This is a genomic window from Acinetobacter legionensis (assembly GCF_048551735.1).
GTDB lineage: Bacteria > Pseudomonadota > Gammaproteobacteria > Pseudomonadales > Moraxellaceae > Acinetobacter.
The window spans coordinates 57,672-173,014 of sequence record NZ_JBIMBV010000007.1 but is presented as its reverse complement, the minus strand read 5'-3'; the positions used below and the strand labels follow the sequence as shown (position 1 = coordinate 173,014).

The window sequence follows — 115,343 nt, the reverse complement described above, 5'->3', positions numbered from 1 at the left end:
AAAGTAGTGATGGGGCGTTCTGATAATATTAAAATTACTTATCCAGATGATTTGGAGTTGGCCAAGTTAATTTTGCAATCGCAGCAATAAAACAACGAAAATAAAAATAATTATGCATTGATTGATTTTCTCAACCGCTATTTATCTCTATAATTTGACCAGATTAAACTAGGTTTAAGATTTGTATTCATGACACCATCGCCACAGTATAAGTTTTTACGTCAATCAGTCAGAGATGGTTTAAGTATTAATCAAAAAGTTTCAAGGTGGGACAAATTACACCTTGATCCTTGGTTATTGGGCTTTTTAATTATCAATGCAATTTTGGGTTTATTGATGGTCTATAGCGCATCTTCTGAAGATATGTCTATGGTCATTCGACAAGCCGTGAGTTTCGGTGTTGGTTTTATTTTGCTTTTTATTTGTGCACAAATTCCACCAAAAGTATATCAAGCGATTAGCCCTTGGTTTTATTTGTTTGCAATTTTGTTGTTGATACTGGTTTTATTGGTCGGTGATGTTCGATTAGGGGCAAAGCGCTGGCTGACCATTCCAGGGATTGGCAGTATGCAACCCAGCGAATTTATGAAGTTTGCCATGCCACTGATGATGGCATGGTATTTTGCACGTAACCCGTTGCCGCCAAAGTTTAAACATATTGTAATTGCCTTGATTATTATGATGGTGCCTTTCGTATTAGCATTATTACAACCAGACTTGGCAATTGGTATCGTGATTGGTGGCGTGTTTGCTTTGTTTTTAAGTGGCATGTCGTGGACTTTAATTATTGGGACTTTAGCGGCATTGGCACTGGCGTTCCCTTTAATTTGGACTTTTGTATTACAAGCTTATCAAAAGAAAAGGATTATGACCTTATTTGATCCTGAGTCAGATGCGCTTGGGGCAGGATGGAATATTATCCAATCTAAAATTGCGATTGGTTCAGGCGGAATGACAGGGCGTGGATTCTTAGAAGGAACACAGTCTCAGTTGGGCTATTTACCTGAACATCATACTGATTTTATTATGTCGACCTATGCAGAAGAATTTGGCTTTATTGGGGTATTCTTCTTATTTGCACTTTATACCGCAATGATTTTTAGATGTATGATCATTAGCTTAAGCAGTTTCCATAATTATGGTCGTTTATTGGCAGGTACGATTGGTTTGTCTTTGTTTTTCTATGTATTTGTAAACTCTGGTATGGTCAGTGGGATTTTACCTGTGACTGGTGATCCATTACCACTTATGAGTTATGGTGGATCGGCGGTAATTGCGTTGTTAGCGAGTTTTGGTATCGTTATGTCTATCCATACGCATAAATAAATAGAATCTTCAAAATTTAAAATTTCTTAAACTAAAGCTATTCCTTCTCTTTTTTAGAGGAGGATAGTATCAAATATAAATAAAAAAGTTTTTCTTAAATTTAAGTTCCTTAGATTGTCAAACTACCTAATTATTCATACAAGTGCAATGCATCAAATTATTGATCATAAATAATAATTATTTTTTTGGATGAACTTTTAGATACTGTTGGTTTTAAATTCGTTTGGTGTACTTTTGAATCATAGATGGTTGTTCTATTGTGTGGCGACATGGATGTCGCCGTTGGGCGGCGCCCATGAGTAAAGAAAAAGCACTGCTTTGTTTGCAGCGCAAGGTTTGGCATCTCCTACGAAAAGTGAGGTATCGCCAACGCAAAGGAATTGAAACTTTGAATGTAAAGTGTGGCATTGCAAGTTTTTTTATAACGGAACAATTTCTTTTTCTATGCAATTAATTTAACTAAAAATATTAATTAGGAGAAATTGTATTCTTATGTCTGAGTTTTTTGACTAGGCAGCTATAATTTGCTGATGGTTTAAAAATCATGTGATATTGTGAATGATGTATCTATTTGAAATCGAATTTAAGCTGACACTTCAACATCAAATCAGTATTGCTAAATCTGTTCTAAGTGCTAAATTAAAATGGTCATATAAATTATTTCTCTAACTACATTATTCTTATTATAAGACGATTAAATCGTATAAGGTTCGGTTCAATATGCATATCATCATCATGGGAGCTGGTGTTATTGGTACAACATCCGCCTACTATCTAAAACAAGCAGGTCATGAAGTCACTGTGATCGATCGGCAACCCAATGTGGCTTTAGAAACCAGTTTTGCCAACGCTGGGCAGATTTCGCCGGGTTATGCGTCGCCTTGGGCTGCACCAGGTATTCCATTAAAAGCGTTTAAATGGATGTTTCAACCACATTCACCATTGGCAATTAAGCTAACGGGTGATATGCATCAGTATCAGTGGATGATCCGTATGTTGGCTGAATGTAATATCAATCGCTACCAAATCAATAAAGAGCGAATGGTACGGATTTCTGAATATAGCCGTGACTGTCTAGATGAATTACGTGCGGAGACTAAAATTCATTTTGATGAGCGCCAATTAGGTACATTACAACTTTTTCGAAAACAACATCAATTGGATGTGGCAGGCAAAGATACCGAAGTTTTAAAACATGAAGGCGTGCCATTTGAGTTGTTGGATAAAGCTGGCGTAATCAAGGCTGAACCTGCTTTAGCCCACGCAACTGTTGATTTTGTTGGTGGTTTGCGTTTACCGAATGACCAGACAGGCGATTGCCAAAAATTTACAACAGAGTTGGCGGAGCTTGCAGCCAAACAAGGGGTCAATTTTTTATTTAATACGGTAATAGAATCAATCGAAAAAGATGCTGAACGGATTACCGCGATTCATTTAAAAGATGGTCGTAAAATCAAGGGAGATGTTTATGTCATGGCACTGGGCAGCTATAGTCATGAAATGCTCAAACAATTGGAAATTGATGCGCCTGTATATCCATTAAAAGGCTATTCGATTACCACCAAAATTGTTGATCCGGCACTTTCACCAGTGTCTACAATCTTAGATGAGTCTTATAAAATTGCCTTAACCCGTTTTGATGATCGAATTCGTGTAGGGGGGATGGCTGAAATTAATGGGTTTGATCGCTCGTTAAAATCTAGTCGTGAAGACACTTTGCTTATGGTTTTACAACAATTATTTCCAAATGCAAGTGACTTATCAGATGCACATTTCTGGACGGGTTTAAGACCTGCGACACCAGATGGTACCCCGATTGTTGGGCAAACAAGGTATCAAAATCTATATACCAATACAGGGCACGGTACCTTGGGTTGGACCATGTCATGTGGTTCTGCAAAATTATTATCAGACATTATTTCTGGAACCACACCACAAATTGAATATGATGATTTGAATGTGTTTCGATATGACTCAGTGAATCACTAAGATGTTTGTGAAACTGATATGAACCAAAGTTAGCAAGTCGCAGAACAGGCAATTTCATTTTCCAATGTGCATTTTTGGCATTGGTTTATGCTTTCACTTCGTGGTTTTAATGAAGAAAATTCAGATGAGGCGATTTAGGCTAATTTCAATCAAACTACAACAAAGCCAGAGTCAGTGATCAAGTTATTGACTAAGCTATTTAATTCTTAAGCGATTTAAAAATTAGATAATAATTGAACATATTTTACTTGTATTCGAGCAAATTCATGGCATATTAATTGCTAATACAAGGAAAGATGATTGCAGGAGAGAAGTCTCTTGCGGACTCGCCGAAGGAGCAACGACCCCGGAAACTCTCAGGCAAAAGGACTGTAATCATTGTAAAACCTCTGGAGAGAAGTCATTCTATTGAAAACAAAAAAGAAATGACTCACCGAAGGGGATGGTAAAGCCTAAATAGTTTAGGTTTTTATCGAAGCTCTCAGGTACACATGACAGATGGGGCATACATTGACAATGTAATTAAAAATATTGCATTTCAACGGAGTGTGCGTATGTGTCATGTCGTCATTATTGGTTCTGGTATTACAGGTGTTACTTCTGCCTATGAACTTGCTCAATTAGGTTATCAAGTTACTGTTATTGATAAACATTTATTTCCCGCAATGGAAACATCATTTGCCAATGGTGGACAGCTGTCTGCGTGTAATGCTGAAGTGTGGAATCAAAAATCCACTGTGTTAAAAGGTATTAAATGGATGGCGAAGAAAGATGCACCATTATTGCTCAATCCATCTTTTGATTTGCACAAATATGCATGGCTGGTCGAATTCCTTGGCAATATCAAACACTATGAAGCAAATACTCAAAATACAGTGAAAATGGCACTTTTAGCGCGTCAAAGGCTATTTAATATTGCTGAACAAGAAGGGATTGATTTTGATTTAGAAAAACGTGGCATCTTGCATTTCTACCATTCTGAATATGATTATAAAGTGGCAACCAACGTCAATGCGCTGTTATGTAAAGGTGGTTTAGAACGCCATGCAGTGACCAATGAAGAAATTAAATCTATCGAACCGAGTTTGACGGGTGAGTACTATGGAGGCTTTTATTGTCCAGGTGATGCAACGGGGGATATTCATAAATTTACCACTGGACTTGCCAAAGCGACTGAAAAATATGGGGTAAAATATTTATTTGGTATGGAAGTTATTAATGTAGAACACACTGCCAATGGGGTGAATATTCAATATCATTCGAGTGTTGAAAACATGGAAGGTGGTTCAGTAGCAGTTGAACAACTCAGTGCAGATGCCGTGGTGATTTGTGGCGGTGTTGGTAGTTATCAATTGGCCAATCAATTGGGCGATCGTGTGAATGTTTATCCTGTAAAAGGCTATTCGATCACCGTACAATTGAATGATGAAGAAAGTATTAATGGTGCACCTTGGGTCAGCTTGCTCGATGAAAGCGCGAAAATCGTCACGTCACGATTAGGCGCTAATCGTTTACGTATTGCTGGAACTGCTGAATTTAATGGCTATAATCGAGATATCCGCTCAGATCGTATCCAACCTTTAACAGATTGGGTCAATAAGAACTTCGATATTTCAACCGAGCATTGTATCCCGTGGGCGGGTTTACGACCAATGATGCCGAATATGATGCCTGTGGTAAAACGTGGAAAACGTGAACGGGTATTTTATAATACAGGGCATGGACATTTAGGCTGGACGTTGTCTGCTGCAACAGCTGTGATGATTAGTCAGGAAATTGCAAGCTCGCATCCGATTTAATCGTATAGGCAATATTTTTGTATTTGCACTCTGGTGAATGTCCATATTCACCAGAGTGCTGGTAAAAATAATTAGGTGTGTTATGAATATAGAATCAACAACTCAAAAGCACTGGCATGAAACGAGCTATGTAAAGTTAGTTGAATCGATTCAATATATTGCACAAAATTATCACGATGTGTACGCCTTGGCCTTGTAGTATTATTGTGATGATGATGAACCTTGTTTTCCCAAAGTTGAGCTGAACTTTAATACCATTGAACAGTTTGAGTCGCAAATTTCTGAATCTTCGAGTCAAGCTGAAGCGAAATGGAATTATGCCTATTGGTTACAACAACCGTCTTGGGATATTGGGGGAGAGAATGATCAGCTTTTGGCACAATGGTTTGAGCAAACACCATTTTATTATTCTCAAAAACAGATGGAATATGCTGAACAAGAAGATGATGCACTATTTAATGAACTTTTAGAAAAAGGCGAGCAGTTTGCTCAATTGTTTATTACACAAATAATCAAAATAGTTCAGCAATTATTTTCTGAAAATATTCTTCAAGATACATTTGGGAAAAATCTTCCAGTCATTATTCATGAGCTTGAATATTATGAAGAACCTATTTCGTGGACCAAAAGAGCCAATCCAAGTGCATTAATCAATGAATTTATGGATGCCTGTGAAAGTGATTTCTCTTAACAAAATATGCTTATGATTCAATGCTGAGGGACGTGATGTGCCCCACAGCACTTATTGAGTGGAAGCAAGCACTTTAAACGTTATAGACGAGTAAAGACATCTTCTTGGGTTAAACGAGACTTGGGCAATTTTGCATTAAAGTCAGTATCACTACGATAACCGAGTGTCATAATCACAGACGGGACCAAATTCTTTTCAATTAAGCCTAATTCTTCAGTCAGAATATCTTCGTCAAAACCACCGATTGGCGTTGCATCGATACCTTCAATACCTGCAGCTAATAGCATTTGACCCAGTGCGATAAAGGTTTGATTTTCCGCCCAGCGCTGAATATCACCTTTTTCATTGCGATAATAAGAGACATAGCCTGTACGACTGTCTTTTTGACCTTGCTTAGCCTTGTCATCTTTAAAGCGGCCACTGAGATCATCCTGCTGAAGTAAATTACTCAGGTGCTGTTCTGTAATATCTGCTTTGGTACAGAATAAAATCGTATGTGATGAATCTAAAACCTTTGGTGCGTTGTAGCTATATTTTCCGATTAAGGCTTTAGCAATACGTTGTTTAGCTGCATCATTCTCAGCAATAAAAAAGTGCCAAGGCTGGATATTGATTGATGATGGTGTCAAACGTAGGATTTCAAGTAAACGTGCAAATTGTGCTTGAGGAATCTTTTTAGAAGAATCATAAGCCTTTGTGGTGTAACGTGTTTTTGCTACATTTAATACATCCATAAGGAGATCTCATATATCGTAAATTTTCGATATATTATATGCTAAAATTCCGAAATGTGAATCTTCAAAACGTAAATAAAGGTGGAAAATCTTTTTTAGCTGGGATAAATATTTGTAAATTTTATCAATGGATTAAATTTGAACCAATATATCCCTGCAAAAAAGCATAAATTAATTGATTAATTCTTAATATTTTATTTCGTGTTTTTATTAAACTCTTAAATCCGCTATTTATCTGGTATTACAATAGACTGGATTCGTTAATTACAGCAGAAAAATCATTGGTTTTAGAATGATCAGAAACTCATTTAACAGTATTAACTTAAGAGAAATTTGATAGAGTAGTGTAGAGGAAAAGACATTTTTAATAATTAAGTATTAAAATTCTTTTATCATTTTTTACTCCATGAAAAAGTGGAATAAGTTGAAAGACATAATATTATTTATAGGCTCAATTTTTGCTCTCTGCTGGATAATATATTAATAAGCATTCTCGTCTATTTTTACTATTAAGCTTACTGTGATATTGATTCATGTTTGGATGGTTTTAATTTTATGGAATTATTAAATCTGTTTAGTTTAAGGGGGGGAGTTATTGAATAATCCACTTAATAAATTTCCAATCCGCATTTTCATCCACTTCTAAAATCATTGCTTCAGATGTTTTTTCACGCCAATCTCCTAAAACAATTCTAGCTTTACCATTTACATCATGAATTTCAGGGCGATGAGTGTGACCATGAACCAACAGATCGACATTATTAATTGCTTTTTCTACTGCTTGTTGGTTAACATCCATAATTTCATAGGACTTATTTTGTTGAGACTCACGGCTTTTTTTACGAAAACCATTAGCAAGTTTTTGTCTAAAACCAAGTGGAGTACTTTTTAAAAGTCCCAATACAATCGGATTGCGAATAATTTTCTTAAATCGTTGATAAGAGATATCATCGGTACATAAAGCATCGCCGTGTTCAAGTCGAAATTGTTTATCAGCTATGGTAAATGTATAAAATTCGGGAAGTAGTTTGCCATCAAACTCATTTAAAAATTTTTCCCCTAAAGCAAAGTCACGATTACCCACTTGAAAATAAATTTGATTACCAGCTTGCAAGGAAAATTGTTTTAGATGCTCAATAATTTCATCTAACCAAGGCGCAGTATAATCATCCCCAATCCAAGCATTAAACCAGTCACCGAGAATAAACAGTTGCGTGTGTTGATATTTATAGTGTTCTAATAAATCAAAAAACCCTCGAACCAGTCGAGGGTGTTCTGGTGACAAATGTAAATCAGCGATAAACAGATAGGTCACTTATTTTTCCTATTTAATAACTCCTCCTAACCTTGCTTAGTAAAGGGAACAATATCCCTTTATTTAAAAGAAGTTTCGGGAGGATTTATAAATTATTCAGAGATAATTTTTGCAGATTCAATCACAATGTTTTCTAAAGGAACATCAGCATGATAACCACGGTTACCTGTACGAACACCTTTGATTGCTTCGACGATGTCTAAGCCTTCAGTCACTTTACCAAATACTGCATAACCCCAACCTTGAGCAGTTTTACCTGTATGGTTAAGGAAAGAGTTATTTTTTACATTGATGAAAAATTGTGCAGAAGCAGAGTGAGGTGCTTGAGTACGTGCCATTGCAACTGTACCCTCATCATTGCTTAAACCATTGTCCGCTTCATTTTCAATTGAATCACGTGTGGTTTTTTCTTTGAAGTTTTCATCCATGCCACCGCCTTGGATCATGAAACCATCAATAACACGATGGAAGATTACGCCATCATAAAAACCATCACGAACATATTCTAAAAAGTTAGCAACAGTTTTTGGTGCTTTTTCAGAGTTAAGTTCAAGAACAATGCGTCCTTTGTTGGTGTTTAATTCGACTTGAGGAAAACTCATTCTATAATCTCCTAATCATGACTAAAAATGTCATGGGTTTTTGGTTGAGAGAAGCATAAGCAAACTGTAAACTACATAGCAAGTAAAAATGTGAAATTCTTTTGTTAAAAAAGGATAAAATCACATTTTATATATTCAATTTTAACTTTTAGAAGTGATTTATCAACTATGAAGCCAAATGATGTTGTTTCAGAACTGCCGAAAACTCCGACAAATAGTCCAAGCCCTGTCGATAATGCGCAGCAAGAACAACAAGCGGGCTTAGATTTTGTACGCCAAGTCATTACAGAAGATTTGGCAGCGGGCCGTACACAAAAAGTTGTTACGCGTTTTCCACCTGAGCCAAATGGTTATCTACATATTGGCCATGTAAAGGCTATTTGCTTAAATTTTGGTATCGCTCAAGAATACGATGGTTTATGTAACTTGCGTTTTGATGACACCAACCCAGATGCTGAAGAACAAGAATATGTTGACGGTATTGCCAATGATGTAAAATGGTTAGGTTTTGAATGGAATGGCGAACCTCGCTATGCATCAAGTTATTTTGACCAATTACATGCTTGGGCAGTTCAGTTGATCAAACAGGGCGATGCTTATGTAGATCTACAAAGCCCAGAAGAAATTAGAATTAACCGTGGTAATTTTGTCGAGCCAGGTAAAAACTCACCTTATCGTGATGCATCTATTGAAGAAAACCTTGCTCGTTTTGAAAAAATGAACAATGGTGAATTGGCCGAAGGTGAAGCAGTATTACGTGCCAAAATTGATATGACATCACCAAATGTACATATGCGAGATCCAATTCTATATCGTGTACTTCATTCAGAACATCACCAAACTGGTGATAAATGGAAAATGTACCCAATGTATGACTATGCTCATCCATTGTCAGATGCGATTGAAGGGATTACACATTCATTATGTACCTTAGAGTTTCAAGACCATCGCCCATTTTATGATTGGGTTGTTGAGAAAGTGCACTCACAATCGGTTCCACGTCAGTATGAATCTAGCCGTTTAAATGTAGATTATACGATTACCTCTAAACGTAAATTACGTAAATTAGTAGAAGGTAACTATGTTCATGGTTGGGATGACCCGCGTATGCCAACTGTGGTGGGCATGCGTCGTCGTGGTTTTACTCCTGAAGGGTTACGTGAGTTTTGTAAGCGTGTAGGTGTATCTAAAACAGACGGTATCGTTGATGTGGCTATGCTTGAATTCTGTATTCGCCAATCCCTTGAAAATACAGCAGCACGTGGTATGGCTGTTTTAAATCCGCTGAAAGTGACTTTGACCAACTTGCCAGCAGATTTGAATTTAAGCCATTCACGTCATCCAAATGTAGATATGGGCGATCGTATTATTCCTTTAACCTCTGAAATTTTTATTGATCGTAAAGACTTTGAAGAAGTTCCGCCAAAAGGTTTTAAACGTTTAGTTCCTGAGGGTGAAGTGCGTTTACGTCATGCGTATGTGATCAAGTGTGATGAAGTGATTAAAGATGCCAATGGCGAAGTGATCGAGTTGAAATGTTCTATTGATCCGGAAACTTTAGGTAAAAACCCAGAAGGTCGTAAAGTGAAAGGCGTTGTACATTGGGTTTCTGCGTCGAAAGGGATTCCTGCTGAGGTTCGAGTTTACGATCGTTTATTCACCGAAGCTGCACCAGATGCGGATGATGATTTCTTAGCAAATTTAAATCCAGAATCTTTAACAGTACTTCAAGCGGTAATTGAGCCTGCTTTGGCACAAGCGCAGCCAGAAGATCGTTTCCAGTTTGAACGCGAGGGTTATTTTGTTGCGGATCAATATGATCATACAGCAGATAAACCTGTGTTCAATCGTGTCTTAGATTTGAAAGATAGCTTTAAACCGGGTAAATAATTTTATTCAATCCTGAATGAAATCATGATTTAAGACCTAGCTTCGGCTAGGTTTTTTTCATGTTGTTTAAAATTGATTGAGTAATACTATAGAAAAAAGATATAGTAAATGCACAAATAATAATCAGGACAAATATATGTCTTCCCAATTTGATTTTGTTACGGTCCATATTAAACCTAATGTCCATTATAAAGGACGATCAATAAGTTATCTTATCGAATGTAAAGATGGTTCGAAGAAAACATTGGGGGTAATTTTACCCACAGAGAAACCTTTAACTTTTGAAACTCATGTGACTGAGCGCATTGAAATTGTTTCTGGAAGATGCTTGGTTCGGATAGCAGATCAAGAAGAAATGGAGGTCTACAGTTGTGGAGAATCTTTTACTGTACCTGCAAATAGTCGTTTTAGTCTGCAATCTAGCGAAGTTGTAGATTATGTTTGTCATTTAGAATAACGAATAATGTTAGGCAAATCATCATTAGAATTCTTTAAAGTAATCCTGTAAATACTCAATAAAAACTTTTACTTTATCAGAGATTAATTTTTTATCTGGAATAACAGCATAAATAGCAGTGGGTTCTACCATAAAATTAGGAAGCACATGAACCAGTTTTCCTGAATCTAAATCGTTTTTGACATGCCAAAGTGAGTGATTGGATATGCCGAGCCCTGCCAAAGACGCCTGACGAATCCCTTCGCCTGAGTTGCTAATAAAATAGCCATTTACGTGGATATTTAATCTTTGATTGGATTTAGCATGATCCAGAAAGTTCCATGTATTGGTGATGCCTTGTTGATGACGCTGCACGATACAACGATGTCGCTGTAAATCCTCTAAACGTTTGGGGATACCAAATTTAGCTAGATATTCAGGTGCAGCACAAAGTAAGCGTTTATTGATAGATAAAGGTTTTGCAATTAAAGAAGAGTCTTGTAGTTTGCCTATGCGAATTGCGATATCCATACCTTGGGTAATAAGATCTACATTTTGGTCATTTAAATCTAGATTGATTAATAATTCAGGGTGGTGTTTTAAAAACTCAGCAATAACTTGAACTAGTATCTGGGTTCCAAAGGTTGCGGAAGCCGTGATATTAATGCTCCCTGAAAGTTTTTGATCTTGAAGCTTTAAATTTTCGGTCAATGTTTGAAAACTATCGAGAAGTGGACGTCCTTGCTTAATCAATATTTTGGCTTCTTCAGTCAGACTCAGTTTACGTGTCGTGCGATAAAAAAGTTTAAGGCTAAGCTGATTTTCAAGCCTTTGCACTCGTTGACTTGCCACTGAAACTGCAATATTGGCTTCTTTTGCGGCTTGGCTGATTGAACCCAAATCTGCGACACGTAAGAAGAAATGAAAGTCTTGTGTATTCATTTTCCATAAAATCGAAAAAGTAATTTCTTATTATCCTGATTTTTTAAACAATACCAAGTTGTTATTTTGTGATGAGACACATTATTCAATCAGGGTGAATGATCATGAAATATAATTTTTTAGGCGAATCTGGTTTAAAAGTATCTGAGTTGGGATTTGGTGCTGGAACCTTTGGAGGAAAAGGTCCTCTATTTTCTGCATGGGGACAAACAGGGCAGATCGAAGCGAATCAAATGATTAGCACATGTATAGATGCAGGAATTAATTTCTTTGATACTGCCGATGTGTATTCAGACGGTGAATCTGAAAAAATGCTTGGAATTGCATTAGCGCCTTATCGGCACAGTACGATTATTTCAACTAAAGTTGCGCTTCGTAGCAATGAGCAAGTGAATCAGGTCGGATTTAGTCGTCATTATTTAATTCATGCAGTAGAGCAATCGTTAAAACGATTAAATACAGACTATATCGATGTTCTACAGTTACATCAGTTTGATAGCTTTACTTCACTCGATCAGCTTATGAAAACTTTAGATGAATTGGTCCGAAGCGGAAAAGTTCGTTATATCGGGGCATCTAATTTTTCAGGCTGGCAATTGATGAAAGCGCAGTCGATTGCAGATCGTTATGGTTATGAAAAAATGGTAGCACATCAGGTGTATTATTCATTGATAGGTCGGGATTATGAATGGGAATTGATGCCTTTAAATCATGATCAGCATATTGGTGCTGTTGTGTGGAGTCCTTTGGGATGGGGACGTTTGACGGGTAAGTTTGATCGTGAGCGTCCTATGCCTGAAAATAGTCGCTTACATGAAACAGCACAATTTGCACCACCCGTAAACAAAGAATATCTTTATCAAGTGATCGATACTTTAAAACAGATTGCATTAGAAACGGGATATTCAGTCCCACAAATTGCTTTAAAATGGCTGTTAACACGAGCTACCGTTTCGACTGTATTGATTGGTGCTCGAAATCAACAACAACTGCAAGATAATCTCATTGCAAAAGATCTAGTACTTATGGATTCACAATTACAGCGTTTAAATCAAGCCAGTGCGGTTTATCCAGCATATCCATATTATCCATATTGGAATGGTCAATTTTCAGAGCGCTATCAGAGCATCGTTGAATCATCACTTATTCAAAACTAATTGGTTAAATTTATTAACAAAAACATGATACTGATTACATAGCACTTATGTTATCAGTATCACTTTGTTATCTATATAATTCAATATAAGTTTAGAAGAGTAATAAGAATGAATCCAACCATTGAAACTCAAATGTTAATTCGTAAACCCGTGTCTGCGGTTTTTAATGCATTTATTGATCCTGACATTACTTCAAAATTCTGGTTTAGTCGATCTACAGGACCACTAAAAGAAGGCAAAATTGTGCAATGGAGTTGGGATAAGTATCAAGTCAGCTCAAAGGTTATGGTATTTAACATTATTGAAAATAAATTGATTCAAATTACTTGGGGTGAACCCAAAACATCGGTAGATTTTATATTTGAAGAAATCAGCTCAGAGCAAACTTATTTAAAAATTAGAAATTATGATATTTCGCTTCAAGGCTCTGAACTAATTCAATTTATTATAGATGCAACTGGAGGATTCACCACAGTGCTGGATGGTTTAAAAGCTTATTTGGAATACGGATTAGAACTCAAATTGGTTGAAGACAAATTTCCACCATTTTAATGGTATTTTAAAATCAGGGCTTTACTTAAGGTCATGTGAAGAACCTCGTTGAGTATTTTACTTTTTAGGCTGTTGTTCTTTAAGAGATAAATAGGTTGGAAGTTTTAATTTTGACTGAGCCCTGAGTTTCATTTTTATATATAAAACTAAAGCAAAACAGGTGGTTGCAACTGTTAAAAATAAGCCATTCATATAGGTCATGATTGAACTGATATAGCCAATCGTGGTTAAACGGTTCATCATTTTTACCACTTGAGGACTACTTTCAACCCCTGTAATTGCCCAACTACACAGATGTTCACAATTATTGATAATTAAATGATAGCTATTTTCGTGCATGCGTGTACGCATACGTCGAACCACATGACGACCAGAAAACTTAGGTTGATCATAGTAACGGACACGGATCACTTTACCATGTGAAAATTTTTCAAGTGAAGTGATTTCGATTGGGCGTTTTTTTACAAAATGTGCCAGTCCAGAATAATGTATAACACGACCTTTTCCAGCATAGATTCCATGATGACTATAGCCAAAATGTTTGACGATTAAATGCGCACCTAACGGGTATTTAGCTATTTGTTTTGTCTGCATATTCCCACTCAGTTCAAATAAAGTGTACACATGTATTTAATTGAAAGGATAGTTTGATTATAACGATGCAAAATGAATTTGATAGCCCTTAAAGTGATAATTAAGTAAAAAAATGCATTAAAAATGCTAATTAGCCTTCATTATTCAATAGATCACACGATAAAATATAACACTTTGAATGGGGTTGTTATGAATTTGAAAACTGGAGTATATGCGCTGATAAGCATGATGGGATTGAGTGCACTTTCCTTTCAAGTCAATGCCAATACCGACTATATCAAAATAATCAAAGACAAGAAGGTGATCGCAGATGCTGTACGTATCGACGATCTTGATCAGCTACAACTATTTTTAAAAAACCAACAAGGACAAACTTATAAAAAGTTCGCAGCTGTACAAAAAGAGCGTAAAAAATGCCAGATCAGTTTTGCCATGAATGCAGGAATGTATCATCCAAATTTTGCACCAGTGGGTTTATACATTGAACAAGGTAAACAACAAACAGAATTAAACCAGCAAAAAAATAAATTTGGTAATTTTTTTATGCAACCCAATGGCGTGGTTGCTTGGAACAATAAGCAAGCTGTGATTAAAACCACTGAGCAATATCTTAAATCTAATTTTAAAGCTCGCTATGCAACACAATCTGGTCCAATGTTGTTGATCAATGGTGAGATCAATCCAATTTTCGTTAAAAACTCAGATTCATTGAAAGTTCGCAATGGGGTGGGAATTAAGAATAATCAACTGTATTTCGTGATAAGTCGTGAAAAAAATAATTTTTATAATTTTGCTGATATTTTTAAGACGCAGCTCAAAACAGATCAAGCTTTATATTTAGATGGTTCAATTTCAAGTGCATTCATTCCACAAGTGAAAAGGCATGATCAGACTTATGATTTAGGCCCAATGTTTATTTATAGTGAAGCAAAAAATTGTGACGATTAAAATGTAAAAATTAAAGTTTTGCTTATGACCTATATGCTAAATCAAAATGGATGCCTGCAAATTGAAGCATCCATTTTGTAGATTAAAGATAAATTACTTAACCATGCCAATGATTGAAGACTGTGCTTTACAGGCTTGAATAGCATCTTCTTTAGATAACTTTTTAATTTCTTCTTCAAAGGCTTTTTTCTGTTCTTTTAGTGAATCTTCAGGAATGCCACTTTGTTTTGCCAAGTCTTCCATATGCTTCCAAGATTCTTCACATTCCTTTGGCATACCACCACATGCGGTTAAGATAGTGCCTAAAGCGAGAATTGGAATTAAACGTAATAATTTCATATTTAGATCCTTTAATTAAGTTGGTTTTTTACTGAGGTTTATTCATATTGATCATTAAAATTTATAGCGTATACAAATGACGGAAAAATGAATTTGTCTTTGAATAAAAAGAAAAAGACTTCATTCTCAAGTATATACACTAGAATGAAGTCTACGCTAAAAACAATTTTAACAAGATCATGCATTGAGCATTAGAAACGGTAACCTATTTTTAAACCATAGCCTATGGCATTGTTGTCACGATAATCACCTTGTTGGGCAATTTCTGAAGCACCGGGTACCGGAATGTAATAGGTACCATCTTGTGCCGTGGCATCCCCAATCCAAATATATTTGATGCCTCCTGCGATAAAATAATTTTCAGCAGGATTGTATTGAACACCCAACCCTAAGCCCCAACCGCCTTTGGTAGGATTCAATACAGAAGCAGGATTTCCAGTACCAGAATCCCATGAAACATCAGCCGACGCAGCCCATTTTTGTGTAAATTGATGTCCTAAACCAATAGTGATGCTGTATTGGTCTTTTTGATAGTCATCGAGATTGAATCCACCAGCATACAGGCCTTGGCTTAACTCAGCTGTTGCCAGTTCAGTGAGTGCACCAAACTGTGTTGGACGGATTCTAAAATCTTTCCAATTTACCCAACGTGCATTTAAATATGCCAGCGTGTCTTTATAGATGCCTGTTTGAAAATCTAAATTTACCGATTGTGGCGTTTTGATTTCTGTATCTTTATCAGTGGTGAATGCTAAAGGTTGTCCAAAAATCGTTTCTTGAGCATCTATTTTGTGCTTGATTTCAGAACGATAAGTCACGGCTGCCTTTAAAGCAATTTCAGGAATCTGAAAAGCAGCACCAGCAAGCCATCCAACAGCACTATCTTGTTTAAAGTTGGCATCATAGCCATTAAACACACTCATCGAATTACCACGTAAAGACACTTTGCCTTTGACTGTCTGGTATACGCCACCGCCGTAGAGGTTAAAATGAGCATCTGGCTGAAAACCAAATAGCATCGCAATATTTTGAGTATCAACATCCGCAAGGGTACCTTCCATACTGATTTCAGTATCAGAGAAGGTATTATTGCTACGTAAAGGATATTCGATTGCAGCACCATAAGGTTGATCATAGATGAGCCCAAAGGAAACTTTTGGCGCAATTTGCAGTTTTAATGCTGCATTATAGTATTGATATGATTGTGCCATATCACCTGTACTCAAATCATTGCTGCCTGCATTGACTAAATCAGGTCGATTTCGAACTTTACCTGATACTTTCGGGTCAACTGCGGCAATACTGGCTTCGAAATAATTCTTGTCTTCAAGAAACGCCAGTATCGATTGACCAGATTGATCCATCGCAGCTGCATGAGTATAAGCAGTGGGTAAAATGCTGAGGATACTGAGAATGAGTGATTGAGTTTTCATGCTTTTCTTTCCTTGAATGTTTTTTTTATTTCGCTTATAAAATTCAGATAAAACTATAGCGAATAATAGGCCTTAAGCTATTAGTTTATTTAAGTTTTATCTGAAAGCTTTGTGATTTTAGTGAATCATTTTTACTGGATTTAATAAAGGGGTGTAATGACCAATTTAAGGGGGGATTATCGGACAATTCATGTTTGCATTGTCTTAAGAAGTTACATTAGTTCATTTGAGAAAGCTTAAGTATCTAGTACTGATTTAAAAAGGCTCATTTTTCAAAAAGGAGTAATTAAAAATGACTGTGTCTATTGATACGGATTTGATAGATCAGCAATGGTACAAAATAGCCTCAACAAGATCTGTAAGCTCATCAATGATTTATTAAATATTGAATGAAGCGATCAGGGTGGATAGCTTATTGCGGCAAAATTTATTAGTATTTAATCTGAATTACCTTGTGGTATCAGCAAGGACAAACTATTCATTGCCAGTTTATTTGGAAAGGAATTTACGTATCGCTATGAACTATAAAAGATCCTCTGTCATGGAAGAGAAAATGCAACAGAACCGCGAGATGATTTTATTGTCTGCACGAGAGCTGGTTGCACAAGGAGGATTTAAAGATGCACAAATTCAAGCGATTGCAGATCGGGCAGGCGTTTCAAGTGGACTGGTCTATCGTTATTTTGAAAATAAAAATCAGGTACTGATTGAAGTTTTAAATGCAGCGATTCATATCGAAGTCAATATTCTCAATGATATTGCACATACCCAACTCAGCGCGCTAGAAAAACTAGATCGAGCTGTCACAACCTTTGTAAAAAGGGCAATGAACAGCCCTCGACTTTCTTATTCGTTATTGTTTGAACCTGTCGATCCTCAATTTGAGTTAGAACGTTTTCAAAGCAAGCAATTGATTAAAGAAAGTATTATTAAAATTTTGACCGAAGGGCGTCATTCAGGTGAGTTTATTTTTGAGGATTTAAACACCACCGCATTGTGCATCGTGGGTGCAATGACTTTTGTTGTGATTGAACCTTTAAGTATCGCCAAGACCAAGCGTTTTGATAAAAGCTATAAAGAGTATTTTGTAAAACAAATCGCTGATTTTTGTTTGCAGGCAGTGAAAGTTAAACATCCTCAGGAATAATATTAATCATCATTGCAAGGGTTAAAGGAATGGCAAAGGACTTTAATAATCCAGTTGTAGTTGAAGGATATGATGCGCATATTCGTAGATTAATTCCCGGCTATGAACTGATACATTTACAAGTCCATGCTGTATTAAAGAGCTATGTATTGACTCAAGCGAAGATTTTAGTCGTGGGATGTGGTACAGGTTATGAACTGCAATATTTGGCTGAGCAATTTCCTCACTGGAATTTTACAGCAATCGATCCTGCAGCAAATATGATTGATAAAGCCAAACAACATATAGCTGGTTTAGGGCTTTGTTCTCGAATTCAGTTTGTACAAGGTGATACATCTGTTCTTAAACAAGTCGATGAGAATTTTGATGTGGCTTTGGCTATCTTGGTTTCACATTTTGTTCCAGTTGATGCAAAAGCACAATTCTTAAAAGATATTGCAAATCACCTAAGCAGTACTGGTCTATGTTTAAGTTATGAATTGATGGAAATTTCGAATGCCAAACAATTACAAGCTTTAAAAAATCTGAGTTTAGCAACAGGATTAACAGAAAAACAGGCGCAACTTATGGCAGAACGTATTGAACAAGATTTTGCTTTAATTTCTGTTGATGAAATGAGCGCTTTGTATTTACAAGCAGGTTTTAAGCGTGTGGAAAGTTTTGCTCAAGTATTGAATTATCATGGTTTTATTGCATTTAAAACGGACTAAGAAAAACGTCTAAGTAATAACTAAAAATCATTTTTTGCTTTAAAGTAAATCAATTAGTCATATTGCTATACGCTTACAAAAAAGTTCCTTATCCAAATGGTTGAAGGAACTTTTTTATTGCAGATCATCGTCAAAGCTTAAAAGATTATTTCTCTTTGCTTTCTTTTTCAGGTTCTTTCACAACATTGACATCATACAAATGAGCAAAGGCTGAAAGTAAACGAATTTTAGGATCTGCATTTGAAATCTTAATGCTTTGATCCGCTTCAAGTGTGATTAATTTCTCCGCAACAAAATAATCGATAATTTGTGTGATTTCACTCTCAATCTCAGACTCATCCCATTTTAAAAAGAAGGCTTTTTGAATAAGTGGGTATTGTTCGATGACTTGGGTATATAAATCAAATTTTGAAATCTCAAATTTCTGCTGCTCTGTTTTAACTCTCAATATTTTAGCAATGAGTGCTGGCAATATAAACGTGTGCATAATGTTATTACTAAAGTACTTAAGCAAGCCCACCTGTATATCACTGACTTTCACCCAGCGTTCATTATCATGCTCAATCAATTCAACTTGTTTCAGTTTCATGGCATATTGAATGATTTCTGTATTGGAAAGCTCAGTGATTTGCATACGATCATCATAGCGATGCTGTTTGAGTAGATTGCGGAATTGTTCTAAACGTACCAATACTTCACGCTCTGCCAAAGCATGAGTTGGTGCATTTAATAAGACCAGAGAAATTAAACTGATAGGATTAATCACTACTGCTTTATTGATATTTTCCAAAATATCAAACGCAACATCATTGACCGTGGCCTTAACTGACTCAGGCATCTCTTCATGCAAAGCAACACGTTGTGGAGCATTGTTCTTTTTTAAGATATCTTCAAGGAAAACTGGTTCACCCAAATTGACGTGGACAACACCAAAGACTTTTTCAATTTTTTGAATAGATTTAAGCAGTCCAAATAGTGATTCAGCTTGTTTTTTCTGCCCACCCAGCTCTTTTATGTATGAACTGCCTTCGATCAGTTTTTCATATCCAAAGTAAGTCGGAATAAATGCAATCGGTTTGCTATTCCCACGCAAATAACTTTGGATGGTCATTGCGAGCATCCCTTTTTTAGGCGGCAATAAAAGTCCAGTACGAGAACGTCCACCTTCGATAAAGTATTCCATGGGGGTATTTCGATTGAGCATACTGTAGATATATTCTTTAAAGACAGCGGTATAGAGCGCATTTCCATTAAAGCTACGTCGAATAAAGTATGCACCTGCGCCACGCATCAATTGCCCAACTACAGGCATATTTAAATTAATGCCTGCTGCAATATGGGGAACCATCAAGCCACGGTTATAAATCACATAAGACAATAACAAATAGTCAATGTGGCTACGGTGACAAGGGGTATAGACAATTTCATAATCTTTGGCAAGTTCACGAACTGTATCGAAATTATGTACTTCGATACCGTCATAGAGTTGGGTCCACAATTTGGTTAAAGCAATTTCAGCAAAGCGTAAGGTCGAATAAGAAAAATCAGACACGATTTCATCGAGGTATTTATGCGCGAGTGCTTCGGCTTCATTGATGCTGATTTTTTTATGAATGCTTTCATTGAGAATGGCTTCTTTGACCGCATCACTCAGCATGAGTTTGTTAATTACATTGCGACGATCTGAAATATCAGGACCAAGAATTGCTTCTTTATAGCCATTAAATTGTTTATTAAGCTCAGTCACCACATAATGCGCTGGTGAAAAATTGGGTGTGAGTTCAATGGCTGAGTCAATTAACTGCCGTAAAGAAACTGCTTGATGGAATTCAATATAATTATTACGGCCATAGAGGGTAATGTTGAGTGCTTGTTTAATGCCCGTTGGCTTTGCCCAAGCATCTGTCATCAATGCTTTATACCAACTGTCCTCATTTTCCGGCGCACGCCCCCATAAAATCGTTGTTGGTACTAAAAGCACATCTTGTTCAGGGTGTTTTAATAAATATTCGACCAAACGAATAATTTTGTCTGGGTAGTATGCAGAGGCGTTGCTTTTGGTCGGTTCTAAAGTGATAAAACGATCATCTTCCTGATAATCTGATCCTAGGTTAAGTGGCGCAAAAGCAGGGCTGAGTTTTCTTTTTTCTGTTTCATTGTCAATTAAGACTTTATTCGAAGTTGAGTCATCTTGGATGACATAGCAAATCGGAAAATTGGCTGTGTTTGGATCATTAACTGTATTTTCAAGAGTTTTTGTATCGCCTAATACTTGTGGGCTGACGATTTTATCTAAGATTTTTTTTGTAAATTGACGATAAAATTTTTGATAAGCATTGCTTGCCATAATATTCTCTAAATATGAGTCATATCGTTATTATGCTTGAAATAATATACAAATATATAGTTTGATTTGACGACAAATCGGTCAAACACTTTGCCTAAAAACTAAACTTATGATTTTTATCAATAAACTATTTCGATATTGGTATAATTAAATTCAGTTACTCAATATCAAAGTTTCATAGAAAAGCATTATGATAGATTGATATAAATTCATTTAAATTCAAGGAAAGGTCATGTCTACAGATCCAAATTTTCCAGCAACTGAAAACTTAGGTATTGCTGTTTATTCTAATAACGCTGAGGCAATTGGGAATACACCACTGATTCGTATCAACCGTCTTATTACAGGTGGTGCAACGGTCTTAGCAAAAATTGAAAGTCGTAATCCTGCTTTTTCTGTTAAAGATCGAATTGGTGCTGCACTTATTGCTGATGCAGAAGCGAAGGGGCTTTTGAAAAAAGGCATGCATATTGTAGAACCAACCAGCGGGAATACTGGTATTGCATTGGCATTTGTAGCAGCGGCAAAAGGTTATGCTATTACTTTAACTATGCCTGCAAGTATGAGTATAGAGCGCCGTAAAGTATTAAAAGCGTTGGGTGCAAATTTAATTTTAACTGAACCCGCAAAAGGTATGAAAGGCGCAGTTGACGAGGCGGTACGTTTAGCGACTGAACAACCTGAAACTTATTATTTACCACAACAATTTGAAAACCCGGCCAATCCTAAAATACACGAGACAACAACAGGTCCTGAAATATGGGCAGCAACAGGCGGTAAAGTCGATATCCTTGTTGCTGGTGTCGGAACTGGCGGTACTATTTCAGGTATTTCAAGTTATTTTGAAAAGGTCAAGCAGCAAGCGATTTACTCCGTTGCTGTAGAACCCGCAGATTCACCAATTATTGGACAAACCAAACGTGGTGAAACGTTAACGCCTGGGCCACATAAGATCCAAGGGATAGGTGCAAACTTTATTCCTAAAAACTTAGATTTAGATTTAGTAGATGAAGTTATTGCTATCGACAACCAAGAAGCGATTGATTTTGCCCGTCAAAGTGCCACTCAAGAAGGTATTTTTGTCGGTATTTCTAGTGGTGCGGCTTTAGCTGCTGCAGCAAAATTAGCTGCCCGTCCTGAAAATACAGGCAAAACTATTGTGGTGATTCTTCCTGATGCGGGTGAACGTTATTTGTCTTCCGTTTTGTTTGAAGATATTTCAGCAGATTAAGATTGAATTAAATCATTTATGTTTATGCTGTTTATTGTTGCTATGGACTAAAAAAATAAACCCACTCAAGTAGCAGCAGTGGGTTTATTTTATTGATATTCAGTTTCTATTTTTAAACTTTATAATGAAGACTTTAACTGTTTTTCATGTTGTTTGACTTGTTTCGCGTATCGTTTACCTTGACGTTTCATTTTACGATTTGTTTGGTAATTTGTGGGTCCAACATTGTAGTAGGCTAAGGCTTTTTTCCAGCTTCCTGCACTTTGATTGTATTTAGCCAAGATCATAGTGCCACAGCGTACATTGGTATATTCATCAAACAAATCACCAGGGCAGGCTTGTTGCCAATAACGCGGCATGATTTGGGTAAGCCCAACAGCACCAGATGGAGAGGTAACATAACTACGGTAGCTCGATTCTTGACGTATGGTCGCTGCAATCAGTAAAGGATCTACATCATATTGATCTGCGCTTTGTACAATGATTGGGGATACGCGATTAGCAACATCTGGAGAGACAGAATAGGCTTTTTGGATTCCAGTCGAAAGTTTAGCAGCACGTTTTTGCACAGAGCCACCACCCAAAGACGAGCATGCTGTGATCGCAAGTGTTAAGCCTACTGTAGAAATTATTTTTAACTGATACTGAAAATTCAAAATAAAACCAATGTTATGTATCCAAGATTGCCCTGATGTTATGTAGCTGATTTAAACCTGTCAATCTGTGAAAATTGGTAGATTTATTCGTAATTTGTATCTTAAGCTTTTGGTTGCTTGGTATTTAGGCGTTATTTCGTCATTTTCGTTTGTTTTTTCTGTAACAATATGGCCAACATTAAATGCAATGGATTCTTAGCAGTATATTGGACTTCAAATTGTTGATTTCCATTGTGTGGGTACAGCGCATAAATTACTGGAATATTTAATTTATTTCCTTCAATCAAATTTGAGTCTTTATCTGAAAGTTCTTTGGTTATATCTGCAAGTACATTGGTGCTAATCTCTTGCTGAATTACACCTTGGCAAATATATTGTGCACCTTCAAAGCGATCAGTAATCAAATCGATTAGATTTTGTGAATCCTGATTGTCTTTATCAGCCTGTAATTTTTCTAAATTTAATCGCTTTATTTTATTTAAAGTGATTCCTTCTATAGAAGGGATGATTTTTATTGTTGTGTTTATATTTGGATTAAATTGTTGAGTAAGTTGATTTAATTTTGATCCAAAACTGATATTTACCTGACTTGAGTAGAGTTTTTTTACATGATCAGTCACTTGTTGATTATTACATTCAGACTGATTAAATAAACTACAGGCTTGTAGGCCGAAACCTACACAGAGCATTGTAAATATTATTTTGTAATTCATCTCTATCTCTCACAGTCATGTTTATTCACTAACTCCACCAATATCTTAAAATATGAAAGAAGATAGGGGCAGAAAAGCAGATAGAGTCAATCCGATCTAACATCCCACCATGACCATGAATCAACTGGCCCCAATCTTTGACACCACGGTCACGTTTGATGGCTGACATCACTAAACCACCGAAAAAGCCAAAGATACACACAACTAGTCCTATCAATGCAGCTTGTAGATAGCTAAATGGAGTAAGCCATGCCATAGCAACACCTAAAGCTGTGGCTAAAACGATCCCACCCACTAAGCCTTCAACTGTTTTTGATGGTGACAAGACGGGTGCAACCTTGTGCTTTCCAAAAAGCTTACCACAGACATATTGCAAAACATCGGATGCCTGAACGACCATAATCAGCCAGATTGCTAACCAAATCGGTTCACCTTTAAAACCATTAAGTTTTAAATTGAGTAATGCAGGCACATGGGAAATACAGAAAACACAGACCATGAGTCCCCATTGAATTTTAGAACTACGTTCAAGGAAGTGTTTGGTATCTTCTTGTTTTAAACTGGCAATCGGAATCAGTAAAAATACATAAAGTGGAATAAAAATTGAATATAAGCCGTACCAGTCGATATAGATCAAATAATATTGATAGGGAATAACAAAATAAAAGGCGATAAGTAAAGGAAAATAATCACCACGCCTTGTCGGCAATAGACTGGTAAATTCTCGTAGAGCGAACAGGGAAATAATCCCAAATAAGATAATAAATGCAGTTTGACCCAATAGAATTGCTGCGCCAATGACGATCAACATCACCCACCAAGCATTGATCCGTGCATTTAAATTATCAATCACTGATGAGGGTTTTTGCCCAGCTTTTTGTTTGAGAATAAAGCCTACACTAGATGCAAAAACTAAAATTCCCGCAAAAATACCAAATAAAAGATAGGTTTTATTCAGATTATCTAAAATCATTGATTCTCAACCTCTTTTAATAGTACTAGCTGCTTCTGTGCATAATCTATAAATGTGGCTTTATCCATTTCTAAATGTTGTTCTAAAGGAAAGCCAAAGCATACGGTAGACAGTAAAGGCAAAGGAACAAAAGAACCTTTTGGCATGACACGTCTTAGATTTGAAATCCAAACAGGGACAATCTCAATCTCAGGAAATTGTTTATGTAAGTTATAGAGGCCACTTTTAAAAGGTAATAGCTCAAGATCATCATCAAGATTTCGAGTACCTTCAGGAAAGAAAATAATGGAATACCCCTGAGCAAGAGCGTCTTTTACAGGTTGTAAAGGGTCTGCATTATCTTCGCGATTACGTTGAATCGTGACACCATTAAAGGTGTCTTTAATTAAAAATTGTCTAAAACCATCTTTCAGCCAATAATCTGAAGCAGCAACAGGTTTAGTTTTTCGACGCATCAGTTTGGGAAGTGAGGACCATAGTAAGATAAAGTCGATATGACTATTGTGATTGGCATAGTAAATACGTTGTTTCATCTCAGGCTGACAACCAACCCATAAGCTACGAGCACCAGTTAACAGTCGTGCACCACGGCGTGTCAAAAATGCGATAAAGCGAGCAATAGAGTGTGATGCTAAATTTCCATTAGAAGAATCTAAGTGTTGAGTCTTTTGCTCTAAAGACTGTTTATTGTATGACTCTTTATCTTGTTCGGAACGTGGTTCAGGTAGTTGATTCATTCTTTAAGCCGATTGATATTGAAGCATTTTATTGTGGGGCAAGCTGTATAATAAGATGACTAAAGTACAAAATTCTACTTTTTAAGTGATTAAAATAAAAATATAACCAAACTTAGTTTTGAATAAAAAGTAAAAAGCTTGGTCTCCTTTTACAAATTTATCATTTCTATTTTTTGAATCATAGAAGAATTTTATAGCATTTCAAGATCTTCACTGCTGAGAAGCTGATAATTTTCTTGATTTAAGATCATTAAAACTATCATACGATAACAATTGAATATATCAGCTAAAACTGTATCAGTTGAGGTTAAAATCGCTTTAAATCATTCTAGAAATCAAAATCATTAAAACCAGATATTGTATCAATAATAAAGCAATTTGTAGTTTTAAAAGTTTAAAGCATCCTGCAAAACGCTGTGACCAATCACGTCCTGCTTTGGATGCGGGCATCAATTTCATACTCATTAGGGTTTGATCAAATTGTAGGGTTAAGTTTTCAATAGATTCAGTTTGGGATTCTCGTGCAATCATTTTAATGATTTGAGCATCAAACTTAACTCTAAATGAGAGATAGTGATGAAGCCCAGATAATAACAATGTAATGACAATGAACGTCCAAAACTCAAAGGATTGCCAGCCTTTGAACAGGATGGCAAAAATAGATAACGCAAAAGCCAAATAACCTGAAAGTAATATAGCTGTGGTTGCAGACAAGAGTTGCGCAACCACATAAAAATTCATTTTCATGGCGCTAAACCTTTCAGTTTTAGATGGTAAATTTCTAATTCTTCCAGTTGGGCTTGTTTTAATACCACCCAAGGGCGAGCTTTACGAATAATGTTTACCATTTCATCAATATTGGCATCTTGGTTTTGTTGAATCAGCCAAGCGGTGAGTACAGCGCTACTTCTTGAATAACCTAAGGCACAAAAAATCAGAATATTTTGGATAGAGCTTGCTTCAAGCTTTGACATCAAATCATTTAATCGTGCTACGGCTAACTCAAGCTGATTGGCTTGTAATGGAATCAGATCTAGACTGAGATATTGCTGATATGCCGTTACTTGGTTTAAGGGTAACTCAGCAACACAATCAAATATTGCATTGTATTGGTGGTGATCTTGTTGTGTCGGAACTCTTCCAATATAGATTTTTTTAAGTTCATGTTGAATGATAAAAGAATCTTCGGGATGTTTTTTGGTCCAAACACGACTATTAAGCCAAGCAAAGATTAAATAAGGTGCAAGCAGTATTTGTGCTGCAACCGTCATTTTGCCATTTTCTTGTTTTTGAAAAAAATGTGGACGTACAAAACTATAGCTATGTGCAACGATAAATAGACTCACAGCAGGGTAAATTAGCCACAATCCCCAAGGTCTAAACTCATAAGCTAAGATAAGGAAAATCACTGAGCCACAAAGGTAATAACTACCAAGCTTTAAATGTTTTGCTGTTAACAGTTGCAGCCCATCTTTTCTAAATGGGGATTTTACTGAAATTGGAAATAACCATAAGCATAAAGCGCCAACAAGTATTCCTGTAGGAAGATCAATAAAATGATGTTGCCATGTCGTGAGTACAGAAATTCCAATCAGCACACACCAAAAATCGACCACATATTTCCATGCCCCAGATACATGGCGACGATAGAAATCCCAAAGGATAATCAGCAAAACAATATGTAATGAGGGCGCTTGATTAAAGGGCTTATCGAAGCCCATCAGGACATCAAACCATAGACCGAAAAAACCATCTAAAGGTGGACGTTCAAAACTAAACTTTAAAGGGAGCACTAAGAAGCAACTAATCGAAATGACTTGCGCTAAAAATAGCCTAAGCGCTTGTTGTTTAAGCTCAAATTTGTTCCAACAAAGCAATAAGGAGAGGCCGTAAAACAGGTCAATTGACCAATACGGCACAATCGTCCAAGCCCAAAGTGGAATATGCTTTTCCCAAGCAAAGACAATACTTGGAACATCACTAAGACCTGACGCATATTGATTTGCAAAGCCATAAGTGAGGAAAAAGAAAGGCGCAAGAAAAACTAAGCAAAGTAGGCCCCATTTCCAAGTCCCAGTTTCTTTGATGAGTGTTCGCATAAAACATCCGTAGATTATTATTCTATTAAAATTAAAAAATTGGTGACTTAAAATGATTTATATCAAGTCACCAACTGTGTGATAGCAGAAATTTTATAGCTTTTGTGCGACTGAGACGGTAAATATTCCAAACTCATCAATACATTGGTCGACCTTTTTAAAGCCAGCAGCTTCAACAAGTGCATCCATTTCCGCTTGTGAGCGTAAACGCATTACCCATGCATCACCTTCACGATGTGAGGTTAGTGCGCGCGCAATAAACTCTTGCTGCGGGTGCCAAATTTGACCAGTATAAATCAAATAACCATCTTTAAGGATTGCTTTACTTAAGCCCTCAAGTGATTGACGTAGCAAATCATTGTCTGCAAATAACTCATATAAACCCGAAACCACAGCAAGTGAAGGTTTTGGTTTAACAGAGGCCAAAGACTGTGTATCAAATGCATCTGCTTGAACAAATTCAGCAATGTCATTGAGTCCACGTGTTGCAATCATTTGCTGACCAGCTTGTACATTGATATCACTATAATCACGCAATAAGATTGAATCTGGTCGTTTTGGTAGTTGAACCACAGCATCTAAAATATAACGCCCATGACCAGAAGCTATATCCATAATGCTCAATGGTTTACGGTTTTTAATCAGAATATCCGCATATTTCTGAACCAAAAGTTCAATATTCTGTTTACGAACACGGATTCCACGCCAACCAATCGCATTTAAATATTGGCGGTCTATGATGTTGCCAATAGGATTAGAACTTTCAGGTTGGTTACGATAAACAAAATCTAAAGTGCTTCCAGAGTCATAGCCAGTGTCTTCACCAATTTTTAAGCCTTTTGATAAATGACTACCAATTTTTAGATTTTTTTTGGTAATTTCCCAAAATGCATTCTTTATTGATTTAGCGGGTAATGGTGAACTGAGTTCTTCAGCTATAGCGCAACTTGGACCAATTTTGTCCGCATTTAAAACATCTGGAGCTTGATATTCAACCGCAAAACATTGCTGGATAAATCTGCGTATTTTTTCTGTTGCAATATGGCGATCTTTTTCGCCTAAAGTATCGTGAAAGAAGCCCTCTAAAATATGTAATTCTTTTTTAGGATGTGGAAGCTTTTGGTAAAATTCACGTTGCGGTTTTTGAAAAACTACAAAATCTGAACCTGAACATAACACCTGAGTCGGCACAAAGATATTTTGTGAGTCAGCAACAATACGCTTAGAGGCATCATAGAGTCCAAGCAACATTCTCACCGAAATTGCTTTAGCAATTTTAGGATCGGTATCATAGCTTTGAGCACGTTCTTCATCATGGGTCAGCATTTTGGCTTTAACATAACTTTGAATGAAAAAATTACCACGAATTTTTTCCATGACTCTTAAACTTGGTTCGGCAAATGGCACATAAAGCTTAATATCAAAAGCAGGGGAAGCGAGACACAAGGCGCGAATTTTTGGCGCATAATCATGTACCCATGTTGCAGCTAATACAGCACCTACACTTTGTGCAACCACAGCAATGTTTTTGGCGTCGATGCCATAGTTTTCTTCAATATGCTGTACAAAATATTGAATATCTTTTACACATGTGGAGAAGCTAGGTGCATCACCACGTTCACCTGGTGAATCGCCGTGCCCACGGGCATCCCATGCAAAGAAATCAAATTCACTTAAATTGAGTTCATTAACTAAATGCGCCATACGTCCTGAATGTTCATGGCCGCGATGAAACAGAAGAATGGCTTTTTTTGTTTCGCTTGGAGTGTTGGTCGACCAATGTTGATAAAACAATTCTGTTCCATCATGACTCGCAAAGGTGTGATGACTGTTGTTATACATACGAATTTACCCTAAATATGAAACTGTTTTATAACGCTGTTTTTAAACTATTTTTAATTCGGTTATAGATGGTTAAACTAAGTAGTAGACCAATTAAAATGAGTATGCCATTACAGATTAAGCTGAGAAGTTGTAAATTTGTAGTGAATAATGGCAAGATGACAATCACGACAGTGATTAAACTAAACCAAAATGCGCGATCACTTTTCCCCATTGGGCCGTCATAACGACGTTCTTGACCAATCAGTGGGGCCATAACGCCAGTGTATTCACTTAAAATTGCAAGAAAAGCGACTAATAAGAGTAATTTTGCATTAATAAAGCCAAAAGCAATCAAGCATAGATAGAGTGCTGTGTCCGAAATAACATCACACAACTCATTGTAAAACGCACCTAAGTTGGATTGTTGTTTAAATTCACGGGCAAGCATTCCATCGATGGCGTTGAAAGCCATTCGTAGCAGCATCCACAAAGGAAAGAGCAATAACCATCCATTTACAGCATGATTCAAATAATACTGGTATAGAAAAAAGCTTAAACCGAGCGATATAAACATCGCTAATAATGTGACTTGATTTGCCGTGATTCCGATATTAAAAAGCTTTTTAACAAAAGGGCGCAGTAAGTTTTGAAATGCTGGTTTTAATTGATAGATTGATGGCATTGTTCTAGTAATATAAGGTATATGATAGGATTTTAATCAAGTTTTCCATGATTTTACAAGTATTAATTTTCATCATTTAAATTCGTGATGTTGGGAGCTACTGACATTTCATAAAAGGTTCGCGTTGTGGGCTAAAATTGCATATGAGACGTATACATCGTAGTGTATTGAGTGAGATTGATTAGAGAAACTATTGGCGAGTTTTAATGCTCAGGCTGAGATAATTTAGCCATCACCTGAGCAAGAACCAAGAAATATTTTGTTTATAGAGAGGGTGTGCGGGGACTAGAATATTTTTTCAGCAACGTCATTAGCTTGTGAAATGATGTTGCTCATCTTTTAGAGTGTCTAAATTCAATATTTCATGCCTCGTATCATCTAAAATCATTTGTAGCCGCAAACGCAGACAAATTATCAACAGACCCTAATTTAAAATTTCTATGAATGGTCCTATAATTCAAATATCATCTTAATTTTGATCTTGTTTATGCTATGACACCTGCTTGTAAAGTTTTAAAATCAAATAAAATTGAATTTTCTGTTCATGAATATGAACATGATGTAAATGCAAAAAGTTTTGGCTTAGAGGCTGCTGAAAAATTAGGTTTAAATGTCGAAGAAGTTTTTAAAACCCTGATGGTAACAGATGATAAAAACTATTTTGTTGCCATCCTTCCAGTGAATCATCAATTAAATTTAAAGAAAGTAGCGAGCGCCTTTGCTTGTAAAAAACTACATATGGCTGATCCTAAAGATGCAGAGCGTTTAACTGGATATTTAGTTGGTGGAATCAGTCCTGTAGGTCAAAAAAAGCGTTTAAAAACGGTAATTTGTGAAAGTGCACAGCCGTTAAGTAAAATGTATGTGAGTGGTGGGAAAAGGGGCTTGGATATTGGGGTTAATCCACTAGATTTAGCGAAGGTTTTGAGTGCGAATTTTGCTGATATTGTTGATGAATAATCCATCCTTTTATTGATGAATTTTAATTAAAAATAATAATGTTACTCACTATGTTACTCACAAAAAGATTTGCTCAAAAAATAAAGCCACTTAAGTGGCTTTATTTTTTGAATCTATATCTAATATTACAGATTGGACATATGAACTAAACCAATAAATCTTCCGACCATCCTTAAATGGCTTCGTGTAGCGTCCTTCTCTAATTCTGGCATCTAGAGTTTCTGGTTCTATATTCAGCAAGTGAGCAAATTCGGCTCGCCCAATTCTGCGTTCTTCTTTTTGGCTTACCAGTTGCTCAACAAGTCTTGTTAAATGTTTGAGAGATTTAGATTCAATTTTTAATGCGACCATTTCATCACCTCAACAAGCTTTCTTTCTAGTGCGCTTCATATCAGCAGCAATAGATTGAGTAGAATTAATAATTAATTGTTCAGCCTGATTAATATTATCAGAACTGTTCATGTAACAAGCAATCGCATTACTAGCTATGCAATAACCAAATTTAACTGCTATTAAGGTTTACTACAGAACAAGTGAAGTCAGTTTTAGCGGTTCAACAGCTAGAGATGATACTAGGGGATATTACACTGGGAACTGTAGATGCGACGCGACATATTTTACAAGCAGTTGATTGATCCCGTTTTGACTTAATAGTTAAACTGAAGTTTTTTCTAAGAATGTTACTTGATCTGGATCAAGGCGTATGGCATATTTTAGCTGTAGTGGACGAATTTATGGTAATCCACACAGTTTAATAGATTTGTATACCCACTGATTCCATCAAGTGGGTATTTTTTTGAGATATACAGCTAATGAAATGGATTTTATCGCTAACTCTTATAATCGTATCTTCGACAAGTTTTGCTTATCAAATTACAGATTATTCAGGGAAATGTTTTACACAAAATGAGAAAAAAACTTATTCCTGTTCAATTCAAAAAGGTGTAAGTGCTGGTGGAAAGTTTGTATATATAGAATTTGATCAAAAAGAATATTTAATTGAGCAATCAACAACATGTGGTGGTAAATGTAAACCTTATTTGGGTACAACTCCAGAAAATGTATTGTCTGCTAAAAATTATAAAAAAGATCAATGGAGTTGTTACAAGCAAGAGCAAGGCAATATGAATATTTGTTATATGCTAACCAAATAAATTAATTTTTAAGGAGCTCATCGAAAGGTGAGTTTTTTTTCATAAAAAACAAATCTGTAATGATTAGGTGCTAAGATACTATTGAAGAATAGGAAAAAACATGAACATTTGTATTGGTGGTCCTTGGCATGGAAGTAAGTTGCTTGGGAATGTAAGCCATGAGAAATTTTTCAAAATTAAAGGTTCTACATCAAAATCAATTACAACCTATTATAAAAAAATAGTTAAGATTAAAAATCAAGAGTATGTATTTTGGGTATCTGATGAGTTATTAGATATGCAGGCTGATGAAATAATTAAAGATTATTTAGTAAAAAATTTTCAAATTCAATAGAGAAAACATATAGTCGTTAAAAGATATAGATTGATAGTGATTGTTTAGAAAATTATAGAATGTTACGTATTTCATTGAGATAGAGATTATCTGGCATTGCATATTTATATATTTAATGGATAATTATGTTTTCTTCCATGGTTTTTTACATGCCAATCGTTAATGTTAAAAAGCTTGATAATATTCTTAGTAAATTATTTGAAAGTAAAAGAATTCCAAAAATAATTTTAATTGGCTATAAATCATATAGTGATCTTATGAATGACCGAAAATTTTTTGAAGATGTAGTGGGCTCATCAATGAAACCCAGCAAACGAACTTATAAAAATATTAAAATAAAAGTAACCCAAGATGATAATCAGCTTGAGGTTAGATGTTTTTCTTGAATTTTTGAAGATCCTATTAGCATGGAAATTAAAATTGGTTTACTTATTTTGAAAATTGAGTGCAATATTAGATTAAAATATTATATTAGTATCCTACGCTAATGAATAAAAATAAATTTTTATAATAGTTTTTACTTCTGTATTAATAGTTAGCATATTTTTACTAGGTTTTTCCGTTTATAAGATTTCTCAAGCACGAAATAAAAATAACATCTTGAAACTTTCTAGCGATGCTAAAAATTCATTAGTCGATATTGCTAAATAGAATTACTTATTCGATATAGATCGAACCAATGAAAATACCATAATGATTTTTTTAAATTTTATCGGCTACTTAGTGATTGATTTTTTGATCCTGTTACTCTTGATTATGAGCTTTTTCATCATCTTTAGCTGAATTTTGTGCTTTAATTGAGCATGAGCTGAATCACAATTAAACAGTTTAAGGATGAAATGCAGGTTATGAAATTCAAATTATGAGATGAGCATCTTAAACAGCTTGAAATAGACAGAATTAAAAGCGGTGATAGTGAAGGTACTGATGATCTTACATCAGTAAAAATAACTATTCAGGTTGTTGATGCAAGTAAGTAAGCCCTCCTCGATAAGGGATTACATCCTAAAAAAGGACAAAATTAAAATCTTAAATTTATCAGTTTTATAATTATGTTATTGAATTGACTGATTTAAAATTAAGTTGTAAATTACCATGTTACATCTTAGATGATTAAACAGTGACCTTATTTTTTCGTTTTTTTATTTCGGTGCTCCTAATATTAATAATCTTCATGTTTATGTATATTGTTATAAAGGGTATTTGAGTCTGACATATTTTTTAAGCAATAAGAAACCCGCATTAAGCAGGTAAATACTCAGTTTCTTTTTTGGAGTAAACCATTGTCTAAGTATGAGGTGCTTTGTTTATAGCATCAATAGAATTTCTCTTTTTTAGTTTTATAAAATTAACATGATATAGCTATCCAGAACTCTAGATAAGCTTCACACATCAAATAATAGAATGACACCTTGCCCTAAACTTTTAAAATTAGCGTCAGGGCAGGGTAAACAAATCACACGATGTATCATTTACTATTGCTAATTACAATGAGTGTAATACATTGAAAGATGCAAAGAATAAGGCTTTTAAGTGAGGGTTAAACTTTTAATTTTGTATAATCTTTTAAAATATTGGGATGAAAAGTAATTGTCAGATATTAAATTATATTCGCTAAATAAGAGCGTTGTTACACTTGTTAAGACTCAATCTAGTGACTTTGAAGCGCTTGTTGCTATTCGAATTGAAGCAATGTTTGAAAGCCTTAAGCGTCTTGGTCGTTTTGATCGCATACGTGTAAGAGAGCGTTTTCGAGAAGGCTTTAATCCTGATTTTACTCGCTATATAGAAGTTTCTGGTGAACGAGTAGGTTTCGTGGTTGTTAAACCTTATATCGATGGAATGTTACTTGACCATCTCTATATTAAACCAGGTGCACAAGGTATAGGCATAGGTTCTGTAGTTCTTCGTCATATCTTCATGGAGGTGGATGAACTTGGTTTGTCATTGAAAGTAGGAGCTTTAAAAGAGAGTGCTTCAAATCGATTTTATAGTCGTCATGGTTTTCAATTCGTGGAAAGTAGTGAATTTGATAACTACTATGTTCGTCATAATGGACAAAGTGGTTTGGGGGTGGATATTTGACTTAAACTTATTTGTTATTTAGGAAAATAAATAATTTAGAACGAGCGAATGCAGTGCGAATTGATAATGAAAAATTAGATGAAGCATGACCCTTAGATTGAGAGTAGTTCCCTTAAAGACCATTAGGTTTAATGAGAATGTTATTCTTTTGAATTTTCACAATTTAGTAGAATACATTTGCCATCAATTTTACCAACCGAACTTATTGGTTTCGATGTATCTCCATCGTCTAGAGAGATCTCAACAAATAAGTTTTGATCCTCGAAAGATTCCAACTCTTTAATTAATTGTTTGATAGTTTTTCCACGTGTTATCCATTCTGGCTGTTTAGACATATTTTTTCCTGTTATAGATCATTGATACTGTCGCCAAATACAATGAATGTAGTGCTTTAAATGATGCGAAAAACAATGTGTTAGAATGAGACTAAATAAGCTAGAAACTCATTTGAAATTATAGGCTTTAAGCTACACTATGACTTCTTCTTATTACAGCCGATCACACTGGCATCTGTGATGATATTCTTTTTATCGGTGTACAGAGTGATATTGCAAAAATAATCGATAACAGTCCGATTCTCTGTATATCCAGTTTTCCGATATACAGGTTCGCTACCAACTGGCATTTGGCCAATCACGCCACCACCTCCGATTCCAACCATTGTCGTCTTTTGGCCAATATACTCAACACCTGTCTGCACGAAAACTTTTTCTGGTGTTACATGGGTCTGCACTCGATTCCACCCATAGAAGCCACCACTACCATACGACGATGGACCCAGACCATGATCAGGTTTACCAAATAATTTAAATGCATTACTGGCTGGTTGCCCTACTAGTTTTTGTGCAGCCACTTCGACTTCATTGGGTTTGGAGACCAAGGTAGCGCAAGCGGTGATGGTAAACACCATAAGGGTTACACAACTATATTTGAATAAAGGCATGGAAATGATTCCCGAAATAATGAATGTTATACGCATAATGCAGATTGAGAAATTAATCAATAATGACTAAGTATATAATTTATTCGATTATATCGCTTAATTATAGATAACCTCAACATAGCCTAGTCCTAACTCATAGAATCAGGACTAGCAAAAAATATCGATTTACGATGTTTAGACTATTCAAAAGTACACTCAGTGTATTTCTTCAAGTGTTTCGAAGAAAACGCATTTAAGCCTCTGAGCTTTGGGTTATTGATTTTGAATATTACGCTGATTTAATAAAGGTGTATTTAAATTATTGAATTTTCTCTGATACTCATCATTTGAAATAAGCCCTCGATCTTTTGCTTTTTGTAAATACTGAATGTTTTGTTGATTTTGTAGAGACTCTACTGCATTCATATCATTTTTCTTTAAGTAGTATTGAGTCTTTTCATACGTATTCATAGTAGATGTGTTTAATGAGTCTTCTTGAATTTTTACCGCCTTTTCATATCTTTGTTTTTTTGATAATTCTTCTTGTTGTTTTTTAAAATCAAAAAAATCAACTGAAGGAGTGCTTTCAAGTGAAATTTCATTTTGTTCAGAACTAAACATTAATGATCTTTCTTTTGAGTTTTGCTCAGAAAATGCTGGCATAGAATACGATTGCCCACAAAGTATAAAAAGATAAAGGCATTTTTTAATCATTACTAAATTTCTCAGAAAAGATTTTACGTTAAAATAACTAGCAAAGCTTTTGTAGAATATCTTAAAAATGAAAATATAACTATTTAAATTTTGTATAGATGACATATTGGTAAGCATACAGTTGAGTCTAATAAAATCAATCAAAGCAACACAGCCATTTCAATGGATAATTGTCTACGCATTACGGTAGCTCAACTTAACCATATGAAACGCTAGAGGAGTTCGATGAACTACTTTTCTAGATTTATTCAATCTTTTAAGATGTTTTTTCAATTTGTTTTTCTCATAAATTTTACATAATTATAATAAATATTTTGTTGGATTATATTTATGGGATGTATTTTTAATAGAGGTAATTTAAATAAATATTATTTTAAAGATTTTATTTTTTATTGAAAATTCAGTGTTTTTCTATAAATAAGGCTTATATTAGGTTGCAATATAAAATATTTAATCTGTGATGTTTTATTGTATTAAGAATGTGTGACTAACATTGTGATGAATAGATTATTAAAATTTTTATCTTTTAATCAAGTTTTAAAGTGGTTTTGATGGTGGGATGTATTTTATATTTCGATTAAAAGGTGTAATTGGGTCTTTATTAAGATTAAAAACACATTAAAAAATTACAAAAATAATAATGCTGTAAACAAATATTAATATATAGTTTTATTGTGTAAGACATTACTTACATAATTTTGACATAAAGTTAACTTAAATTATAATGTAAAATTTAAGGATATAAATGATTATAAATTATCGGAAATAACTAGCTTATAAATTATTGATTATTTTGTTGTTGAAATTTTGAGCTTTAAAAATTTTATATCTGATAATTTATAGATCTTTTTTATTTGAAATTATCTTAAACACTTGAGGAATTATTATGAAAATTGCTTTGATTGGTGCAACAGGTATGGCAGGTTCACGTATTTTAGAAGAACTTGTTTCACGTGGTCATTATGTTAAAGCTATTGCACGTGATACACATAAAATACCAGATACGGAACGTGTTTTATCTTTAGATGTTGACTTAAATGATCATGATGCACTCGTAGAAGTACTAAAAGGTCAGGATGCTGTTATAAGCTCAGTTCCTTTCCAAGGATTAGATGCTAATGCATTGATCAATACAATTAGGGATTCAAAAGTTAAACGTTACCTCGTCGTAGGCGGCGCTGGTGGATTAACGCTTCCTAATAAAAATGTACGTTTATTGGATACCGATGATTTTCCTGCTGCTTATAAACCTGAAGCAGAAGCAGCTACAAATTTTCTTGAAAAACTCAAACAAGTTGATGATATCGACTGGACTTTCATATCACCTTCTGCTGAGTTTGCACCTGGCAAACGAACAGGGGAGTTTCGTTTAGGAAAAGATGAACTTATAATAGGTAAAGATGGTAGCAAAATTTCAGCTGAAGATTTTGCAATAGCATTGTCTGATGAAATTGAAAGTAATAACCATATTCATCAACGTTTTACTGTTGGTTATTAAGAAGTGAATGAAAGCCCTCAATTGAGGGCTTTTTTATATATAAAATCATTAAAATTAATAGTATTAATAAGATTTATAGTTTCTTGAATGAATATTATTTAAATATTTTAAGTGGATTATAAGTGTTTGCAAATTTTATTTTTGATTGATTTTTAAATGTTTATATTGAATTGATCTAAATAAATATTATTAAAAAATAATGAAATAATATTTCAATCAAATCAATGCTTTTGAATTTATTTTTATAATTTTAATATATGTTGATACATATAAAGAGTAGCTATTAATAAAGCAAAGGATCATGCTTGATTTTGTCATTAATGTTAATGATAAAAAAAGGATAATTATTATGTCTAACTCCACTAATCAACCTGGTTCAAATCAAAATAACCAAACATCTAAACAACCTGATAGCGATAAAGGTAATCAACCTCAAAAACAGCAACAAGGAAATCAAGATCAGCAAAATTCTGGTGTTAATCCTAAACAAGATAATAATGCAAAAGAACAGCAGCAAGCTCCTAACACGAAGTAATAATGTCAAAGTATTATCTTATAATTAAAGGGGCGTAAGCCCCTTTAATACATGGAAAATAATTAAATGGGCTTCAAAACAACATTATGATATATATGAAATATTGTATCAGTATATGAGCTTGCTCATACCAATGATGATGAAATAAAAAATAGAGATCTAGATATTAATTATTTTTTAGATGTTGATATAGACATGAAGCTGCTACTTTTGAATATTTACACACGCATATCTATTTGGTTGAGTAAGTTTTACTGTTGTATAACAGCCACTATTTTAAATAGGTGAAACTATTCCCAATATCTTTTCAGCTATTTCATTACCATTTAAATATGCTCCATGAACAGTACCTGCATATTTCAAACTACAATGCTCGCCAGCGAAGAAAATTTTTTCTCGAATGGGTTTGTGTAATACTTTAACCAGATCATCTGTGTGCTTCAGTGATGGAAAACTAAAGGAACCATAACTATAAGCATCAGAACCCCAACGTGTAATGATGAGCTTCTTAGGCTTATGGGGAATACTGCCGAATTGTTTTTTTAAGCTATTATAAATAAACTGGTATATTTGATTATTCGTTGAATTATCGATAAATTCTGATTGTTTTCCTCCAAACAGCATCAAATAAACTGGTTTTTTATAAATTTCAGATAAGTCTAAAATATTAAAACAGCCAATATCATTCCAATAGAAATCACTTATATGTCTGGCAGGTAGTTTTAATCTAAAAGAAAGCGGTTGTTCTAATTCAAAAAATACTTTATTGAATGAACCAAATCCAATATTTTTAATAGAATTAGCATAGTGATTAGGGAGCAAGGGATAAAATTCGATATGATTTTTTTGTAAAACACCGAGTGGTACAGTAACCACCACACGAGAACCTATGTAAAAATTATTATTGGAATCAATAATTTTTACATAATCATTTTTGCAGATGATTTTTTTTACATCTACATTTAATTTAATATCTAATTTTTTTGAAAGTACATCTATCACTTGATGATAGCCCGTGGGAAATATTACTTCATCTCCTTCAAAATAACCTTCATAATTTTTATAATTTGCTAAAAGTTGGTCAAGATTTGTCGCAAATGGATCATTTGCTATTCGCTCGAAAAAGTTAAATAATATTTTTTTAAGATAACACTCTGAAAATTTGCTACCTGAATAATCTAAAGAAGATATTATTTCTTTAATTGCATTCAGGGCAGATATTGTTTGTGTTTGAGAAAGTAGCATTTCTATTTTTTCTACATGAGATTCAAACTCCTGAACTTCTTGATCAGAAAATAGCAAACCATTTTCATGAAAATATTGAGATTTATAGTAGTTAAATATTTTTGTTTCAATGTGGTTTTCTTGGGTAATTTTCCATATAGGATTACCTTTAATACCATGAATCCATGATGCACCTAAATCAAAAACATCAGAATCAGATTTCAATGAATCTATTCGACCACCTATGCGAGATCTGGCTTCAAGTAGGGTAACTTTTTTACCACTTTCTTGTAGTTTTTTAGCGCATGCTATTCCAGCAATACCGGCACCAATAATAATAATCGGAAGATGAATATCGCGATTTTTTAACATAAAATTTATAATACACTTATACATCCTAAAACTAGGATAATACACCTTATACTTTTTATACAAAATTATTAATATTTTTTTCATTATAAATCAATAGATTGGTTTAATAAGATGCGTATTTCAACCTACAAACATGGCTTTTTATGGTAATTGGAGTCGGACTTGGAGGGCATATATGTAACTTCTGATCAACTTTGATACAAGTTAAGCGATATCTTTAATAAACCTATACATAACTTAAATAATAAATATTTCAATTTTCCTATACTTAGAGACAAGTAATATTATTAGGTTTTAAAATGAAAAACATCATAAGTGTTCCGCTTTTATCAGTTTTAGTATCATTTAGTTCACTATCTGCATTTGCTAAAACTTCTCAAGAATCTATAACCTTTTCCAAAGGTACAGATCAAAAAACACAGACAGGAAGTTTTAAGGGATATGATGATATTCAATATAAAATTTATGCAAAAAAAGGACAAGTTCTTAAATTTAAAATAAACAGTAATAAAAATTTAGCAAATATTAATTTTTTCTCTCCTAATAGTAAGCCGGGTAGGGATGAGGCAATTTTTATTGGTTCTACTGGTGGTCAAGTTGGTGAGCTTATTTTACCTTTGAGTGGTGAATACACAATACAAGTTTATCAGATGCGTAATAGTGCTCGCCAAAATCAGAAAGTTAATTTTCAACTTAATATTCAGATTCAAAATGAACTTAAACATGCTGCTAGGTGATCTTTTTAAGGCATAAAAATCCAATAATTTAAAGTATATAGTAGGTATAGAATTTATATTAATATGATATTGAAAGTACATTATAGATTTAATTTATCTACATAATGCATGATTGAAAACTAATCTTATTTCTACTAGAATACAAAAACTTCATTGGCAAGTAGCCGCTTTTTACTCAGGTAAAGAGGTGATGATCAACATAATTGCTCAAATGGGCATGGTCATCCTAGCAAAGAACTAAAAGATCTTTCGAGCATATATTTCTTTTTGCTGGCAAGACCTTTGATTTATGACTCTGCTCTGGCTAGAAAGAGTGACAAATCATTGGTAATTATTGCTAGCCAGAGAAATTATTATGCTATCCGCTTTGCTAATATCTCGTTCCGTATTTGCTTTATCCGAAATTGGGGATAAAACCCTATTATTGGCGCTACTACTTTCAGCTCGACTCCAAAAGCTTACTCCTATTCTTGTCGCTATATTTCTCGCAACATTACTAAAACATGGTGTTTCAGCTGTTTTAGGGCAGTGGATTACTACTGTTCTTAGTCCTACATTATTGTTTGGATAGTTTCTGTGGGATTTATCGGTATGGCTGTATGGATGCTTATTCCAGATGACTAGGCGATGAATCCGAAAGTATTAAAAAATGGCAAAAATATGGCATCTTTGGTGCAAGCTTTATACTTTTCTTTTTGCAGAAATTGGTGATAAAACTCAATTAGCTATGGTGGCTTTAGCAGCGCGTTTTGACAGCATAGCCTGAGTAACTATAGGGAAGAGTTTGGGGATAATGTTAGTGAATGCTCCTACAGTTTTCATTGGAAATAAGCTTGCTGGAAAACTTCCTATTCCATTAATTCATGAAATTGGCATACTTGTCTTTTTATTTATTTGGATCACTGTACTCATTCAATATTACTTTTTCTAACTATAATGAGGCGATTTAAACTAATGCCCATATATTGGCACCGCTTATTTTTTACTTTGTATCTACTTACTCTGCCACTTATTACTTTACTGCTATTGGGTTTAGCAGGTAACTGGTCGGATAGTGTACGATTGGCACTTTTATCACTACCAGGTTGCTGGCTGTGTTTTCAAGCGACCCAAAAATCAAACTTATTGTGGAAATTTTTTTCCATACTTTGGTGGTTTATCTTTATATTTCATACAAGTTTACTTTCAGTAAGTTGGCTATTGTTCAATAGTGATGCTGAAGCATATACAGTTGTAGAATCTATTGCGAATACAACATTTAATGAAAGTTTAGAGTTTTTTCATCTACATGTGATTTTTTTTACGCTCTTTATTGGCTTTATTTTAATTACTCTAATTTTATACTTTTCTATATTATTTAAATATTTTAATAAAACAGATTTACATGATCAGCAAGTAAACCGAGTGGGACGCTATGCTGTAGGTTTGTTAATATTACTATGTATAGTGAGTTATGCGTTTAAGCCTTCAATTGCTTTACATCCATTACTTTTTTGGTATGGATATTATGGCAATATTGCAGACTTTAAACTCCGTATTTTACAGCATGATAAAATACATAAAGAATGGACCCTTAATGCAAAAAAGAGGTTGATTGTTGATGGTAAATTTAATAAAAAACAGATACATACGATTGTTTTAACAGATAGTATTACAAGTTTTAATTTTGGATTATGTGGTTATCCAAGAAATACAACACCTGAACTAACTAAACGTAGTGATCAGTTCAAAGTATTTTGTCGTGGATACGCACCTGCATCTTCTACTATTCAATCTTTACGTTATTTATTTAATGATGGTACACGGAATGTAATGGATGATAATGCGCCAGAAAATATCATGGCATATGCAAAGGCTGCAGGTTTTAAAGTTTACTGGATTAGTAACCAAGACGATGTTTATATTTCTTCGCTTTTTGCAGCTTATGCAGATAAAGCAGTATTTATAAATAAGAAATCAGGCCGTAGTAGTACTTCATTAGATGAAAAGATTCTTCCTGCATATAAAATTGCTTTAAATGATCCAGAACCTCGTAAATTTATAATTCTACATCTTATTGGTTCACATCCGAATTATAAAATGCGCTATCCAGAACAATTTTCTAAATTTAGCGATTCTTCAAATGATGAAGTAGAAGAAAAACTTGAAAAAAATGAGATAAGCCATTTAATCCAACTGAAGCGAAATGAATATGATAACAGCATACTTTACCAAGACTGGATTGTTTCGAAGCTGTTTGACCTTCTAACTTCCACACAATCAGATTTTAGATCTTTTACCTTTTTATCAGATCATGGTAATGAAGTTGGACATGATCAGAACTATGCTGGACATAGTGCAAGTACCGAGGCTGGATATCGTGTTCCCATTGTTATTTGGTATGATCAAATGCCAACTAAAGGTATAAGAAGTGAAAGACCAATTGATGCTGGTGATTTAGATCGTTATATATTACATCTAATGGGGGGACATGACAGGTTAGATCGTAAAGAACAACTATGTTGGTTAGATCAAACCTGTAAATTTTTACCTGGCTTACTTTGGCATTAGCTAAAATAATCCAAGACATTGTTTGTGCTTTAAGCGGGTTTTTGGGTAAGTTGATAGTTTTGATTGAAATTAGATGGTCTTTAATAAGTATAGGAGTGTATCAACTCGTCACTATATTTCTTAATGGTTGGTATTTTCTTATTGCTGTCTTTTATTTTGTTGTTTTAAATGGAATAAATAGATAATGGTCATATCAGTGTCATGTTTTTTGATTAGTTTGCCTGCATTCAATCTAATATGACATTTCAATGATGAAACCATTTAAAATTAAACATTCGCTAATCATTTGTTTTGCTTCAGGACTATTTTTAACAGCCTGTAATAATGATCATGATGATAATTCAGCTGTTGTCGTCCCACCTAAAGCTGATACATCACTATATTTACAGACCAAACAACCCTATCAACCTCAGCAGAAACTAAGCAGTTATGAAGCAACGCCAGCAGGTTATCGTGCAGTTTTTACAGAATTAGTTGCTCGACATGGTTCACGAGGTTTATCGAGTATTAAATATGATTTAGCTTTATACAACATGTGGTTAAAAGCAAAACAGGAAAATGCCTTAACGCCATTAGGTGAACAATTGGGTGCTGATTTAGAAGCCATGATGAAAGCCAATATTCTATTGGGTTATGGGGTGGAAGGTATACGCCAATATGGCTATGGCAATGAAACTTCTGTAGGTATTAAAGAACATCAGGGTATTGCAGATCGCTTATTACAACGCTTACCACAATTGTTTAATCAAGCCAGTCAACAAGGTAAATCTGTACAGATCGTTAGCTCGGGTGTGGATCGAGCGGTGGACAGTGCTAAATTTTTTACCAATGCGTTGTTGAAACAGCAACCGAGTTTAAAAACTGCAATTACACCAGCAAGCTATCAGAGTCTCAACAGTAACTCTATACCAAGTATTGGTGATGGTGGGGTAAATCGCTTTCATCTGTATTTTCATAGTTTAAATGCACAAGACGATTTGGCCAATGTTAAAACAGATTTAGAAAAAACAGTCTATGCGGCTAGCTTAAAATATCAAGACTTTGAAGAGAATGATCCAGATTTAAAACAAAAAATTAAAACATTGAGTGCAGATCCTAATGCGCAAAAAATCGCAACAGAAGTATTAAGCCCAATTTTTAAAACAGCGTTTATTCAAAAAATTGGTCAAACTGGCTATAGCTTTAGTAATTCAGGATCATTTACGGTAACAAGCCCTAAAGGTGAACAGATTACTGAAAAAGGAAAGGGTAAAAATACCATTGCCAATGCAGTAGATGCTGCTGCTTATGTGTATGAGTTGTATTCAATCACTGGCGGAATGCAAGACGAGCTTGGAGCGACAAATTTTAAAAAATATATGCCAATTGAAGCGGCTAAGTTTTATGCGCAATATAACGATGCCAATGATTTTTATAGTAAGGGCCCAAGCTTTGATACAGGCAAAGCTGTAACAACAGATATTGCCAAATCACTCAAACAGGATTTATTTAAACAAGTTGATGATGTTATGAGCAATACACAAAAGAATGTTGCTGTATTAAGATTTGCTCATGCTGAAATCATAATCCCTCTAGCCACCTGCTTAGAGTTAAAGGGGATGATGCAATCTGTGCCCTTGACGCAGACGTTTAATTATTCAAATAGTGCGTGGCGTGGTGAAGATATCTCACCGATGGCAGCAAACTTACAGTGGGATATTTATCAAAATTCGCAAGGGCAAACTTTGTTAAAAATGCTCTATAACGAAAAAGAGATTGCTTTTAAAAAAGATTGTGATTATGCCCGCTATAAAGCAAACAGCTATTATTATGATTATTTAAAGTTGAAACAATGTTATAGTATTCAATAGATTGCTATAAAATTTGAGGGAGAACGGGTTTCTCCCTTTTAATCTGTTTATAAAAGGAACACTGTGAAATTCCAGCAACATACGATTCAAGCTGCTATTTTTGATATGGACGGTACGATGCTGGACACTGAACGGCTTAGATTTGATGTGTTAAAACAAGCGTCTTTGGAAATCACTGGTGTAGAATTTAGCTTAGATTATTTGATGCAATGTTTAGGGCTTAATGCGTTAAGCTCAGAACAGATAGCACAAAAGTTTTATGGTCAAGATATCCCTTACCAACACATTCGGCAACGTGCTGAACAAATTGAACTTGAGATGATTTTGTCGCAAGGCGTACCAGTGAAAGCTGGACTTTTAGAAATATTAGCTTATTTGCAATCTCAAAATATCCGATTGGCTGTCGCTACATCTAGTATCCGAAAAATTGCTGAAAAATATTTAAAACTTGTAAAAATTGATCATTATTTTACCTTGTTGGTCTGTGGCGATGAGGTGATACAAGGTAAACCACATCCAGAAATTTTTAACAAAGCCTGCACCTTATTAAATCTAAATCCGCAACACAGCTTGATGATTGAAGATTCTGAAAATGGGATTACTTCAGCAGATTTGGCTGGGGGAGTAACGATTTTGATTGAGGATATTAAAGCGCCAAATCAGACCATGCTGGCAAGAGCAGATTACTACTTTGAATCTATGTTGGATTTTTATCAAGCAATCATAAAATCTGACTGAATAAAATTCATTTTCAATTGAACAACACTCAGTCAATTCAAGATTTAAACATGATGATTACGTGCTTTAATAGAAGCATTAAAATTAATGTGAATTTGATGTGTTTTTAGGTTCTCAAAGTTTAACAACTCCAACTGAGACACATGATTATCCCGAGTGGCACAAAGGGAGAAAACACTACGCCTTATGGTATATCGAAATTCATCATCCTGAATTATTGGCTTATTTAAGCGATTTAGTAGAAAAATTCTCAAACTATTTATTGCACCCCAATACACGCCAATTTCATATCACATTGTATATTTGTGGTTTTCTAACGGAAGATAAAAAGCAATTTGATGATGATTTTATCCAAAGCAAATTTCAACAACAGCTTAAAATTTTGAGCCAAAACCAGTTAAATAGTTTTAAATTAACAACAGGAAAAATAAATAGTTTTAGCAGTGCTTTATTTATAGAAATTCAAGATCATGAAAATAGCCTAAGCAATATTCGACAATTATTATCCCGTTCAAGCCAAGAAATTGCAGCTTTAGATTATTGTCCGCATATCACCTTAGGTTTGTATTCAGCTGAATTTAAAGCGCAACAAATATTTAAGTCTATCGAAACGATTGATCAAAAAAGTTTTGAAATTAGCATTGATCAGCTTAATTTTGGTATATATCAAGCGCAAGTCTTACAGGGGCCTTTAGCTACGTTACATCAGCTTATACTCAATCCGAAAAAAACAGATGGATCTTGGGAGTCAAATTTATGTTGCAATTAATCCTAGGTGGCGCGCGTTCTGGCAAAAGTAAATTAGCTGAACAGATCGCAAAAGACTCAAATCTACAAGTTGTTTATATTGCTACCGCACAAGCATGGGATGATGAAATGCGACAACGTATTTCACACCATCAGACACAACGACCTGATGCATGGCGGCTGATTGAAGAACCACTTTACCTAGCAGATTGTTTAAAACACATAGATCAACAAGAACAAGTGATTTTGGTAGATTGTCTAACCCTATGGATGAGTAATTTATTGATGCATGAGAACTCAAATCTTCAGCGTATCGAATGTGAAAAATTGCTGAAAATTCTACCTACATTAAAGTCTCAAATTGTTTTAGTTAGCAATGAAACAGGACTAGGTGTTATACCAATGGGTGAAATAACTCGAAAATTTGTTGATGAATCAGGACGTTTACATCAACTATTAGGCCAAATAGCTGATAAAGTAGTGTTTTGTATCGCAGGTTTTCCGATGTTATTAAAAGGATAAATATTGTGATTTTTATCATATAAACTTGAGCATTTTAACGATTAACAATGAATTTTTAAAATACGAGATGGAGAGCAACAATGAATTGGTGGTTAGAAGCATGTAAAGTGCCAAACGCAGAAACAAAACAACAGGCTGAAGAACGTCAATTGCAATTGACCAAGCCAACAGGCTCACTGTCTGTTTTGGAAAATGTCGCCGTGCAGTTGGCTGCTTTGCAAAGTAACTCAAAACCCAATGTAGATAAACCTTGGATTGCGATTTTCGCAGGTGATCATGGGGTAATGGCTGAAAATATTTCTGCATATCCACAAGCGGTAACTCGCCAAATGCTGCAAAACTTTGCAACAGGTGGCGCGTGTATCAGTGTAATTGCTAAAGAATATGCTGCGACCTTACAAGTCATTGACTGTGGCACGGTAGGTGAAGCTTACCAATATCAAGGCGTTGAGCGTCATAGTATTGCTCAAGGGACTGCCAATTTTGCTCAACAAGTGGCAATGACTGAGCAACAATGTCAGCAAGCCATGGTGCTGGGTCGTGAGAGTGTAGAAAAAGCCATTGCACAGGGTGCTTCAATTTATATTGCTGGAGAAATGGGGATTGGAAATACCTGTTCAGCTTCAGCGATTGCATGTTTCTTATTAAATGAACCTGCTGAGCAACTGACAGGTGTAGGCACGGGGATTCGCGCTGATCAGTTGATTCATAAAAAAAATATCATTCAGCATTCACTTGAATTACATAAAAATTATGTTGAAAATGATGCATTTAAAGCTTTGTGTGCTGTAGGTGGCTTAGAAATTGCTGCAATGACAGGAGCTTATATTCGCTGTGCTCAACTCGGGATGCCTGTAATTGTTGATGGTTTTATTAGTTCTGTGGCGGCATTAGTCGCGGTACGACTCAATCCTGAAGTTCGACAATGGATGTTGTTCGGTCATCAGTCTGCTGAATATGGTCACCAACGCCTATTACAAGAATTGAATGCTGATCCATTATTAAAGCTTAATTTACGTTTAGGGGAAGGCAGTGGTGCGGGTGCTGCTTTAGGTGTGATTAAGCTGGCATGTAGTTTACATAACAACATGGCCACCTTTGCAGAAGCTGCGGTGGTTGGCGAGAAAGTTTAAATTTATTCATAATTCAAAAAGAGCATATGCATGAAACTGAGGATTGATCTATTACGTCACGGGGAAACTACGCTGAATCATACTTTGCGTGGTTCGACTGATGATGAATTGACAGAATTGGGCTGGCAACAAATGCATCAGACCATTTCCTATGATCAATCCTCTGTGCAAACACAATGGGATTTTATGTTTAGCTCGCCTTTAAAGCGCTGTTTCTCATTTGCACAGAGACTTTCTGAACAAGTTCAAATACCACTGATGCAAGATCATCGATTACAAGAAATTCATTTTGGTGATTGGGAAGGTATTTCAACACAGCAGATTTATGCAAAAACGCCTGAGTTATTGGAAAATTTTTGGCAATCTCCGACACGTTATACTCCACCAAATGCTGAAAGATATTTAGATTTTCAGTATCGAATTAAGCAAGCATTACAAGCGATCAAAGAGCAAATGCTGATTACACAAAGCCAAACAGCTTTGATTGTGACGCATGGTGGTGTGATTAAGCTTTTAAAATGTATGGCGCTACAACAATCTCTTGATGATATTTTAAAAATGTCTGCTGAGCTTGGGCAATTAAATCGCTTTATGTTGGACAGCGAAACCATGCAGTTAGAGTTATTGGAGAGCAATAAATGACCCCATTTTTTATTGCATTGCAATTTTTAACGATTTTCCCTGTTTATTTAAAAAATATGCCTTCGCCAAAACAAAATGGTCAGTCACTGCTATTTTATCCAGTGATTGGGCTTTTGATTGGTTTGGTTCTGTTTGCCGTTGCCAGTTTTCTACATGTTTTGCCTGTAGTTTTACTCAGTACCATTATTCTGGTCATCTGGATTTTGCTCACAGGTGGCTTACATTTAGATGGTTTAGCGGATACTGGGGATGCTTGGGTCGGTGGCTTTGGTGATAAAGAAAATACCTTAAGAATTATGAAAGACCCAGCATGTGGACCGTTTGGTGTGCTGAGTTTAATTGTTATCTGTTTGATTAAATGGTCTGCACTGTATGTGTTATTACAGGAACAACACTATACTGCTTTGATTCTATTTCCTATTTTAGGGCGTTTAACACCATTATTTTTATTTCTGACCACTGAATATGTCCGTGAAAAGGGCTTAGGCTGGTCCATTGCTCAATATATTCCTAAAACTTGGGCAATGATTATTTTTGGTATCAGTTTATTGGGTGCGGGTTATTTTGTTTGGGTTGGTTTAGTGACGGCGACAATTTTTATCCTCACCTTAATTTATCTACGCTATAAGTTTATTCAACGAATCGATGGGATTACGGGTGACACCATTGGTGCCAGTATAGAAATCGCAGAAACCGTCTGTTTACTCTGTTTTATCATTTGTGGTTTTTATATTTAATCAGATTAAAAAAACCGAAGTTTTTAAAACTTCGGTTTTTAAATTGATCACTTATTTATGTTTATCTACTCATTATTTATCAATAAATAATTGATAAAATTTTGATTTATCTACCTGTACTAATCAAAATTAGAATTTTTTCTCTACACTGAACAAGAAGCTTGGAATAGCATCATTGACCCGAGCTTCATATAAAGCACCATCACTTTGATTATTTAAGCGTTCTTTGTAATCTGTACTCAAAATATTACGAGCACTCAGTGTGGTTGCCCAGCCTTTAGGGAAGCGTTTTGTCGCACTAATATCCACATTTACACGTTGATTGGTTGTACGATCATAGGGAAGATTGTCTAAAGCGCGGGTAAATTCAGGCGTGTAGCTTAGATTAATACTGCTTGCCAATTGCCAAGGCTGGTAATTGTATGAAACGCCTGTACTTGCTGTATAAGGGGCAACATCACTGGCTAAACGGGTATTATGGTCGGTATCTTCGATTTTGGCGCGTACCGTCGATAATTGTCCATTCAACATAAATGAATGACCATTTTCGGTTTGTTTTAAAGCATAGCGACCTGAAATTTCTACGCCATAGGTTGTTGCTTGGTCTTGGTTATACGGACGTTCAACAAAGCGTGTGCCTTCTTGACGAATCACTTTTTCGATATAATCATCAATATCTCGATGAAAAGCCGTAATATTTACGCCACCTGCAGTAGTGTTGTAACCCAAGGTTGTTTCCAGTGCGGTAATTTTTTCAGGTCGAAGATTGGGATTACCACCACGGTCTGGGTTATTGATAGAGCCTGCATCAGCATCTGTTGAAATGGAAACAGTCGGCATGAGATTGTTACTATTTGGACTTTTAAAGGCGCGACTAACATTGGTTTGCAAAGACCATTGATCGTTAAAGTCTAAACGGTGTGCAAGCACAGGGCTGAGGTTTTGATCACTGTATTCAACCAAGCCTGAACGTTCTAACCATTCCTGACGTGCACCCACGGTAAGCGTTTGACGTTTTGAAAACTTCCAACTGCCTTCCAAATAAAGTGCGTAACGTTGCTCATCTAATGTATCAGCAATATTGCTTGCTAGCGCATTGGCACGCGCATCAAGTCCAAATTTTACTTGTTTGCTTTCGTCAAACTTGCGTACCCCATCATACGCTAAGCCATATTCATTCACAGTTTCATCAATATAAGAACTGTATTGATTGGAACGAGTGGATTCAGTTTCATTTTGCTTTTCAATAGACAAGCGGACTTTGTCTGAGTCACCTTTATCTTTACGCTCATAACGGGTATTTAAACGAATACTGTCATTTTTATCATTTTGAACTTGATTACTACTAGAGCCATCACTTTCATTCTTACGATAAAAAATTTCTGAAACCAGTTTTTGTTGATCATCAATTTGATATTCAACACGTGGTGCAAACATGGTATTTGTACGATTGGTAGTGTGTATTTGTTGGCGTGTACCATTTATATTTTCAATTTCTGTGCTTGATTTGCTGTCATTCCACATTTGATTGGCTGAAACACTGTAAATCCATGCACCATCACGCCCATCTGCTTGTACACTGATATTTTTACGCTGTTCTTCTTTTTGATCCGATTGGGTGATGCCATATCCTAATTTAACATTGCCACTGATTCGAGCATTGTCTAAGGGTTCTTTTAAAATGATATTGATCACTGCGGATGAGGCAACTGAGGCTTGAGCTACACTAGGTTGTTTGGTGATTTCAATTTGTTCAATCATTTCAGGCGTAATCGAGTCAACAATAGATATACCACCGCGTGGTCCACCTTGCACAGCTTCCCCATTAATCAAAAATACTGGTGCGCCACCACCACGAAAACGCATGCTGCCTGAACCGCTTGATCCACGCGGTCCTTGTCCAAATGTTGGCATTTGAAAACCTGCTGCACGTCTTAAAGCATCATTGACCGATTGATCGCCAAATTGTAGCATTTCTTCACGTGTCACAATGGTTTTAGCTACCGCACTGATATCAGGATCTTTAGCAGGTGTTTGTTCCGCTGCAAAAACTAAGGTTTTTAATTGTTGAGGTGATTCAGTTTCTTGATGTTGAGTCGTTTCAGTAGTTTTATTTGTAGATGTCGTTTCATCATTTGCAAGGCTTGCAGAGGTGATAGCGCATATTGTAAGGCTTAAAGTACTCAATGTACCCCAGTAAAGTTTTCTACGGTGCATGTTGCATCGTTCCATTTATGTAATTTCGCGTAAGATTAGCGCACAATTATGTAGAAATTTTGAGGAAAAGTGCATGGATAAAAAATAAATTTAATACTTAAACTGTTTTATTTATAGCCAACCTGTCAAAAAACTCAAATACAAGAATATACTTTCTCTTAGAAATAGTTTTAGTTAAATCAATTGCTTGGATATAAAAGCATTGCAATGCCACATCTTACATTCAAAGTTTAAATACCGTTGCGTAGGCGATGCCTCACTTTTCGTGGGGATTGCCAAACCTTGCGCTGCAAACAAAGCAGTACTTTGTTTTTGCTCATGTTGGGCGAGGGATACGTCCTTTACCCCCGCCCAACGGCGATATCCATGACGCCCCACGTTAGGACAAGCATCTATGATTTAAAAGTATAAAAAACGAATTGATTACCAATCGTTTCTAAAAGTTCACATAAAAACCTCAGCTTCATTTTTGATTAATGACTTGATGAAAATTAATTGTATGAATAATTAAATGGTTTGACTATAAATCAAAAAAAGCCTAATGATTGAAGCATTAGGCTGATGAAATTTCTAAAAATATAACAGGGGATTACCACATCAAATCATCTGGAATAACATAAGCAGCATAAGGATCTTCCTCATCTGTCACTTGTTCATTCTTCTCAGAATTGTTGACAATAATAAAACCAGTCATTTTTTCATTGATACGTTCACCCAAAGCTTTGGGTAAAATTGCATACGCATCATTATTATCATGTGCGATCACCAAACTGCCTGAAACTAAAGCATTATAAATTTGCTGATTAATATAGATTTTTTTAATTGAACCATCAATAAATTGATAGACTGCATCGCCATCTGTATCTTTGATTTTATGTTGAGCTATCATTTGGATAATTGAAGCTTTTAAGGCTTTTTCATCTAAAACGCGTTGTTTCTCTTGATTCAACGCTTGATCTTTACTGATTTTTTCTTGCTTGTCTTGTTCAATTTTAGCTTTAAGCTCAGCTTCATTGCTCTGACCTGTACGTTGCTCATGCTGTGCCTGCTTTGATAATTTCTTTGCTTTTTTATTATCTACTAAGCCAGCTTTGAGTAACTGTGCTTGTAACGCGTTTTTGACCATAACAATAACCAACCATTAAATGTGTTTCGAACCATGCCGAAAATAAATAAACCAATACGTTAAGCTGAGTATTAAACTTAATCCAGCAGGGATAAGGAATGAATTTAATTGTAAATAAGGATGTACGATACTGGCAATCAGTCCACCCAGAATAAATCCGAAAAGAATCAGTAGATGTAGTGTCACACGGCGTTTTTCAATGCCAAGACCTCTAAAAAAATAACCTAAAGCCAAACCAAGATCCGTTAAAACCCCTGAAAGGTGTGTAGTGCGGATGATCGTACCTTTATAGTGACTGACCATAGCATTTTGCATTCCCATTGCTGTACTCGCCCAAAGCAAAGCATATTTTGGATAAAAAGGAATAAATAACCAGCAAAGGAGAATAAACACACCCACAAGACTAAGTGGAATACCATATCTCCGTTCGAGTTTAAAATTGCTATTTCCTAAAATAAAGCCACTATAACTTGAACCAATGACGTAACTGACAATCACCATAAATAAGTAAAGCACACATTCATATTGTTGATGAATAAGTGCTTGCGCAAATAAACTGGCATTGCCCGTCATATGAGAAATAGATTGATGTAGAACGGTAATTAAACCAAGTACGTTAATTATGCCTGCATTGACCGCAAGCATAAACGCACCTAGTTGAATCCAAACGGGCAAATACTGTAGAGGCATAATTCCTTCTTTTTGTTCATATACGCTGTATATTACTTTTTAGAAAGATCGACTGCTGCTGTAAATAATACATCAGTCGAGGAGTTCAATGCTGTTTCTGTTGAGTCTTGAAGCACACTAATCACCATACCAATTGCAATCACTTGCATTGAAATTTCTGAAGGAATACCAAATAAACCACAAGCGACAGGAATTAACAACAAAGAACCACCAGCAACACCGGAAGCACCACAAGCTGTTACCACAGAGACTACAGATAAGATCACCATAGTGACGATATCAACCTGAATACCAAGCGTATGCACCGCAGCTAGAGTAAGTACAGTAATTGTTACAGCAGCGCCAGCCATGTTAATGGTTGCACCTAGAGGGATTGCAACGTTTGCAGTGGTATCATTTACCCCTAATCGTTTTGCTAAATCAAGGTTTACAGGAATATTGGCAGCAGAACTACGAGTAAAGAATGCGGTGATTCCACTTTCTCTTAAGCATTTTAAAACCAATGGGTATGGGTTTTTACGCATCACAAAACCAACAATTAATGGATTGATGATCAGTGCAACAAAAAGCATGGTACCAATAAGAACAGCAATTAAGTGCGCGTAGTTTTTTAAGGTTTCTAAACCTGCTTGCGCAAATGTCGCAACAACTAAACCAAAGATCCCCACTGGAGCAAAAGCAATCACGACACGAATGATAGCGTTAATTGCATCTGCAACATCTGTAATCACTTGTTGAGTCGTTTCCGAACCGTGACGCAGTGCTGCACCTAAGCCTACCGCCCAAGCTAAAATCCCAATGAAATTGGCTTCATGTAAAGCTGTTATTGGATTGGTAATAAAACTGAGGAGTAAATTTTTTAATACTTCTGCTACGCTACCTGGTGGTTGTAAAGTAACTTCACTTGCGTGGGCAAAAATTAAAGTACTTGGAAATATTGTGCTTATCGTAATTGCACTAATAGCAGCCAGTAACATTCCAATTGCATATAATCCAAGGATTGGTTTTAAGTTGCTTGCGCCTTCGCCAACTTTAAAGTTAGCGATAGACGAGAGAACCAAGACAAATACAAGAATTGGGGCAATGGATTTTAATGCTTTAATAAAAAGCTCGCCTAAAATAATGAAATATTGGGCTGAATTGGGGAATAGATACGCAACTATAAAACCAAGAATAATGGCAATAAGAATACGAGTAACTAAACTTAAACGTGCTAGGGCAGCAAACATGTTGAACCTTTATGCCTAAACTGGTCTAAAATCGATGAACAAGCCGCGTATTCTATACCTAAAAGCGAAAACTTAAATAATACAATTTCGCCATAAAAATTAAGATATTAAAAAATATATAGCTTTTTCAGCAATCATAATAAAAAATGTTGATAATTTAAACGATTATTTAACTAAAAGTTTGAGCATCCAATTTATGCATGGCTTGGTAATGCGTTAAATAAATATTTCCACTGAGCTGTTTAATTAAATTGGACTGTTTTAAACGATCCATGACTGGGCCTTTGACTTCTGTGAGATGCATTTGGATTTTTAATTTATTTAAATCACTGTTGATTTCTTCCAAAGTTTCTAAAGCACTTGCATCAATATTACTAATACTTGAGCAATTGATCACTACATAATGTAGTTCTGGATGTTTACTGACTTCTAAAATGATAAATTCTTTTAAGGTATTGGCATTTAAAAAACTTAGATTTTCATCTATACGAATAGACACAATATTGGTACTTGTTAAAACATCATGTCTTGAAATATTACGGAAATGTTGCGTGCCTTCAACTAAGCCAATGACGGCAATATGCGGACGGCTAATACGCCATAACAGCAATAAAAATGTAGAAATAATACCAATAATCAAACCTGTTGATATATCGATACACAATACCCCAAAGAATGTGACCCACATGGCAATTCCATCCGCTTTGGAATAATGCCATGTTTCGACAAAAGGTTTAAAATCAACTAACTTCCAAATTGATACTATAATGGTGACAGCAAGAATAGCCAAAGGAAGCTCTTTAAATAACCCAGTAAAATACAAGCTCACAATTACGATAAAAATTGATGATATAACGCCAGCCATAGGCGTTTTTGCGCCTGCATCAGCATTGACCACTGTACGTGATAAACTGCCAGTCACAGGAAATGCTGATGTGACACCTGCACTAAAGTTGGCTAAACCCAGTGCAATCAGCTCTTGATTACTATTAAGCTCACTACGTTGCTGAAATGCTGTGGTCTGTGCAATAGAAATAGATTCGACAAAACTCACCATGGTAATCATGGCTGCACCAGGTAAAAGCTGGATCACCAAATCCCAGCGCCAGTAAGGCATGGCAATTGGTGGAAATCCCGAAGGAATCTCACCCACAGTTTTGATACCAAATTGGTCTATATGCAGGAAATGTATAAACGCAATCGAAATAAACACCAGAACCAAGGGCAGTGCTTTAACCCAGAATTGAAGATAATTTGAAAATGATTTGCATAACTTTGATTTAAAGAAAACAGGCATGTAAAGCAAAAAGAGTATGGAACAAACCCCAAAAATCAAAGTTTCAATACTAGTAAAGTTAATGTATTGCCAAATACTTTGGATAAACTCAATAACATTGCCTGATTTTAAAGGTATATCAAGTATAAACTTAACTTGACTAAGTGCGATCAGCACTGCGGAGGCGATGATAAAACTTTTAATGACAGGATGACTGATTAAACGAATTAAAAATCCGAATCTGAAAATGCCAAGTAAAGTTGAAAGTATACCGACAAGAAGTGCCAATAAACATGCAGCTTGAATATAGACTGGTGAGCCTACCTCATATAAGGGTTCAAGTGTTGCAAAGGTCATCATAGAAATCAGTGCTACAGGACCAATAGACAATGTTGGGCTACCGCCAACAATGGCATAGATGATCATGGGTAAAATACTGGCGTATAAGCCTGTCACAGGTGGTAAGCCTGCGACCATAGCATAAGCCATGCCTTGTGGTACAAGCATTGCAATGATGATTAAAGCAGCAAGAAGATCGGCTCTAAATTTAGGAACATTATAGTCTTGGAGCCATTGCCAGACAGGAAGTATTTTACTGAGTTGAACTTTAGGATCAGCCATTTGAATTTCATTAGCATATTTTCATATATATTATGCATAAAAAATGCTAAGAAAAATAGTGACAACTAATTTTTGTATATAAAGTATTGTTTTATTTTAAATTTATCTAATGTTAAAAGAAAAGCTAAATTTGTGGACAATATAAATCATATAATGTTGACAATACCACCGTCATTTTCTGATCTTTAATAGAATAATAAATTTGCTTTCCATCACGGCGCGTCGAAACAACATCACTTTTACGCAACATCATCAATTGTTGAGAAAGGGTGGGTTGGTTGATCTGAGTTTTTTCTTCTATTTGTGAAACATTTAACTCTTCTTGAGCAAGATGGCATAAAATTAATAAGCGATCTGTATTGGCTAAAGATTTTAAAATAGTTACCACTGAAGAAGCTGATTCACGCATTACATCAATTTCAAGATCACTAGACATAGGCAGGTTCTATCCGTTATTTAGCACATTATAACTGTGTCGGAAGTTGTCGTATGGCTTTTAGCATATGTTTTTTGATGAATTTCTAAATCAATTTTGTGAATATATCTTCACATTGTATTTTAATCTTCTACGGAAATAGATTTTCTGTGTTCAATGATGAATAAATAGACAAAAATAAGTGATATGTTAAGATGTAACTACAGCTAAAGTTTATGCTGAGGATATATGACATGACGACATTTACAGCAATGAAGACGACATTACGCGAGGAGGCAACGATTCCAGTGCTTGCTATCGATGCGTTTAGTGCGGCATTTAATCATGCAAGTCAGTCAAACGCTACAATCACTTATGTAAAAGATCAACAGCTGGTCCAACAAAGCAATGGTGAAGTCAAAGTTGTTGAAGATTTATCTTCTGCCTATGTGGTTCCCAAGCTTAAACACAGTGTGTTAAAACGTAAAAAGAAACAAGAGGTGATGGCATAACTTTATATGCGACAGCCGAGAATAAGAATGTTTGCTGGTCCAAACGGATCAGGTAAAAGCACAATTAAAGACTATTTAGCGCCCCATCAGATTGGGGCATATTTAAATGCAGATGAGCTTGAAAAACAATTATCTGCGACTCAAAGTTTGTGCTTAGATGATTATCATCATGATTTATCTAGCGCAGCGTTACTGAAATTTTTAAAACAAAAAAAACGTAAAAAAAATGACCAAGTCGTGCCGCTATTAACCTCAAAACCACAAATTGTGGATGGACTCATTATATTTAACCGAGATGAAATCGACTCCTATCTTTGCGCACGCATTATCGATTTTATTCGGATGGAATTTTTAAGGTTAAAAATGAGTTTCACTTTTGAAACTGTGATGTCGCATATCAGCAAAGTTGAGTTTCTACGTGAAGCCCAGAAACAAGGCTTTAAAACATATCTGTACTATGTGGCAACCGTTGACCCAAAAATTAATATTGGACGTGTGCAATATAGGGTTGCTACAGGTGGTCATGCTGTACCAGTGCAGAAAATCTGTGAGCGCTATTACCGTAGTTTAGATTTATTGATGTTGGCAATTGAAGCCTCAGATCGTGCATATATTTTTGATAATTCAAGTCACGGTGAAAAAGCAGCTTTTATTGCAGAGATAGAAAAGGGTGAAGTGCTAAAACTAAATCCTGTTGTAGAGTATTTCCCTAAATGGTTTGTAGACAAAGTATTGAGTGAGTTTAATTAATCTGATGATTATATCTCTTTCATAACCTAAAAATAATCCTGCTGAGTGAAGTATATTGGTATTGAAAGTTCTTTCTTAGTTTTTGAGAAGGCAAGGATAAGAGGGATTTTATTTTGATGCATTGCTTAAAAAGGTCTTATAAAAGAAGTCTATTGGGAAAGTATTAAAAATTAAAATAAATCATAAAATATTGATTTTTAAAAATAAAAGTAAATAAAATTATTCATATTTTTAAATCAAAACTAAAAAAATGCTGTGCAACTCTTTGGTAGAGCATATAGGGATTGTATTTGCAGTTATGCCTTTTATTTGCATATTTCTACATATATTTATCTGAATGATGAAGTTGATTAATTTAAATAATTATATATTATAAAAACATATATTGTATGGGTTTAAAGCAATGCATGATTTTATATTGGCCTTTTGGGGAGGTCTTCTGCTCGGATTTGCTGTGGTTGGCTACCTATTTGTAAATGGTCGTGTAGCAGGGGTAAGTGGTCTAATTGCACAAGTCCTCAATACACACACGATTTTTAAAACCCCTGCTTTGTGGTTTTTGTTGGGATTATTTATCACACCATTTATCTATGGACAGATTTTTAATCCTGAAATTGTGATCCTAACGACAAGCCCAATTTTACTTGTCATCGCAGGTCTATTGGTTGGCTTTGGCACAAGATTAGGCTCAGGCTGCACCAGTGGTCATGGAATTTGTGGGATAAGTCGTTTGTCTAAACGCTCAATTGTCGCAACCTGTATCTTTATGCTGGCTGGATTTATCACAGTGTATGTGATGCGCCATGTGATTGGAGCTTAATCATGAAAAATATCTTTGCATTTATCTTTGGCGGGCTATTTTCTGTAGGTTTAATGCTTTCGGGTATGTCGAATCCAGCCAAAGTCATCGGTTTCTTAGATATATTCGGGCAGTGGGATCCAAGTCTGGCTTTTGTGATGATCGGCGCAATTGTAGTCGCATTTATTCCTTTTCAAAAAGCGATACGAAAACCAGTGACTGTGTTTAATGAAGTGATCGAATTACCAAAAAATACCCAACTCGATACAAAGTTAGTTGCAGGCGCTTTCATTTTTGGTATAGGTTGGGGAATTGCTGGAATTTGTCCAGCACCAGCATTTACATTGATTGGTTTAGGTCATTATCAAGCCCTATATTTTATTGCTGCCATGCTGTTTGGCGTGTTGATTCATCGCAAAGTGACAGGAGCATAATTTTTTATGAATCCATTTGTACAAGATTTTTTTGATGAAGCCAGTAATACCTTTAGTTATGTGGTGGTTGATCCTGCAACTCAATACTGTGCCATTATTGACAGTGTATTGGATTATGATGCGGCATCTGCAACAACATCGACAACACATGCAGACCATATTATTGAGTATATTCAAAAACATCATCTTATAGTGCAGTGGATTCTTGAAACACATGTACATGCAGATCATTTAACAGCTTCGCAATACTTAAAAGCACAGTTAGGTGGTCAAATCGCCATGAGTGAAAAAATTGTGACTGTTCAAGATATTTTTAGTCAAATTTATCATCTTGATTATGAGGCTTTAAAAGCACAGCATTCCTTTGATTATTTATTTAAAGATCATGAGATTTTTAAGATTGGCAAGTTAGAGGCATATAATCTCCCTACGCCTGGTCATACCCCAGCTTGTTTGACCTATGTGATTGGTGATGCAGCCTTTGTTGGTGATACTTTGTTTATGCCTGATTATGGCACAGCGCGTTGTGATTTTCCAAAGGGCAGTGCTGCACAACTTTATGATTCTGTAATGAAAATTTTTAACTTACCCGAGTATACTCGGTTGTATTTATGCCATGATTACCTGTCAGAATCACGCCAAGATTTTCATTGTCAAACAAACATAAAGACCCAACGTGAAGAAAACATCCATATCCATACAGGAGTCACTAAACAAGCATTTATTGCTATGCGGGAACAACGTGATGCTACATTGTCTATGCCGAAACTAATCCTTCCAGCTATTCAAATTAATATGAATGCAGGTCAATTTCCTGAGCCTGAAAAGAATGGTGTTCGTTATTTAAAATTACCTTTAAATTATTTTAGGTAAATTGCTTAAATTAAAATGTATTTATTAAATGATAATGATTTGAATTTTTATTCAATAATTTTTAGATTTAATAATCATGATTGTTTATTTAATTTTTTAAAATAATCTTCTTTAATATGCTTGAAAATTGCGCAATGATTGATTTGATTATGCATATTGTTAAGATTATTAGGAATAAGGGCAGAACTCAATGATGGAATTAAGTTTCTCTAGAAAAATCAAAAGAGAGAGCGGGATTACTGTTATTACAAAAGATAAAATTTATTTATCAATTTGATATTTAAGGATAATTTAAATAAATAAGGATTTGTCATAAATTTGAAACATACTTAAAAACTTAAAAGAATAGATTTTATAAGCTTTATTGTATACAATTTAAACTTATTACTTAAAGTGTGATTTGTGTCACATGACTATTTGAAAAAAATAATGACTCGACGCTTAAGTGATATATGAATCTGTGGTTATTTTAAATACATATAAGTTTGAACGATGGTTTATCTTAATTTTGCGTTGATAGATAGGATTAATTTATGGCAGGCATTTATTTACCTTTGCATTCGAGTTTGAATCAGGTGGATTCGTTTCCAAAGTCTATAAGTCCTCGATCTGCGCAAATTTTGAATGAAGTCAAAAAAGCTTTGGATTTGATACCCCACCTTATCTGGGTGACAAAGTTAGGGATTGGATATTGTAATACACCATTAAAAGAATTTATTGGTGTAGATACTCATCATATTTGTGATTCAGATTGGATTAAATGCTTACATCCAGATGATGCAGAGCATATCTACAATATTTGGATATCAGCGCAAAAAACTGGACAACGTTTTGAAAAAGAATGCCGTATCCGCCATGTGAATGGCGAATATCAATGGTTTTCGTTGATTGCACAAAGTACAGTTTATAAACAACAATTTTTTGATTGGACTATAACCTGTACCAATATTCATGATCGTGTAATGCTATTACGTGAAACCAATGAGTCATTAAAAGCCAATACCGATATGCTTGATGTAAGTGTCGACTGTATTAAAATTATCACACCAGATGGTTATGTTTCACAGATGAATAAATCTGGTTGTATTGCCTTACTAGGGCAAGAAAAAGTAAAAAATTTTGGTATGGAATGGCTTGCACTATTACCACCCGAAGTGCGTGAACAAGGCAAAAAAGCCATTAAAGAAGCTGTAAAAGGCAAGAATTCTAGATTTGCTGGTAAAAGTGTGTTTGGCAACTTAACCATGTATTGGGACAATATTTTAACCCCTGTTATCAATGAAAATGGTCAAACTACTAGCATTTTATGTGTTTCACGGGATATAACGAAACAACGTATTGCTGAAGAAAAATTAAGAGTTATTTGTGAATTTGATGAAATGACGAGTCTGATGAATCGTCGTGCATTTAAAAGAAAGTTAAAATCCTCTATTACTAAAGCCCGAGAGAATCGAAGTAAAATTGGATTATTACTAATTGATTTAGACCATTTTAAGTATATCAACGATACTTTAGGGCATTCTGCTGGTGATCATTTACTTAAAGTCTTGTCGAAGCGTCTCGCACATTGTTTAGATGACAATGCATATATCTCAAGACTAGATGGTGATGAATTTGCAGTAGTGATTGACCACGTGGAAAGTCATGAGCAGATTGAGGCTGTTTCCCAAAAATTATTGAAACAATTGGACGCACCTATTACTTATAGTGGTAAATTGCTCAATGGCGGAATGAGTATTGGCGGTTCAATTTTTCCGCAGGATGCCAAAGATGGTTCAGGTTTATTGAAATGTGCAGATGCTGCTTTAAATGATCTTAAAGAACAAGGTCGTGGTGGTATTCGTATGTTTGGTGTAGACATGTTTGAAATTGCTCAAGGCAAGGCGAAACAATTAATCACAGCACGTCAAATTATCCGTAATAATCAAGTTGAACCATTTTATCAACCTAAAGTGAAACTTGATGATTGCTCAATTATTGGTTTCGAAGCACTATTGAGATGGCGCGATCCAAAGGGAAATGTTTATTTACCAGCGACAGTTGCTGAAGCATTTAATGATTTTGAATTAGCAACCAAAATCAGTGAAACAATGCATGATAAAATATTTACAGATATTTCCCATTGGATCAAACAAGGCTTTAAAGTGTTGCCTGTTTCAATCAATGCTTCGCCTGTAGAGTTTATGCGGGATAATTATGCCGAGATTTTATTGAAGCGCTTAACCCAGTATGCAATTCCACACCATCTTGTTGAAATTGAAATTACTGAACATGTTTTGGCAGACCGTGGCTATGAATATGTCATCAGAGCGTTGAAAAAACTTAAACAAGAAGGCGTTCGAATTGCCTTAGATGATTTTGGAACAGGGCATTCATCGATGACACATATCCGAGATTACCCTGTAGATAGTTTAAAAATTGACTATAATTTTGTGAGTCGTATGCATGAAGAAAAGTCGATTAAAGCAATTGTGGAAGGTATTGCAAAATTAGGTCCAATCCTTTCTTTAGATATTATTGCAGAAGGGATTGAAACAATTCAGCAGCTTGAAAATTTAAGAGCCATGGGCTGTAAATTTGGCCAAGGTTTCTTATTTAGCCAAGCGATTTGTGCTAAACAAGTACAAGAAATGTTGAAGTGATGGGCTTTGGATTATCACCAATGATTAGGTTAAATTGTGTCTTAACTCAATCATTTGTATTCCATACATAAAATATAGAAAAACTTTAAAAAAGGGCTTGAAAAGTCTACAGACTACAGGTATTGTAAATTCAATATAGATTTTTATGAACGACATAAAGATGAAAAAGCAACCTGTAATCGCTACTTCTTATTATTTCTGGCAATTCTTTAGATAATTGCCTGAAGTCGTTCGGGCAATGAATTGGTTGCCCATCAAAGTTAATACCTGATCGGCAACACCGATCAGGTTTTTTTATATCTGAATGTTAAAAATATTTTGAATCAATTAAGTGTAAAGATTTTGGAGAATGTCATGATGAAATTTAACTACGTATACTTTAGCAACTTTTATTGGACTTACTTTGGTCAAGTGAAAAACCTGATCGCCCATTTGAATAGATCCCATACGCTCAAATAAAAGTTCGGACTTTATAGAGTCCAAAGGAATACATCATGAATGCACTAAATATTGCTTTACAACAAAATCAAACCATAGAAACTCAACTCAGTTTACCTTATGAGTTAAAAGAAAAATTTGCATTAAAACATAAGCTCGCTTTACAAATCACTGAGCAACGCCAAACAATTGAAAATATTCTCGATGGTACAGATGACCGTTTATTGGTGATTACAGGCCCATGTTCTATTCATGATGAAAAATCCGCATTGGAATACGCAGATCGCTTAATACAATTACAAGAAAAAGTGTCAGATCAAATCTTTCTAGTGATGCGTGCATATATTGAAAAGCCACGTACAACAGTGGGTTGGAAAGGGTTTTTATACGATCCAAATTTAGATGGATCTGCTGATATGCAATTGGGTTTAGAAAAATCACGCCAATTGTATTTACAAATTATTGAAAAAGGTTTGCCGATCGCCAGTGAAATTCTAAGCCCTATGGCAACTGCATATTTTGATGATTTATTGGCTTGGGGGGCTATTGGTGCACGTACCAGCGAATCACAAATTCATCGCGAAATTTCAAGTCATATGCCTTTTAGTATTGGCTTTAAAAATGGGACAGATGGCTCGATTCAAATTGCTTTAGATGCAATCCAATCTGCAAGTCATCCTCATCAGTTTCTAGCCATGGGCCAAAAGGGATTGCCTTGTCTTGTACATAGTCATGGTAATCCTTTAGCACACATCATTTTACGTGGTTCAAATAAAGGCACAAACTATGATGCAGAATCGATCCAACAGATCCGCCAGCAGCATCAAGGGAAATTACCAGCATTGGTGATTGATTGTAGTCATGGTAACAGCAGTAAAGATCCTTTAAAGCAACCGTTGGTTTTACAGCAAATCATTGAAGAAAGACATGTGACCAAGGTACGTGGTGTAATGTTAGAAAGTCATTTGGTAGATGGTAATCAAAAAATCTCTTGTGATATGACTTATGGTCAATCTATTACAGACGGTTGTTTGGGGTGGAATAAGACGGAGCAATTGCTGTTGGATGTTGCAGAGCAGCTTTCGAAACAGGAGTTGTTGCAGACAGCATAAAATGTAGTATCGGCTTGTGTTTATATCATTTTAAAATAGCGCTTTATAAAAAATCCCATCATATTTTTATATGATGGGATAAAGTGTAGTGTTTTATATAGCTAACTTTTACATTAGTTATGTTGGCTTAGAATAAGGTTTAATGTATATATCTACTACTCTTTAGTTGCTATGATTTATATGATATTTCACAATTAAAGGGCTTTGTTGCATAAAGACTTTAAAGATATAGTTTTCCTAAGTTACTCAAATTTAAGTGACAATTTGGGTATGAGGTCGGCCTAATTCTGTAAATTTATTTAAGACGGCTATGCGTGCATGGATTTCATTGACCTGACTGTCAAAATTCCTTGCACTGAGTTTATCGCCCAATAATTTGATGCAATGCATCTTGGTTACGACCAAGCTACGTCGATGATACCCAGACCACTTTTTCCAAAGCGCTCTTCCTAGACGTTTGATTGTTTTTAATAATTCATTCCTCTCCAAAGATCCTGTTTTCTTATCTTTCCATGGCTTTGCATTTTTTCTTGGAGGAATTACGGCATGTGCATGACGATCTGAAATCACTTGTCTGCACAATTTCGTGTCATATGCTCCATCCGTATAGACAGAATCAATTCGTTCATCAGATGGGATTTGATTCAACAGATCACCCAATACTTTTGAATCACTGACATTATTCGTTGTAAGCTGCACAGCCCGTATTTGCAGGGTTTTAGCATCGATACCAATATGAAGTTTACGCCATTGCCGACGATATTCAGGCTGATGTTTCTTACGTTTCCATTCACCTTCACCTAAAAACTTCAAGCCAGTGGAATCGACAAGGAGATGCAGCCCATCATTACTTTTTTGATAGTTAATTTGAATATCAACATGCTTTTGTCTTCTACAAAGAGTAGTGTAATCTGGTGCTGTCCAACTTAAACCACAGAGCTGAATAAGGCTTCGAACAAAGCCTGTGACCATACGTAAAGAAAGGCGAAATAGAGATTTGATCATCAAACAGCATTGAATTGCTTTATCGGAATAGGTTTGATTTCTTCCATGCTTAGCTTGTGACTGAGCATACCATTGAGTCTTAGGATCAAACCAAATTGAAATATTTCCTCGCTTTATTAAAGCTTGGTTATAAGAGGGCCAATTGGTTGTGTGATAGATTTTGGGTGCAGGTTTCTTCATTTGGAAATTATATTGCTGAAGAAGACTTTAAGAATACCTTTGTGCAACAAAGCCCTTTTGGTCAACAACTACAGTACAAGAAACCAAGCAACTTAAAGAACCCGAATGCTTTTGTTGGTGGGGTTCAAGATGCTGATGATTTGGTTTATTTAAAGCAACGTCACTATAACCCAGTATTAGGAAGATTTTATCAGCCTGATCCCGTGACTTTTATTATGAAAGGTCATGGACAGACCAATCGTTATCAATATGGATGGAATGATAGTTATAGTTTTAAAGACCCTGATGGAAAAGAGGCAAGAGATTATCTTGGCCAAACTGAATTCAATACGGATTTTTATGATCACTCAACATTTAGTGTTCCTAGTGCAAAAGCTGGATTTAGTTATTTGAAAAATAACATTGATTATCATATCTATAATAGAAGTGTTTTTGTTAGTGGATTGAGCGAAATGGAAATCTTAAATTTAAGATTTTATTTGATACAACATCCAACACCAAATGATAATGCTCAACCAGCAACAATAGGTGGAACTTTTAATCTTGCGAATCCTAGTGGATTTAACTTTAGAACATTCATGGCAACATCTAAGACTTTAATACATAATGTTCCCGATAATGTATATTCATTTTTAAGAACAGGAAATAGTGGTGTTACGTGGGTTGTAAATATTACAAGACCAGATCACTCATTATATCCAGGAATAGTAATTAGAGGGGTTCAGGATTTAGGAGGGGGTAATGTATTGATTCATAATTATGGTGAGGGTACAGGTAAGCTCCAATCTTTGGGGTGGGGATCTGATAAAGTAATTAATAATATATGGTATGATGCTACAAAATCAGCATTGAAAACGGCAACAGGGCGTGATTATAAAATTAATATTAAATAGTAATATGGAGCAAGTATGATTAATAATTTAATGGATTTCATTGCTATTATTTTTGGAATTTTTTTGACTTTTTTACATAGTCTGATTATTGGTTTGTATATGCCTTATTTGAACTTTTATATTAATATAATATTGTTATTTTTTTATTTGTGTGCATCTAAGAAGGAAAATAAAAAACTTTTTTATTCTATTTCTTTTTTGTTTGTTTTTATTATTTGGATTCCAGTTTATTATCATGATAGTAGTTTTGGTTTTGGTTATTTATATTCAAAAAGCTTCTTTAAGGAAATGAAGGACGGGTGGATTTATCTTTTACCTGCAAGCCTTATAACTATTTTTGGTTTATTTTTGATTGAATTTAATTTTAAAAACTTATTTGATAGAAAGCATTGATATCAATTTTATCAAAATATTATAAGATTCAGAGAAGTTCCAAGATAGTTTTAGGAGTTGTGTTATGAGTTTAAGTGTAGAGCAAAAAACTGCGATCGAAAATTATGCTTTTGGGAGAATTAGTGAATATAGGTTTAAAAAAATACTTGATTTAGATATTGAGGATAATCAAAGATTTGGGGCTGAATTATTCAAATTAGCTAATGACAATAAAGAAGAGTTTGCATTGGCGATAGGAATGGGCTATTTATTTAGAGATGGTAGAAAACTGGAATCAGAATTATTTTCTTTTATTAAAAAAATATACTTTAGTGAATGGCACCATGAGCATGAAAACATTATTGATACATTTTCTAGGCAAGAGAGTTGTGAATATATTGATTTTTTATATGAAGCTATAATATTTGTACCCCAATATTTAGTAGGTTTTGAGGAGAGATCAATTGCAAGAAGGGCTTTCTTTGGATTCGGAAGAAATATTTCTTGTCCCAAAGCTTTGGAATATCTGAATCAATTTCTTAATGATCCAGACCCAACACTAAGAGGATTTGCCGATGAACAATATAAGATCTTAGGAATTAAAGTTTAGCCACATCAATAGTTTGATCTGGAATATAAATACTTTCATTAGGAAGTAATAAGCTTGCTTCCTTAAATTTATGCTCTACTACTAAATTAGAGATTTCTTTTGCTTCTTTTGTTATATCAATGATATCAGTTACCCATTTATTGATGTAATGTTCAACTGCAATTCCACTTAGACCGATCTGAATAGCTCTGTATTTTAAAGGTTCTAATAATAAATTTCGTTCAGGATCCCATTGTATTCTTACAGGAGTTTTGGATTTAACTATATTCCATTCATCTTCTGTAATTGCTATAGGCTTATGGCTTGAACAACTATGACTTAATGCCCAGTCGAAGCCCTCTTTTGATATATCTATTGCTAAAATTTTTTGTTGCTTATTATCTTTATGTCCCCAACCAGCGCGATACATCATCCAAAGAAATGAAGGCTTTATCCATGTCATTCTAGTCATTTTGAAATGAGGATTATCCTTAAATGATTTATTTCTAATTGCTAATGAGGCTAATTCATAAGAAAAAGCTTGATATACTCTAATGGTAGATTCTGTTTGATAAGCCCGAATAACTTTTTCATCATATTTATTCATTTTTTAACTCAGATAAAAATATGATTATATTTTATAGTATAAATTGATAATTGGATCATTCTTGTTATAATCATTTAAAATATAAAAATTGGTCAACACATGAAAAATATACTTATAGCATTCTGCTTTAATCTACTATTTTGCAGTTCTGTATTTGCAAATAGTGGTTTCTATAACTCAAAAATTAGTGCAATCACAATCCATGATTATTGGAATGTACTTGTAATTGAATTAAAGAGCCCAGTTGCAACTGGGGAAGGCTGTGCTGTATCAAATGCAGTAGTCTTACAAAAGAATCATTACATGTTTAAAGAAATGTATGCAGCACTAATTTCAGCTTTCCATGCACAGACGATGATTAGTGGCTGGGCAAATGGTTGTTTTAGAGAGTATCCAGTACTAACTAGATTAGACTTAAGAAAATAACAAATTAAGTTATTAAAATTTGGGAAAACAAAAAGACCAGACTCATCTGATCTTTTTGTGTTTAAACATTATTTTTAAGCATTAGGATTTTAAAAATTAAAGCCCAGTTTCATATTCACTATTGCTGAGTAACTTTTCAACATCTGTAATATTGTCTGGTTTAATTTTATAAATCCAACCCTTGCCATACGGGTCGTCATTTACAAAATCAGGATCATCTTCGAGGGCAGTATTCACTTCTACAACTTCACCAGAAACAGGCGCATGAATATCAGATGCTGTTTTAACGGATTCAACTACACCAGCTTGAGCACCAGCAACCATATGGCTACCCACTTCAGGCGCTTCAACGTAGACTAAGTCGCCTAAAGCATCTTGAGCATGGTCAGAAATACCAGTAATCACAAGATCACCTTCAATTTTTACCCATTCATGTGTAGCTGCATATTTCAAATTTGAAGGATGATTCATAATGACTCCATTAATCAATTTATTTTTGGCACGAGTTATACAGGTTTTTTAATCAAAACAGAAAGCAGAGATACTGATAAACTTATTCATCGAAACAAATAATCGTGATAAATCACATTATAAGTATGGGTCTTTGCGCCAACTACTTGGGCTACGACCACTCCAGCGTTTAAATGCACGACTAAAGTTTGCAACATCACTATAACCGAGTTCATCTGCAATTTGTTCCAGTGTATAGTCAGTACGGGAAAGTAACGATGTGGCATGGCGATAACGTACTTCATCTACCAGTGTAGAGAAAGAAGTACCTTCGGCAGCCAACTGACGCTTTAATGTACGGTCTGACATATGCAGACGATCTGCGACATTTTCAATACTTAAATAATGCTGTTCCGAATGGGTCAAGATATCACGTACACGCATCGCCAAACGACGTCTTTCACCCAAAGCTGAAAGTTCTGCTTCACATTGATTAATCGCAATTTGACTGGCAATCGGGTCAGCATTGACCATTTTTAAGCCCAAGTAGGATTTGTCAAAACTTGCAATGAGATGTGGCTGTTCAAAACGCATATTGTATTGCTTTGCCAGTTTCTCGATGTATTTGTCAAAACCATCAGGTTTGGGAAAATCAAAATCGATATCGCCATGCAAATAATCAATGCCGGTTAAGGCTTTTGCCATGGTCATGATACCAAAGGTTAGCCCCATCACAATTTCTGTGCGCAAAGGTTCGATTTCGATATCACATTGCAATTGAAGTGTGGCTTTTTCACCAAAAGTCGAGAAATACAATTGTAGAAAGGGCATACGCAACTGGATAAAACGGTTGGCTAAAACAAGCGCATCGGTAATATCGTGTGCTGTCATGATGGCATAACCAATAAAGCCATGAATGGAAATACGCATTTGTGTACCGAGATGAAAGCCTAAGGTGCTTTCACCTGTAAGTTTTAATGCATGTTTAATCAATTCATTGGCAAGCGGTGTTGGGATCCGACACTCAGGATCTGCTAACTGTTCACTGGTAAAATTAAAGGGTGCGAAAAGTGTTTCTGCGCTATATCCCCAACGAGAAACAATATCTAGTAATAATAGTCCATAAACACCAGGAATTCCCTGATCTTGGCGAGCTGAGACTGTTTTCATGTGCTTTCCATTGCTCTGAACATTGTTTTTACTTGTTTAATCATATTGTCATGATATGGAAAAACCCTTAAATATTGTAAGACAAATTTAGGATTAATGTGCATCAAAATTGCGTTTAAAGACCACAATTTTAGTGGTTGAAATCAACAATACATCATCATCTTGATTTTTTGCTTGTGTTACATAGGTCACAATTGCGCGATCATTTTTGGTTTTAGACGGCAGGATAGCCACAACTTCGACATCAACATGTATTTTATCGCCCACACGTGTGGGTTTTGGCCATCTTAAACTTGATTCTGAACCAATTAAGCCATAAGCAACAGGGAAGCATTCTGTCCAAAGACGCATGGTAATTGCAGACGTATGCCATCCACTTGCAGCAAGTCCTTTAAAAATCGGGTGATCTTTGGCTTTTTCAGCATCAGTATGGAAAATTTGCGGATCATACTTATGCGCAAACTCTAAAACCTCATCCAAAGTCATTTCGTACTCACGACTTTTAAAACGATCGCCTATATTTAAATCTTCCAAATACAACATTGTTTATACATTCCCTTAATTTCACACAATACTCATAAATAATGATGTTCTACGCATAAAAATTAAATTATCTAAACTCTTTCATTGTAAGTCACCATTAAGCAATTTCAATGACTGTTTTTGCCAGTCATCATTTTTTTAAGTCGTATTGAAATATCAATCAAAATATAGAATGATTCAGATCATAATAACATTGTCTAATGTCCTGAAAGTAATGAAAATACGACCAAAGTGAATTGAGCAAGCTCAAGACGCGTTAAAGCAATGTTTTAAGCATCCAAACTTCACAAACATGGCTATGACCAGTATTACCTTTAGGTTCCGATAAATGCTTAAAGCCTAACTTTTCATAGAGTTTAATGGCTTGCCATAAATCTTGTGTAGTTTCTAAATAACAGGATTGAAAGCCTTGTTGTTGTGCAAATTCGAAACACTTTTCAAGAATTAGTTTGGCAAAGCCTAAACCACGAAGTTCAGGCAAAAAATACATCTTTTGAATCTCTAATATGCTTGCATCTCCTTGTAATGGTGAAAGTCCTCCACCGCCAACAACTCGACCATTTATATCCTCAATGACCCAGTATTGAGCATTAGGTTGAGCGTATACCTGATATAAATCATCTAAAATCGGATCGGCCACTGCGAAGCCTGATTCAGGGGCTAAGCCAAATTCTTTAGATACTTCACGAATGACTTGTGCGATCGATGGATTGTCTTGTATTTGTATCGTTCTAATTTGGTACATAAGTAAATGAAAATAAAAAAGGTAGAATTTTTATAACAAAAATTCTACCTTTTGTGATCAGTTAAAAATTCAACTGATCAAAACTTTACCACTTGAATAGTTGTATAGGGTCTGTTGACAATTTGTCTAGTTATGAAATGCCAACAAACCCTAAGTAAATTTACAAGTTTTGCTACTAGGCTATTTTAATTCACTTGAAGATTTACCCAATTCTCGACGGGCAATAATCAGCTGTTGAATCTGTTGCGTTCCCTCAAAAATATCTAGAATTTTTGAATCACGCGCCCATTTTTCTAATAATTCATCTTCGTTATAACCCATACTAGCAGCCAGCTCTACACATTTTAAAGTGATTTCATTGCAAATACGCCCAGCTTTTGCTTTGGCGATAGAAGCTTCACGAGAGTTTGGTTTTTTATTATCCGCCATCCATGTGGCTTTTATGGTGAGTAAGCGTGCAGCTTCCCATTCTGCCTCCATCCGATAGATTTGCGCAGCCAAATTTGAGGTTTGCAAATATGGGGTTGCATAGTCGAGATCTAGTTCATCTTTAAAGATTTCTTTGATGCGCTCTAGAGAAGCTTTGGCACAGCCTACTGCCATAGCTGCAACTAGTGGGCGGGTATTATCAAAAGTTTCCATCACACCCGCAAAACCTTTGGCTACATCAATTTCTGCATTACCGAGTAAGTTGACTCCAGGTACACGACAGTCAATAAAACTAATTGCTGCTGTATCGGATGCTTTAATACCTAGTTTATGTTCAAGACGTTCTACCTTCATGCCAGGTGTGCCTTTTGGTACTACAAAAGATTTAATCGCAGCACGCCCCAATTTCTTATCCAAAGTTGCCCAAACCACGACTGAGTCAGCACGTTCCCCAGAGGTGACAAATATTTTTTCACCGTTCAGAATGTAATCATCACCATCTTTGGTTGCGGTTGTACGAATCGCAGCAGAGTCAGAACCACAACCAGGTTCAGTGATGGCCATCGCAGCCCATGTTCCTTTAAAACGCTCAAGCTGTTCATCATTGGCGACGGCAGCAATGGCTGAATTTCCCAGTCCTTGACGTGGCATGGTCAGCAATAGGCCTGTATCGCCATAACACATTTCAATCACACCCAATGCAGTCGACATATTTGTGCCATTTTTATTATTACTGTCTGTATCGCCACGTTTATTAATCGCAGCACCAGCGTTGAGTCCATCGCCACCATCGTTCATGCCATCTAGTAACGATGCGAGCATATCGAGTTCTTTTGGATAGGTATGTTCCGCTTTGTCGTATTTACGAGAAATTGGACGTAAAACATTTAAAGCAGTTTCATGTGCTTGATCTAAAAGCATTTGGAATTTTTTTGGATTTTGTAAATTCATGATTTTTATCCTTTATCTTCTAAGTTAAGCGTGTAAGCCAGAATGTAGAACGGCAGTTGCACGTAAGTCACGGTACCAACGCTCAGCTGGATGTTCCTTAGTAAAACCATGTCCACCTAAAATTTGCACACCATCTGTACCAATTTTCATGGATTTTTCTGCACAAAGTAGACGGGCTAAATACGCTTCTCTATGGAAGGGTTGTCCTGCTTCTGCAAGACTGGCTGCATTTAAAATCAGCATACGCATTGCATCAATTTCAATCGCCATATCTGCGATCATAAATGCTACACTTTGACGGTGTGAAATGGGTTCACCAAATGCAGTACGTTCATTGGCATATTTGATGCTGTATTCTTTAACCGCTTCACAGCTACCAACAGCCATTGCACACCACATTAGATTGCCTAAATCTAAAAATGCAGCGTAATTAAAATCGTCGTCACCTAGACGTTGGGCAGGGGTATTGTCAAACTTCAAAGTTACCGTTTCAGTTGCTTTTAAGCCCATTGCCGGTGATTTTTTCACTGTAATACTTGGATCTCGCTTTACAACGAAAACGTCCGCTTGACCCTTAAAGTCTGCACTAACAAGGAATAAATCTGCTGTTGCACCCAACAGCACTAAAGTTTTTTCTCCAGTAATGCTGAATTGTCCATTGTTGGCAGTTGCTTTAGTTTTTAAGCGTAAGGGATTAAATGCAGGGGTTGCTTCTTGTACTGCAAAAGTGGCTTGAATATCGGTATCATTGGTAAAATTTGGCAAATAAACAGATTGAACTTGTTCAGAACCCCATTGCGTAATTGCATTGATGACACTAAAAGTAGAGAGCAGACCTGCAGCAAGTGAAAAATCACCTTTAGCTAAGCGTTCAGCAATTAAAATATTACTCACAATATTTTTTTCAGATGCGACACCACCTAAAGCTTCAGGCAGTGCATAGTAATTTAGACCTAAATCGGTACTGTGTTGCCAAAGCTCAGCTGGAAACTTTTCGTCGTGATCCGCTTGATGAGCCAATTGATAAAGTACTTCGGAAGCAAATTGATCCATGGCATCCACAGTCATTTGCTGTTCTTCAGTCAAGCTCAGATCAAATAGGGACTTTTGTTGGTTGGGTAAACGTTGTTTGGTTACATTTGAATCTGATTTAAAGGCTTTTTGTGTAGCACTTAAGGTTTTAAAACCTGCTTTAGACCCTTGATAAAGAGATCTTTCAATAAATTTGCGCAATTTAAACTGATCAAGTAAATCACTACCTGCAATTTTTGTAATTAGATTTAAACCCAAACCTTGAGCTTTATTTACCATATTGGTCATGCCGAAGTCCCTGTATTTTAGTGTCGGTATACATCAATCCTGACATGCATAAATATAAAAAACCATGTCAAAGCTGACAAACTGATTGACCATAGATGAATGGTAGAGTTAAGGGTTTATAAGTTTTTAATATTTTGATTTTTATAAATTATTTTAAAATAAAAATACCCAACATTTGTTGGGTATTGGTAAAAGTGACATTTTAAAAACTTTTAAAATCTCTTTTTAACTTGTATGAAAACTAAAAAGATTAAACAAAAGGTACAATCATTTTACGAACATTAGTCTTTGCTTCAATCACCGTCATAAATGTATAAGCACCAATAAATTTACGACTGATAAACATAAATTCTTTTGGTGGAATACTGAAGTAACGTGAAGCCATTGATTTTGAAGCACGTTGCATCACACGGCTATGCAACTGGCTTTTTTTCCAGTCATAACGATTATGTTGATCCATCACGCCAGCGGGTAAATCTGGATTATTTAAAGGTGTACTAAAGGCTTCTGTTGCCAATAAAAATACTTTTGCCATATCGGGTTTAATGCTTAGGGGCATGGCATCAAAGAACTCATAGCCTGACATTGCCTTAACCATAGCTTCAGCATCGTGGTTATAACCGGCTTTAATTAAATTACAGGCAACACCAAGGAGTTGATCATCAAACTGACGTATTGCACCAAAATCTAATAAAATAATTTTGTCTTTTATATCTTCACCATTACCCAAGCGAACAAGGTAATTACCAAAGTTAGGATCGGTTTGCATTTCGCCCCACTCAAACAATTCACGGACTGCGATTTCAAGTGATGCTTCACCTAAAAGATTTCGGCGCTCTTGCGGTAAAGATAACATGACAGGGCTGTTGATGGGGACCCCACGTTCAAAGGTCATGCACAGGACTTGATTGGTACAATAGTCATCAATAATTTGTGGCACGCCATAACGTGGATCTTCTTTAAGTCGCTGGCCAAAACGACGGGTTGTTGCCGCTTCAACTTTATAATCAACTTCACGATGCATCATTTCACGAACTTCATCAAACCACTGATCGAACTCACGGGTTTGTGGCACCATACGTGTCAATTTAAGCATATTTCGAAATAGGCTCATATCTGAGTCTATGGCGTCAGCTACACCTGGATATTGGATTTTAAGAACCAACTCTAATCCATCTGACTTACGTGTTGCGCGGTGAACCTGAGCCAGAGAAGCTGTACCAATCGGCTCATGATCAATGGTGAGATCGTTGAGTTTTGAACCCAATTGACTGACCAATTGCTCTTTAATCGCAGGCCATGCAAGGGCAACTGTTTGATTATTGAGGGTGTTTAATGCTTGAGTAATTTCTACAGGTAAAAAATGCTCGCCATAAAGCGCCATCATTTGACCGATTTTAACAATTGAGCCTTTTAGCTTACCAATTTCTTGAACAAGGTAATTGGCTTGTTCCTTCATCGCTTGTTTACGTTTTTTTTCTTTTTCTTCTTCACTTGAAAAGATTGAACTCGCACTTGAAGCTGCCCAGCGTGTACCTGCCAATAATGATGCTTTTGCGATTGATAAGCGACGATCCATTGATGAGGTTTTTAACTGTTTGAGCTTTTCGTTCTGATCTGACATGAAGATAAAATCCTTTATAAGAGATTCGAAAAGATAAAAAGATGACTAATTGTAAGGAATATTACATGGAATGACTGTATTTAAACAGTTCAATTCGCTGAATGGGGGAATTAAATTAATTTCATCAAAATAGCCTAAGCAATATTAAAATTTACATTCTAAATTGGATTTTGAGCTCTTTCCGAAGTATTAAACCTTGCTTATTAGAAGCAATGTAATTAATGATCAGATCCTTAACACTTTGATTGGTAAAACCCAGTGCATAGCCCTTAACAATGATAATGCTGGGCAAGCTAAAGAAAAAATATTTTACATCATCTAGAGAAGCCGGTTCATAAACACCTTGTTCTGTAAGGGTTTGTTGAAAAAATTGCTTTTCAATTTTGACATTTGGAGTGGATTCATCATCCCACCATGACTGACGCATTGCCATGAGGTTATTATGTTTGTAGCTCATAAATTAACTAAATTCATAAATATTTAAAAACTTATTGTATATATAAAGGTGAAATGACCTAATTTCAAGTTAAGCGCTCAATCTCAGCAATTTTGCCACAAATAAGTTGATATTTTATAACCATGAAGATCGATTTTTTTAAAACATATAATAATAGCTTGAAAATAAATCTGAAAAATTAGTGATATGGTGTAACAAAGTTGATTGCTTTAAAGCAATTTTTAACCACAATTTATCTACAATGATTGTATTTAGTTTCAAATCTTTTACACTCTTCTACATAGCTGATTATTTAAAATTAGCGCCTTAGTTCTTTGGATTAAGAGTTTTTGAATTAAAATAATGATTTTGGGATAGGGAATTGGATGTATTTAAAATATTGGGGTATCAGTTTAGTTGTATTATTGCCGATGCAAATACAGGCGATCGGCTATAGTTCAGAGTATTTAAACTGTATGAATTCGGCAGGTTCGAGCTCAGCAACACTTGCCAGTTGTATGAAAACAGAGTTGAGTAAACAAGATGATCGTTTGAAATCATTATTTAAACAGACACTGGACCTGTATACAGATAAGCAACAGAAAGTTCAAAAGAAATATCAGAAACAATGGCTTAAACTTCGAGAACAGCAGTGTGATGAGTCGAATAAATCAGTTTCAGATGATTATAAAATGAAGTATTACAATTGTGCGCTTAAACAAACAGTCAATAGAGCCAATATCTTAGAGAAACAAAGCTATCGTTTATAGTGCTTTATTGCGCTATAAAATAATTGCTAAGTAAATTGTCGTAAAGCATTATAAATGTCATGCAAAACAAGGTATCATAAGGCGTTTAAAAATATGACCTTGGAGAAACCTTAAGTGGATCGACCGACTATTAGCCCTGAACATTTACAGGAAGCTGCTGAAAACCTATCAACAATTCGTGATTTTATTCGTTTTGGGGTTACAGCTTTACGTCAATACGATGCACATTTGGGTCAAGGTACAGAAGATTATTTTGCAGAAAGTTCTGCCTTGGTGTTACAAACGCTTTCTTTAGAATGGAAGGCGGATGCTGAAATTTTAGATTCAAAATTATTGCCAAGTGAAAAAGCTGAGTTTTTAAATTTACTCGAACGTCGTGTAAATGAAAGAATTCCAACCTCTTATTTACTTAACCTCGCTTATTTCTTTGGTAAGCCATTCTATGTTGATGAGCGTGTGTTAATTCCTCGTTCACCGATTGCTGAATTGATCGAAAACCGTTTTGCACCTTATTGTTTAGATGAAAATGGACAAACACGTGCAGGCGTGAATAATTTACCTGAAAACCCAAATCCAAAAACACCACAGCGTATCTTAGATATGTGTACGGGTTCAGGTTGTATTGCGATCGCGCTGGCATATGCATTCCCTGATTCAGAAGTAGATGCAACTGATATTTCTAAAGAAGCATTAGAAGTGGCTTCTATTAATGCGGAGCACCACAATAAGCAATATCAGGTGGCTTTGCTTGAGTCAGATTTGTTTGCCAAAATTCCAGCTGAAAATCAATATGATTTGATCGTTTCAAATCCACCGTATGTGGATGCCGAAGATATGGCAGATCTCCCGGATGAATTCCATCATGAACCTGAACTTGCTTTAGCTGCTGGTCAAGATGGTTTGGATTTAGTTCGAAAAATGTTGGCTCAAGCTGCTGATTATTTAACTGAAGACGGTTTAATCGTGATTGAAGTAGGTAACTCAGAATGGGCAATGAAACAGAATTTTAATACGATTGATTTTTACTGGTTACAGTTCCAAAAAGGCGGTACAGGTATTTTTGCTTTGACTGCTGAACAATGTCGTACATTCCGTGATTTATTTATTCAATCTATTCAAGCTTAAGGAGTCGTAAGCATGGCAGGTAACAGTATTGGACAACTCTTCCGTGTAACGACTTGTGGTGAATCTCACGGCGTAGGCTTGATGGCAATTGTTGATGGTGTGCCACCGGGTCTTGAATTATCTGCTGAAGATTTACAAATTGATTTAGATCGTCGTAAACCAGGAACGTCTAAGTTTGCTACTCAGCGTAAAGAGCCAGATGAGGTTGAAATCATTTCTGGAGTTTTTGAAGGTAAAACGACAGGAACTTCGATTGGTTTATTGATCCGTAATACAGATCAAAAATCTAAAGATTATGGCAATATTGCGCAAACTTTCCGTCCAGGCCATGCAGATTACACCTATACGCAAAAGTATGGTTTCCGTGATTATCGTGGTGGTGGTCGTTCAAGTGCACGTGAAACGGCGATGCGTGTGGCAGCGGGTGCGATTGCAAAGAAATTTCTTTTTGAGAAATTTGCGATTGTGATTCGTGGGCATGTGACGCAAATTGGTACAGAAAAAGCACAAGCTTTAGATTGGAATGAAGTTCCCAATAATCCATTCTTCTGTGGTGATGTCAATGCAGTTCAACGTTTTGAAGCGCTGGTGACATCATTGCGTGAACAGGGTACCAGTTGTGGTGCAAAGCTTGAAATCCTTGCAGAAAAAGTACCTGTAGGTTGGGGTGAACCCGTATTTGATCGTTTAGATGCTGATATTGCCCATGCCATGATGTCAATCAATGCGGTGAAAGGTGTTGAAATTGGTGATGGTTTTGCAGTTGCAGAACAATTTGGTCATCAAACACGTGATGAACTTAGCACCGATGGGTTTTTAGCCAATCATGCTGGTGGTATTCTCGGGGGTATTTCTTCAGGTCAAACCATTCGCGTAGCGATTGCGTTAAAACCAACCGCAAGTATTACCACACCAGGAAAAACCATCAATCTAGATCGTGAAGATACAGATGTCCTCACCAAAGGTCGTCATGATCCTTGTGTGGGCGTGCGTGCGACACCTATTGCTGAAGCCATGCTTGCCATTGTATTGATGGATCATTTTATGCGTCACCGTGCACAAAATGCGGATGTGGTTGCACCATTTGCCCCAATTGAACCTAAATAGCAAATATATTTGAGATAAGAGAGGGTATTTTAGTTTTGAAATATCTTTAATTATGAGAGTAAATTTCAAATGATTTGTCTTTACTTAACAAATTTAGGTCAATGCGAATGGATTCATTATTTTAAGTTAAAGATTTTCAGTTAAAAAAACCAGACATTTTGTCTGGTTTTTTTATATCTATTCTGCTCAGTCTTATTGAGTAACAATTTGACCTGTATAACCCTTTAAGAACGTTAGGTACGCAGAAGATTGTTGACCATCTGCCTTTAAGATTGAACGTTCAACATCGCCCTGATTGGTGACCAATTTAAGTGAAATTTCTTTACCATTACGGAATGAGTTAAGAAAACTGACTGGAACATTAATCGAGTTTGATGAAACTGTACCCGCATATTGGGTCGTGTTAATGGTTGAATATGTATATGGTTGGCCATCCACTAAGAAAACAAATTGGGTAATATCATATTTTGTTGGGTTGTTAATTTCTGCTGTGATTTTAAAGCCATCACGGACTTCATCTTTCCAACGCATAGATAGTTCAGGGCAAACTTCATTTGCTTCACAGATTAAAGGGCCTTTTGTAACAACTCTTTCTGGATAAGAGCCAGCACAACCCGCCAAAGTTAAACATGCTAAAGAAGAAATTACTGCAAATTGAAGTTTCATACCGCTTCCTAATAAGTTCATTTGTGTTATTGATATGTTGATAATCTAGGTAAAATTTAACGCTTTTTAGTTAAAAAGTGAATTAAATATTTCAGTAATTTGTATTTTAGTTAAGGCATAGCATAAATCTTAAACAATATTTAAGATTTTTAATATTTCCTTTGCAATATTCTCAGTCAATTGATTTAGTCGAGTCAACGGCTCACCTTCAATAAAATATTTAAAATTTGATAACCTGTTTTGATAATAGATTGAGATAAAGAAAGTACCTTCTGGTTTTTCAAGACTCGCACTACCACCTGGTTTAAGTAAGCCCGTACAACTAACAATGATATCTGCAGCTGTAAAGAGCTTTTTTCCTTGAATTGCCATTGCTTGAGTAACTTCAACTGATTCAGCACTATATTTTTCGATGAGGGATGGATCAACTTGTAAAATTGAAATTTTAATAGAGGGGGCGTAACTGACTAAACCGCCTAATAAAATATCTGCACCACTGTTTTTATAGATCGAAAATTGGCTGGATAAATAACCAGAACTTGCACTTTCAATAAATGCGATTGTTAAATTCTTTCTTTCAAGCAGATCACAACATTGTTTTAAAAGCATAAGTATGACTCTAAAATAATTATTGATATTCAATAATTTAACTATAAGTAAATTGAAAAAATTTGCAAGAAAACTATGTGGAAAGTAGGCATACTCATCGTGTATTTATTTAATTAATTATAAAAATTAATATGTTAGATTGATTTTTATCAATAATAATAAAATAACTAAAAAGAAATTGTGGTTGAAATAGGTTTGTCATATTTATTTGCCATAATGTCTGCACAAACAACAAAAACCAAGAATAAGCATTAAATAACAATCAAAAAAAGTTTAAAAGAATAATCAGCGTAAAGTCTGTAAATATGCAGTCAACCCACTCTTCAACAGGTGGGTTTTCCTTTTTTGGGCCAATCGTAGAATTACTGTGCAATATGGTGAATTTATATATTTCAAACCTGCCAAAAGGTGATATAAATAAAAATAAAGTGCATATGAAAATGGAGTACGAATCATGAAAACGACAGTTAAGTATGTTGTCCTAAAAAGTAGAGAATATCAGCTTGGCACCGCTTTATTTGAAGAAAGTATTGAAGCCGAAGGAAATTATTTTGATCAAATTCCCGATATCATTCACTATCAAAATCATAATTTTAAAGTAAAGTCCAAAGAACTTAGCCGTAAGCAAATTTTTGATGATTTTGAAGAATCTCAAACCATTTTAGTCAAAGTTATCGCGATTTAATAATTTTCCCAAGTTGTCTTTGCTATGGACATTGCATAAATAAAACCCAGCTAAACTGGGTTTTATTTATCTGATAATTTAATCAATCACTGTTTGACAATCAATACAGGGAGTTTAGTTTGACCTAGTACGTCTTGCGCAAAGCTACCCAAGAAAAATTTCTGGAAGCCTTTACGCCCATGTGATCCCATGATAATTAAATCTGTATTTAATGATTCAGCAGTTTTAATGATGGTTTCTGCTGCAACCGAGTCTCTCACGACTTGTGTATCAATCTGAACACCTTGCTGTTCAGCCAATTGTTTGGCTTTGCCCAAACCTTCTTCCGCATTTTTAATTGCTTCTTCAATGTAATCTTTTAACATATCTGGCGAATAGTAAAAATCAGCAGCTGCAAAAGGGTCTTCAGCAACGACACTGATCGCAGTGACTTTGCTTCCAAAGGCTTTTGCAATCGCAGCAGCATGTTTTAATGCAGAAAAAGAAATGTCAGAACCGTCAACTGGGACAAGAATATTTTGATAACTCATAATCACACCTTTTTAATTAAGATTTCAAATAAAAACTAAGCTTCTTCTTGGGTAGATTTAATAATCAACACAGGCAGTGGAGAAATAGACAACACTTCTTGTGCAACACTCCCTAAGAAGAATTTTTTCAGACCAGTACGTCCATGGGAGCCCATTACAATAAGGTCCACATTTAGTTCATCTGCAACATCTAAAATTCCAGTAGCAGGAGGAACTTCACGTACCACTTTGGTATCTACTGTTGTTACACCATGGTGAACTAAAGTTTCTTGAATATCTTTTAAACGTGCTAAAGCATTTTTTTCAGCTTCAAATAAATATTGAGTTACAGCAGGCGCTATTTTATAAAAATCGACGCCTTTAAAAGGATCAACTGCGATTACACTCATCACAGTAATTTTACAGTTAAAAGCAAGTGCAAGTTTCTCTGCATGTTCAAGTGCAGCATAAGAAATAGGAGAGTCATCTACAGCAAGAAGGATATGTTGATAAGCCATTATAAGTTTCTCCTTTTAAGGGGGCTGTTGACATTTCATAAAGGGTTTGCGTTGTAGGCTAAAATTGAGCAGACAAGGCAGGAAACGAAGAGAATAGCGAGACTATTTTCGAGTTTCATAACGCAGACTGAGATAAATTTAGCCACAACCCTTCGGGACTAGCGTGTTTTTTGCCGCTACGTCGTTACGAAATATTCATTTAGAATGACTAAATTTCATACTTCGTGCCTAGTATCACCAAAAAAACACACGTAGTCGCAAATCTAGACGAATTGTCAACAGACCCCGTCATTATTTATTCATTGATAACACATTGTGTTGTTAGTCGCAAATTATCGATGAGAATTTTAGTTGATCAAAAGTGTGTTATTTCAAGCTTTTGTGAAATACACATAATTTTATTATGGTTTTATTTTGTAACGTTTAATTGTCCTTATTTTTTATTGAAATTTTATTCATATAAATTTGATCTCAGGTTTTAGGTTGGTGTTCTGAATAAGATGTATTTTGAATTCTTAAGATTCTAAAAACTGGCATGATAAATGCTTTAATTTAATGCAAACCAATATTTATGAATAAAATTTTGGCATCAATTTGGAACATTTTAAATCAAGTGCCATAGAAAAGTGGATCAGTATGAAAATTTATACGCAACGTCTAGACCATATAGAGTCAAACATTGAGGCTGAAAGTATTGAATTGACTTTTGATACTCGCCAAAAGAGCCGTTTTCGTGCAACTTTAAATAATGGGCACGATATTGGTGCAGATTTACCGCGTACGGGCATTTTGCGTAGTGGTTCTTATATTGCAACTGAACAAGGTGAAGTGTTACGTGTAGATGCCAAAGCTGAAAAATTAATGCGAGTTTCTACACTGGATAGTTTTGATTTACTTAAAGCTGCATATCATCTGGGAAATCGCCATGTTCCGTTAATGCTTTCCCCAACTGCACTTTATTTTGAACCTGATCATGTCCTTGCAGAAATGATCCAAGGTTTAGGGTTGACAGTAGATGAAGTAGAACATCCATTTGAACCTGAAAGTGGGGCATATTCCCAACATCAGCATGATCATCGTTTAAGCCCAATTAAGGCTTTACATCATGTCCATCACTAACGCATCGCAACTACTAAGTCTATTGACCTTGTCATCGACAGCCTTACCCATCGGTGCATATTGCTATTCGCAAGGGGTGGAAAGTGCGATTGATCAGGGTTTGATTCATGATGAAGCAAGCAGTATCGCTTATTTTGAAGAAGTACTGGAAATGTTGCTGGTTAGGTTTGAACTACCCGTTTTAAAACGTTTAATGCAACATTATTTAGACGAGGTAGAATTTTTAAATTGGGCTAACTTTTATAAAGCAAGCCGTGAATCAAAAGAATTACGGGCTGAATCTCAGCAGTTGGCATTTTCTTTGAATGCTTGGATTCGTGATGTTTTAAAACAGCAACCTGAGATTAAAAAGCAGTTTGGTTTTGTACCAGTTTACGCACATTTATGCGGAACGTTGAAGCTTAATCTGGTGGATGTCCTAACAGCATATAGCTTTACTGTTTTAGAAAATCAAGTGCTAGGTGCAGTAAAAACTGTCCCTTTAGGGCAAATGAGTGGTCAAAGAATTTTGTGGCACTTACATGCCCTAATTCCTCAAGCCGTAGTACGTGCCTTGGCCTTAGAAGATGATGCGCTAAGTAGTGCCTTGCCCAATTATGCGATGTTAAGTATGTCGCATGAAACTTTATATTCACGATTATTTAGATCATAAATGACACGGTTCATTCCCTACTTTTATAGAGAATGAAGTATAGAAAAGGAAAAAATGATGACAGAACGTAGCCCTTTACGTGTTGGAATAGGTGGTCCTGTTGGTTCAGGTAAAACAGCATTAACCCTAAATTTATGCCTTGCTTTACGCAACAAATATAATATGGCGGTTGTGACCAACGATATCTATACCAAAGAAGATTCTAATTTTTTAACTCGTCATGAAGCGATGTCACCAGAACGTATTGTTGGTGTTGAGACAGGTGGTTGTCCGCATACTGCAATTCGTGAAGATGCTTCAATTAATTTGGCTGCAATTGATGATCTTTGTGAAAAATTTAATGGTTTAGAGCTGATTATTATCGAAAGTGGTGGAGATAATCTAGCCGCTACGTTTAGTCCCGAATTATCTGATTTAACCCTTTATGTGATTGATGTTGCAGGTGGTGAAAAGATCCCACGTAAAGGTGGTCCAGGAATTACCAAGTCGGATTTATTGATTATTAACAAAACAGATTTAGCCCCAATGGTCGGTGCAAATCTCGATGTGATGGATCAAGATGCAAAACGCATGCGTGGTGATAAACCTTTTCTATTTTCAAATATGAAAACTCAAGCTGGTTTAAACCAAATCATTGAGTTTATTGAAAAACAAGGTTTATTTAAAGCTTAGTCGCGATATTAAAATAATTGTAACTATTTGAATTTAAAAATAATCAAAGGAGAATTTGAATGCGTATTTTTAAAAAAACTCTGATGGCATGTGCTGCATATTTACCTGTATTGGCTTTGGCTCATCCTGGACATGATCACCATACTGGGTTTTGGCCGGGCTTTATTCATCCATTTACAGGTTTAGATCATTTGATGATGGCAATCGCATTTGGGGTATTGATGTGGACAGCAAATCAACGCTGGAAGCTTTTTGGCTTGATAGGCTTAGCTTCAGCGATGGTGGTTGGTTTTATGATCGGTAGCCAAGGATTTATTCCAGCAGCAATTGCTGAATACGGCATCATTGCTTCATTGGTTTTACTGGCTGTAGCGCTTTGGACAAAAACAAATCAAGTTTTACCTATTGCAGCAGTTTTATTGGCAAGTTTTCACGGTGTTGCGCATGGAACTGAACTAGGCCAATCCGGTCATGCCAGCTTACTGATTTTAGGCATGGTGACAGCAATGACATTGATCTATGCGGGTGGTTTAGGCATTGGTGCTTTTATTAAAAAGTACGTTCCATATGGCAAGAAAATTATTGGTACTTTGGCTGCGGTCGTTGCAGTTATTGGTTTGGCTTAATGTTTAAGCGCTTAATTGCTGATATCCATTTATAAAGGCGGCCATGATAAGTTTAGTGGAACATCTTCCTGATCAGCGCCTTTGGTATGCAAAACTAGAATTGGGTTTTCAGGCTCAAACTGAGCGGACAGTACTAGCCCATCGTAGACATTTTGGACCTGTACGTGTGCAAAAGATGCTTTGGCCTGAAAAAACTGGGATTTGTCATGCGATTATTGTCCATCCGCCTGCGGGTATTGCAGGTGGCGATCATTTAACATTTGAGATTAATGTTGATGTTGCTGCCCATGCCTTAGTCACGACCCCTGGTGCAGGTAAATGGTATCGAACCAATGGCAAACAAGCTTATCAACATATCCATATCTCAGTTAAACACAATGCTGTGTTTGAATGGCTTCCTCAAGAAACCATGTTATTTGATGGTGCCAATGCTCACTCAGAAACCTTGATTCAGCTTGATCAGACAGCAAGCTTTATCGGTTGGGATATGTTGGTGATTGGTCGACAAGCTCGAAATGAAAAATTCCAATCTGGTGCTTATCACAGTCATTTAAAATTATGGCGAAATCAGCAATTACTGGTGGCAGACACATTGAGTTTTAAAGGCAATGATCGTTGGCTAAGTTCTTGTCTAGGCATGAATAATCATGCCGTTATGGGAAGTTTATGGGCAGTTCCTCCTGAAAAATTCCGAGCAAACATTTATTTAGAGGCACATATCGATTTAATTCGTGAGTTGATGATGCGAATGGATATGCCTGTCAGGTTAACCTTATTGGGGGATGTCATCAGTGCACGTTTTTTAGGTGATGATGTTCGACATTGTCATGATGCTTTTGCAGCAATTCGTGCCAGATTGAGGCGATATTGGTTTGATATGGATGAAGCATTTCCACGAATTTGGCGAACTTGATTCATTTAAAGTTCGTCTTTTAGAAATAAAATCTGCGTGTTTAATTTAAAACTGAGCACATATTTTGCATAAAAAATGCAAGAACTTTAGGAAACACATATGGAACTCAATCCTACTGAAAAAGACAAACTGCTGATTTTTACAGCGGGTTTGGTTGCAGAACGTCGTAAAGCACGTGGACTAAAACTCAATTATCCTGAATCTATTGCATTTATTTCCGCAGCACTGCTTGAAGGTGCGCGAGATGGAATGACTGTCAGTGAGTTGATGCATTTTGGCACTACCTTGCTCAGTCGTGATGATGTGATGGAGGGTGTGCCTGAGATGATTGCCGAAGTGCAGGTAGAGGCTACTTTTCCAGATGGCTCGAAGCTCGTCACAGTCCACCAACCGATTATATAGAATACTTTTTAAAAAATTAGGATAAGCACATGATCCCTGGTGAAATTATTACACCTGATTGTGATATTGAAATGAATGTCGGTCGTGAAGTACTGAAAATTTCAGTGTCAAATTTAGGTGATCGACCGATTCAGGTGGGTTCACATTTTCATTTTTATGAAGCCAATGATGCTTTGCAATTTGATCGTGAACGTGCCAAAGGTTTTCGTTTAAATATTGCAGCGGGTACAGCGGTTCGGTTTGAGCCGGGGCAGCGACGTGATGTTGAAATCGTTGCACTGGTCGGAAAACGTGAAGTCTATGGTTTCGCAGGGCGTGTGATGGGTAAGTTGGACTAAAAGGATAATCAAAATGAAAATGTCGCGTCGAGCTTATGCTGAAATGTTTGGTCCTACCGTTGGGGATCGAGTACGTTTAGCAGATACCGAACTTTTTATAGAAGTTGAACAAGATCTCACCACCTATGGTGAAGAAGTTAAATTTGGGGGCGGCAAAGTTATTCGCGATGGGATGGGGCAATCTCAATTACTTGCAGCAGATGTTGCAGATACGGTGATTACCAATGCATTGATTGTCGATTGGTGGGGAATTATTAAAGCCGATGTAGGATTGAAAAATGGGCGAATTTGGAAAATAGGTAAAGCTGGCAATCCGGATATTCAACCCGATATTACCATTCCATTAGGTGCGGCCACTGAGGTGATTGCCGGTGAAGGGCAAATACTTACAGCAGGTGGAATAGATACCCATATTCACTGGATTTGCCCACAACAAGTTGAAACAGCGTTAATGTCAGGAACAACAACCATGATTGGTGGTGGTACTGGTCCCGCTGCAGGAACATCGGCGACAACGGTAACACCAGGGCCATGGCATATTTCAACCATGCTGCAAGCCATTGATGATTTACCTATGAATATTGGCTTATTGGGTAAAGGTAATTTAAGTCAACCTGAACCGATTGCGGAGCAGATTAAAGCAGGTGTGGTGGGGCTGAAATTGCATGAAGACTGGGGTTCTACCCCTGCTGCAATTGATAATTGTCTAACTGTGGCAGATGAATATGATGTACAAGTTGCGATTCATACCGATACTTTAAATGAAAGTGGTTTTCTTGAAGAAACACTGGGGGCATTTAAAAATCGTACTATTCACACTTATCATACTGAGGGCGCGGGTGGCGGTCATGCGCCTGATATTTTAAAAGCCATTGGTCAGGCAAATGTTTTGCCATCTTCAACCAATCCAACCCGCCCATATACTATCAATACCATTGATGAACACTTAGACATGCTCATGGTCTGCCACCATTTAGATCCAGCGATAGCTGAAGATGTCGCATTTGCTGAGAGCCGTATTCGTCGTGAAACGATTGCCGCAGAAGATATATTGCAAGATCTCGGCGCAATTTCAATGATGTCTTCTGACTCTCAAGCCATGGGGCGTGTGGGTGAGGTGATTTTACGTACTTGGCAAACGGCGCATAAAATGAAAGTGCAACGAGGACCATTAGAAGGCGATAATCAGTATCATGATAATAATCGGGTGAAGCGTTATATTGCAAAATATACAATAAATCCTGCCATTACTCATGGTTTAAGCCACGAAATTGGTTCTATAGAAGAAGGGAAACTTGCTGATTTGGTGTTGTGGAAACCCGAGTTTTTTGGGGTAAAGCCATCAATGATCATTAAAGGTGGAATGATTGCGGCAGCGCCAATGGGAGATATTAATGCCTCAATTCCAACACCACAGCCGGTACATTACCGTCCAATGTTTGGGGCATATCCAAGAGGTGTGCACAATACCTGTATTACTTTCTTGTCACAGGCCGCAATTGAACTAGGTGTTGCTGAAAAATTACAATTAAGGAAGTTAATTTCACCTTGTAAAAATACCAGAAACATCACTAAACAAGACATGAAGCATAATAGCTATTGTCCTGTGATGGATGTGCATCCTGAAACCTATGAAGTTCGTGCCGATGGTGTACATCTAACTTGTGAAGCTGCTGAAGTATTACCCATGGCACAGCGTTATTTCTTGTTTTAATTCAAGATAATTCGAATTTAAAAATGCCTTTCTTATGATAAGAGAGGCACTATTTTATTTGAAATCAATATGTCTCTACGTAATGCAACCAAAGACAACTTTATTAATTTAAAAAGCTATGTTTAATATTGGTTGGTATAGGTACAGCGATACAACCCTTTTCTTTTTTTGAGTTTTATTGATGACGCAATTTTGGTCTAAATTTTTTTCCAAGTTATTTTCTACTTTGTTTTCAAAACTATTGAATGAAAAACAGCGCGATTTGAATAAATATCATCAAGCTTATTCTCGTTCAGACGTTGCAGTGGCCGTGGATACAGGTGCTACTGAGATTGGCTTTGCACAAGATCAAATTACTCAAGTCAGCCCTCAAGGTGTAGATTTGATTTGTGGTTTTGAGGGATTAGAGCTCAAAGCCTATGATGATGGCGTCGGGGTTTGTACTATCGGTTATGGAACAACGATTTACCCGCATGGAAAAGCTGTTCAGTATGGGGATACTTGTACCATTGAACAAGCAAAAAACTATATGCAACATGATCTTAGGCGTTTTGAACAAGCAGTAAGTGCTGCTGTAAACGTTCCTTTAAATCAAAATCAGTTTGATGCGTTGGTTTCATTGAGCTATAACATAGGTATTGGTGCTTTTAAAAACTCAACCTTATTAAAATTATTGAATACCTCTGATTATCACGCTGCCAGTCATCAATTTGATGTTTGGATCAAGGCAGGTGGCAAAACGGTACAAGGTTTAGTAAATCGAAGAGCAGTAGAGAAAACTTTGTTTCTTGAGCACTAATATGACTTGCTTTTTCAAATGTTGTTCTGAAAACGTGTGTTAATTCCAGATGATTCATTTTGAATTATCATTCTTTTCAAAATGTTGTCTAAAAATTAAAATAGTCAAGGTTGATATGAGCATTTATTTAATTCGCCATGCGCAAAGTTTAGGGAATGTAAATGGTAAAACTGAGTCACATGCAAGTATTCCCTTAACCGAATATGGACATGAACAGGCGCAAAAACTTATTGATGTTTTACCTCCAGCAAAGCAGATTTATGTCTCTCCATTTATCCGTACACGTCTAACAGCTGACCCAATTTTATTACGTGATCAGATTACACCTCAAATTTTGGATATCCATGAGTTTTCTTACTTATCCGATATGCGATGTAAAAATACCACTTTAGAGGAACGAAAACCTTGGGTAGATGATTATTGGAATCAAGCAGATGTCAATTTAGTTACAAGTGAAGGTGCTGAATCTTTTGCAAATTTTTATTATCGCGTTACGGACTTTATTGTGCACTTGGATTCCCTAAAAGCGCATTATCAACATGATCATTTACTGGTATTTAGTCATGGTCAGTTTTTACAGTTATTTAAAATGCTGGTTGAGCAAAAGCGAGAGTTATCATCACAATTAATGCGTGATTTTCGTTATGCATTGTTAAATCATCAATTAAACAATACAGAGTTTTTTATTTTTAAATAAAATGAGAATAAAATTATGAATTTTATAATAAGAAAAATTGCGCTATTGACGGTTTTTACTTTTATACCTGTATCGATATATGCAGATATTGCGGCTTTAAAGTCAGATTTAACTCAATTTGCGCAACCTCTTGAAACACAATGTAAGGGGCTTGATCGCTATATGCCTCTTAACATGTTACATCAATTTTTAAATCGCCCAAATTCTGAAAAAATAGATGTGTATTCGATGGATGTAATTTTTGTTTCAGATCTTTTGGGTTATTTGGAAGATAAAAATTGTGCTTTAGCAGCTTCTGACTTCACAATATCAGGTGTTAAAATTTTGAATCAATATCATGATTTATGGGAGAAAGATTTACCTAAAGAGAGAAATGTTCTGAGATACGAAACCTACCTTGCAGCAGGCGATGCAAGTTTAGTGAAATATAAATGGACTCATAAGATTCAATATCTAGATGATGCACATCAATTTTATACACAGTACTTAATGACCAATGCAATCAGTCAACAACAAAAAGATCAATGTGGGAAAAAATGTGCAGAATACTTAGCCGATGTGAGTAAGGTGCAATACTTTAATCTCTATGATTACGCTTCTATATCTAAGGAATATCAAAAACTTTTTCATGATATTTATGAACAATATTCACAACAAGATGCAAATTTCTCAGATAGTCTTGAAAGCCTTAATCTAGTTTTTGAACGGACTGATCAATTTGAAGTGGGCGCAATTAAAACCACAGGATTAAGCTCAGTCAATAATGAAGTGGCTTCTTTAAATAATTTTGAGACTGTTTTTAGTTCTGGTGATAAAAAACTTATAGAATTTTATATAAAACGTTTAGATCAATATCTACAAAATAGAATCCAGCATAAATTATTAGATGCAGAGATGACGGATAAAATTTATCAATTCTTGTTAAAAGAATCGAATGAAAATAATTCGATGATTGTACGTACTCAGCAGGAAAGTGCTCTTCAACCTAATCTAAGTTTTCAAATTGGAAAACACCACTATATTTTCAAGGGAACAAGTCATCACATGCAGTTAATTTTCCAACCCGTTAACTAAAGCATGAGGAGATTGGCATAAAAACTGCTTGATCATTCACACTAAAAAATGGTGATTGAAAAGTTTAAAGGCGGTTTGAGTGAATAAAACTTATTTACGTGGGCAAGACTTAATAGACCAAATCCAAAATACTCCCTATTCACGAGATCTCATTGGCTATCACGGTGAAGTACCCAAAGTAGCATGGCCAAATCAAGCCCAAATAGCGGTACAGTTTGTTCTTAACTATGAAGAAGGTGCTGAAAACCATATCGAACATGGTGATGCTGGTTCTGAGCAGTTTTTATCTGATATCGTGGGAGCAGCAAGTTTTCCTGACAAGCATATGTCGATGGATTCGATGTATGAATATGGCGCTCGTGCAGGATTCTGGCGTATTCATCATGAGTTTAAAAAGCGTAACTTACCCATGACCATATTTGGAGTGGGTATGGCGCTGGCACGTAATCCATATATTGTGGAAGCCATTCAACAAGCCCATTACGATGTGGTTTCACATGGACAGCGTTGGCTAAATTACCAAAATATAGATATTGAAACGGAACGTCAGCATATTGATCAAGCAATCAGTATTCTAGAAACCTTATTTGGCACTACACCTATGGGTTGGTATACAGGACGAGATAGCCCAAATACTCGTAAATTATTGGCTGAATTTCCACAGATCAAATATGACTGCGATTACTATGGTGATGATTTGCCATTTTGGACAAACTTAACCGATTTACAAGGCCAAAGCCGGCCGCACCTGATCATTCCATATACTTTAGAAAGTAATGATATGAAGTTCTGCGCGCCTGCTGGTTTTAACAGTGGCGAGCAATTTTACCAATATTTAAAAGATGCCTTTGATGTGCTTTATGCAGAAGGTGAAACTGAGCCGAAAATGCTATCGATTGGAATGCATTGTCGTATCCTGGGACGTCCCGGTCGTTTTAAAGCATTACAGCGTTTTTTAGATTATATACAGGCACATGAAAAAGTCTGGATCTGTCGTCGCGGTGATATCGCTGAACATTGGTTTAAACACCATCCAGCCGCATAATTGTCGCTATGAGGATGTGGCTTTTAAGGTAAGCACTTTATTTTTAATTGAATGCAGTAAAGCGCGCAGCAAAGTTTATATAAAAGTGTTTGAAAATTTTAGCGAACTCAAGCATAGGTATTATTCGTGAAAATAGAAGAATTTAATCAAGCATCATCAAAAGAGCTTACAAGCTTGCTCAAGCATTGTGTGCACATTCAACGTTGGTCAGATGAAATTTTGTCACAACGTCCATTTGTCAACACTCAAGCGTTAATGGATTTTGCAAAAATACAAGCCTCAACTTGGACATGGTTAGAAATTGTAAATGCATTAGCGACACACCCACGGATCGGTGAAAAAAAGGCTCAGGCAGTGCTGAGTGAAAAAGAGCAAGCATTTTCTCATCAAGAGCAATCAGCAATAAAACAGAACACTGAAACACAACATGCTTTATTGCAAGGCAATATTGCTTATGAAAAGAAATTTGGTCATATTTTTTTAATTCGTGCTATGGGCTTAGATCAGACTGAAATTCTACAAGCACTGAAATATCGTTTATTAAATGATCCTGAAACAGAACAGCGTATTGTTAAACAACAACTTGGTGAAATTGCAATGTTAAGACTCAATCAAGAACTGAGTGAAAATGAAAGCTTAAATGATTGATTGCATTAAAATAATGTTTAGAAAGGAAATAACATGATCAGTACCCATATCTTAGACACGCATCTTGGCAAGCCTGCCGTAAATGTTCTGATAAAATTATTGGATAGCCAAGACAATATTGTTGCAGAATCAAGGACCAATGAAGATGGACGGGTAGCAGATTTTAATTTAAGTGGAATTAAAACAGGGGATTATAGTTTGGTTTTTTATACTGCTGAATATTTTGACCGTTTAGCCTTAGCAACGTTTTTCCCAAAAGTTGTGATTCATTTTTCAGTCCTTGATTTGGCACAACATTATCATATTCCTTTATTAATCAGCCCATTTGCTTATTCCACGTATCGTGGTAGCTAGCTTTTATAGAATTAGATTATTTTATGATTTTAAAGCCCATTGATTTGGGTTTTTTTTAATAAATTTTGACCAAATGTAAAAATTGGCTTTGTTTTTGCTTATTCACACAAGTGTTTACCGTTATTTCTGATGGGGGAATTTATAAAATGAACTTAACACAATTTACTGCGCTTTCAACTTTAGTTTGCACTGCTTTTAGCACTCATGCTGCACCTATTTGGCAAGACTTTAGCATTACAGGTTTATATGGAAAAAACTATGAACTGATTGCTCGGGAAGACGACCAATCGACCATAACTTTTGAATATGCAGCCAAATTAAAATATGGGGATTTCTTTGCATTTGCGGATCGTACCAATAATGATGTTTCAGGTAATGAGACGTATTTTGAAGTGTCACCACGATTGAGCTTGGGTGCTATTTCAGGGCATAAGTTGGAAGTGGGTCCAATCAAAGACGTTCTCATTGCCACAACATGGGAAGGTGGTGAAGGTTTTAACAATTATCTGTATGGGATCGGGGTAGATTTAGCAATTCCATATTTCCAGTATGCACAATTAAACTTCTATAAAGCAGACAATTATAAGAATACGGATGACGATTATCAGCTGACTTTTGCCTTTGGTGTACCATTTAAAATCGCATCAGAAGATTTTCTTGTCGATGGTTTTCTTGATTGGTCAACTGCAGAAGATGACCATGCCAGTGAGTTAAACTGGACTGCACAATGGAAATGGAATGCGGGTAAACATATTTCACCAGATACTAAATTGTATTTAGGCGTTGAGTATTCAGTTTGGAATAATAAATATGGAATCTCTGGCAAAGATGAAAACAATGTCAGTGCGTTGATTAAATATCATTTTTAAAACGATTTTTATCTGATCATGATTTTATTTGATTAAGTTAAACTCAGAATAAATTTTCCAATCAGAGCAACATAAAACAATGTTGCTCTGAAGTTTAAGAACATACAAAAAAAGTTTTTAATCAATACTTTTAAAGCTAATTTCGCCCCATTAGCATTTTGAATTCATGTTATGAAATGATGCTTATTGCTTATAAAGTCAGGACAATATTTTCATTAAACTGAAAAACATCACAATTGTGACCCTCACCGATCCGATCGATTACCGTAAAATCACTGGGTGCTTCTAGTGTCAATAACGGATGATGCCAAGTGCCTGCGCGATAGTTTACAGCCTGTAGACCATTGCTAATAAAGGCGTAAATATGTTCAAGATCAGGTTGGTCTTGGTCCAAAGCGGCTGCAACAACAACCAAGAAAGATTGACCTTGCATCGGGATAAATGCCTGTGAACCAATCGGATGTCGTTCAAGCATTTGAATTTCACAAGGCACTTGGGTTTTTTGAATATTTCGAAAAATACTCAATCCGATTTCAGCGTTGGTCGCTTGAGCCAAGGATAAAGCATGATAACGTTCCGTATGCGCACTATTGATATGGAAAAAATCATTGCCAGTACAAGCAATGACCTCACCAAATGGGGCAAAAGCTTCAGCTGTTAAAGGTTGAATTTGAATATATTTCATAAAATCACTCTATAATTTTACCCCATAATCGGATACGACTAATACCACCGTCTGGAATCATATTGACACGAATATGTGAAATTTTTTCATGCTTTAAAATGTCGGCTACATAATCATGAATATGATCCATTTGCATATCCTGAGCATTGAGTAGAAATGGCCAAAACATACTTTGTGGAATTAGTTGTGGATCAGTCGCATTTTCAATATATATCGCCTGAATAGAAACTTGAGCAGGAAAATTTCCTTTGAAATGTGCGGTATCAATTTCAATTTTTTCAATTACACCACTTTGACCGAGTGCTAAAATACACCAGTCAAATCCAGGTGTACGGCGGCGTTTAGTTTCCCAACCATCACCCATATTGATTCCACGATTCGGATTGATCAAATTACGAGGATGACCAAAGTGGGCGTCGCTATAGGCAATCACGCGTCCACCATTTTCTAGTGCTAGTAAATCTAATGTTTTTTGATGATCTTGAATCTGTATTTGCACTTCGCCATAGACGCGAAAACGTGCAATACCCCCATCAGGAAAAATATTTAAGCGGACATGGGTAAAGACTGCTGAATTTTTAATGTTAAAAATATGGTGTTGGCTTGGGCCAAGAATAGAATTATTTAGAATGGGTTGCCAAAGTGCACTGCTTAAGTCCCCATTTGGTGCATAACAGGCTTCAATTGAAGCAGAGGCAGGGTAATTCCCAGTAAAAAAAGTGGTATCAATATCAAATGCTGTAATTTTTCCAGCAACGCCTAATTTAATAATTGCCCAGTCATAGCCTGCATGTCGTTTACGACGGGTTTCCCATCCATCCATCCATTTGCCGTGATCATCAAATTTATCTTCTACAAAAATGGGTGGATTAAATTGCAACATTCGTTGTGCTTCTGCAAAAAAATCATCTGAACATTCAAGTACTTTTGTACCAATTCGGGGATCTGCCAAATTGGTGCATTGTTGTAAATGTGCAGGAAGCTCAAAACTTGGTGCAAGTAAAGTTGCCATATTTATTTACCATTCATATTGCGATTTATATCATTTTATTCATTGATATGGGTGCTTAAAGTTCAATAAGCACTCATAAAAACAATATCTTACCGTCCTCATCATGCATAGCCTATGCCAACTTTGCTTGACGAATGTTGTGATTTTTAAATAAATGGCACGTTTTTAGCATTTTAGTCATAAGTGTTAAAGATACAGACAGAGGAGAAATAGATGGAGATTACTATTATTGGTGCAGGTATGGGGGGATTAACCGCAGGTATTGCACTAAAAAAATTCGGACATACGGTCACCATCTATGAACAAACTGAACAAATTCTAGCTGTAGGTGCTGCTATTTCTTTATGGTCAAATGGTGTTAAGTGCTTGAATTATTTAGGATTAACGAATCAAGTTGCCAAACTCGGTGGTCAAATGGATCATTTAGCCTATATCGATGGACTAACTGGTGAGCACATGACTCAGTTTAGTTTAATGCCTTTGATTGAAGAGGTCGGACAACGGCCTTATCCAGTTTCCCGTGCAGATTTACAAAACATGTTGATGGATGAATTTGGCCGTGACGATATTCATCTTGGGAAAAAAATGGTTGCACTAGAACAAGTAGATCAACATATAAAAGTTCAGTTTGCAGATGGCAGTGAAGTCACCACAGCATTGTTAATTGGTGCGGATGGAACACATTCGCTAACGCGCCAATATGTATTGGGTGAACAGGTTGAACGTCGTTATGCTGGTTATGTCAATTGGAATGGTTTAGTGGAAATTTCAGATAATTTAGCCCAAGCAGATCAATGGACAACATTTGTTGGAGAGGGGAAACGTGTTTCGCTTATGCCGGTGGCAGATCAACGTTTTTACTTCTTCTTTGATGTGCCATTACCTGTAGGTTTGGAAAACAGTAAAGCCCAATATAAAATACTATTTAAACAATATTTTAAGGACTGGTGCCAGCCTGTTCAAAACTTAATTGAAGCGATTGATGAGCAAAAAACCAATCGAGTAGAAATTCATGATATTGAACCTTTTACCCAGTTTTATAAAGGCAGAGTGGTAATTATGGGGGATGCGGCTCATAGTACCACACCTGATATTGGTCAAGGCGGTTGCCAAGCCATGGAAGATGCAATTTACTTAGCACGCGCTTTGCAAATCAATACATTAGGTGTAGAGGATGCCTTAAAACGATATCAAAATAAACGTAATGAGCGCGCCAATGAGTTGGTATTACGTGCCCGTAAGCGCTGTGAAGTGACCCATATGAAAGATGAGGCTGTGACCGAAGCATGGTATCAAGATTTACGTCAAGAACAAGGTCCACATATTATGCGTGGCATTATCAGTAATATTATCGGAAATCCTTTAGATTAAATGTTGCTAGGTCGATGCTGAATTTAAATTACTAAATCTAAATTCAGCATTGGAAATTTAACACTTTTGATTCATATATATGTTTAGGGAGTTATTGCTAGTCATCACTCAGCTACACGTCATTGCTTTGTTGCTTAAGGGGCTGTTGTTCATTTCTTTAAATCAATGATTTGTATTACAACATACCCAAACCTGATTATTGATAAGGGATCAACTTGAGCTTAAATGCTTCGATTTGTTCAATAAGATGCTTAATCATAATTTGCGATACGCGTGAAAGTTGTCGTTTTGGTGCAACACATAAAGCTAGTGTTAATGGATATAAACGTTTTTCTCGAATTGGCTTAAAAACCAGCTCGTCGCGCTCTAAATAAGGATAAGCATCAATAAATGACAATAAACCAATGCCCAAGTTCTTTTGAATTAATGACATCATCATTCGGATGTCATTACAATGTAAGTGATGCTGAGGGCTAAACTTATGATGCTTATACAAGGTCTGTGCGTAATCATGAATAATTAAAGGTGCGCCAGGAATCAAGTGCTTATAGTTGACACTATCTGATAGATAGACTTTCTCATTTTTTGTTAAAGGGTGATCTTTAGGTAAAATAAAACCGATTGGGATTTCTACAAAAGAGAGAACCTCTAATTGATGATGTCCTTTAGGGTTTAATAAAATCCCAAAGTCAATTTCAGCCTCCATAATCATATTTGACACAGTTTCACTGTCTTGGATATGAAAATTAAAGTTGATCCAAGGATAGTTGTCATACATATATTGAATTGAATCTAAGACAAAACCATCACTCAGTGCTGAAATAAGCCCACAATTAATGGTTCCCCGAGAAAGCCCTTGAATTTCATCAAAACGATTACGAGTTAATTGAAATTCTTTTTGCCACTTAATCAAATCCGCATAGAGTAACTCTCCAGCAAGGGTCAGTTTTAAACCACTGGGTAAACGTTCAAACAGATCAATTCCAAACTCTTCCTCAGCGAGTGCGATTTGACGATGTACTGCAGATACTGAAATATAGAGTTGATCTGCTGCTTTTCTTAAGCTACCTGTCTTGGCAACGGCAATAAAATAATCTGAAAATCGTGAAAAAGTTGTATTCACAGGCATATGGGCTGTCCATTATTTATATTTCACGGACTTATTCCTAAGCAATGAAAATCAAGGAAATTTGAAACTCGCTAAAATCACAGATCACTAAGCGATTTTTATGCCAATGATGAGTTTTTTCTAAAAATAATTTTCAGATAGGTGTTCTATTTTTTAGAATGAGATAAGTAAAACATTCTAATAGACAGAATTAGACAAAATTCGTAATTTAAAACTCAGCCATGATTTTAGCTGAGCGCTATGCTGAAATCACAGCATAAGATCATGACATTAAATATATATTCTGTGAGTTTTGTATGAATGCAATTCCAGTTCTGAACTTGTTTAGTCAACCACAATGTAGTGGTTTTGAGCCTAAAGACTGGGAAATACTCGCTCAGCATTGGTATCCTGTCGCACGTGTGCAAGATGTCACAACAGCCCCACAACAAGTACAACTCCTCGATGTGAAAATGGCGCTTTATCAAACGGCAAGTGGTGCGATTCAGTTGGTGCGTGATATTTGCCCGCACCGTGGTGTACCACTCAGCAAAGGTTGGGTGCAAGGTGAAGAGATTGTTTGTCCCTACCATGGATTGCATTACAACACAGCAGGTCAATGTACAAAAATTCCAGCACAGCCAGAACTGACAAATATTTCAGAGCGCTTTAGCCTCACCAAATTTCCTGTAGTTTTAAAATATGGTTTGGTTTGGACGAGTTTATTTAGCCGTGATGAAAGCCTCGCAAACTTTCCAATATTGGATACTTGGGATCATCCTGATCATCAGCCCATTTTGCCACCATTTGTTGATATTGCTGGTTCAAGCGGGCGGCAATTGGAAGGTTTTATTGATGTTGCACATTTTGCTTGGGTACATCAGCAGTCTTTTGCCGATGCTGAAAATCCTGTTGTACCCAAATACACCACTGAACGTACAGATTATGGTTTACATACTGAATATGTCAGCAATGTGAGCAACTATCCACATGGTTTACAGCATCTGGCACCAGAAGGTTTTTTATGGAAGCGAATTTTTGACGTTTACCCGCCATTTTCAGCAGTGTTAAAAGTTGAATTTCCACGTGAGGGCGTATTAAAAATTTTAAATGCCTGTTGTCCTGTATCACATAACCAAACTCGATTATTTGTACCACTCACCCGTAATTTTGATACCACAGGCGATTTGCAGGCAGTTTATGATTTTAATGCACAAATTTTTGCAGAAGATCAGGACATGGTAGAGAGTCAAAAACCAGAAGAGCTTCCATTGGATATTACAATGGAAGCACATTTTGAAGCAGATCGTTCATCTACAACCTATCGCAGGATATTGGCAGAATGGGGACTAAGCAAACGCTATATTGTGTAAATTTTCATTTTTCCTTCCCCAGCGTCTGGAGGTAACATAATTAATCATATATTGATGATGAATGATCAATATATGATTAAAGCTGATCTTAACAACATAGATCTTCTTATAAAAAAGAGTTTGACTTCGTTAGTTTAGCTAATAATTTTTCTTTTAATTGTTGCCAATTTGTCGAAATCCAACACACCAAAGAGCCTGAAGTTACCAACATCACACCATACCAAAACTCTGGTGGTAGGTGGGTTTGTAAGATAAACATTGAAATCACAGTGGAGATGACTGGACTAAAATAAGATAAAGTCACCAAAATCGTAATATTGCCTTTGATAATGCCAATATTCCAAGCAGCATAACCCAAGGCCATCACCACTGAAACAATACCTAACAATCCAATTGTTGTAAGTTTAACTTCTGGAATTACATTTAGACTCAACCCATGTGACCATAGGTATTTAGTCCACAGTACAATACTGATCGAAACAAAGAAAAATGAAATTGGATTATGCCCATCGCTATATTTTTTGGTAATTACACAATATAAGGACCACAGCGTTGCCCCAACAAGTGCCAAAATATAACTGATTGGATTTTCGAGAATATTGGATAAAATATTAGACCAAGTTAAAGCACCTTGCCCAGTTTGAATTAAAATAATTCCACTCAAGCTGATGGCTAATCCAACAATAACAAAGACATTAAATTTAATTTCTTTAAATAGGATCAGCATGGCAACAGTTAATCCTGGCCAAAGGTAATTGACTAGACTGACTTCGATGGCCTGTTGAGCAGTTTGTGCCAGTGCAATAGCATAAGAAAAACATAATTCATAAATAACAAATAATAAGGTAGAAAAAATCAGATATTTTTTTGAAATTAATTTTAAATTTGGGATTTTAAAAAATATTAATAAAATACAAGTACTCAGTGTATACATCAGCAGCACAGCTAACTCAGCGCCCAAACTAAAACTAATTTTTTTCAATAAACCGACGATGGAAGACCATTGTAAAATGGCACTTAAACCAATCAACGTAGCGAGATTTTTTGACATATTGGGCTTTAAAATCTGAGGATTCAGATTAAGGTAAATAATAAAACAATTATAGCTTAGAACTCTGCAATTATTTTTAAAATATTACCCAGCATAAAACAAATAATATGTCAGAATCAGATCAATTAAAAAATAGAGTATTTAAGTAAAATTTGATATTTGGATAAAAAATTAAGTATTAAAAATGATAAAAAGCTTTGTTTTTAGTTCAATTTTTTATATAAACATATACATAAAGATTAAAAATTAACGAGACATTAAACAGAGATAAACAAATGAGAAGATTACCCGTATATTTATTATTAGATACATCAGGTTCGATGCATGGTGAACCGATTGAAGCCGTTAAAAATGGTGTTGAAATACTGGTTTCTTCACTCAGACAAGATCCTTACGCGCTTGAAACAGCCTATTTATCTATTATTACTTTTGATACTCAAGCCAAGCAGTTGATTCCCTTAACTGAAATTGCGCTGTTTCAACCGCCTCAATTACAGGCAACGGGAACTACACAGTTGGGCGAAGCGCTTGGATTATTGGCAGATAAAATTGATCAAGAAGTGCAAAAAACCACACCTGATACCCGTGGTGACTGGAAACCCTTAGTTTTTATTATGACAGATGGTGCACCAACAGATGATTGGACTAAAGGTTTTGCAAAACTCAAACAAGCGAAGACGGGGATGATCATTGCTTGTGCAGCGGGACATAATGCAGATAGCAGTATTCTCAAACAAATTACAGAAGTTGTGGTAGAACTTGCAACTGCAGATTCAAATACCATTAAAGCCTTCTTTAAATGGGTTTCTGCAAGTATTTCTACAGGTAGCCAAAAAGTAGATGCAGGTCAAAAAGAAGTCACAGGCTTAAATGATCTTCCACCACCACCACCTGAAGTGAATGTGGTTTTATAAAAATAAAGGAAAATGCATGGCAATTACATTAGTAAAAGGTCAAGGACTCAGTCTTGAAAAATCTAAACATGATTTAGAACGAGTGACGATTGGACTCGGTTGGGATATCACTGAGCAAAAGAAAGGCTTTTTAGGCGGATTATTTTCAGGCGCTAAGAGTGAGGAACACGATCTAGATGTGGTAGCGTTCTTATGTGATATCAGTGGAAAAGTAAAAGATCTAGGTTGGAATGCCGCAGGTCAAGCCACACTCGAAAATAGTGATGTTATCTTTTTTAATAATTTAAAACATCGTTCAGGGCAAATCTGGCTGACTGGCGATAACCGTACTGGTGCTGGTGACGGGGATGATGAGCAAATTATTGTCAAATTAAATAGCTTGGCAGCTGAATATCACAAGATTGTTTTTATTGTTCAAATTTACAATGGTGCAAAAAACAATCAGCATTTTGGTCAGGTGAAAAATGCCTTTATTCGTGCTGTCGATGGTACTGGTAAAGAAATGGTGCGTTTTGATTTATCAGGCATTGGTCAATATGATCAACAACGTTCATTATTATTTGCTGAACTGGTCAGAGAAAATACTGGTTGGAAATTTAATGCGGTCGGTAATGCATCACCCACGGATAATTTCGTGGAATGGTTAAAAAAATATAGTTAAAGAATGAGAATATAATGCGCCGTTTACCTGTATATATTTTATTAGATACATCTGGCTCTATGCGTGGTGAGCCAATTCACTCGGTGAATGTTGGCTTGCAGTCGATGCTCAGTGCATTAAGACAAGATCCTTATGCGCTTGAAAGCGTGTATTTAAGTGTGATTACCTTTGATATTGATGCAAAAGTTTATTTACCGCTTACCCCTTTGGATCAAGTTCAAATTCCAGATCTAGATGTGCCCAATGTGGGAGCAACATTTATGGGTGCTGCATTGGAATTACTGGCACAGCAAGTACAACAGAATGTGCAAAAAAGTAGTAATGAGGTTAAAGGGGATTGGCGCCCGTTATTATTTTTGATGACAGATGGTTCACCCTCAGATGTCTATGCTTATCAGCAAATCGTTCCCACAATTAAACAGCTTAATTTTGCCACGATTGTCGCTTGTGCTGCGGGGCCAAAAGCGAAAACCGAATCCCTGCTGCAACTAACGGACCAAGTGGTTGTGTTAGACACCATGGATTCAAATAGTTTTGCTAGCTTCTTTAAGTGGGTTTCTGCAAGCGTGGTCGCTGGTAGCAGTAGCGCAGGGGTATCCGATTCAATTTCTTTACCACCACCACCTGCCGAAATTCAGTTGGTTTTATAACTGGATATTACTTGACGTTAAAAATGTTAAATCAAACAGGTCAGCACTTATCTGTTTGATTTAGATTTTTGAATAATATGATAAAAATAATGTAGGTGAAGTTATGCGTCGTTTACCGGTATTTTTTGTTCTTGATTGTTCTGAATCAATGGTCGGGCAACCGCTTGAATCAGTTCAAGAGGGTGTGGAGTTTATTTTAAGCAGTTTAAGAAAAGATCCTTATGCGCTTGAAACTGTATTTATTTCCTTGATTGCATATGCAGGGATTGTCAGAACATTGGTCCCTTTAACTGAGTTATTTGCCTTTAATCATTTTAATTTGCCCTTGGGTGGTGGGACACATTTGGGTAAAGCTTTAGATCATTTGGGTCAGGAAATTGATCGTTATGTGATGAAAACCACCAGTGAAGTCAAAGGCGACTGGAAGCCAATGGTCTATATATTTACCGATGGTCGTCCAACCGATGAATATGATCAGGCAATTCAACGCTGGAATGCTAAATATGCGCATAAAGCAACAGTCGTCGCCATTGGTTTAGGTGCAGATGTTGATTTTTCTGTGCTGAGTAAGATCACTGAAAATACCATTTCAATTGATCAAATCAATCAAGAGTATGTCAAAGGTTTGTGTAAGTGGATCACGGCCTCTGTGGTCTCACAAAGTATCAGTATTGGTAGTCATCAACAAAAAGATGAACTGTTGCCGATTGATGTGCGTTATATGCGCTTGGCAAAAGATGCATTGTCCCTGCAAAAAAATAAAGCCGATGATCATTGTGCGATATTTGTGGGTCGCTGCCAAAAGATGAATAAACCTTATATCATCAAATATATACGAAATTTACAGTACAAAGGTCCAGCTGATTTAAATATCAATATCTATAATTTTAAGTTAGATACCTGTAGCGCGATATCTGAGGAGTATTTTACTTGGTCAGATCATAATGCATCAAATAAGCAGATCAATACAGCTGAGCTCGATGGTTTCCCTGAATGTCCACATTGTTTTTCTGAGACCGCTTTTGCCGTGTGTGGATGCGGTAATTTGATGTGCTATGACGGCTATCGGGAATCTGTGGTTTGCCCGTGGTGTCGTCGACAAATCAGTTTCTCGTCTGGTGATGGAGATTTTGATTTAACCCGTGGTCAAGGTTAGGCTTTATCTGTTGATGAATACATTATTAAAGCATTGCTGTATTGACGAATATTAAAAATCTATAGGGCTAAACGCTTAAGTGCATCGTGATTGGTGAGTGACCAAATGGCCAAGCGAATAGAATAGAAAAATGGGTAGAGGGTAAAATGGATAGTGATGTATGCAAATTAAAGCAGATTTTGGAACATAATTCCGCTGATTTCAGTGAAACATTTTCTCAATTTCTATTAAGTGATCCGCAAAATCTCAAACAACTTTCAAAACTCATCAACGAATTGGAAAAAGTTAAGATAGCTTCGCCGTGTTTGAACAAAATCAATGAAGCTGATTCATTGGATAATGCATCAGCTACAGAGTCCCAGCATAAAACTATAAGCTCGGATAAACCCCAAGTCACTGTACAAAATAATGTTCAAGAGCAAGCCTGTCTTAATCAGCAAACTGGAACCAATCAACATGCTAGAGTGGATGAACAAGTCAACCTTGATGAAAGTATTCAACAAAGTTATGTTGTTCCTTTAGTCAATGTAGATCAACTCGATACATCATCAGAAAACATCAACTCAGTTGGAGCAATTTCTGATACGCAAAATATCACTTTAGATCTTCACACAACATTGGAACTCGCGCCGATCTTACATGTTGAACAGCAAATTGTTGTAGATCAAGCCGAGAAAATGTCAGCCTTTACAACTGAACCTAATTTAGAAAATAAGTTGACGATTGATGCTAAAAATATAAGCTCAACCCCTGAAATAATTTCTTCTGAAACTGAGAAGAATAGATTAGAGATCGAATCTGTGTTTAGACGAAGTAAATATGAAGACATTAAATTTCAGGTTGAAAATGCCCGAGTTGGACAACACTATCAATCTCGAATTTCAGTGATTTCTCAACATGATGTCAATCAATTAATATTCAAACCTGAAAGCTTTAAATTTCCAGATACCAGCTTTTATTTCGATGAAGCCACACAACGTATTCATGGTGAGCCACAACTAGCAGATTCAATCGAATTTTCTTTTCAGTTTATTGCTGATGGAGAAACACGCTCCGCCCAGTGTCGGTTGAATGTCATTGCAGACCCACGCAGTTTATGGAAAGTCATTGAACCTGAGTGTGGGCAAAAATTTAGCAAGCCACATTTGGATCAAGCTTTGATTGATGCGGTGGACTATAAAATTATCGCTGCAAGTCGTCGAGGCCGTTCACATGAACACGCAGGCTTATTTAGAGATGATGATTTCTCAATTACCTTAATCGAGAATACACCTTGGTCGGTTTTGACTGTGGCAGATGGTGCAGGCAGTGCGCAATACTCAAGAGAAGGTTCTCGAATTGCGGTTGAGATTGTTGAAAATAACTTGAAAAACTATTTAAACCCACAAACGGTTGAAAGCCTGATTTCTGATTTAGAAAAGTGGCAAGTGGGCAGTCAAGATGCTGAAACTGTTGAAGTTGCCAAGAAGTTAAATGAGCAGTTTCATCATGTATATTATGAAATATACAAATCAATTATTAACCAAATCCGATTACAAGCAGAACAGATTGAGGCAAATACTAAAGATTTTTCAACCACATTGCTGGTTGCGGTCGTATGTAAATTAGCTGATAAAACCTTTATCAGTGCATTCTCAGTGGGAGACGGTGCAATCGCAGTATATAGCGATAACAACGTGCGCCTGATGAATGTTCCAGATGGTGGTGAATATGCAGGACAGACTAAGTTTCTAGATCTGAGTATTGCTACAGAATTTCCAAACCGTTTAAAAATAGGCTGTTTTAAAGATACCAATGCCATTATGTTGATGACTGACGGTATTTCAGATCCAAAATTTGAAACAGATTCTGGTTTATCCAATTTTGATAAATGGCAAAGTTTATACCGTGAACTAGATCCGTTGCTACAGAATGAAGCAGCCGACACTGCATTGTTGGAGTGGATGCATTTCTTTACAGCTGGCCATCATGATGATCGTACTATGGCCGTATTATGGAATAAGCATTCAACAACATCTGTATAAATAATATCTAAGTATTTGAAGAATATAATGTAAGGTGGCAAATATGTCAGCAAAAATTATTAAATGTACCACCGTTGATGGACGTGAAATAGAATTTGTAGATGAAATTATCGGTTCAGGTGCAATGAAAGATGTATATTTTTCACCTGATCGTAGTTATGTGGTGTGCTTTTTCAGTAAAGAAAAGAATAAGTTTTATGAATCTAAAGCCACCTTTGAGCAGCAAAAAGATCGTTTAAAAGAAATTGTAGGCAATAAGTGGCAAAGTATCTTTAATGGGATTGGTGGGGATTATTGGAAGAATATTTTCTGCTGGCCAGATGGTTTAGTTGAATATAATAATTTGCTTGGGATTACCGCCCCAACCTATAGAAAACAATTTTTCTTTGAATATGGTTCAAAAAATAATGATTTTCTGCAAATTAAAGGCAAAGAAAAAGAAGGGAAATGGTTTGCAAGTGCAAACAACCAAAACAGATTTCTCGACGACAAAGAAAAAGGTACTTGGCTAAATTACCTTAAAATAGGAATTCTAATTTCCCGCGCAGTACGCCGTATGCATGCTGCGGGTTTGGCCCATTCAGATTTATCTTATAAAAATATTTTGGTCGATCCTGTTTCTGGGAGTGCCAGCGTTATCGACGTTGATGGTTTGGTAGTACCTGGAAAATACCCACCGGACGTTGTCGGTACTCCTGATTTTATTGCGCCAGAAGTGGTACGCACTAGTCATTTATCCAAAGACAATCCTGATCGTTATTTACCCAGTATTGCGACTGATAAACACGCTTTGGCAGTATTGATTTATATGTATTTATTGTATCGACATCCGTTACGTGGTGGAAAAATTCATGATATGAACGATCCGCAAAAGGATGAAACACTGGGGATGGGTGAAAAAGCGCTGTTTATTGAACACCCAACAGATCATAGTAATCAGGTGAAACCAACTCAACTTAAAGTGAGCCAGCAACCATGGGGTGATCCTGCAAAAGTACCTTTTACAGTGACTGGACCGTATTTGTCTGAGCTCTTTATCAAAAGCTTTGTCGAAGGTTTACATGATCCGACCAAGCGTCCTTCAGCCAATGATTGGGAAACAGCTTTGGTCAAAACAGTGGATTTGATTCAGCCTTGTCATAATCACCGTTGTGGTCAAAAGTGGTATGTCTTTGATAATTCAACTAAACCTGAGTGTCCATTTTGCCATACGCCGTTTAAAGGTAAATTACCTATTCTCAATCTGTACTCAGCACGGCAGCAAGGTAATTTTAGACCCGATAATCATCGTTTAATGGTATGGACAGGTCAATCTATTTACGCATGGCATACCAATAATATGATTGCACCGAATGAACGATTGACCGCAGAACAGACCAAGCGGAAAGGGTATTTTGTTTTACATCATGATGTGTGGTGGTTGGTCAATGAAGATATGCCTGATCTTACCGATGTTGCCAATAAAATACAGATCCCGATTGGTGGTAAAATTGAGTTAAAAGATGGTGTTCAAATTTTATTTTCTAAACAAGATGGCGGTCGTTTAGCTGTGGTACAAATGGTTGAAGCATAATGTGATGCTTCAACCTCTAAATAAGGCCTATACCACCAATATTTTGTCATGTGTTGAACATGAGGATTTGACCAAACCAAAAGTTTTATATCTGAGTAAAATCATTTCAGCCCAATTTTTATGGGTGGCAGGTTCGATCATTGAACCGTGACTTTTAAATACACTTTTAGCGTCGTGGGCCAAGATTAATTGAGCCTCATGGAAATCTTCAGGTTGAACTTGTAAGGCATGATGAATATGAGCAATTTGCGCAGGATGAATTGCAGTTTTGGTATAAATTCCATTATTCATGTCTTGTGCAAGTTCTTGCATCAATAACTGTGTATTTTCAAAATGTTCGCAGACAGGTGAACTCAACTGAAAACCATTTGGAATAAATAATCCTGCCAATTGTGAAATTAGAATGCCTACTGGAGTTTGATAAATCGTGGTATTTTTGGGTCTACGCAGATTTAGACAAGACAACAGATCATTACCACCAATTCTTAAACATAAAGTTTTATGAAAGTCATATTTAAGCGCTTGGTAAAGCTCAATATTGTGTGCCACATCAAAGATTTCTTTAGTTTCAAGCGTTGGCATATATTGTAAATTAGCTGGTAATACATTCATCCAATTCTTTAGATTAAACACATTAAACTTAGGCAAAATCATGCCATTAAATGTTTGATTTAGATCCCAGTCGACAATGTGTTTTGCCATTTCCATATTTCTTGGGCGGATAAAAATGGCAGGGGCTTTTAAACTCGGTTCATCCAGCCGTCTTTGCAATAAAAGTTTTAAATTCACCATTGCTGTTTGAACATCTGATTCAAGTACAGCGTCTTCAAGACATACCGCAATTGATTTAATCTGAGGAAATTTAAGTCCTTGGGTAACTTCCCACAATTGTTCATGTGTTGCAGGAATATACATGGTTGCGCCAAGTTCAATAGCGTGTAAAAGTGGTTTCATTTTTTCTTCTCTACTTTTTTTATCAATGTTGCTGCGTGATAAGGGCCTAATTTTGTTCCCAAAATATCAACCGGAATATTTCGTTCACGTGCAAAGTGCAATAATAATTGTACATGAGGGTTAGATTCATCTTTCAATAAGATTCGTTCAGGTACTCGTCTTAAAACTGCACGGGTTGCTTCAGCAATACTAGGTTTTATATGGTTAATATTTTGAATCGCATACTCTGTTGCAATCCAGTCAATCGTTGTTGCACATTGTTGCTGTTGCGCTAAACGAATCTGATCGTTCCAGCTTACCTGCATATCTGTGGGATTTTGTTCAATCAACTCGCGTATTTTTTCGACAAAAATTACTGAAAGGTCGTAAGGTTTTAGCTGATCATAGATCAAACAACTGTGCCATTTTTGTGTCTGATAGCAATTATTTCGAGCATCTTGCTGTTCTATGCTTTCTTTTAAAATCGTCCGAGAAGTCAATCCAGAGATTACAGAACCCAATATCCCAAACGGAATCAACCAATCATCTGTACTTGCACTTAACCAAGAATACCCCCCCAAATCAGAAAGGGTAACTAAACGTGGGATCTGCCAATTTTGATCAAAGAGCTCAGGAATCTCTTGTAAATTTTTTGTGAGTTCTTTGCATATCGCACCTTTACCTGTCCAGCCATCTACAAAAACGATATTTTGAGCACCATGTTGTTCAATAATTGCTTGCAATGCAGCAAAGTCGACGCCTCGATCACGAATTATACTAATACCATAGTGATAGCAAGACTGGTATTTTTCAAGATAATGCTTCAGTAAAACACCTAAAGGTACACCAGCTCGAACCAAACTTACCAAAACAATCTCTTGATTGGGAAAGCGTTGCACCAAACTGTTACCAATTTTTTGAACTTCTTCGGCAAGACGTTGTGCACCTTGCTCAAAGGCATGTTGATAATGTTGCATTTGTTCATCTGTTGGCGGATGTTCAGCACTGATCATTTGTGAATAGTGCATTTTTCCTGACTGGATCAGATATTCTTTTTCTTCAACGGCAGTGGGTTGAATATTATCAATCTGCATCAAAAAAGTGACATCTTCGGGACGGTATGAACCGTGAAAGCCAAGCTCGCTCAATGTTGGATTGAGTAGTGTGATCAATGAATTAGACATGACCTAAATATCCTTTAGTGTCAAAATCATGGCTTAAATGTATATTGAGAAACTTATCCAACTGACTACTTTTCGGCATTCCAAACCAGTCGCAACAGCTGAGGAATCCAGCATCTGATAGACTATCGCCCCAACCTAAAATAATACGTTCTCGTTGCGGATCATGTTTTTGAATATAAAACTCAACGGCGCTTTGTTTGCTGACATGATGTGGAATAATCGCCAGATTATTGCCATTGATATGGATATAGCACTGTTCCAGTAGCGTTTTAGGTAATTTTTCAACAAGCTGATCTAAAAATAAGGCACCAGTTTGTTTTTGCTTTGCAACAGAATAAATACTCAGTTCATTTTCAATCAAAGTCCAAGTTCTGACTTCACCCAAATCTTTGGCGTAGTCATGCAAAGCATCTGGCAAGTCAGTCAGTATGCCATTGAGTTGAATTTCATGTTGTTTTTGAAGATCAAACCAGTCTGTATTTACAGCTAAATTCTGATCTAGAATTGTGCCCCCGTGGGAACAAATCGCACCATATTTAAAGGGGATTTGTACACGTTTAAATCCTTCAACTGAGCGAGCAGTTACAGGCACAACCTCAGCAGATTCAAGCAACCAATTCAAAAAAGACTGCTGTTTTGGACTCATATATGAAAGCGGTTGTCCTGAAATATCTGTAGTCACTATTTGATGTTGTGGTGTCGGTTGCTGTTTTCGATAAGTTTGAAATAAAGTGTCATCCAAGTCGACAAAGACCAAAGGTTTAGGGTTCATAACTGATCACTTCCAAATTTTTGATTTGTTCAAACAAGCTTGGGTCTACACTATCTTGATGTGTTTCAATCACCAAAAGCACCCGGTCAAACTCTTGATGTTTAACGTTATAAGCAAAGTTTTGGATATTGAGCCCATAATTATCATGAAACTGGCAAATACTTTTTATCGCATGTCCTTGCATGATCGGTGAACGTGTTGTTGAACTGAAATAAGTTTCCGCCCCTTGTTGTTCTAACTGTTCAGCAATAAGAAAAGGAATCCAACTAAATTCACCTGAACCAAGTACGAGTATTTTTTCGCCGGGATGATTTATGTGAATATCTTCCCATGCTGTACATTCTAAATAACCTGGCTCACGTCCCCAATCATTTGGTGCAATAATTTTCTGTGCCTGTTGCTCAGTGGAGCTGACATTGGGCATATTAATCTGAATATTGTGTTGATTCGCTTGCCACTGCCAATTTCCTTGCAATAATGAAACCACTTCCACAGGGATATCAAGCTCATCCGTTGCAAGACTCTGCTCAGCCCAGTTAACCAATGTGACCAAGATCACGCGTTCAACTTGCTGCAAACCAGAATTTGTTAAACTATTGATCAGGTTTTTGAAGGTTTTTCCAGTCGAAATTTCATCATCAACTAAAATCAAAGTCTTTGAATCAATCACTTGCTGATGTTTGGCTAAATCATGACTGCTTAAAATAAACTGATCCTGAGCATGGCTATGTTCTTCTAGAAAAAGCCCCAATGTGGGTAAAGTCGATACAGGGTGTCGTGTTGTAGTTAAGAAAATCGCATTTTTGCCATGTTGTTTTTTTAATTCACGATAAATTCCAGCGCCCAAACCGACTGCTGTTTCGGCCATACCAATGACACAGATTGGACCAGCCAAATCTGTAGGCACTAAACTGGCCAAATCGCTATAGCTACGCTGCATAACAGAAGGTGGGACAGGGATATGTTTCCCCAATACTTTGGAAACAAATAAAAATGCTCTTTTAGGATTAATTCTTTCTGCAAAATCTAATAAATCATCTAAAGCCCAGTGGCTATGTTGTTGGTTAACTTGAACAGTGATTCGCCCACGACTTAAATCTATATGCTTCATCTAATTACAAATCCAATTTTATACTATGGGCAATCGGTAAAGCTTTTACAGGCGATTGGTGTGCTGCTCGAACTAAATTCAAATTTAATTTTTCAGCAATCAATTCAGCAATCAAATTGACTCCCGTATGTTGTGTATAGGCAAAACCACCAGCAGGGCGTGGATTGATCTCAAGAATATGCCATTGCAAGCTTTCATCTTGTTTAAATTGGATATTAATTAGTCCATCACATTGAAAATAATCGACTAAATCTATACAAATTTGATGACAAGGATGTTGCAAAAAACACTCTTGAAAATAAACATGTTTTATTCTGGTTACTTGAGTAATGATCTTTCCTTGACTACAAGCAATATCAACTGAACATTCTTGCCCGGCTAAATAAGGCATAATCAGATATTCAACTGGCTCTTCCTGTTGACTATATGCCTCTATAAATTGCTGAGTATTACATTTGGTCGGTGAACTAAAGTTTTTAAAGTACGATACATGATTCTGTAACCGCACAAAACCCGCACCATAAACCCCATAAACAGGCTTAGCACAGATTTCACTATGTTGCTGCTGTAATGTTTCAATGGATGCTTTCAGTGTTTCTGTGGAATTGGCTAATAATGCAGGAATGACAGATAAATTTTGCGCTTCACAATGTAAGGTAAATTGGTATTTATTGTTCATCAACTCATGTTGTTCTGAGCTGAGTGTACCAGTAATCAACTGAATACCATATTGTTCAAATTGGGTTCTATACGGTTCAATATGTTGACTGTGTTTACCACAAAAGAGCAGTTGGATATTATGTTCAATACATTGTTCTAATAACCATTCAGCACTCTTTGAAATAGCAGGTTGCTGTAGATAAACATCAGCACTCAATGCAAGTTCGGGACGGTTACGGCTGTGAGAACAAAATATAGTCAGTTGTTTTGATATACTAGAACTTTTCAGTAATTGAATCATATCATTTTGACAGGAATAACACTCGGCGATCCAAATTTTATATTGCTGTAGCACGGGTAATTTAATCTCAAATTTTTATAAAGAATAACGAAGATTTTAAAGCGACTATCTGATGCGCTGGAAAATATAACAATTCCCCACAGTGATACAATATTTAATTTTAATATTTTGTAAAAGTAATGAAACACAAAGAAAAAAACACTGAAACACTTGAGATTCGGAATTTTTATGGTAAAACATAACATATCTATTTTTTATTTGTTTTTTATAAAGAAAGTTAATTTAAAAACTTTATTTCAATAACGCATGATTTTAAATTCATTTTATCAAAAAGCGATAATATACCTATAAAGTGGAGGGTTTATGCAGCTGGTTGCTGGTGGAAATATTCAAATACCTGCTCAGGATATTGAAATTTGTATAAAAACAGGGTTTTCATCTGACATTGAATTAGATGTTACAGCATATTTACTGGCCCAAGGCACGCTTAAAGTGCGTGGTGATCAGGACATGATTTTTTATGGGCAACGTCAAACCTCCAATCAAAGTGTGGTTTTGCTAGAATCATCATCTAAGAACCCAAATCTCACCAAATTAAAAATCAATACTGCACGTCTAGATGCACAAATTCAAAAAATCGCTATTTGTGTCACGATTAATGAACCAAATACCATTGGCAATATTATTCCGATTGATATTGAGCTTTATGCAGGGCAACAGCATATTGCGACCGCACATTTAGATACCCAAAATAGAACTGAAAAAGCTTTAATCCTTGCAGAGATTTATTTTCATAACAGCCAATGGAAGTTTCGCTTTGTCGGTCAAGGATTTAATGGTGGATTAAAACCATTGGCTGAAAACTTTGGTGTTGTGATTGCTGATGAAGTGAAAAATACTACACCTACACCTACACCTACACCTCCACCTACACCTACACCTACAAACTCAAATATTAATTTATCTAAAATCCGACTGGATAAAAACAATTCAACCATCAACTTAACCAAGAAAGGTAATGGTTTTGGAAAAATATCAGTCAATTTAAACTGGAATAAAAGCCAGCCTAAATCCCAATCATTTTTTCAGAAACTATCGGGATCAAGTGCAATAGATCTAGACCTTGGTGCGATGGTGCAACTTAAAAATGGTGAAATTGATTTAGTACAACCGCTGGGTAATCGTTTTGGGCGTTTTGAAATCAAACCGTTTATTCAGCTTGATGGTGATGATCGTACAGGTTCATCTGTACAAGGTGAAAATCTTCATATTAATGGGAATCAATGGGATCAAATTGAACGCATTGTGATTTATGCTTATATTTATCAGGGTGCTGCACAATGGGCAGCAACGGATGGTGTTGTCACCATTAAGATCCCAGACCAACCTGAAATTGAAGTTCATTTGACGGATGGTAATCAATTGACAACATGTTCTATTGTAGAATTAAAGAATAACAATGGCACTATACAAGCCAACCGAGAAGTTCGTTATTTTAAAGATCAAAAATATTTAGATGAACATTATGGTTTTGGGTTCCGATGGACACATGGTTCTAAAAATTAATTGACTGCATGTATTTAAACAATGAATGCACACTGCAATAAAGTAGAGGAAATATAAATGGCAATTTCATTAAACAAAGGTGGCAACTTATCTTTAAGCAAAACTGACCCAAGTTTAAACCAAGTTTTGGTCGGCTTAGGTTGGGATGCGCGTGCAACTGACGGAACAGATTTTGACTTAGATGCTTCAGCATTTTTATTAAGTGAAAACGGTAAAGTTCGTGGTGAACACGATTTCATTTTCTATAACCAAACACGTTCACCTGAAGGTTCTGTTGAACATACAGGTGATAACCGTACCGGTGCGGGCGATGGTGATGATGAAGCAGTCCGCATTAATCTGGCACAAGTACCTGCAGATGTTCAAAAGATTGCAATTACAGTCACCATTCATGAAGGTGAAAGTCGTGGTCAAAATTTTGGTCAAGTTCAAAATGCGTTTATTCGTGTGGTCAATGATCAAAGCAATACTGAAATTGTTCGTTTCGATTTGAATGAAGATTATTCAACAGAAACTGCCATGATTTTTGGTGAATTATATCGCCACAATGGTGAATGGAAGTTTAGAGCTGTAGGACAAGGTTATGCTGGCGGTTTAAGCGCAATGTGCCAACAGTTCGGTATAAGCATCTAATATAAGAGTTCAATGGATGAAACATTTTCGCTTTTCGATTCTTTTTACCATCATTTGTCTAGCAATTTCTGCGTATTGGGGTTTTACACATGGTCCCCAAGCCGGCCTAATGACCATGTTCAAGGCATTGGCAATTACTGCCATTCTTGCAGTGATGGAAGTTTCTTTATCGTTTGATAATGCTGTAGTAAATGCTTCGGTACTCAAACACTGGAATCATTTCTGGCGAACCTTATTTTTAACAGTCGGTATTGTTATCGCTGTATTTGGTATGCGTTTAATCTTTCCATTACTCATTGTTGGCGTCACTGCAGACATGGGCATGATAGAGGTTGCAAAACTTGCGCTGAACGATCCAAAAACCTACTCTGAAAAGCTCATGGCACACCATGCTGAAATTGCAGCGTTCGGTGGTATGTTCTTGCTCTTAGTTTTTCTTAACTTTTTATTTGATGATGAAAAAGATGAGCATTGGTTCCATTGGTTGGAGTCAAAACTCG

Annotated in this window: 121 protein-coding genes, 1 pseudogene and 1 riboswitch (2 of these 123 cut by a window edge); of the genes and pseudogenes, 72 read left to right on the top strand and 50 right to left on the bottom strand. The window is 36.0% G+C overall.

Features of this window, described 5'->3' with window-relative positions; all coding sequences use genetic code 11:
- From ispD to ACG9ZL_RS08540, 5 genes are all read left to right on the top strand, one after another.
- Positions 1-90: the 3' portion of a 2-C-methyl-D-erythritol 4-phosphate cytidylyltransferase gene (ispD, locus tag ACG9ZL_RS08560; protein WP_419327293.1), read on the top strand. 630 nt of this gene lie to the left of the window's left edge; 90 of the gene's 720 nt are visible here — the last part of the coding sequence; its start codon lies off the left edge, out of view; it ends in the stop codon at positions 88-90.
- Positions 91-189: 99 nt separating this feature from the next.
- On the top strand, positions 190-1,326 hold the full coding sequence (rodA, locus tag ACG9ZL_RS08555; RefSeq protein WP_336950953.1) for a rod shape-determining protein RodA: 1,137 nt from the start codon (positions 190-192) through the stop codon (positions 1,324-1,326).
- Positions 1,327-2,046: 720 nt separating this feature from the next.
- Positions 2,047-3,315, top strand: coding sequence for a D-amino acid dehydrogenase (locus ACG9ZL_RS08550; RefSeq protein ID WP_419359742.1), 1,269 nt, complete (start codon positions 2,047-2,049; stop codon positions 3,313-3,315).
- A gap of 293 nt (positions 3,316-3,608) precedes the next feature.
- A riboswitch (glycine riboswitch) is annotated at positions 3,609-3,697 on the top strand.
- A gap of 172 nt (positions 3,698-3,869) precedes the next feature.
- Positions 3,870-5,114, top strand: coding sequence for a D-amino acid dehydrogenase (locus tag ACG9ZL_RS08545; protein ID WP_419327362.1), 1,245 nt, complete (start codon positions 3,870-3,872; stop codon positions 5,112-5,114).
- 373 nt (positions 5,115-5,487) lie between these two features.
- Positions 5,488-5,805: a hypothetical protein gene (locus ACG9ZL_RS08540; protein ID WP_419359741.1), complete on the top strand. Its 318-nt coding sequence runs from the start codon at positions 5,488-5,490 to the stop codon at positions 5,803-5,805.
- An 80-nt stretch (positions 5,806-5,885) separates the two neighbouring features.
- Here the strand turns inward: ACG9ZL_RS08540 and nfsB are convergent, their stop codons facing one another.
- The 3 genes from nfsB to ACG9ZL_RS08525 form a co-directional block, all read right to left on the bottom strand.
- Positions 5,886-6,539 carry an oxygen-insensitive NAD(P)H nitroreductase gene (gene nfsB, locus ACG9ZL_RS08535; protein WP_419359740.1) on the bottom strand — a complete coding sequence of 218 codons (654 nt, stop codon included), beginning with the start codon at positions 6,537-6,539 and terminating at the stop codon, positions 5,886-5,888.
- Positions 6,540-7,131: 592 nt separating this feature from the next.
- Complete coding sequence (locus ACG9ZL_RS08530) at positions 7,132-7,854, bottom strand: UDP-2,3-diacylglucosamine diphosphatase (RefSeq protein WP_419359739.1); 723 nt, start codon at positions 7,852-7,854, stop codon at positions 7,132-7,134.
- A 92-nt stretch (positions 7,855-7,946) separates the two neighbouring features.
- Positions 7,947-8,456: a peptidylprolyl isomerase gene (locus ACG9ZL_RS08525; RefSeq protein ID WP_105712525.1), complete on the bottom strand. Its 510-nt coding sequence runs from the start codon at positions 8,454-8,456 to the stop codon at positions 7,947-7,949.
- 168 nt (positions 8,457-8,624) lie between these two features.
- Between ACG9ZL_RS08525 and ACG9ZL_RS08520 the strand changes: the two genes are divergently transcribed.
- Together ACG9ZL_RS08520 and ACG9ZL_RS08515 are read left to right on the top strand one after the other, a co-directional pair.
- Complete coding sequence (locus tag ACG9ZL_RS08520) at positions 8,625-10,346, top strand: glutamine--tRNA ligase/YqeY domain fusion protein (protein WP_419327290.1); 1,722 nt, start codon at positions 8,625-8,627, stop codon at positions 10,344-10,346.
- Positions 10,347-10,482: 136 nt separating this feature from the next.
- Complete coding sequence (locus tag ACG9ZL_RS08515; protein WP_419327289.1) at positions 10,483-10,803, top strand: pyrimidine/purine nucleoside phosphorylase; 321 nt, start codon at positions 10,483-10,485, stop codon at positions 10,801-10,803.
- Positions 10,804-10,827: 24 nt separating this feature from the next.
- Here ACG9ZL_RS08515 and ACG9ZL_RS08510 read toward each other — a convergent pair whose 3' ends face one another.
- On the bottom strand, positions 10,828-11,724 hold the full coding sequence (locus tag ACG9ZL_RS08510; RefSeq protein ID WP_419327288.1) for a LysR family transcriptional regulator: 897 nt from the start codon (positions 11,722-11,724) through the stop codon (positions 10,828-10,830).
- A gap of 104 nt (positions 11,725-11,828) precedes the next feature.
- On the opposite strand from ACG9ZL_RS08510, the gene ACG9ZL_RS08505 reads away from it, so the two are divergent.
- Positions 11,829-12,881: an aldo/keto reductase gene (locus tag ACG9ZL_RS08505; protein WP_419327287.1), complete on the top strand. Its 1,053-nt coding sequence runs from the start codon at positions 11,829-11,831 to the stop codon at positions 12,879-12,881.
- A 108-nt stretch (positions 12,882-12,989) separates the two neighbouring features.
- Positions 12,990-13,433 carry an SRPBCC domain-containing protein gene (locus tag ACG9ZL_RS08500; protein ID WP_336950962.1) on the top strand — a complete coding sequence of 148 codons (444 nt, stop codon included), beginning with the start codon at positions 12,990-12,992 and terminating at the stop codon, positions 13,431-13,433.
- A 57-nt stretch (positions 13,434-13,490) separates the two neighbouring features.
- Here the strand turns inward: ACG9ZL_RS08500 and ACG9ZL_RS08495 are convergent, their stop codons facing one another.
- Positions 13,491-14,027: a lecithin retinol acyltransferase family protein gene (locus ACG9ZL_RS08495; RefSeq protein WP_209826074.1), complete on the bottom strand. Its 537-nt coding sequence runs from the start codon at positions 14,025-14,027 to the stop codon at positions 13,491-13,493.
- A 189-nt stretch (positions 14,028-14,216) separates the two neighbouring features.
- On the opposite strand from ACG9ZL_RS08495, the gene ACG9ZL_RS08490 reads away from it, so the two are divergent.
- On the top strand, positions 14,217-14,975 hold the full coding sequence (locus ACG9ZL_RS08490) for a phosphodiester glycosidase family protein (protein WP_419359738.1): 759 nt from the start codon (positions 14,217-14,219) through the stop codon (positions 14,973-14,975).
- A gap of 93 nt (positions 14,976-15,068) precedes the next feature.
- Here the strand turns inward: ACG9ZL_RS08490 and ACG9ZL_RS08485 are convergent, their stop codons facing one another.
- Together ACG9ZL_RS08485 and ACG9ZL_RS08480 are read right to left on the bottom strand one after the other, a co-directional pair.
- A complete protein-coding gene (locus ACG9ZL_RS08485; protein ID WP_004719975.1) occupies positions 15,069-15,314 on the bottom strand; it encodes a hypothetical protein in 246 nt (81 codons plus the stop codon).
- Positions 15,315-15,505: 191 nt separating this feature from the next.
- Complete coding sequence (locus ACG9ZL_RS08480; protein WP_419359737.1) at positions 15,506-16,747, bottom strand: transporter; 1,242 nt, start codon at positions 16,745-16,747, stop codon at positions 15,506-15,508.
- A 517-nt stretch (positions 16,748-17,264) separates the two neighbouring features.
- Here ACG9ZL_RS08480 and ACG9ZL_RS08475 point away from each other — a divergent pair.
- Positions 17,265-17,894 (top strand): TetR/AcrR family transcriptional regulator, encoded by a 630-nt coding sequence (locus ACG9ZL_RS08475; RefSeq protein ID WP_056511474.1) that lies wholly within the window; start codon positions 17,265-17,267, stop codon positions 17,892-17,894.
- 29 nt (positions 17,895-17,923) lie between these two features.
- Complete coding sequence (locus tag ACG9ZL_RS08470; RefSeq protein ID WP_336950966.1) at positions 17,924-18,604, top strand: class I SAM-dependent methyltransferase; 681 nt, start codon at positions 17,924-17,926, stop codon at positions 18,602-18,604.
- 145 nt (positions 18,605-18,749) lie between these two features.
- On the opposite strand, the gene plsB is transcribed toward ACG9ZL_RS08470, so the two are convergent.
- Complete coding sequence (gene plsB, locus ACG9ZL_RS08465) at positions 18,750-20,951, bottom strand: glycerol-3-phosphate 1-O-acyltransferase PlsB (protein WP_419359736.1); 2,202 nt, start codon at positions 20,949-20,951, stop codon at positions 18,750-18,752.
- 232 nt (positions 20,952-21,183) lie between these two features.
- On the opposite strand from plsB, the gene cysK reads away from it, so the two are divergent.
- The gene (gene cysK, locus ACG9ZL_RS08460) at positions 21,184-22,182 is read left to right on the top strand and encodes a cysteine synthase A (protein WP_419359735.1); all 999 of its coding nucleotides are present in this window, start codon (positions 21,184-21,186) and stop codon (positions 22,180-22,182) included.
- 119 nt (positions 22,183-22,301) lie between these two features.
- Here cysK and ACG9ZL_RS08455 read toward each other — a convergent pair whose 3' ends face one another.
- The 8 genes from ACG9ZL_RS08455 to ACG9ZL_RS08420 all read right to left on the bottom strand — a co-directional run bounded on the left by ACG9ZL_RS08455 (position 22,302) and on the right by ACG9ZL_RS08420 (position 29,866).
- The gene (locus ACG9ZL_RS08455) at positions 22,302-22,838 is read right to left on the bottom strand and encodes a lytic transglycosylase domain-containing protein (protein WP_336950969.1); all 537 of its coding nucleotides are present in this window, start codon (positions 22,836-22,838) and stop codon (positions 22,302-22,304) included.
- Positions 22,839-22,969: 131 nt separating this feature from the next.
- Entirely contained in the window at positions 22,970-23,551 is a 582-nt protein-coding gene (locus ACG9ZL_RS08450; protein ID WP_419359734.1) for a hypothetical protein, read from the bottom strand.
- A gap of 28 nt (positions 23,552-23,579) precedes the next feature.
- Positions 23,580-24,524, bottom strand: a complete 945-nt coding sequence (locus tag ACG9ZL_RS08445; protein WP_004719987.1) for a phosphatidate cytidylyltransferase — start codon at positions 24,522-24,524, stop codon at positions 23,580-23,582.
- Positions 24,521-25,261 carry a lysophospholipid acyltransferase family protein gene (locus ACG9ZL_RS08440; RefSeq protein WP_336950976.1) on the bottom strand — a complete coding sequence of 247 codons (741 nt, stop codon included), beginning with the start codon at positions 25,259-25,261 and terminating at the stop codon, positions 24,521-24,523. The genes ACG9ZL_RS08445 and ACG9ZL_RS08440 overlap by 4 nt, the downstream gene beginning before the upstream one ends.
- Positions 25,262-25,579: 318 nt before the next feature.
- A complete protein-coding gene (locus tag ACG9ZL_RS08435) occupies positions 25,580-26,008 on the bottom strand; it encodes a hypothetical protein (protein WP_419359733.1) in 429 nt (142 codons plus the stop codon).
- Positions 26,005-27,360, bottom strand: coding sequence for a phosphatase PAP2/dual specificity phosphatase family protein (locus ACG9ZL_RS08430; protein WP_419359732.1), 1,356 nt, complete (start codon positions 27,358-27,360; stop codon positions 26,005-26,007). The genes ACG9ZL_RS08435 and ACG9ZL_RS08430 overlap by 4 nt, the downstream gene beginning before the upstream one ends.
- A gap of 93 nt (positions 27,361-27,453) precedes the next feature.
- A complete protein-coding gene (locus ACG9ZL_RS08425; protein ID WP_419359731.1) occupies positions 27,454-29,202 on the bottom strand; it encodes a bifunctional alpha/beta hydrolase/class I SAM-dependent methyltransferase in 1,749 nt (582 codons plus the stop codon).
- A 28-nt stretch (positions 29,203-29,230) separates the two neighbouring features.
- A complete protein-coding gene (locus ACG9ZL_RS08420; protein WP_419327270.1) occupies positions 29,231-29,866 on the bottom strand; it encodes a CDP-alcohol phosphatidyltransferase family protein in 636 nt (211 codons plus the stop codon).
- A gap of 492 nt (positions 29,867-30,358) precedes the next feature.
- Between ACG9ZL_RS08420 and ybaK the strand changes: the two genes are divergently transcribed.
- On the top strand, positions 30,359-30,826 hold the full coding sequence (ybaK, locus tag ACG9ZL_RS08415) for a Cys-tRNA(Pro) deacylase (protein WP_419327269.1): 468 nt from the start codon (positions 30,359-30,361) through the stop codon (positions 30,824-30,826).
- 90 nt (positions 30,827-30,916) lie between these two features.
- Here the strand turns inward: ybaK and ACG9ZL_RS08410 are convergent, their stop codons facing one another.
- Positions 30,917-31,177, bottom strand: coding sequence for a hypothetical protein (locus ACG9ZL_RS08410; RefSeq protein WP_419359730.1), 261 nt, complete (start codon positions 31,175-31,177; stop codon positions 30,917-30,919).
- Positions 31,178-31,638: 461 nt separating this feature from the next.
- On the opposite strand from ACG9ZL_RS08410, the gene ACG9ZL_RS08405 reads away from it, so the two are divergent.
- The 4 genes from ACG9ZL_RS08405 (at position 31,639) to ACG9ZL_RS08390 (ending at position 34,399) form a co-directional block, all read left to right on the top strand.
- A complete protein-coding gene (locus ACG9ZL_RS08405) occupies positions 31,639-31,980 on the top strand; it encodes a hypothetical protein (protein ID WP_419359729.1) in 342 nt (113 codons plus the stop codon).
- A gap of 100 nt (positions 31,981-32,080) precedes the next feature.
- A complete protein-coding gene (locus tag ACG9ZL_RS08400; protein ID WP_419359728.1) occupies positions 32,081-32,314 on the top strand; it encodes a hypothetical protein in 234 nt (77 codons plus the stop codon).
- Between the two features lie 149 nt (positions 32,315-32,463).
- Positions 32,464-32,700 carry a hypothetical protein gene (locus ACG9ZL_RS08395; RefSeq protein WP_419327266.1) on the top strand — a complete coding sequence of 79 codons (237 nt, stop codon included), beginning with the start codon at positions 32,464-32,466 and terminating at the stop codon, positions 32,698-32,700.
- A 1,306-nt stretch (positions 32,701-34,006) separates the two neighbouring features.
- Complete coding sequence (locus ACG9ZL_RS08390) at positions 34,007-34,399, top strand: GNAT family N-acetyltransferase (protein ID WP_419359727.1); 393 nt, start codon at positions 34,007-34,009, stop codon at positions 34,397-34,399.
- 140 nt (positions 34,400-34,539) lie between these two features.
- Here the strand turns inward: ACG9ZL_RS08390 and ACG9ZL_RS08385 are convergent, their stop codons facing one another.
- The 3 genes from ACG9ZL_RS08385 to ACG9ZL_RS08375 all read right to left on the bottom strand — a co-directional run bounded on the left by ACG9ZL_RS08385 (position 34,540) and on the right by ACG9ZL_RS08375 (position 35,984).
- Positions 34,540-34,734 (bottom strand): hypothetical protein, encoded by a 195-nt coding sequence (locus ACG9ZL_RS08385; RefSeq protein ID WP_336950987.1) that lies wholly within the window; start codon positions 34,732-34,734, stop codon positions 34,540-34,542.
- A 137-nt stretch (positions 34,735-34,871) separates the two neighbouring features.
- A complete protein-coding gene (locus ACG9ZL_RS08380) occupies positions 34,872-35,342 on the bottom strand; it encodes a hypothetical protein (RefSeq protein WP_419359726.1) in 471 nt (156 codons plus the stop codon).
- Positions 35,343-35,594: 252 nt separating this feature from the next.
- A complete protein-coding gene (locus tag ACG9ZL_RS08375) occupies positions 35,595-35,984 on the bottom strand; it encodes a hypothetical protein (RefSeq protein WP_336950989.1) in 390 nt (129 codons plus the stop codon).
- A 937-nt stretch (positions 35,985-36,921) separates the two neighbouring features.
- On the opposite strand from ACG9ZL_RS08375, the gene ACG9ZL_RS08370 reads away from it, so the two are divergent.
- Positions 36,922-37,533 (top strand): NAD(P)-dependent oxidoreductase, encoded by a 612-nt coding sequence (locus tag ACG9ZL_RS08370; protein WP_419327263.1) that lies wholly within the window; start codon positions 36,922-36,924, stop codon positions 37,531-37,533.
- A gap of 301 nt (positions 37,534-37,834) precedes the next feature.
- Complete coding sequence (locus ACG9ZL_RS08365) at positions 37,835-38,068, top strand: hypothetical protein (protein ID WP_419359725.1); 234 nt, start codon at positions 37,835-37,837, stop codon at positions 38,066-38,068.
- A 276-nt stretch (positions 38,069-38,344) separates the two neighbouring features.
- On the opposite strand, the gene ACG9ZL_RS08360 is transcribed toward ACG9ZL_RS08365, so the two are convergent.
- Positions 38,345-39,664 carry an NAD(P)/FAD-dependent oxidoreductase gene (locus ACG9ZL_RS08360; protein ID WP_419359724.1) on the bottom strand — a complete coding sequence of 440 codons (1,320 nt, stop codon included), beginning with the start codon at positions 39,662-39,664 and terminating at the stop codon, positions 38,345-38,347.
- 299 nt (positions 39,665-39,963) lie between these two features.
- Between ACG9ZL_RS08360 and ACG9ZL_RS08355 the strand changes: the two genes are divergently transcribed.
- From ACG9ZL_RS08355 to ACG9ZL_RS08305, 11 genes are all read left to right on the top strand, one after another.
- A complete protein-coding gene (locus tag ACG9ZL_RS08355; RefSeq protein ID WP_419327260.1) occupies positions 39,964-40,401 on the top strand; it encodes a DNA breaking-rejoining protein in 438 nt (145 codons plus the stop codon).
- A gap of 355 nt (positions 40,402-40,756) precedes the next feature.
- Positions 40,757-40,972 carry a TMEM165/GDT1 family protein gene (locus ACG9ZL_RS08350; protein ID WP_419359723.1) on the top strand — a complete coding sequence of 72 codons (216 nt, stop codon included), beginning with the start codon at positions 40,757-40,759 and terminating at the stop codon, positions 40,970-40,972.
- Between the two features lie 78 nt (positions 40,973-41,050).
- Positions 41,051-41,167, top strand: coding sequence for a TMEM165/GDT1 family protein (locus ACG9ZL_RS08345; RefSeq protein ID WP_419359722.1), 117 nt, complete (start codon positions 41,051-41,053; stop codon positions 41,165-41,167).
- Positions 41,168-41,463: 296 nt separating this feature from the next.
- The gene (locus ACG9ZL_RS08340; RefSeq protein ID WP_419359721.1) at positions 41,464-42,951 is read left to right on the top strand and encodes a phosphoethanolamine transferase; all 1,488 of its coding nucleotides are present in this window, start codon (positions 41,464-41,466) and stop codon (positions 42,949-42,951) included.
- Positions 42,952-43,202: 251 nt separating this feature from the next.
- The gene (locus tag ACG9ZL_RS08335; RefSeq protein ID WP_419359758.1) at positions 43,203-44,801 is read left to right on the top strand and encodes a histidine-type phosphatase; all 1,599 of its coding nucleotides are present in this window, start codon (positions 43,203-43,205) and stop codon (positions 44,799-44,801) included.
- Positions 44,802-44,864: 63 nt separating this feature from the next.
- The gene (locus tag ACG9ZL_RS08330) at positions 44,865-45,539 is read left to right on the top strand and encodes an HAD family hydrolase (RefSeq protein WP_419359720.1); all 675 of its coding nucleotides are present in this window, start codon (positions 44,865-44,867) and stop codon (positions 45,537-45,539) included.
- Positions 45,540-45,639: 100 nt separating this feature from the next.
- On the top strand, positions 45,640-46,308 hold the full coding sequence (locus ACG9ZL_RS08325; RefSeq protein ID WP_419359719.1) for a 2'-5' RNA ligase family protein: 669 nt from the start codon (positions 45,640-45,642) through the stop codon (positions 46,306-46,308).
- A complete protein-coding gene (gene cobU, locus ACG9ZL_RS08320) occupies positions 46,296-46,808 on the top strand; it encodes a bifunctional adenosylcobinamide kinase/adenosylcobinamide-phosphate guanylyltransferase (protein WP_419359718.1) in 513 nt (170 codons plus the stop codon). Before ACG9ZL_RS08325 ends, cobU begins: the two co-directional genes overlap by 13 nt.
- 80 nt (positions 46,809-46,888) lie before the next feature.
- On the top strand, positions 46,889-47,941 hold the full coding sequence (gene cobT, locus ACG9ZL_RS08315; protein ID WP_419359717.1) for a nicotinate-nucleotide--dimethylbenzimidazole phosphoribosyltransferase: 1,053 nt from the start codon (positions 46,889-46,891) through the stop codon (positions 47,939-47,941).
- Positions 47,942-47,971: 30 nt separating this feature from the next.
- Positions 47,972-48,583 (top strand): histidine phosphatase family protein, encoded by a 612-nt coding sequence (locus tag ACG9ZL_RS08310; RefSeq protein ID WP_004821760.1) that lies wholly within the window; start codon positions 47,972-47,974, stop codon positions 48,581-48,583.
- Positions 48,580-49,320: an adenosylcobinamide-GDP ribazoletransferase gene (locus ACG9ZL_RS08305; RefSeq protein ID WP_419359716.1), complete on the top strand. Its 741-nt coding sequence runs from the start codon at positions 48,580-48,582 to the stop codon at positions 49,318-49,320. The genes ACG9ZL_RS08310 and ACG9ZL_RS08305 overlap by 4 nt, the downstream gene beginning before the upstream one ends.
- Positions 49,321-49,449: 129 nt before the next feature.
- On the opposite strand, the gene ACG9ZL_RS08300 is transcribed toward ACG9ZL_RS08305, so the two are convergent.
- The 6 genes from ACG9ZL_RS08300 to ACG9ZL_RS08275 all read right to left on the bottom strand — a co-directional run bounded on the left by ACG9ZL_RS08300 (position 49,450) and on the right by ACG9ZL_RS08275 (position 56,915).
- Positions 49,450-51,537: a TonB-dependent receptor plug domain-containing protein gene (locus tag ACG9ZL_RS08300; RefSeq protein WP_419359715.1), complete on the bottom strand. Its 2,088-nt coding sequence runs from the start codon at positions 51,535-51,537 to the stop codon at positions 49,450-49,452.
- Between the two features lie 589 nt (positions 51,538-52,126).
- Positions 52,127-52,663: a DUF2058 domain-containing protein gene (locus ACG9ZL_RS08295; RefSeq protein WP_419327250.1), complete on the bottom strand. Its 537-nt coding sequence runs from the start codon at positions 52,661-52,663 to the stop codon at positions 52,127-52,129.
- Positions 52,664-52,678: 15 nt separating this feature from the next.
- Positions 52,679-53,353 (bottom strand): YoaK family protein, encoded by a 675-nt coding sequence (locus tag ACG9ZL_RS08290; protein ID WP_419359714.1) that lies wholly within the window; start codon positions 53,351-53,353, stop codon positions 52,679-52,681.
- Between the two features lie 32 nt (positions 53,354-53,385).
- Positions 53,386-54,582, bottom strand: a complete 1,197-nt coding sequence (gene sstT / locus ACG9ZL_RS08285; RefSeq protein ID WP_419327249.1) for a serine/threonine transporter SstT — start codon at positions 54,580-54,582, stop codon at positions 53,386-53,388.
- Positions 54,583-54,751: 169 nt separating this feature from the next.
- Complete coding sequence (locus ACG9ZL_RS08280) at positions 54,752-56,479, bottom strand: SulP family inorganic anion transporter (RefSeq protein WP_419359713.1); 1,728 nt, start codon at positions 56,477-56,479, stop codon at positions 54,752-54,754.
- A 124-nt stretch (positions 56,480-56,603) separates the two neighbouring features.
- Positions 56,604-56,915, bottom strand: a complete 312-nt coding sequence (locus ACG9ZL_RS08275) for an ArsR/SmtB family transcription factor (RefSeq protein WP_336951009.1) — start codon at positions 56,913-56,915, stop codon at positions 56,604-56,606.
- A gap of 233 nt (positions 56,916-57,148) precedes the next feature.
- Here ACG9ZL_RS08275 and ACG9ZL_RS08270 point away from each other — a divergent pair, with 233 nt between their 5' ends.
- From ACG9ZL_RS08270 to ACG9ZL_RS08240, 7 genes are all read left to right on the top strand, one after another.
- Positions 57,149-57,406, top strand: coding sequence for a hypothetical protein (locus ACG9ZL_RS08270; RefSeq protein WP_303576033.1), 258 nt, complete (start codon positions 57,149-57,151; stop codon positions 57,404-57,406).
- A 6-nt stretch (positions 57,407-57,412) separates the two neighbouring features.
- On the top strand, positions 57,413-58,156 hold the full coding sequence (locus ACG9ZL_RS08265; protein WP_336951010.1) for an ATPase: 744 nt from the start codon (positions 57,413-57,415) through the stop codon (positions 58,154-58,156).
- A 403-nt stretch (positions 58,157-58,559) separates the two neighbouring features.
- Positions 58,560-58,976 (top strand): YeeE/YedE family protein, encoded by a 417-nt coding sequence (locus ACG9ZL_RS08260; RefSeq protein ID WP_419359712.1) that lies wholly within the window; start codon positions 58,560-58,562, stop codon positions 58,974-58,976.
- A gap of 2 nt (positions 58,977-58,978) precedes the next feature.
- Entirely contained in the window at positions 58,979-59,389 is a 411-nt protein-coding gene (locus ACG9ZL_RS08255) for a DUF6691 family protein (protein ID WP_419359711.1), read from the top strand.
- 6 nt (positions 59,390-59,395) lie between these two features.
- Positions 59,396-60,262 (top strand): MBL fold metallo-hydrolase, encoded by an 867-nt coding sequence (locus ACG9ZL_RS08250; protein ID WP_419359710.1) that lies wholly within the window; start codon positions 59,396-59,398, stop codon positions 60,260-60,262.
- A gap of 533 nt (positions 60,263-60,795) precedes the next feature.
- A complete protein-coding gene (locus ACG9ZL_RS08245) occupies positions 60,796-62,904 on the top strand; it encodes a sensor domain-containing protein (protein WP_336951016.1) in 2,109 nt (702 codons plus the stop codon).
- A 494-nt stretch (positions 62,905-63,398) separates the two neighbouring features.
- Positions 63,399-64,454 carry a 3-deoxy-7-phosphoheptulonate synthase gene (locus tag ACG9ZL_RS08240; RefSeq protein WP_419359709.1) on the top strand — a complete coding sequence of 352 codons (1,056 nt, stop codon included), beginning with the start codon at positions 63,399-63,401 and terminating at the stop codon, positions 64,452-64,454.
- Between the two features lie 252 nt (positions 64,455-64,706).
- On the opposite strand, the gene ACG9ZL_RS08235 is transcribed toward ACG9ZL_RS08240, so the two are convergent.
- Entirely contained in the window at positions 64,707-65,639 is a 933-nt protein-coding gene (locus tag ACG9ZL_RS08235; RefSeq protein WP_419359708.1) for an IS5 family transposase, read from the bottom strand.
- On the opposite strand from ACG9ZL_RS08235, the pseudogene ACG9ZL_RS08230 reads away from it, so the two are divergent.
- From ACG9ZL_RS08230 to ACG9ZL_RS08220, 3 genes and pseudogenes are all read left to right on the top strand, one after another.
- A pseudogene (locus ACG9ZL_RS08230) lies at positions 65,555-65,932 on the top strand (RHS repeat-associated core domain-containing protein); the annotation flags it as partial. The gene ACG9ZL_RS08235 and the pseudogene ACG9ZL_RS08230 sit on opposite strands and share 85 nt — an antisense overlap.
- Before the next feature lie 615 nt (positions 65,933-66,547).
- Positions 66,548-66,925: a hypothetical protein gene (locus ACG9ZL_RS08225; protein WP_419359707.1), complete on the top strand. Its 378-nt coding sequence runs from the start codon at positions 66,548-66,550 to the stop codon at positions 66,923-66,925.
- A 64-nt stretch (positions 66,926-66,989) separates the two neighbouring features.
- Entirely contained in the window at positions 66,990-67,514 is a 525-nt protein-coding gene (locus ACG9ZL_RS08220; protein ID WP_419359706.1) for a hypothetical protein, read from the top strand.
- Here the strand turns inward: ACG9ZL_RS08220 and ACG9ZL_RS08215 are convergent.
- Positions 67,504-68,100, bottom strand: a complete 597-nt coding sequence (locus tag ACG9ZL_RS08215) for a DUF4291 domain-containing protein (RefSeq protein ID WP_419359705.1) — start codon at positions 68,098-68,100, stop codon at positions 67,504-67,506. The genes ACG9ZL_RS08220 and ACG9ZL_RS08215 overlap by 11 nt on opposite strands.
- Positions 68,101-68,199: 99 nt before the next feature.
- Between ACG9ZL_RS08215 and ACG9ZL_RS08210 the strand changes: the two genes are divergently transcribed.
- A complete protein-coding gene (locus ACG9ZL_RS08210; protein ID WP_336951028.1) occupies positions 68,200-68,526 on the top strand; it encodes a hypothetical protein in 327 nt (108 codons plus the stop codon).
- Between the two features lie 96 nt (positions 68,527-68,622).
- Here the strand turns inward: ACG9ZL_RS08210 and gcvH are convergent, their stop codons facing one another.
- From gcvH to ACG9ZL_RS08170, 8 genes are all read right to left on the bottom strand, one after another.
- Complete coding sequence (gcvH, locus tag ACG9ZL_RS08205) at positions 68,623-68,997, bottom strand: glycine cleavage system protein GcvH (RefSeq protein ID WP_419359704.1); 375 nt, start codon at positions 68,995-68,997, stop codon at positions 68,623-68,625.
- A 117-nt stretch (positions 68,998-69,114) separates the two neighbouring features.
- On the bottom strand, positions 69,115-70,146 hold the full coding sequence (locus tag ACG9ZL_RS08200) for an AraC family transcriptional regulator (protein ID WP_004720255.1): 1,032 nt from the start codon (positions 70,144-70,146) through the stop codon (positions 69,115-69,117).
- A 93-nt stretch (positions 70,147-70,239) separates the two neighbouring features.
- Positions 70,240-70,689: a MaoC family dehydratase gene (locus ACG9ZL_RS08195; RefSeq protein ID WP_336951031.1), complete on the bottom strand. Its 450-nt coding sequence runs from the start codon at positions 70,687-70,689 to the stop codon at positions 70,240-70,242.
- A gap of 256 nt (positions 70,690-70,945) precedes the next feature.
- Positions 70,946-71,434, bottom strand: coding sequence for a GNAT family N-acetyltransferase (locus ACG9ZL_RS08190; protein WP_336951032.1), 489 nt, complete (start codon positions 71,432-71,434; stop codon positions 70,946-70,948).
- Positions 71,435-71,614: 180 nt separating this feature from the next.
- Complete coding sequence (locus tag ACG9ZL_RS08185; RefSeq protein WP_419359703.1) at positions 71,615-72,814, bottom strand: acyl-CoA dehydrogenase family protein; 1,200 nt, start codon at positions 72,812-72,814, stop codon at positions 71,615-71,617.
- Between the two features lie 24 nt (positions 72,815-72,838).
- A complete protein-coding gene (locus ACG9ZL_RS08180) occupies positions 72,839-74,125 on the bottom strand; it encodes an acyl-CoA dehydrogenase family protein (protein ID WP_419359757.1) in 1,287 nt (428 codons plus the stop codon).
- 259 nt (positions 74,126-74,384) lie between these two features.
- A complete protein-coding gene (locus ACG9ZL_RS08175) occupies positions 74,385-75,758 on the bottom strand; it encodes an ABC1 kinase family protein (protein ID WP_419359702.1) in 1,374 nt (457 codons plus the stop codon).
- Between the two features lie 151 nt (positions 75,759-75,909).
- The gene (locus tag ACG9ZL_RS08170; RefSeq protein WP_336951036.1) at positions 75,910-76,215 is read right to left on the bottom strand and encodes a hypothetical protein; all 306 of its coding nucleotides are present in this window, start codon (positions 76,213-76,215) and stop codon (positions 75,910-75,912) included.
- Positions 76,216-76,580: 365 nt separating this feature from the next.
- On the opposite strand from ACG9ZL_RS08170, the gene ACG9ZL_RS08165 reads away from it, so the two are divergent.
- From ACG9ZL_RS08165 to aroC, 3 genes are all read left to right on the top strand, one after another.
- Positions 76,581-76,964: a lysozyme inhibitor LprI family protein gene (locus ACG9ZL_RS08165; RefSeq protein WP_419327241.1), complete on the top strand. Its 384-nt coding sequence runs from the start codon at positions 76,581-76,583 to the stop codon at positions 76,962-76,964.
- A gap of 114 nt (positions 76,965-77,078) precedes the next feature.
- Positions 77,079-78,089 carry a 50S ribosomal protein L3 N(5)-glutamine methyltransferase gene (prmB, locus tag ACG9ZL_RS08160; RefSeq protein ID WP_336951038.1) on the top strand — a complete coding sequence of 337 codons (1,011 nt, stop codon included), beginning with the start codon at positions 77,079-77,081 and terminating at the stop codon, positions 78,087-78,089.
- Between the two features lie 12 nt (positions 78,090-78,101).
- Complete coding sequence (aroC, locus tag ACG9ZL_RS08155) at positions 78,102-79,196, top strand: chorismate synthase (RefSeq protein WP_336951039.1); 1,095 nt, start codon at positions 78,102-78,104, stop codon at positions 79,194-79,196.
- A gap of 192 nt (positions 79,197-79,388) precedes the next feature.
- Here the strand turns inward: aroC and ACG9ZL_RS08150 are convergent, their stop codons facing one another.
- Together ACG9ZL_RS08150 and ACG9ZL_RS08145 are read right to left on the bottom strand one after the other, a co-directional pair.
- Positions 79,389-79,862 (bottom strand): hypothetical protein, encoded by a 474-nt coding sequence (locus tag ACG9ZL_RS08150; protein ID WP_004821699.1) that lies wholly within the window; start codon positions 79,860-79,862, stop codon positions 79,389-79,391.
- A gap of 129 nt (positions 79,863-79,991) precedes the next feature.
- Positions 79,992-80,471: a CinA family protein gene (locus tag ACG9ZL_RS08145; RefSeq protein WP_419327240.1), complete on the bottom strand. Its 480-nt coding sequence runs from the start codon at positions 80,469-80,471 to the stop codon at positions 79,992-79,994.
- Positions 80,472-80,925: 454 nt separating this feature from the next.
- Between ACG9ZL_RS08145 and ACG9ZL_RS08140 the strand changes: the two genes are divergently transcribed.
- Positions 80,926-81,156 carry a hypothetical protein gene (locus ACG9ZL_RS08140; RefSeq protein ID WP_336951041.1) on the top strand — a complete coding sequence of 77 codons (231 nt, stop codon included), beginning with the start codon at positions 80,926-80,928 and terminating at the stop codon, positions 81,154-81,156.
- A gap of 86 nt (positions 81,157-81,242) precedes the next feature.
- Here ACG9ZL_RS08140 and ACG9ZL_RS08135 read toward each other — a convergent pair whose 3' ends face one another.
- Together ACG9ZL_RS08135 and ACG9ZL_RS08130 are read right to left on the bottom strand one after the other, a co-directional pair.
- Positions 81,243-81,686 carry a universal stress protein gene (locus tag ACG9ZL_RS08135; RefSeq protein WP_336951042.1) on the bottom strand — a complete coding sequence of 148 codons (444 nt, stop codon included), beginning with the start codon at positions 81,684-81,686 and terminating at the stop codon, positions 81,243-81,245.
- 35 nt (positions 81,687-81,721) lie between these two features.
- Positions 81,722-82,183: a universal stress protein gene (locus tag ACG9ZL_RS08130; protein WP_004720286.1), complete on the bottom strand. Its 462-nt coding sequence runs from the start codon at positions 82,181-82,183 to the stop codon at positions 81,722-81,724.
- 636 nt (positions 82,184-82,819) lie between these two features.
- On the opposite strand from ACG9ZL_RS08130, the gene ureE reads away from it, so the two are divergent.
- From ureE to ACG9ZL_RS08055, 15 genes are all read left to right on the top strand, one after another.
- Entirely contained in the window at positions 82,820-83,302 is a 483-nt protein-coding gene (gene ureE, locus ACG9ZL_RS08125) for an urease accessory protein UreE (protein WP_419359701.1), read from the top strand.
- Entirely contained in the window at positions 83,289-83,954 is a 666-nt protein-coding gene (locus tag ACG9ZL_RS08120; protein ID WP_419359700.1) for an urease accessory protein UreF, read from the top strand. Before ureE ends, ACG9ZL_RS08120 begins: the two co-directional genes overlap by 14 nt.
- Positions 83,955-84,011: 57 nt before the next feature.
- Positions 84,012-84,626, top strand: a complete 615-nt coding sequence (gene ureG, locus ACG9ZL_RS08115) for an urease accessory protein UreG (protein ID WP_336951046.1) — start codon at positions 84,012-84,014, stop codon at positions 84,624-84,626.
- Positions 84,627-84,685: 59 nt separating this feature from the next.
- Positions 84,686-85,252: a HupE/UreJ family protein gene (locus ACG9ZL_RS08110; protein WP_336951047.1), complete on the top strand. Its 567-nt coding sequence runs from the start codon at positions 84,686-84,688 to the stop codon at positions 85,250-85,252.
- 43 nt (positions 85,253-85,295) lie between these two features.
- Positions 85,296-86,165, top strand: a complete 870-nt coding sequence (locus ACG9ZL_RS08105; RefSeq protein ID WP_419359699.1) for an urease accessory protein UreD — start codon at positions 85,296-85,298, stop codon at positions 86,163-86,165.
- A 99-nt stretch (positions 86,166-86,264) separates the two neighbouring features.
- Positions 86,265-86,567, top strand: a complete 303-nt coding sequence (gene ureA / locus ACG9ZL_RS08100; protein ID WP_336951049.1) for an urease subunit gamma — start codon at positions 86,265-86,267, stop codon at positions 86,565-86,567.
- Positions 86,568-86,596: 29 nt separating this feature from the next.
- Positions 86,597-86,905, top strand: coding sequence for an urease subunit beta (locus ACG9ZL_RS08095; RefSeq protein ID WP_336951050.1), 309 nt, complete (start codon positions 86,597-86,599; stop codon positions 86,903-86,905).
- A gap of 13 nt (positions 86,906-86,918) precedes the next feature.
- Positions 86,919-88,619, top strand: a complete 1,701-nt coding sequence (ureC, locus tag ACG9ZL_RS08090) for an urease subunit alpha (RefSeq protein ID WP_419359698.1) — start codon at positions 86,919-86,921, stop codon at positions 88,617-88,619.
- Positions 88,620-88,800: 181 nt separating this feature from the next.
- The gene (locus ACG9ZL_RS08085) at positions 88,801-89,418 is read left to right on the top strand and encodes a lysozyme (protein WP_419359697.1); all 618 of its coding nucleotides are present in this window, start codon (positions 88,801-88,803) and stop codon (positions 89,416-89,418) included.
- A 115-nt stretch (positions 89,419-89,533) separates the two neighbouring features.
- Positions 89,534-90,115, top strand: coding sequence for a histidine phosphatase family protein (locus ACG9ZL_RS08080; protein ID WP_336951053.1), 582 nt, complete (start codon positions 89,534-89,536; stop codon positions 90,113-90,115).
- A gap of 15 nt (positions 90,116-90,130) precedes the next feature.
- Complete coding sequence (locus ACG9ZL_RS08075) at positions 90,131-91,189, top strand: hypothetical protein (protein ID WP_336951054.1); 1,059 nt, start codon at positions 90,131-90,133, stop codon at positions 91,187-91,189.
- Positions 91,190-91,268: 79 nt separating this feature from the next.
- On the top strand, positions 91,269-92,234 hold the full coding sequence (gene puuE / locus ACG9ZL_RS08070; RefSeq protein WP_056511287.1) for an allantoinase PuuE: 966 nt from the start codon (positions 91,269-91,271) through the stop codon (positions 92,232-92,234).
- A 126-nt stretch (positions 92,235-92,360) separates the two neighbouring features.
- Positions 92,361-92,882 (top strand): 2-oxo-4-hydroxy-4-carboxy-5-ureidoimidazoline decarboxylase, encoded by a 522-nt coding sequence (uraD, locus tag ACG9ZL_RS08065; protein ID WP_419359696.1) that lies wholly within the window; start codon positions 92,361-92,363, stop codon positions 92,880-92,882.
- 33 nt (positions 92,883-92,915) lie between these two features.
- The gene (gene uraH, locus ACG9ZL_RS08060; RefSeq protein ID WP_105712584.1) at positions 92,916-93,236 is read left to right on the top strand and encodes a hydroxyisourate hydrolase; all 321 of its coding nucleotides are present in this window, start codon (positions 92,916-92,918) and stop codon (positions 93,234-93,236) included.
- Positions 93,237-93,382: 146 nt separating this feature from the next.
- Positions 93,383-94,105 (top strand): outer membrane protein OmpK, encoded by a 723-nt coding sequence (locus ACG9ZL_RS08055; RefSeq protein WP_419359695.1) that lies wholly within the window; start codon positions 93,383-93,385, stop codon positions 94,103-94,105.
- A 190-nt stretch (positions 94,106-94,295) separates the two neighbouring features.
- On the opposite strand, the gene ACG9ZL_RS08050 is transcribed toward ACG9ZL_RS08055, so the two are convergent.
- Both ACG9ZL_RS08050 and alc read right to left on the bottom strand, forming a co-directional pair.
- Positions 94,296-94,790 (bottom strand): ureidoglycolate lyase, encoded by a 495-nt coding sequence (locus ACG9ZL_RS08050; RefSeq protein WP_336951058.1) that lies wholly within the window; start codon positions 94,788-94,790, stop codon positions 94,296-94,298.
- 4 nt (positions 94,791-94,794) lie between these two features.
- Positions 94,795-95,802, bottom strand: a complete 1,008-nt coding sequence (alc, locus tag ACG9ZL_RS08045) for an allantoicase (RefSeq protein ID WP_419359694.1) — start codon at positions 95,800-95,802, stop codon at positions 94,795-94,797.
- 213 nt (positions 95,803-96,015) lie between these two features.
- Here alc and hpxO point away from each other — a divergent pair, with 213 nt between their 5' ends.
- Complete coding sequence (hpxO, locus tag ACG9ZL_RS08040) at positions 96,016-97,173, top strand: FAD-dependent urate hydroxylase HpxO (RefSeq protein ID WP_336951061.1); 1,158 nt, start codon at positions 96,016-96,018, stop codon at positions 97,171-97,173.
- A gap of 196 nt (positions 97,174-97,369) precedes the next feature.
- On the opposite strand, the gene ACG9ZL_RS08035 is transcribed toward hpxO, so the two are convergent.
- Positions 97,370-98,302 carry a LysR family transcriptional regulator gene (locus ACG9ZL_RS08035; protein WP_336951062.1) on the bottom strand — a complete coding sequence of 311 codons (933 nt, stop codon included), beginning with the start codon at positions 98,300-98,302 and terminating at the stop codon, positions 97,370-97,372.
- 296 nt (positions 98,303-98,598) lie between these two features.
- Here ACG9ZL_RS08035 and ACG9ZL_RS08030 point away from each other — a divergent pair, with 296 nt between their 5' ends.
- A complete protein-coding gene (locus ACG9ZL_RS08030; RefSeq protein ID WP_336951063.1) occupies positions 98,599-99,654 on the top strand; it encodes a Rieske 2Fe-2S domain-containing protein in 1,056 nt (351 codons plus the stop codon).
- 106 nt (positions 99,655-99,760) lie between these two features.
- Here ACG9ZL_RS08030 and yddG read toward each other — a convergent pair whose 3' ends face one another.
- Positions 99,761-100,705, bottom strand: a complete 945-nt coding sequence (gene yddG / locus ACG9ZL_RS08025; RefSeq protein WP_419359693.1) for an aromatic amino acid DMT transporter YddG — start codon at positions 100,703-100,705, stop codon at positions 99,761-99,763.
- A gap of 275 nt (positions 100,706-100,980) precedes the next feature.
- Here yddG and ACG9ZL_RS08020 point away from each other — a divergent pair, with 275 nt between their 5' ends.
- The 6 genes from ACG9ZL_RS08020 to ACG9ZL_RS07995 all read left to right on the top strand — a co-directional run bounded on the left by ACG9ZL_RS08020 (position 100,981) and on the right by ACG9ZL_RS07995 (position 107,683).
- A complete protein-coding gene (locus tag ACG9ZL_RS08020) occupies positions 100,981-101,619 on the top strand; it encodes a vWA domain-containing protein (protein WP_336951065.1) in 639 nt (212 codons plus the stop codon).
- Between the two features lie 16 nt (positions 101,620-101,635).
- Complete coding sequence (locus ACG9ZL_RS08015) at positions 101,636-102,280, top strand: TerD family protein (RefSeq protein ID WP_336951066.1); 645 nt, start codon at positions 101,636-101,638, stop codon at positions 102,278-102,280.
- Between the two features lie 14 nt (positions 102,281-102,294).
- Complete coding sequence (locus ACG9ZL_RS08010) at positions 102,295-102,930, top strand: vWA domain-containing protein (protein WP_336951067.1); 636 nt, start codon at positions 102,295-102,297, stop codon at positions 102,928-102,930.
- Positions 102,931-103,033: 103 nt separating this feature from the next.
- Positions 103,034-104,086, top strand: a complete 1,053-nt coding sequence (locus ACG9ZL_RS08005) for a TerY-C metal binding domain-containing protein (protein ID WP_419359692.1) — start codon at positions 103,034-103,036, stop codon at positions 104,084-104,086.
- A gap of 146 nt (positions 104,087-104,232) precedes the next feature.
- Positions 104,233-106,110 carry a protein phosphatase 2C domain-containing protein gene (locus tag ACG9ZL_RS08000; protein ID WP_419359691.1) on the top strand — a complete coding sequence of 626 codons (1,878 nt, stop codon included), beginning with the start codon at positions 104,233-104,235 and terminating at the stop codon, positions 106,108-106,110.
- A 43-nt stretch (positions 106,111-106,153) separates the two neighbouring features.
- Positions 106,154-107,683 carry a helix-hairpin-helix domain-containing protein gene (locus ACG9ZL_RS07995; RefSeq protein ID WP_419359690.1) on the top strand — a complete coding sequence of 510 codons (1,530 nt, stop codon included), beginning with the start codon at positions 106,154-106,156 and terminating at the stop codon, positions 107,681-107,683.
- Between the two features lie 27 nt (positions 107,684-107,710).
- Here ACG9ZL_RS07995 and ACG9ZL_RS07990 read toward each other — a convergent pair whose 3' ends face one another.
- From ACG9ZL_RS07990 to ACG9ZL_RS07970, 5 genes are read right to left on the bottom strand one after another with little or no spacing between them, the layout of a single operon-like run.
- Positions 107,711-108,637, bottom strand: coding sequence for an HpcH/HpaI aldolase/citrate lyase family protein (locus tag ACG9ZL_RS07990; RefSeq protein ID WP_336951071.1), 927 nt, complete (start codon positions 108,635-108,637; stop codon positions 107,711-107,713).
- Positions 108,634-109,800 carry a cysteine protease StiP family protein gene (locus ACG9ZL_RS07985; RefSeq protein WP_419359689.1) on the bottom strand — a complete coding sequence of 389 codons (1,167 nt, stop codon included), beginning with the start codon at positions 109,798-109,800 and terminating at the stop codon, positions 108,634-108,636. The genes ACG9ZL_RS07990 and ACG9ZL_RS07985 overlap by 4 nt, the downstream gene beginning before the upstream one ends.
- Complete coding sequence (locus tag ACG9ZL_RS07980) at positions 109,793-110,572, bottom strand: HAD family hydrolase (protein ID WP_419359688.1); 780 nt, start codon at positions 110,570-110,572, stop codon at positions 109,793-109,795. The genes ACG9ZL_RS07985 and ACG9ZL_RS07980 overlap by 8 nt, the downstream gene beginning before the upstream one ends.
- Positions 110,562-111,683 carry a phosphoribosyltransferase domain-containing protein gene (locus ACG9ZL_RS07975; protein ID WP_419327219.1) on the bottom strand — a complete coding sequence of 374 codons (1,122 nt, stop codon included), beginning with the start codon at positions 111,681-111,683 and terminating at the stop codon, positions 110,562-110,564. Before ACG9ZL_RS07975 ends, ACG9ZL_RS07980 begins: the two co-directional genes overlap by 11 nt.
- A 4-nt stretch (positions 111,684-111,687) precedes the next feature.
- Positions 111,688-112,644: an ATP-grasp domain-containing protein gene (locus ACG9ZL_RS07970; protein WP_419359687.1), complete on the bottom strand. Its 957-nt coding sequence runs from the start codon at positions 112,642-112,644 to the stop codon at positions 111,688-111,690.
- Between the two features lie 363 nt (positions 112,645-113,007).
- Between ACG9ZL_RS07970 and ACG9ZL_RS07965 the strand changes: the two genes are divergently transcribed.
- The 3 genes in view from ACG9ZL_RS07965 to ACG9ZL_RS07955 are tightly spaced (at most 57 nt apart) and all read left to right on the top strand, a layout consistent with a single transcriptional unit that may run on beyond the window.
- Complete coding sequence (locus ACG9ZL_RS07965; RefSeq protein ID WP_419359686.1) at positions 113,008-114,210, top strand: TerD family protein; 1,203 nt, start codon at positions 113,008-113,010, stop codon at positions 114,208-114,210.
- Between the two features lie 57 nt (positions 114,211-114,267).
- The gene (locus ACG9ZL_RS07960; protein ID WP_004720366.1) at positions 114,268-114,843 is read left to right on the top strand and encodes a TerD family protein; all 576 of its coding nucleotides are present in this window, start codon (positions 114,268-114,270) and stop codon (positions 114,841-114,843) included.
- A gap of 16 nt (positions 114,844-114,859) precedes the next feature.
- Positions 114,860-115,343: the 5' end (the start) of a DUF475 domain-containing protein gene (locus ACG9ZL_RS07955; protein ID WP_336951077.1), read on the top strand. It continues 623 nt past the right edge of the window; only the first 484 of its 1,107 coding nucleotides appear in the window; the start codon lies at positions 114,860-114,862; its stop codon lies off the right edge, out of view.

Bases quoted from the DNA above. Each gene is read 5' to 3' on its own strand.
- rodA (WP_336950953.1), top strand. From the start codon at position 190: ATGACACCATCGCCACAGTATAAGTTTTTACGTCAATCAGTCAGAGAT.
- ACG9ZL_RS08550 (WP_419359742.1), top strand. From the start codon at position 2,047: ATGCATATCATCATCATGGGAGCTGGTGTTATTGGTACAACATCCGCC.
- ACG9ZL_RS08545 (WP_419327362.1), top strand. From the start codon at position 3,870: ATGTGTCATGTCGTCATTATTGGTTCTGGTATTACAGGTGTTACTTCT.
- nfsB (WP_419359740.1), bottom strand. From the start codon at position 6,539: ATGGATGTATTAAATGTAGCAAAAACACGTTACACCACAAAGGCTTAT.
- ACG9ZL_RS08525 (WP_105712525.1), bottom strand. From the start codon at position 8,456: ATGAGTTTTCCTCAAGTCGAATTAAACACCAACAAAGGACGCATTGTT.
- ACG9ZL_RS08520 (WP_419327290.1), top strand. From the start codon at position 8,625: ATGAAGCCAAATGATGTTGTTTCAGAACTGCCGAAAACTCCGACAAAT.
- ACG9ZL_RS08515 (WP_419327289.1), top strand. From the start codon at position 10,483: ATGTCTTCCCAATTTGATTTTGTTACGGTCCATATTAAACCTAATGTC.
- ACG9ZL_RS08510 (WP_419327288.1), bottom strand. From the start codon at position 11,724: ATGAATACACAAGACTTTCATTTCTTCTTACGTGTCGCAGATTTGGGT.
- ACG9ZL_RS08505 (WP_419327287.1), top strand. From the start codon at position 11,829: ATGAAATATAATTTTTTAGGCGAATCTGGTTTAAAAGTATCTGAGTTG.
- ACG9ZL_RS08500 (WP_336950962.1), top strand. From the start codon at position 12,990: ATGAATCCAACCATTGAAACTCAAATGTTAATTCGTAAACCCGTGTCT.
- ACG9ZL_RS08495 (WP_209826074.1), bottom strand. From the start codon at position 14,027: ATGCAGACAAAACAAATAGCTAAATACCCGTTAGGTGCGCATTTAATC.
- ACG9ZL_RS08490 (WP_419359738.1), top strand. From the start codon at position 14,217: ATGAATTTGAAAACTGGAGTATATGCGCTGATAAGCATGATGGGATTG.
- ACG9ZL_RS08485 (WP_004719975.1), bottom strand. From the start codon at position 15,314: ATGAAATTATTACGTTTAATTCCAATTCTCGCTTTAGGCACTATCTTA.
- ACG9ZL_RS08480 (WP_419359737.1), bottom strand. From the start codon at position 16,747: ATGAAAACTCAATCACTCATTCTCAGTATCCTCAGCATTTTACCCACT.
- ACG9ZL_RS08475 (WP_056511474.1), top strand. From the start codon at position 17,265: ATGAACTATAAAAGATCCTCTGTCATGGAAGAGAAAATGCAACAGAAC.
- ACG9ZL_RS08470 (WP_336950966.1), top strand. From the start codon at position 17,924: ATGGCAAAGGACTTTAATAATCCAGTTGTAGTTGAAGGATATGATGCG.
- plsB (WP_419359736.1), bottom strand. From the start codon at position 20,951: ATGGCAAGCAATGCTTATCAAAAATTTTATCGTCAATTTACAAAAAAA.
- cysK (WP_419359735.1), top strand. From the start codon at position 21,184: ATGTCTACAGATCCAAATTTTCCAGCAACTGAAAACTTAGGTATTGCT.
- ACG9ZL_RS08450 (WP_419359734.1), bottom strand. From the start codon at position 23,551: ATGAATTACAAAATAATATTTACAATGCTCTGTGTAGGTTTCGGCCTA.
- ACG9ZL_RS08445 (WP_004719987.1), bottom strand. From the start codon at position 24,524: ATGATTTTAGATAATCTGAATAAAACCTATCTTTTATTTGGTATTTTT.
- ACG9ZL_RS08440 (WP_336950976.1), bottom strand. From the start codon at position 25,261: ATGAATCAACTACCTGAACCACGTTCCGAACAAGATAAAGAGTCATAC.
- ACG9ZL_RS08435 (WP_419359733.1), bottom strand. From the start codon at position 26,008: ATGAAAATGAATTTTTATGTGGTTGCGCAACTCTTGTCTGCAACCACA.
- ACG9ZL_RS08430 (WP_419359732.1), bottom strand. From the start codon at position 27,360: ATGCGAACACTCATCAAAGAAACTGGGACTTGGAAATGGGGCCTACTT.
- ACG9ZL_RS08425 (WP_419359731.1), bottom strand. From the start codon at position 29,202: ATGTATAACAACAGTCATCACACCTTTGCGAGTCATGATGGAACAGAA.
- ACG9ZL_RS08420 (WP_419327270.1), bottom strand. From the start codon at position 29,866: ATGCCATCAATCTATCAATTAAAACCAGCATTTCAAAACTTACTGCGC.
- ybaK (WP_419327269.1), top strand. From the start codon at position 30,359: ATGACACCTGCTTGTAAAGTTTTAAAATCAAATAAAATTGAATTTTCT.
- ACG9ZL_RS08410 (WP_419359730.1), bottom strand. From the start codon at position 31,177: ATGGTCGCATTAAAAATTGAATCTAAATCTCTCAAACATTTAACAAGA.
- ACG9ZL_RS08405 (WP_419359729.1), top strand. From the start codon at position 31,639: ATGAAATGGATTTTATCGCTAACTCTTATAATCGTATCTTCGACAAGT.
- ACG9ZL_RS08400 (WP_419359728.1), top strand. From the start codon at position 32,081: ATGAACATTTGTATTGGTGGTCCTTGGCATGGAAGTAAGTTGCTTGGG.
- ACG9ZL_RS08395 (WP_419327266.1), top strand. From the start codon at position 32,464: ATGCCAATCGTTAATGTTAAAAAGCTTGATAATATTCTTAGTAAATTA.
- ACG9ZL_RS08390 (WP_419359727.1), top strand. From the start codon at position 34,007: ATGTTTGAAAGCCTTAAGCGTCTTGGTCGTTTTGATCGCATACGTGTA.
- ACG9ZL_RS08385 (WP_336950987.1), bottom strand. From the start codon at position 34,734: ATGTCTAAACAGCCAGAATGGATAACACGTGGAAAAACTATCAAACAA.
- ACG9ZL_RS08380 (WP_419359726.1), bottom strand. From the start codon at position 35,342: ATGCCTTTATTCAAATATAGTTGTGTAACCCTTATGGTGTTTACCATC.
- ACG9ZL_RS08375 (WP_336950989.1), bottom strand. From the start codon at position 35,984: ATGCCAGCATTTTCTGAGCAAAACTCAAAAGAAAGATCATTAATGTTT.
- ACG9ZL_RS08370 (WP_419327263.1), top strand. From the start codon at position 36,922: ATGAAAATTGCTTTGATTGGTGCAACAGGTATGGCAGGTTCACGTATT.
- ACG9ZL_RS08365 (WP_419359725.1), top strand. From the start codon at position 37,835: ATGCTTGATTTTGTCATTAATGTTAATGATAAAAAAAGGATAATTATT.
- ACG9ZL_RS08360 (WP_419359724.1), bottom strand. From the start codon at position 39,664: ATGTTAAAAAATCGCGATATTCATCTTCCGATTATTATTATTGGTGCC.
- ACG9ZL_RS08355 (WP_419327260.1), top strand. From the start codon at position 39,964: ATGAAAAACATCATAAGTGTTCCGCTTTTATCAGTTTTAGTATCATTT.
- ACG9ZL_RS08350 (WP_419359723.1), top strand. From the start codon at position 40,757: ATGCTATCCGCTTTGCTAATATCTCGTTCCGTATTTGCTTTATCCGAA.
- ACG9ZL_RS08345 (WP_419359722.1), top strand. From the start codon at position 41,051: ATGGCAAAAATATGGCATCTTTGGTGCAAGCTTTATACTTTTCTTTTT.
- ACG9ZL_RS08335 (WP_419359758.1), top strand. From the start codon at position 43,203: ATGAAACCATTTAAAATTAAACATTCGCTAATCATTTGTTTTGCTTCA.
- cobU (WP_419359718.1), top strand. From the start codon at position 46,296: ATGTTGCAATTAATCCTAGGTGGCGCGCGTTCTGGCAAAAGTAAATTA.
- cobT (WP_419359717.1), top strand. From the start codon at position 46,889: ATGAATTGGTGGTTAGAAGCATGTAAAGTGCCAAACGCAGAAACAAAA.
- ACG9ZL_RS08310 (WP_004821760.1), top strand. From the start codon at position 47,972: ATGAAACTGAGGATTGATCTATTACGTCACGGGGAAACTACGCTGAAT.
- ACG9ZL_RS08305 (WP_419359716.1), top strand. From the start codon at position 48,580: ATGACCCCATTTTTTATTGCATTGCAATTTTTAACGATTTTCCCTGTT.
- ACG9ZL_RS08300 (WP_419359715.1), bottom strand. From the start codon at position 51,537: ATGCACCGTAGAAAACTTTACTGGGGTACATTGAGTACTTTAAGCCTT.
- ACG9ZL_RS08295 (WP_419327250.1), bottom strand. From the start codon at position 52,663: ATGGTCAAAAACGCGTTACAAGCACAGTTACTCAAAGCTGGCTTAGTA.
- ACG9ZL_RS08290 (WP_419359714.1), bottom strand. From the start codon at position 53,353: ATGCCTCTACAGTATTTGCCCGTTTGGATTCAACTAGGTGCGTTTATG.
- sstT (WP_419327249.1), bottom strand. From the start codon at position 54,582: ATGTTTGCTGCCCTAGCACGTTTAAGTTTAGTTACTCGTATTCTTATT.
- ACG9ZL_RS08280 (WP_419359713.1), bottom strand. From the start codon at position 56,479: ATGGCTGATCCTAAAGTTCAACTCAGTAAAATACTTCCTGTCTGGCAA.
- ACG9ZL_RS08275 (WP_336951009.1), bottom strand. From the start codon at position 56,915: ATGTCTAGTGATCTTGAAATTGATGTAATGCGTGAATCAGCTTCTTCA.
- ACG9ZL_RS08270 (WP_303576033.1), top strand. From the start codon at position 57,149: ATGACGACATTTACAGCAATGAAGACGACATTACGCGAGGAGGCAACG.
- ACG9ZL_RS08265 (WP_336951010.1), top strand. From the start codon at position 57,413: ATGCGACAGCCGAGAATAAGAATGTTTGCTGGTCCAAACGGATCAGGT.
- ACG9ZL_RS08260 (WP_419359712.1), top strand. From the start codon at position 58,560: ATGCATGATTTTATATTGGCCTTTTGGGGAGGTCTTCTGCTCGGATTT.
- ACG9ZL_RS08255 (WP_419359711.1), top strand. From the start codon at position 58,979: ATGAAAAATATCTTTGCATTTATCTTTGGCGGGCTATTTTCTGTAGGT.
- ACG9ZL_RS08250 (WP_419359710.1), top strand. From the start codon at position 59,396: ATGAATCCATTTGTACAAGATTTTTTTGATGAAGCCAGTAATACCTTT.
- ACG9ZL_RS08245 (WP_336951016.1), top strand. From the start codon at position 60,796: ATGGCAGGCATTTATTTACCTTTGCATTCGAGTTTGAATCAGGTGGAT.
- ACG9ZL_RS08240 (WP_419359709.1), top strand. From the start codon at position 63,399: ATGAATGCACTAAATATTGCTTTACAACAAAATCAAACCATAGAAACT.
- ACG9ZL_RS08235 (WP_419359708.1), bottom strand. From the start codon at position 65,639: ATGAAGAAACCTGCACCCAAAATCTATCACACAACCAATTGGCCCTCT.
- ACG9ZL_RS08225 (WP_419359707.1), top strand. From the start codon at position 66,548: ATGATTAATAATTTAATGGATTTCATTGCTATTATTTTTGGAATTTTT.
- ACG9ZL_RS08220 (WP_419359706.1), top strand. From the start codon at position 66,990: ATGAGTTTAAGTGTAGAGCAAAAAACTGCGATCGAAAATTATGCTTTT.
- ACG9ZL_RS08215 (WP_419359705.1), bottom strand. From the start codon at position 68,100: ATGAATAAATATGATGAAAAAGTTATTCGGGCTTATCAAACAGAATCT.
- ACG9ZL_RS08210 (WP_336951028.1), top strand. From the start codon at position 68,200: ATGAAAAATATACTTATAGCATTCTGCTTTAATCTACTATTTTGCAGT.
- gcvH (WP_419359704.1), bottom strand. From the start codon at position 68,997: ATGAATCATCCTTCAAATTTGAAATATGCAGCTACACATGAATGGGTA.
- ACG9ZL_RS08200 (WP_004720255.1), bottom strand. From the start codon at position 70,146: ATGAAAACAGTCTCAGCTCGCCAAGATCAGGGAATTCCTGGTGTTTAT.
- ACG9ZL_RS08195 (WP_336951031.1), bottom strand. From the start codon at position 70,689: ATGTTGTATTTGGAAGATTTAAATATAGGCGATCGTTTTAAAAGTCGT.
- ACG9ZL_RS08190 (WP_336951032.1), bottom strand. From the start codon at position 71,434: ATGTACCAAATTAGAACGATACAAATACAAGACAATCCATCGATCGCA.
- ACG9ZL_RS08185 (WP_419359703.1), bottom strand. From the start codon at position 72,814: ATGAATTTACAAAATCCAAAAAAATTCCAAATGCTTTTAGATCAAGCA.
- ACG9ZL_RS08180 (WP_419359757.1), bottom strand. From the start codon at position 74,125: ATGGTAAATAAAGCTCAAGGTTTGGGTTTAAATCTAATTACAAAAATT.
- ACG9ZL_RS08175 (WP_419359702.1), bottom strand. From the start codon at position 75,758: ATGTCAGATCAGAACGAAAAGCTCAAACAGTTAAAAACCTCATCAATG.
- ACG9ZL_RS08170 (WP_336951036.1), bottom strand. From the start codon at position 76,215: ATGAGCTACAAACATAATAACCTCATGGCAATGCGTCAGTCATGGTGG.
- ACG9ZL_RS08165 (WP_419327241.1), top strand. From the start codon at position 76,581: ATGTATTTAAAATATTGGGGTATCAGTTTAGTTGTATTATTGCCGATG.
- aroC (WP_336951039.1), top strand. From the start codon at position 78,102: ATGGCAGGTAACAGTATTGGACAACTCTTCCGTGTAACGACTTGTGGT.
- ACG9ZL_RS08150 (WP_004821699.1), bottom strand. From the start codon at position 79,862: ATGAAACTTCAATTTGCAGTAATTTCTTCTTTAGCATGTTTAACTTTG.
- ACG9ZL_RS08145 (WP_419327240.1), bottom strand. From the start codon at position 80,471: ATGCTTTTAAAACAATGTTGTGATCTGCTTGAAAGAAAGAATTTAACA.
- ACG9ZL_RS08140 (WP_336951041.1), top strand. From the start codon at position 80,926: ATGAAAACGACAGTTAAGTATGTTGTCCTAAAAAGTAGAGAATATCAG.
- ACG9ZL_RS08135 (WP_336951042.1), bottom strand. From the start codon at position 81,686: ATGAGTTATCAAAATATTCTTGTCCCAGTTGACGGTTCTGACATTTCT.
- ACG9ZL_RS08130 (WP_004720286.1), bottom strand. From the start codon at position 82,183: ATGGCTTATCAACATATCCTTCTTGCTGTAGATGACTCTCCTATTTCT.
- ureE (WP_419359701.1), top strand. From the start codon at position 82,820: ATGAAAATTTATACGCAACGTCTAGACCATATAGAGTCAAACATTGAG.
- ACG9ZL_RS08120 (WP_419359700.1), top strand. From the start codon at position 83,289: ATGTCCATCACTAACGCATCGCAACTACTAAGTCTATTGACCTTGTCA.
- ureG (WP_336951046.1), top strand. From the start codon at position 84,012: ATGACAGAACGTAGCCCTTTACGTGTTGGAATAGGTGGTCCTGTTGGT.
- ACG9ZL_RS08110 (WP_336951047.1), top strand. From the start codon at position 84,686: ATGCGTATTTTTAAAAAAACTCTGATGGCATGTGCTGCATATTTACCT.
- ACG9ZL_RS08105 (WP_419359699.1), top strand. From the start codon at position 85,296: ATGATAAGTTTAGTGGAACATCTTCCTGATCAGCGCCTTTGGTATGCA.
- ureA (WP_336951049.1), top strand. From the start codon at position 86,265: ATGGAACTCAATCCTACTGAAAAAGACAAACTGCTGATTTTTACAGCG.
- ACG9ZL_RS08095 (WP_336951050.1), top strand. From the start codon at position 86,597: ATGATCCCTGGTGAAATTATTACACCTGATTGTGATATTGAAATGAAT.
- ureC (WP_419359698.1), top strand. From the start codon at position 86,919: ATGAAAATGTCGCGTCGAGCTTATGCTGAAATGTTTGGTCCTACCGTT.
- ACG9ZL_RS08085 (WP_419359697.1), top strand. From the start codon at position 88,801: ATGACGCAATTTTGGTCTAAATTTTTTTCCAAGTTATTTTCTACTTTG.
- ACG9ZL_RS08080 (WP_336951053.1), top strand. From the start codon at position 89,534: ATGAGCATTTATTTAATTCGCCATGCGCAAAGTTTAGGGAATGTAAAT.
- ACG9ZL_RS08075 (WP_336951054.1), top strand. From the start codon at position 90,131: ATGAATTTTATAATAAGAAAAATTGCGCTATTGACGGTTTTTACTTTT.
- uraH (WP_105712584.1), top strand. From the start codon at position 92,916: ATGATCAGTACCCATATCTTAGACACGCATCTTGGCAAGCCTGCCGTA.
- ACG9ZL_RS08055 (WP_419359695.1), top strand. From the start codon at position 93,383: ATGAACTTAACACAATTTACTGCGCTTTCAACTTTAGTTTGCACTGCT.
- ACG9ZL_RS08050 (WP_336951058.1), bottom strand. From the start codon at position 94,790: ATGAAATATATTCAAATTCAACCTTTAACAGCTGAAGCTTTTGCCCCA.
- alc (WP_419359694.1), bottom strand. From the start codon at position 95,802: ATGGCAACTTTACTTGCACCAAGTTTTGAGCTTCCTGCACATTTACAA.
- hpxO (WP_336951061.1), top strand. From the start codon at position 96,016: ATGGAGATTACTATTATTGGTGCAGGTATGGGGGGATTAACCGCAGGT.
- ACG9ZL_RS08035 (WP_336951062.1), bottom strand. From the start codon at position 98,302: ATGCCTGTGAATACAACTTTTTCACGATTTTCAGATTATTTTATTGCC.
- ACG9ZL_RS08030 (WP_336951063.1), top strand. From the start codon at position 98,599: ATGAATGCAATTCCAGTTCTGAACTTGTTTAGTCAACCACAATGTAGT.
- yddG (WP_419359693.1), bottom strand. From the start codon at position 100,705: ATGTCAAAAAATCTCGCTACGTTGATTGGTTTAAGTGCCATTTTACAA.
- ACG9ZL_RS08020 (WP_336951065.1), top strand. From the start codon at position 100,981: ATGAGAAGATTACCCGTATATTTATTATTAGATACATCAGGTTCGATG.
- ACG9ZL_RS08015 (WP_336951066.1), top strand. From the start codon at position 101,636: ATGGCAATTACATTAGTAAAAGGTCAAGGACTCAGTCTTGAAAAATCT.
- ACG9ZL_RS08010 (WP_336951067.1), top strand. From the start codon at position 102,295: ATGCGCCGTTTACCTGTATATATTTTATTAGATACATCTGGCTCTATG.
- ACG9ZL_RS08005 (WP_419359692.1), top strand. From the start codon at position 103,034: ATGCGTCGTTTACCGGTATTTTTTGTTCTTGATTGTTCTGAATCAATG.
- ACG9ZL_RS08000 (WP_419359691.1), top strand. From the start codon at position 104,233: ATGGATAGTGATGTATGCAAATTAAAGCAGATTTTGGAACATAATTCC.
- ACG9ZL_RS07995 (WP_419359690.1), top strand. From the start codon at position 106,154: ATGTCAGCAAAAATTATTAAATGTACCACCGTTGATGGACGTGAAATA.
- ACG9ZL_RS07990 (WP_336951071.1), bottom strand. From the start codon at position 108,637: ATGAAACCACTTTTACACGCTATTGAACTTGGCGCAACCATGTATATT.
- ACG9ZL_RS07985 (WP_419359689.1), bottom strand. From the start codon at position 109,800: ATGTCTAATTCATTGATCACACTACTCAATCCAACATTGAGCGAGCTT.
- ACG9ZL_RS07980 (WP_419359688.1), bottom strand. From the start codon at position 110,572: ATGAACCCTAAACCTTTGGTCTTTGTCGACTTGGATGACACTTTATTT.
- ACG9ZL_RS07975 (WP_419327219.1), bottom strand. From the start codon at position 111,683: ATGAAGCATATAGATTTAAGTCGTGGGCGAATCACTGTTCAAGTTAAC.
- ACG9ZL_RS07970 (WP_419359687.1), bottom strand. From the start codon at position 112,644: ATGATTCAATTACTGAAAAGTTCTAGTATATCAAAACAACTGACTATA.
- ACG9ZL_RS07965 (WP_419359686.1), top strand. From the start codon at position 113,008: ATGCAGCTGGTTGCTGGTGGAAATATTCAAATACCTGCTCAGGATATT.
- ACG9ZL_RS07960 (WP_004720366.1), top strand. From the start codon at position 114,268: ATGGCAATTTCATTAAACAAAGGTGGCAACTTATCTTTAAGCAAAACT.